Origin of the sequence: Corallococcus sp. Z5C101001, assembly GCF_007352635.1 — a bacterium.
Taxonomy (GTDB): Bacteria; Myxococcota; Myxococcia; order Myxococcales; family Myxococcaceae; genus Corallococcus; species Corallococcus silvisoli.
The window spans coordinates 1-114,227 of record NZ_VKLU01000018.1 but is presented as its reverse complement, the minus strand read 5'-3'; the positions used below and the strand labels follow the sequence as shown (position 1 = coordinate 114,227).

The 114,227-nt window shown below is 71.6% G+C and carries 94 protein-coding genes (1 of these 94 running past the window's edge); 47 read left to right on the top strand and 47 right to left on the bottom strand.

The genetic code is table 11. The features are described 5' to 3' along the window. Both FOF48_RS32705 and FOF48_RS32700 read left to right on the top strand, forming a co-directional pair. Positions 1-1,286 carry the 3' portion of a zinc-dependent metalloprotease gene (locus FOF48_RS32705; protein ID WP_143908264.1) on the top strand. Its footprint begins 979 nt before the window's first position, so only the last 1,286 of its 2,265 coding nucleotides appear in the window; its start codon lies beyond the left edge, outside the window; it ends in the stop codon at positions 1,284-1,286. Between the two features lie 119 nt (positions 1,287-1,405). After that, on the top strand, positions 1,406-2,758 hold the full coding sequence (locus FOF48_RS32700; RefSeq protein WP_143908262.1) for a cytochrome P450: 1,353 nt from the start codon (positions 1,406-1,408) through the stop codon (positions 2,756-2,758). A 29-nt stretch (positions 2,759-2,787) separates the two neighbouring features. On the opposite strand, the gene FOF48_RS32695 is transcribed toward FOF48_RS32700, so the two are convergent. From FOF48_RS32695 to FOF48_RS32645, 11 genes are read right to left on the bottom strand one after another with little or no spacing between them, the layout of a single operon-like run. After that, positions 2,788-3,690 carry a MerR family transcriptional regulator gene (locus FOF48_RS32695; protein WP_143908260.1) on the bottom strand — a complete coding sequence of 301 codons (903 nt, stop codon included), beginning with the start codon at positions 3,688-3,690 and terminating at the stop codon, positions 2,788-2,790. Between the two features lie 12 nt (positions 3,691-3,702). Beyond that, a complete protein-coding gene (locus FOF48_RS32690) occupies positions 3,703-4,563 on the bottom strand; it encodes a MerR family transcriptional regulator (RefSeq protein WP_143908258.1) in 861 nt (286 codons plus the stop codon). Continuing rightward, entirely contained in the window at positions 4,560-5,237 is a 678-nt protein-coding gene (locus FOF48_RS32685) for a lysophospholipid acyltransferase family protein (protein ID WP_143908256.1), read from the bottom strand. The genes FOF48_RS32690 and FOF48_RS32685 overlap by 4 nt, the downstream gene beginning before the upstream one ends. Then, a complete protein-coding gene (locus FOF48_RS32680) occupies positions 5,234-5,581 on the bottom strand; it encodes a lycopene cyclase domain-containing protein (RefSeq protein ID WP_143908254.1) in 348 nt (115 codons plus the stop codon). The genes FOF48_RS32685 and FOF48_RS32680 overlap by 4 nt, the downstream gene beginning before the upstream one ends. Then, positions 5,578-5,949, bottom strand: coding sequence for a lycopene cyclase domain-containing protein (locus FOF48_RS32675; protein WP_143908252.1), 372 nt, complete (start codon positions 5,947-5,949; stop codon positions 5,578-5,580). Before FOF48_RS32675 ends, FOF48_RS32680 begins: the two co-directional genes overlap by 4 nt. Beyond that, entirely contained in the window at positions 5,946-7,064 is a 1,119-nt protein-coding gene (locus FOF48_RS32670; RefSeq protein WP_143908250.1) for a glycosyltransferase, read from the bottom strand. The genes FOF48_RS32675 and FOF48_RS32670 overlap by 4 nt, the downstream gene beginning before the upstream one ends. Then, positions 7,061-8,029: a carotenoid 1,2-hydratase gene (locus FOF48_RS32665; protein WP_235686042.1), complete on the bottom strand. Its 969-nt coding sequence runs from the start codon at positions 8,027-8,029 to the stop codon at positions 7,061-7,063. The genes FOF48_RS32670 and FOF48_RS32665 overlap by 4 nt, the downstream gene beginning before the upstream one ends. Beyond that, positions 8,026-9,483 (bottom strand): NAD(P)/FAD-dependent oxidoreductase, encoded by a 1,458-nt coding sequence (locus FOF48_RS32660; protein WP_143908248.1) that lies wholly within the window; start codon positions 9,481-9,483, stop codon positions 8,026-8,028. The genes FOF48_RS32665 and FOF48_RS32660 overlap by 4 nt, the downstream gene beginning before the upstream one ends. After that, a complete protein-coding gene (locus FOF48_RS32655; RefSeq protein WP_143908246.1) occupies positions 9,480-10,514 on the bottom strand; it encodes a phytoene/squalene synthase family protein in 1,035 nt (344 codons plus the stop codon). The genes FOF48_RS32660 and FOF48_RS32655 overlap by 4 nt, the downstream gene beginning before the upstream one ends. Continuing rightward, positions 10,511-12,055: an NAD(P)/FAD-dependent oxidoreductase gene (locus FOF48_RS32650; protein ID WP_143908244.1), complete on the bottom strand. Its 1,545-nt coding sequence runs from the start codon at positions 12,053-12,055 to the stop codon at positions 10,511-10,513. The genes FOF48_RS32655 and FOF48_RS32650 overlap by 4 nt, the downstream gene beginning before the upstream one ends. 10 nt (positions 12,056-12,065) lie before the next feature. Next, positions 12,066-13,154, bottom strand: a complete 1,089-nt coding sequence (locus tag FOF48_RS32645) for a polyprenyl synthetase family protein (protein WP_143908242.1) — start codon at positions 13,152-13,154, stop codon at positions 12,066-12,068. Positions 13,155-13,280: 126 nt separating this feature from the next. Here FOF48_RS32645 and FOF48_RS32640 point away from each other — a divergent pair, with 126 nt between their 5' ends. The 6 genes from FOF48_RS32640 (at position 13,281) to FOF48_RS32615 (ending at position 18,770) form a co-directional block, all read left to right on the top strand. After that, a complete protein-coding gene (locus FOF48_RS32640) occupies positions 13,281-13,850 on the top strand; it encodes a peroxiredoxin (RefSeq protein ID WP_255442926.1) in 570 nt (189 codons plus the stop codon). Beyond that, positions 13,847-14,764: a TIGR01777 family oxidoreductase gene (locus FOF48_RS32635; protein ID WP_143908238.1), complete on the top strand. Its 918-nt coding sequence runs from the start codon at positions 13,847-13,849 to the stop codon at positions 14,762-14,764. The genes FOF48_RS32640 and FOF48_RS32635 overlap by 4 nt, the downstream gene beginning before the upstream one ends. 97 nt (positions 14,765-14,861) lie before the next feature. Then, complete coding sequence (locus FOF48_RS32630) at positions 14,862-15,914, top strand: alpha/beta hydrolase-fold protein (protein WP_143908236.1); 1,053 nt, start codon at positions 14,862-14,864, stop codon at positions 15,912-15,914. 257 nt (positions 15,915-16,171) lie between these two features. Then, positions 16,172-16,774 carry a hypothetical protein gene (locus tag FOF48_RS32625; protein ID WP_186002163.1) on the top strand — a complete coding sequence of 201 codons (603 nt, stop codon included), beginning with the start codon at positions 16,172-16,174 and terminating at the stop codon, positions 16,772-16,774. 90 nt (positions 16,775-16,864) lie between these two features. Next, entirely contained in the window at positions 16,865-18,106 is a 1,242-nt protein-coding gene (locus FOF48_RS32620; RefSeq protein ID WP_143908232.1) for a metallophosphoesterase, read from the top strand. Positions 18,107-18,125: 19 nt separating this feature from the next. After that, positions 18,126-18,770 carry a TetR/AcrR family transcriptional regulator gene (locus tag FOF48_RS32615; RefSeq protein WP_143908230.1) on the top strand — a complete coding sequence of 215 codons (645 nt, stop codon included), beginning with the start codon at positions 18,126-18,128 and terminating at the stop codon, positions 18,768-18,770. 130 nt (positions 18,771-18,900) lie between these two features. Here the strand turns inward: FOF48_RS32615 and FOF48_RS32610 are convergent, their stop codons facing one another. After that, positions 18,901-23,532, bottom strand: coding sequence for a thrombospondin type 3 repeat-containing protein (locus tag FOF48_RS32610; protein WP_143908228.1), 4,632 nt, complete (start codon positions 23,530-23,532; stop codon positions 18,901-18,903). Positions 23,533-23,771: 239 nt separating this feature from the next. On the opposite strand from FOF48_RS32610, the gene FOF48_RS32605 reads away from it, so the two are divergent. From FOF48_RS32605 to FOF48_RS32595, 3 genes are all read left to right on the top strand, one after another. Then, positions 23,772-25,376, top strand: coding sequence for a serine/threonine-protein kinase (locus tag FOF48_RS32605; RefSeq protein WP_143908226.1), 1,605 nt, complete (start codon positions 23,772-23,774; stop codon positions 25,374-25,376). 74 nt (positions 25,377-25,450) lie between these two features. After that, on the top strand, positions 25,451-26,305 hold the full coding sequence (locus tag FOF48_RS32600; protein WP_143908224.1) for a RimK family alpha-L-glutamate ligase: 855 nt from the start codon (positions 25,451-25,453) through the stop codon (positions 26,303-26,305). Between the two features lie 88 nt (positions 26,306-26,393). Further along, complete coding sequence (locus FOF48_RS32595) at positions 26,394-26,930, top strand: FHA domain-containing protein (RefSeq protein ID WP_143908222.1); 537 nt, start codon at positions 26,394-26,396, stop codon at positions 26,928-26,930. Positions 26,931-27,050: 120 nt separating this feature from the next. Here the strand turns inward: FOF48_RS32595 and FOF48_RS32590 are convergent, their stop codons facing one another. Then, complete coding sequence (locus FOF48_RS32590; RefSeq protein ID WP_143908220.1) at positions 27,051-28,607, bottom strand: serine/threonine-protein kinase; 1,557 nt, start codon at positions 28,605-28,607, stop codon at positions 27,051-27,053. 403 nt (positions 28,608-29,010) lie between these two features. Between FOF48_RS32590 and FOF48_RS32585 the strand changes: the two genes are divergently transcribed. The 3 genes from FOF48_RS32585 (at position 29,011) to FOF48_RS32575 (ending at position 32,036) form a co-directional block, all read left to right on the top strand. Continuing rightward, positions 29,011-29,448, top strand: a complete 438-nt coding sequence (locus tag FOF48_RS32585; protein WP_143908218.1) for a host attachment protein — start codon at positions 29,011-29,013, stop codon at positions 29,446-29,448. Positions 29,449-29,521: 73 nt separating this feature from the next. Beyond that, positions 29,522-31,414: a methyl-accepting chemotaxis protein gene (locus tag FOF48_RS32580; protein ID WP_143908216.1), complete on the top strand. Its 1,893-nt coding sequence runs from the start codon at positions 29,522-29,524 to the stop codon at positions 31,412-31,414. Positions 31,415-31,427: 13 nt separating this feature from the next. Beyond that, positions 31,428-32,036, top strand: a complete 609-nt coding sequence (locus tag FOF48_RS32575) for an HAD family phosphatase (RefSeq protein ID WP_143908214.1) — start codon at positions 31,428-31,430, stop codon at positions 32,034-32,036. Positions 32,037-32,040: 4 nt separating this feature from the next. Here FOF48_RS32575 and FOF48_RS32570 read toward each other — a convergent pair whose 3' ends face one another. Then, positions 32,041-32,691, bottom strand: a complete 651-nt coding sequence (locus FOF48_RS32570) for a glutathione S-transferase family protein (protein ID WP_143908212.1) — start codon at positions 32,689-32,691, stop codon at positions 32,041-32,043. Between the two features lie 38 nt (positions 32,692-32,729). Further along, positions 32,730-33,341 (bottom strand): adenylate/guanylate cyclase domain-containing protein, encoded by a 612-nt coding sequence (locus FOF48_RS32565; protein ID WP_143908210.1) that lies wholly within the window; start codon positions 33,339-33,341, stop codon positions 32,730-32,732. Between the two features lie 335 nt (positions 33,342-33,676). On the opposite strand from FOF48_RS32565, the gene FOF48_RS32560 reads away from it, so the two are divergent. Then, positions 33,677-34,498 (top strand): hypothetical protein, encoded by an 822-nt coding sequence (locus FOF48_RS32560; RefSeq protein ID WP_143908208.1) that lies wholly within the window; start codon positions 33,677-33,679, stop codon positions 34,496-34,498. Beyond that, positions 34,495-35,388, top strand: a complete 894-nt coding sequence (locus tag FOF48_RS32555; protein WP_143908206.1) for a hypothetical protein — start codon at positions 34,495-34,497, stop codon at positions 35,386-35,388. Before FOF48_RS32560 ends, FOF48_RS32555 begins: the two co-directional genes overlap by 4 nt. Here FOF48_RS32555 and FOF48_RS32550 read toward each other — a convergent pair. Then, a complete protein-coding gene (locus FOF48_RS32550) occupies positions 35,319-37,397 on the bottom strand; it encodes a S46 family peptidase (RefSeq protein WP_143908205.1) in 2,079 nt (692 codons plus the stop codon). The two genes, FOF48_RS32555 and FOF48_RS32550, sit on opposite strands and share 70 nt — an antisense overlap. 129 nt (positions 37,398-37,526) lie before the next feature. On the opposite strand from FOF48_RS32550, the gene FOF48_RS32545 reads away from it, so the two are divergent. Beyond that, entirely contained in the window at positions 37,527-38,669 is a 1,143-nt protein-coding gene (locus tag FOF48_RS32545; RefSeq protein WP_143908203.1) for a triacylglycerol lipase, read from the top strand. On the opposite strand, the gene FOF48_RS32540 is transcribed toward FOF48_RS32545, so the two are convergent. Then, positions 38,670-39,161 (bottom strand): DUF4442 domain-containing protein, encoded by a 492-nt coding sequence (locus tag FOF48_RS32540; protein WP_143908201.1) that lies wholly within the window; start codon positions 39,159-39,161, stop codon positions 38,670-38,672. It lies immediately after the preceding gene. A 79-nt stretch (positions 39,162-39,240) separates the two neighbouring features. On the opposite strand from FOF48_RS32540, the gene FOF48_RS32535 reads away from it, so the two are divergent. From FOF48_RS32535 to FOF48_RS32490, 10 genes are all read left to right on the top strand, one after another. Continuing rightward, a complete protein-coding gene (locus tag FOF48_RS32535) occupies positions 39,241-40,611 on the top strand; it encodes an FAD-dependent oxidoreductase (RefSeq protein ID WP_143908199.1) in 1,371 nt (456 codons plus the stop codon). Between the two features lie 161 nt (positions 40,612-40,772). After that, positions 40,773-41,330 (top strand): DNA starvation/stationary phase protection protein Dps, encoded by a 558-nt coding sequence (gene dps / locus FOF48_RS32530; RefSeq protein WP_143908196.1) that lies wholly within the window; start codon positions 40,773-40,775, stop codon positions 41,328-41,330. A gap of 94 nt (positions 41,331-41,424) precedes the next feature. Beyond that, positions 41,425-42,300, top strand: coding sequence for an SDR family oxidoreductase (locus FOF48_RS32525; RefSeq protein ID WP_186002162.1), 876 nt, complete (start codon positions 41,425-41,427; stop codon positions 42,298-42,300). Continuing rightward, positions 42,297-42,914, top strand: coding sequence for a glutathione S-transferase N-terminal domain-containing protein (locus FOF48_RS32520; protein WP_143908194.1), 618 nt, complete (start codon positions 42,297-42,299; stop codon positions 42,912-42,914). Before FOF48_RS32525 ends, FOF48_RS32520 begins: the two co-directional genes overlap by 4 nt. Before the next feature lie 17 nt (positions 42,915-42,931). After that, on the top strand, positions 42,932-44,398 hold the full coding sequence (locus tag FOF48_RS32515) for a YdiU family protein (RefSeq protein WP_143908192.1): 1,467 nt from the start codon (positions 42,932-42,934) through the stop codon (positions 44,396-44,398). Between the two features lie 93 nt (positions 44,399-44,491). Next, complete coding sequence (locus FOF48_RS32510; protein WP_186002161.1) at positions 44,492-44,992, top strand: hypothetical protein; 501 nt, start codon at positions 44,492-44,494, stop codon at positions 44,990-44,992. A gap of 64 nt (positions 44,993-45,056) precedes the next feature. Further along, positions 45,057-46,010, top strand: coding sequence for a hypothetical protein (locus tag FOF48_RS32505; RefSeq protein ID WP_143908189.1), 954 nt, complete (start codon positions 45,057-45,059; stop codon positions 46,008-46,010). A 104-nt stretch (positions 46,011-46,114) separates the two neighbouring features. Beyond that, positions 46,115-46,654: an inorganic diphosphatase gene (locus FOF48_RS32500; RefSeq protein ID WP_143908187.1), complete on the top strand. Its 540-nt coding sequence runs from the start codon at positions 46,115-46,117 to the stop codon at positions 46,652-46,654. Positions 46,655-46,660: 6 nt separating this feature from the next. Continuing rightward, entirely contained in the window at positions 46,661-47,551 is an 891-nt protein-coding gene (locus FOF48_RS32495) for a CHAD domain-containing protein (protein ID WP_143908185.1), read from the top strand. A gap of 340 nt (positions 47,552-47,891) precedes the next feature. Then, positions 47,892-48,779 (top strand): RNA polymerase factor sigma-32, encoded by an 888-nt coding sequence (locus FOF48_RS32490; RefSeq protein WP_143908183.1) that lies wholly within the window; start codon positions 47,892-47,894, stop codon positions 48,777-48,779. Positions 48,780-48,864: 85 nt separating this feature from the next. Here the strand turns inward: FOF48_RS32490 and FOF48_RS32485 are convergent, their stop codons facing one another. Continuing rightward, positions 48,865-49,404, bottom strand: a complete 540-nt coding sequence (locus FOF48_RS32485) for a hypothetical protein (protein ID WP_255442921.1) — start codon at positions 49,402-49,404, stop codon at positions 48,865-48,867. A gap of 159 nt (positions 49,405-49,563) precedes the next feature. Here FOF48_RS32485 and FOF48_RS32480 point away from each other — a divergent pair, with 159 nt between their 5' ends. Further along, complete coding sequence (locus FOF48_RS32480) at positions 49,564-50,820, top strand: Hsp70 family protein (RefSeq protein ID WP_143908178.1); 1,257 nt, start codon at positions 49,564-49,566, stop codon at positions 50,818-50,820. A 57-nt stretch (positions 50,821-50,877) separates the two neighbouring features. Here FOF48_RS32480 and FOF48_RS32475 read toward each other — a convergent pair whose 3' ends face one another. From FOF48_RS32475 to FOF48_RS32460, 4 genes are all read right to left on the bottom strand, one after another. Continuing rightward, positions 50,878-51,771 (bottom strand): hypothetical protein, encoded by an 894-nt coding sequence (locus tag FOF48_RS32475; protein ID WP_143908176.1) that lies wholly within the window; start codon positions 51,769-51,771, stop codon positions 50,878-50,880. Between the two features lie 5 nt (positions 51,772-51,776). Then, on the bottom strand, positions 51,777-54,395 hold the full coding sequence (locus tag FOF48_RS32470; protein WP_143908174.1) for a TonB-dependent receptor domain-containing protein: 2,619 nt from the start codon (positions 54,393-54,395) through the stop codon (positions 51,777-51,779). Positions 54,396-54,425: 30 nt separating this feature from the next. Continuing rightward, positions 54,426-55,238 (bottom strand): OmpA family protein, encoded by an 813-nt coding sequence (locus FOF48_RS32465; protein ID WP_143908172.1) that lies wholly within the window; start codon positions 55,236-55,238, stop codon positions 54,426-54,428. A 150-nt stretch (positions 55,239-55,388) separates the two neighbouring features. Beyond that, positions 55,389-55,940, bottom strand: coding sequence for a chalcone isomerase family protein (locus FOF48_RS32460; RefSeq protein WP_143908170.1), 552 nt, complete (start codon positions 55,938-55,940; stop codon positions 55,389-55,391). 268 nt (positions 55,941-56,208) lie between these two features. Between FOF48_RS32460 and FOF48_RS32455 the strand changes: the two genes are divergently transcribed. Further along, positions 56,209-56,586, top strand: coding sequence for a hypothetical protein (locus tag FOF48_RS32455; protein WP_143908168.1), 378 nt, complete (start codon positions 56,209-56,211; stop codon positions 56,584-56,586). A gap of 62 nt (positions 56,587-56,648) precedes the next feature. Here the strand turns inward: FOF48_RS32455 and FOF48_RS32450 are convergent, their stop codons facing one another. Both FOF48_RS32450 and FOF48_RS32445 read right to left on the bottom strand, forming a co-directional pair. After that, on the bottom strand, positions 56,649-56,918 hold the full coding sequence (locus FOF48_RS32450; RefSeq protein WP_143908166.1) for a hypothetical protein: 270 nt from the start codon (positions 56,916-56,918) through the stop codon (positions 56,649-56,651). Between the two features lie 46 nt (positions 56,919-56,964). Further along, positions 56,965-57,945 (bottom strand): hypothetical protein, encoded by a 981-nt coding sequence (locus FOF48_RS32445; RefSeq protein WP_143908164.1) that lies wholly within the window; start codon positions 57,943-57,945, stop codon positions 56,965-56,967. Positions 57,946-58,243: 298 nt separating this feature from the next. On the opposite strand from FOF48_RS32445, the gene FOF48_RS32440 reads away from it, so the two are divergent. Continuing rightward, positions 58,244-59,062, top strand: a complete 819-nt coding sequence (locus FOF48_RS32440) for a hypothetical protein (protein WP_143908162.1) — start codon at positions 58,244-58,246, stop codon at positions 59,060-59,062. A 125-nt stretch (positions 59,063-59,187) separates the two neighbouring features. Next, the gene (locus tag FOF48_RS32435; RefSeq protein WP_143908160.1) at positions 59,188-61,371 is read left to right on the top strand and encodes a molybdopterin oxidoreductase family protein; all 2,184 of its coding nucleotides are present in this window, start codon (positions 59,188-59,190) and stop codon (positions 61,369-61,371) included. A 21-nt stretch (positions 61,372-61,392) separates the two neighbouring features. On the opposite strand, the gene FOF48_RS32430 is transcribed toward FOF48_RS32435, so the two are convergent. Further along, a complete protein-coding gene (locus FOF48_RS32430; protein WP_186002160.1) occupies positions 61,393-62,469 on the bottom strand; it encodes a lysylphosphatidylglycerol synthase domain-containing protein in 1,077 nt (358 codons plus the stop codon). Between the two features lie 282 nt (positions 62,470-62,751). On the opposite strand from FOF48_RS32430, the gene FOF48_RS32425 reads away from it, so the two are divergent. Next, complete coding sequence (locus tag FOF48_RS32425; protein WP_143908158.1) at positions 62,752-63,738, top strand: zinc-dependent alcohol dehydrogenase family protein; 987 nt, start codon at positions 62,752-62,754, stop codon at positions 63,736-63,738. A 33-nt stretch (positions 63,739-63,771) separates the two neighbouring features. Then, positions 63,772-64,536, top strand: coding sequence for a glucose 1-dehydrogenase (locus tag FOF48_RS32420; protein WP_143908156.1), 765 nt, complete (start codon positions 63,772-63,774; stop codon positions 64,534-64,536). A 30-nt stretch (positions 64,537-64,566) separates the two neighbouring features. Here the strand turns inward: FOF48_RS32420 and FOF48_RS32415 are convergent, their stop codons facing one another. From FOF48_RS32415 to FOF48_RS32400, 4 genes are all read right to left on the bottom strand, one after another. After that, complete coding sequence (locus FOF48_RS32415) at positions 64,567-67,107, bottom strand: hypothetical protein (protein WP_143908154.1); 2,541 nt, start codon at positions 67,105-67,107, stop codon at positions 64,567-64,569. A gap of 110 nt (positions 67,108-67,217) precedes the next feature. Then, positions 67,218-67,508 (bottom strand): UBP-type zinc finger domain-containing protein, encoded by a 291-nt coding sequence (locus FOF48_RS32410; protein WP_143908151.1) that lies wholly within the window; start codon positions 67,506-67,508, stop codon positions 67,218-67,220. A gap of 179 nt (positions 67,509-67,687) precedes the next feature. Next, entirely contained in the window at positions 67,688-68,173 is a 486-nt protein-coding gene (locus FOF48_RS32405; protein ID WP_143908149.1) for a VOC family protein, read from the bottom strand. A gap of 111 nt (positions 68,174-68,284) precedes the next feature. Further along, positions 68,285-69,460, bottom strand: a complete 1,176-nt coding sequence (locus tag FOF48_RS32400) for a BMP family protein (RefSeq protein WP_143908147.1) — start codon at positions 69,458-69,460, stop codon at positions 68,285-68,287. 290 nt (positions 69,461-69,750) lie between these two features. Between FOF48_RS32400 and FOF48_RS32395 the strand changes: the two genes are divergently transcribed. Together FOF48_RS32395 and FOF48_RS32390 are read left to right on the top strand one after the other, a co-directional pair. Beyond that, a complete protein-coding gene (locus FOF48_RS32395; protein WP_143908145.1) occupies positions 69,751-71,433 on the top strand; it encodes an amidase in 1,683 nt (560 codons plus the stop codon). Between the two features lie 75 nt (positions 71,434-71,508). Continuing rightward, the gene (locus FOF48_RS32390; RefSeq protein WP_143908143.1) at positions 71,509-72,612 is read left to right on the top strand and encodes a PE-PPE domain-containing protein; all 1,104 of its coding nucleotides are present in this window, start codon (positions 71,509-71,511) and stop codon (positions 72,610-72,612) included. A gap of 147 nt (positions 72,613-72,759) precedes the next feature. On the opposite strand, the gene FOF48_RS32385 is transcribed toward FOF48_RS32390, so the two are convergent. The 3 genes from FOF48_RS32385 to FOF48_RS32375 form a co-directional block, all read right to left on the bottom strand. After that, positions 72,760-73,182, bottom strand: coding sequence for a hypothetical protein (locus FOF48_RS32385; RefSeq protein WP_143908141.1), 423 nt, complete (start codon positions 73,180-73,182; stop codon positions 72,760-72,762). A 129-nt stretch (positions 73,183-73,311) separates the two neighbouring features. Then, on the bottom strand, positions 73,312-75,453 hold the full coding sequence (locus FOF48_RS32380) for a hypothetical protein (RefSeq protein WP_143908139.1): 2,142 nt from the start codon (positions 75,451-75,453) through the stop codon (positions 73,312-73,314). A 16-nt stretch (positions 75,454-75,469) separates the two neighbouring features. Beyond that, positions 75,470-75,997, bottom strand: a complete 528-nt coding sequence (locus FOF48_RS32375; protein ID WP_143908137.1) for a nuclear transport factor 2 family protein — start codon at positions 75,995-75,997, stop codon at positions 75,470-75,472. A gap of 88 nt (positions 75,998-76,085) precedes the next feature. On the opposite strand from FOF48_RS32375, the gene FOF48_RS32370 reads away from it, so the two are divergent. The 3 genes from FOF48_RS32370 to FOF48_RS32360 are packed head-to-tail and all read left to right on the top strand — an operon-like array spanning position 76,086 to position 78,465. After that, a complete protein-coding gene (locus FOF48_RS32370) occupies positions 76,086-76,865 on the top strand; it encodes an alpha/beta fold hydrolase (RefSeq protein ID WP_143908135.1) in 780 nt (259 codons plus the stop codon). Then, the gene (locus FOF48_RS32365) at positions 76,847-77,635 is read left to right on the top strand and encodes a ZIP family metal transporter (RefSeq protein ID WP_143908133.1); all 789 of its coding nucleotides are present in this window, start codon (positions 76,847-76,849) and stop codon (positions 77,633-77,635) included. The genes FOF48_RS32370 and FOF48_RS32365 overlap by 19 nt, the downstream gene beginning before the upstream one ends. Before the next feature lie 20 nt (positions 77,636-77,655). Next, positions 77,656-78,465, top strand: a complete 810-nt coding sequence (locus FOF48_RS32360; protein ID WP_143908131.1) for an SDR family oxidoreductase — start codon at positions 77,656-77,658, stop codon at positions 78,463-78,465. Positions 78,466-78,473: 8 nt separating this feature from the next. Here the strand turns inward: FOF48_RS32360 and FOF48_RS32355 are convergent, their stop codons facing one another. The 4 genes from FOF48_RS32355 to FOF48_RS32340 all read right to left on the bottom strand — a co-directional run bounded on the left by FOF48_RS32355 (position 78,474) and on the right by FOF48_RS32340 (position 87,656). Then, positions 78,474-80,870 (bottom strand): hypothetical protein, encoded by a 2,397-nt coding sequence (locus FOF48_RS32355; protein ID WP_186002159.1) that lies wholly within the window; start codon positions 80,868-80,870, stop codon positions 78,474-78,476. A gap of 60 nt (positions 80,871-80,930) precedes the next feature. Continuing rightward, on the bottom strand, positions 80,931-81,971 hold the full coding sequence (locus tag FOF48_RS32350; RefSeq protein ID WP_143908128.1) for a trypsin-like peptidase domain-containing protein: 1,041 nt from the start codon (positions 81,969-81,971) through the stop codon (positions 80,931-80,933). Between the two features lie 211 nt (positions 81,972-82,182). Next, the gene (locus FOF48_RS32345; protein ID WP_143908126.1) at positions 82,183-84,552 is read right to left on the bottom strand and encodes an alpha-2-macroglobulin family protein; all 2,370 of its coding nucleotides are present in this window, start codon (positions 84,550-84,552) and stop codon (positions 82,183-82,185) included. Continuing rightward, positions 84,549-87,656 carry an MG2 domain-containing protein gene (locus FOF48_RS32340; RefSeq protein WP_143908124.1) on the bottom strand — a complete coding sequence of 1,036 codons (3,108 nt, stop codon included), beginning with the start codon at positions 87,654-87,656 and terminating at the stop codon, positions 84,549-84,551. Before FOF48_RS32340 ends, FOF48_RS32345 begins: the two co-directional genes overlap by 4 nt. 106 nt (positions 87,657-87,762) lie before the next feature. On the opposite strand from FOF48_RS32340, the gene FOF48_RS32335 reads away from it, so the two are divergent. Then, complete coding sequence (locus FOF48_RS32335; protein ID WP_143908122.1) at positions 87,763-88,950, top strand: hypothetical protein; 1,188 nt, start codon at positions 87,763-87,765, stop codon at positions 88,948-88,950. Positions 88,951-88,999: 49 nt separating this feature from the next. Here FOF48_RS32335 and FOF48_RS32330 read toward each other — a convergent pair whose 3' ends face one another. Beyond that, positions 89,000-89,281, bottom strand: a complete 282-nt coding sequence (locus FOF48_RS32330) for a hypothetical protein (RefSeq protein ID WP_143908120.1) — start codon at positions 89,279-89,281, stop codon at positions 89,000-89,002. After that, on the bottom strand, positions 89,274-89,516 hold the full coding sequence (locus FOF48_RS32325) for a hypothetical protein (RefSeq protein ID WP_143908117.1): 243 nt from the start codon (positions 89,514-89,516) through the stop codon (positions 89,274-89,276). The genes FOF48_RS32330 and FOF48_RS32325 overlap by 8 nt, the downstream gene beginning before the upstream one ends. Positions 89,517-89,765: 249 nt before the next feature. Here FOF48_RS32325 and FOF48_RS32320 point away from each other — a divergent pair, with 249 nt between their 5' ends. Beyond that, positions 89,766-89,975 carry a hypothetical protein gene (locus FOF48_RS32320; RefSeq protein ID WP_143908115.1) on the top strand — a complete coding sequence of 70 codons (210 nt, stop codon included), beginning with the start codon at positions 89,766-89,768 and terminating at the stop codon, positions 89,973-89,975. Positions 89,976-90,060: 85 nt separating this feature from the next. Here FOF48_RS32320 and FOF48_RS32315 read toward each other — a convergent pair whose 3' ends face one another. After that, entirely contained in the window at positions 90,061-90,966 is a 906-nt protein-coding gene (locus FOF48_RS32315) for an AEC family transporter (RefSeq protein WP_143908113.1), read from the bottom strand. 222 nt (positions 90,967-91,188) lie between these two features. Here FOF48_RS32315 and FOF48_RS32310 point away from each other — a divergent pair, with 222 nt between their 5' ends. Next, positions 91,189-92,442 carry an MFS transporter gene (locus FOF48_RS32310; protein ID WP_143908111.1) on the top strand — a complete coding sequence of 418 codons (1,254 nt, stop codon included), beginning with the start codon at positions 91,189-91,191 and terminating at the stop codon, positions 92,440-92,442. A gap of 270 nt (positions 92,443-92,712) precedes the next feature. Here FOF48_RS32310 and traC read toward each other — a convergent pair whose 3' ends face one another. Then, positions 92,713-94,527 (bottom strand): outer membrane exchange accessory lipoprotein TraC, encoded by a 1,815-nt coding sequence (gene traC / locus FOF48_RS32305; protein ID WP_143908109.1) that lies wholly within the window; start codon positions 94,525-94,527, stop codon positions 92,713-92,715. A gap of 276 nt (positions 94,528-94,803) precedes the next feature. Between traC and FOF48_RS32300 the strand changes: the two genes are divergently transcribed. Both FOF48_RS32300 and FOF48_RS32295 read left to right on the top strand, forming a co-directional pair. After that, entirely contained in the window at positions 94,804-95,040 is a 237-nt protein-coding gene (locus FOF48_RS32300; protein ID WP_143908107.1) for a hypothetical protein, read from the top strand. A 179-nt stretch (positions 95,041-95,219) separates the two neighbouring features. Then, complete coding sequence (locus tag FOF48_RS32295) at positions 95,220-96,011, top strand: FRG domain-containing protein (RefSeq protein ID WP_143908105.1); 792 nt, start codon at positions 95,220-95,222, stop codon at positions 96,009-96,011. 503 nt (positions 96,012-96,514) lie between these two features. On the opposite strand, the gene FOF48_RS32285 is transcribed toward FOF48_RS32295, so the two are convergent. Then, a complete protein-coding gene (locus FOF48_RS32285; RefSeq protein WP_186002158.1) occupies positions 96,515-97,264 on the bottom strand; it encodes a hypothetical protein in 750 nt (249 codons plus the stop codon). Positions 97,265-97,308: 44 nt separating this feature from the next. Beyond that, positions 97,309-97,512, bottom strand: a complete 204-nt coding sequence (locus tag FOF48_RS32280; protein WP_143908101.1) for a hypothetical protein — start codon at positions 97,510-97,512, stop codon at positions 97,309-97,311. 410 nt (positions 97,513-97,922) lie between these two features. On the opposite strand from FOF48_RS32280, the gene FOF48_RS32275 reads away from it, so the two are divergent. The 3 genes from FOF48_RS32275 (at position 97,923) to FOF48_RS32265 (ending at position 101,451) form a co-directional block, all read left to right on the top strand. After that, entirely contained in the window at positions 97,923-99,734 is a 1,812-nt protein-coding gene (locus tag FOF48_RS32275) for an acyl-CoA dehydrogenase (protein ID WP_143908100.1), read from the top strand. Positions 99,735-99,778: 44 nt separating this feature from the next. Continuing rightward, the gene (locus FOF48_RS32270) at positions 99,779-100,588 is read left to right on the top strand and encodes a hypothetical protein (protein ID WP_143908098.1); all 810 of its coding nucleotides are present in this window, start codon (positions 99,779-99,781) and stop codon (positions 100,586-100,588) included. A 104-nt stretch (positions 100,589-100,692) separates the two neighbouring features. Then, positions 100,693-101,451, top strand: coding sequence for a hypothetical protein (locus FOF48_RS32265; RefSeq protein ID WP_255442914.1), 759 nt, complete (start codon positions 100,693-100,695; stop codon positions 101,449-101,451). Between the two features lie 121 nt (positions 101,452-101,572). On the opposite strand, the gene FOF48_RS32260 is transcribed toward FOF48_RS32265, so the two are convergent. Next, the gene (locus FOF48_RS32260) at positions 101,573-103,789 is read right to left on the bottom strand and encodes a M4 family metallopeptidase (protein WP_143908096.1); all 2,217 of its coding nucleotides are present in this window, start codon (positions 103,787-103,789) and stop codon (positions 101,573-101,575) included. Between the two features lie 240 nt (positions 103,790-104,029). On the opposite strand from FOF48_RS32260, the gene FOF48_RS32255 reads away from it, so the two are divergent. Next, positions 104,030-105,241 carry a DUF1615 domain-containing protein gene (locus tag FOF48_RS32255; protein WP_143908094.1) on the top strand — a complete coding sequence of 404 codons (1,212 nt, stop codon included), beginning with the start codon at positions 104,030-104,032 and terminating at the stop codon, positions 105,239-105,241. A 20-nt stretch (positions 105,242-105,261) separates the two neighbouring features. Here FOF48_RS32255 and FOF48_RS32250 read toward each other — a convergent pair whose 3' ends face one another. The 4 genes from FOF48_RS32250 to FOF48_RS32235 all read right to left on the bottom strand — a co-directional run bounded on the left by FOF48_RS32250 (position 105,262) and on the right by FOF48_RS32235 (position 114,017). Then, positions 105,262-106,896, bottom strand: a complete 1,635-nt coding sequence (locus tag FOF48_RS32250) for a fibronectin type III domain-containing protein (protein ID WP_143908092.1) — start codon at positions 106,894-106,896, stop codon at positions 105,262-105,264. A gap of 156 nt (positions 106,897-107,052) precedes the next feature. Continuing rightward, positions 107,053-108,555, bottom strand: coding sequence for a pitrilysin family protein (locus tag FOF48_RS32245; protein WP_143908280.1), 1,503 nt, complete (start codon positions 108,553-108,555; stop codon positions 107,053-107,055). A 38-nt stretch (positions 108,556-108,593) separates the two neighbouring features. Next, positions 108,594-109,994 (bottom strand): pitrilysin family protein, encoded by a 1,401-nt coding sequence (locus FOF48_RS32240; RefSeq protein WP_143908090.1) that lies wholly within the window; start codon positions 109,992-109,994, stop codon positions 108,594-108,596. Positions 109,995-110,105: 111 nt separating this feature from the next. Further along, positions 110,106-114,017: a DEAD/DEAH box helicase gene (locus FOF48_RS32235; RefSeq protein WP_143908088.1), complete on the bottom strand. Its 3,912-nt coding sequence runs from the start codon at positions 114,015-114,017 to the stop codon at positions 110,106-110,108. Positions 114,018-114,227: the final 210 nt, after the last annotated feature.

Below are 114,227 nucleotides of genomic sequence, written 5' to 3'. Positions count from 1 at the left end.
AGCGCGGCGTGGAGAACTGGAACCAGGCGTTCGGCTTCAAGGTCCTGGAGGCCCGGGTGGGCGACGCCGGGCTGGACTTCGCGGATGACACGAAGAACGTCATCCTCTTCGACACCGACGAGGGGATGCCCTTCGCCTTCGCGAACTTCCGGCTCAACCCCAACACCAGTGAGATTCGCGGCGCCAGCGTCTACCTGCCGGCCATGTGGCTGGTGTTGGGGGACGAAGTCTTCGACAGCGACCCCGGTGCGTTCGCCGCCCAGCCGAAGTCAGCGCCCCCGCTGCGCCTGTCGTGGTCCGGGATGGCAGGCCAGACGCTCTGTGACCTGGACCTCCAGCAGGCCCTGGGGGACCGGGCCACGGGCACTCCCTCCACGCTGGCCGTGGGGGCTGCGCTCACGAAGAAGCAGAAGGTGGAGGCCTACCTCACCCACGTGGTGTTGCATGAGATTGGCCACACGCTGGGGCTGCGCCACAACTTCGCCGGCTCGCTGGTGGATGACGGCTCCCCCACGTCCGTGCGGAGCAGCTCCGTGATGGACTACAGCCTGGACGACGACGCCATCCAGGTCACCACCCCGGGTGCGTACGACGTGCAGGCGGTGCGCTACCTCTACGGGATGGACTCCGGACTGCCCACCCTGCCGTTCTGCACGGACCAGGACCGCGCCACGGACCCGAGATGCGCGACCTACGACCGGGGCTCCAATCCCATCCCGTTCCGTCTGTATTACTTCAATGACCTCGCGCAGCGGTACCTCACGACGGAGCAGGTCCCCTCCTACTTCGACGCGGCCCTCAGCGTCCGCATCAACAAGGTCCTGGACTTCGTGCGGGTGGGACCCGCCGCGTCGCAGCTGGAGGCATACCAGGGCATCCTTGCGTCGGTGAGGCCACCGCTCGCCCTCCCCCCGGGCGCTCCCGCGTTCTACGGCGCACGGGCGGATGACATCGCCCTCCGCGTCCTCTCGCGGCTCTACCTGGACCCTGTTCGGCAGCGGGGCGTCTTCTCCGGGGATGCGCCCGCCACGCCAGCCCTCACGGCGGCGATCATCGCGGACGTGCGCGGCATCCTGCTGAACGTGGACGGCGTGCGCGGCTACCGGTCCCGCAGGGCCATGGTGGACCTCCTGAAGCAACACCAGACGCTGGCGGCGTACTCGGCGCTGCGCGAGGCCCGGGAGGTCATCACCGCCCAGCTCCCGGCGCTCGCCGGGGAGGAGCGGTTGCAGTCCGAGGACCTGCTGGCGCGCATCACCAGCGCGCTCTCGCCCTACTTCCGTTGAGTTGAGAGGTGGAAGGGGAGGACAAGAAGCCTTGTCAGTTCCGCCGGAGTGTCACCTTGGAGCGCTCCGGATAGATTGTGGCCTTCAGGGAGGGCTCCGGCCCTCCCAGGAGCCGCCGCATGAACGTCTCCCCTTCCGCCTCCGCGGTCCTTCCTCCCGCCCTCCCCGCGGGGCTGCCATGGGTGGGCCTGGGCCTGGAGTACCGGAAGGATCCGCTGGGCTTCTTCCTGCGCTGCGCGAACCAGGGCCCGGTGCTCCGGACCCGGTTGGTGGGGACGCCCATCTACGTGTTCAACACGTCGGACGCCATCGAGCACGTGCTAGTGAAGAACTTCCGCAACTACCCGAAGGACCTCTTCCAGGAGCGCGCGCTGACGGCGGTGGTGGGCAACAGCCTCATCACCAGCCAGGGTGACTTCTGGATGCGGCAGCGGCGGATGATGCAGCCCGCCTTCCACAAGACGCTGGTGGCCACGCACGGCGACGTGGCGGTGAAGGCCGCGCGGGCGTGGCTGGCGCCGCGACGCGAGGGGGACCGCTGCGACGCGTACACGGAGATGATGGCGCTGACGCTGGACGTGGTGGCGGCGACGCTCTTCGGCGCGAACCTCTCCGCGCAGGCGCGGGAGGTGGGACAGGCGATGGAGACGGTGATGCTGCACGCCAAGTTCCTCTTCGAGAACCCCATCACCCTGCCCTCCTGGGTGCCCACACCGGGGCAGCGGCGCTTCCAGGCCGCCATGCGCACGCTGCACGCGGTCGTGGACGCCGTGGTGGCGCGGCGCCGGGCACAGGGCGGCCCCGGGGACGATTTGCTGGGCCTGATGCTGGAGGCGCAGGCGGAGGACGGCGCGCACATGACGGACGCGCAGCTGCGCGACGAGTGCATGACCTTGATGATCGCCGGCCATGAGACGACGGCCGCCACGCTGGCCCTCTGCCTGCTGTCCTTGGCGCGCCATCCGGAGGCGGAGGGCGCGCTCCGGCGGGAGCTGGCCACGGTGCTGGGAGGCCGCGAGCCCACGGTGGCGGACCTGCCAGCGCTGCCCTACTGCGAGCAGGTGGTGAAGGAGACGCTGCGCCTGTACCCGCCCGCGTGGGGCATGAGCCGCATCGCGGCGGAGGAGGACCGCGTGGAGGGCTTCCGGGTCCCGGCCGGCACGGTGGTCGCGTGGTCGCAGTGGGCGCTGCACCGCAACCCCCTTCACTTCCCGGAGCCGGAGGCCTTCCGCCCCGAGCGATGGGCAGACGGGCTGGAGCGCCGCATCCCGCGCTTCGCCTATTGCCCGTTTGGAGGAGGCCCCAGGCTCTGCATTGGCGCGGCCTCCGCGATGGTCGTGACCCGCCTGGCGCTGGCCACGCTCCTCCAGCGCTTCCGCTTCGAGTCCCCGCCGGGGCCGCTGCCAGAGTTCATCGCCGCCATCACCCTGCGCCCCAAGGGCGGCATCCCGATGACCCTGCGGGCCGTGTAGCCCCGGCGCGCCTGGCTCTTTCGGAGGGCTCAGCCCGCCATCCGCGCCCAGTCCTCGTCGTGCGTGAACAGCGTCACGCCCAGGCGCTCACAGATGCCCTCATGCGCCAGGGCGGCGGGGCCGCCCACCCAGATGGGCAGCCCCTTCGGCAGGGCGTCCACGAGCCGCTGGAGCGCGTCCTGGAACACCGTCGCGCCCCGGTCCATCACCGCGGACAGGCCCACCACGTCGGGCCTCGCCCTGGCCACCGTCTCTCCCAGGCTCTCCACCGGCACGCGCTGCCCCAGCAGCGTCACCCGCACGCCCGCGTACCGCAGCCGCAGCGCCGCGCCCAGCAGGCCCACCTCGTGCTCCTCCTCCGGGAAGCACGCGAGCACCGCGTGCCTGCGCCCTCCGTCGGGTGCGCTTCGCAGCAGGCTCACCAGCCGCTCGCGCACCACCTGCGTCACCAGATGCTCCTGCGCCACCGTCAGCGTCCCCGCGTGCCAGCGCGCGCCCACCTCGCGCTGCACCGGGACGAGCACCTCCTCGAGGGCCTTCAGCGGCGACAGCGCCGCCATCACCTCGTCGAGGATGCGGGAGACGCGCGGCTGCTCATACGCCTCCGCCGCCGCCAGCACCTCCGAGCGCCAGACGTCCGCCTGCGCTCCGGAGGCGGAGGCCCCGCTCTCGCGGACCGGTGGGGGCGGGACACCCAGCTCCGCCGTCAGCTGCGGCAGCAGCTTCGCCGCCTCGCTGATGGCCACGCCTTCGTCCGTCAGCGCCTTCAGCCGCTTGAGGAGGGCCACGTCCCGGTCGGTGTAGACGCGATAGCCGGAGGGCGTGCGGTCGGGCACCAGCACGCCATAGCGGCGCTCCCAGGCGCGGATGAGCTCCACGCGGACACCTGACAGCTCCGCGGCGATGTGGATGCGATAGGTGCGCTCAGCCATGGTGCCTGGGGTTCACGGTCGGTTCTGAGCGTTCCTCGCCTGTTGCCAGATGGCAATCAGCTCCTCCGCGGACTCCGCGTACTGTGCGCCCAGGGTGAACACCGTTTTCAAGTGCTCGCGCGCCCCGGGGCCACCTACCACCACCGGAGCGGGCGCGCACGCACGCAGCGCCTCCGACAACACGGGGACGAAGTCCTCCGCGTCCCGGCGCCGGATGAAGGACAGCGCCACCACGTCCGGCCGCACCTGCGCGCAGGCCCCGTGCAACGCCTCCGCGGGCGTGTCCGCCCCCAGCAGCGTCACCCGCCAGCCCCGGGCCTTCAGGTGCACGCCCAGCGCCAACAGTCCGCCTTCATGGTGGTCGCGGGCCGGGCAGGCCAACAGCGCGCGGGGGCCCTCCCCCACGCGCTCCATGCCCGTGAACACCCGCCACAGCCGCTGCCGCACCAGCGCGGACGCCAGGTGCTCGCGCGCCACGTCCAGCCGCGAGGCCATCTCCCGCAGGAGCGGAACCAGCACGGTGTCGCAGTAGACCGTGGCGCCCAGTCCCGCCTGGGCCTCGTCCAGCACCGCGTCCGCCGCCTCCGCGTCCAGCACCCGCACCGCCTCCCAGAAGCGGTCCATCCACCGCGACTCCGTGGGGACGGACACCTCGGGCTCCGCGCGCACCTGGGCGAGGGCCTCGCTCACCGACAGGCCCTCCTCCATCAGCTTCGCCACCCGGCGCACGGCCTCCACCTCGTCGCGCGAATAGACGCGGTAGTTGTTCTCGCTGCGCTCCGGACGCGGGAAGCCATAGCGGCGCTCCCAGGCGCGCAGCGTGGCCTCGCGGATGCCGGTGAGCCGGGCGATGGTGCGGATGCGCAGGCTCATGGGCCCAGGCCCCTGGCCCGGTCCCAGCGCTCCGCCACGCCGCGCGCGCCGGCCACCTTGCGCGTGAAGCCCTCCAATCCCGTCACGGACGACACCCGGTGCACCGCCGCCTCCAGCTCGCTCTGGAAGCGCGCGAGCGGCCCGGCTTCGTGCGCGGGCCCCACCTCCAGTAGCACGTCCGGCCGCTCGTGCTCGAAGAAGACGTAGCGGATGGCGACGGGCACGCACCGCGCCTTCGCCGCCTTCGCCAGCAGCTCCACGCCCCGCTCCAGCCGCAGCGGGAAGTCACCGAAGGGCCGGTGCTCCCCTTCCGGAAAGACACACACCGCCGCGTTCGGCTTGCGCAGGAGCTCCTTCGCGTACCGCAGCGAGGACAGCGACGACCTCGCGTCCTGCTTGCGGATGCTGAACGCACCCATCTTCGTATGGAAGGGGTAGCGGCGCAGGTTGTCCTCGTCCATGAGGCAGTACCCGTCCCAACCCGCCACCTGGCAGAGCTGGTGCAGCACGAAGCCGTCCCACCAGTTGGAGTGGTTCAGGTAGACGAGCCGCCCCACGCCGTCGGAGGGCAGCTCGCCGCGCACCCACAGGCCCCGGAACGTCGAGCGGACCTTCCACCCGATGTACCGGTCCACCGCCCACCCGAAGGGGCCCCCCTTCGCCGCGCGAATCAAGGCGCTCGCGCCTCCCGGGGCCGCCACAGCGCCGTGAACAGCGCCAGCCCCAGTGACACCAGCACGCTGGTGATGAGGAAGAACAGGACCTCCTCCAGCGGCACCACGCCCACGTACACGCCCAGGTGTCGCCCGGCGCCGAAGTTCCAGATGCCGGTGGAGATGGCCAGGTGGTCCGCGACGGACAGGTACACGCCCACGACGAGCGCCGGCGGCAACACCGCGCGCAGCACCGCTCCCGAGCGCGCCTTGTAGTGGCCCACCAGCAGCGCCAGCTGGATGCCAATCACCGGCAGCGTCCAGGCCAGCAGGTGGAGGAGGTACGCCCAGCGCGTCTCCATCATGGCGACACCTCGCGCGGGTCCAGGGTCCGGCCGGTGGGGACGGGCTCCTGCTCGCGCGGCGCGGGGGCCAGCGCGCGCTCCAGGCGGTCGCGCGCCCACAGGCCCACGAGCAGCGTCTGGAGGCCGAAGAAGAGGTACTCCTCCAGCGGCAGGTAGCCCAGCTTCACGCCCCAGATGCGCTCCGGGTCGAAGCCCCACAGGCCCCACTTCACCGCCAGGTTGTCCCACGGCGACGTGGCCGCGTAGACGACGACGAGCAGCACGCCCATGGGCGCCAGCCCCCGCCACGACAGCGTGCGGCGGTAGCGCACGACGAGGAACAGGAGGGGCAGCACCACGAACAGCCCCAGGAAGCGCGCGTAGGTCATCCCGGGCCTCCGCTCCACCGCGCCGCCACCCGCACCATGCGTCCTCCCGTCTCCAGCGCGTAGGTGTGACCGCGCCACGTCACCCGTCCCCGCCGCGTGAGCGAGGCCGCGAAGGCCCCGAGCAGCAGCAGCTCCCCCCGGACCCAGTCCGTCAGCGCGTGGCCCCGGTCCACCTCTCCTGGCACCCGGCTCAGCGCGGAGAGGCGCAGCGCCAGCAGCGTGCGCACGGCGACCAGGGCCGCCACCGCCACCCACACCCGAGGCTCCCGGAGGAAGCCGGCCAGCAGCACCAACGGCACGGTGGGCGTGAAGAGCAGGGGCACCGTGGGGTACAGGGCCGGCCGGTGGCTCGCGAGCACCTGCATCCACCGCGTGAAGCGCTCCAGCGGCACGCGCCAGGACGTCCCAGGCGCCACGGGCACCCATGCGGGCGCGGGGCTCAGGGCCACCTCCAGGCCGTGCGCGTGCAGGCGTCTGGCCAGCTCCAGGTCCTCGCCGATGTGGTCCGACACCCCGCGCAGCTCCTCCACGGCCCGCGCGGACACGCCCAACGCCTTGCCGCACACCGCCTGCGCCCCCGCGCTCATCACATGGAGCGCACGGAAGCTGTGATGGGTGTAGCGCAGCAGGCCCGCCATCGCGCGGCCCGCCGCATCCACCGCGCCGACGGGCGTAGGGGCGGCGGTGCTCAGCGCGGCGCCCGCCACCAGCGGCGCGGCCAGTCCCTCCACCAGCGCTCCCGTCACCGCCACGTCCGCGTCCACCGCGAGCACCACGCGTCCGTGCACCCGCAGCGTGTCCACGGCGTAGAGCAGGTGGCCCACCTTGCGATTGGGGCACACCGGATCGCTCGGCAGCCAGCGCACGCCCGCTGCCAGACGGGGGCGGTAGGGCGACAGCACCACCTGCTCCAGCGGACCCGCGTAATCGATGGGTCGCGCCAGGTTCTCCAGCTCCTGTGGCGTGGGCGCGTCCACGGGGCGCAGCAGCAGCACGGAAGGAAGCACGGGCGTTGCGGCGGCGGGCGTGCGGCGCGACAGCCGCGCCAGCGCCACCGCGCTGAAGCCTCCGGCCAGCGTCGCCCACCCGAAGGTCAGGAGCCCGAGCGCGTTCATGCCATCCGCCCCATGCGCGTCCGGAAGTGCGCCATCCAGCGAATGAATGGGGAGTGGAAGCGGCGGAAGTCCGCCACCTCGCCCATCGTGTCCAGCGCGTCGCGGCGTGACTCCAGCCGCGCATAGAAGGGAGACGACTCCAGCAGACGCGGCGGGCCCACCGCCTCCATGCCCGTGTGCAGCTTCGCGGGCACCCGCAGGCCCCAACCGGTGATGCGGGTGGGCCGAGCCTCCGGCTTCTCGCCCCGCTCGCACACCACGCCATCCACGTCCGCCCTCATCCTCAGCGGCGCCACGCCGTCCGGCAGGTGGTAGTCCACCTCCGTGTGGGCCGCGTGGTGCGTGCGCGCCCAATGCCAACCGGACAGCCTCGCGCCCAGCGGCTCCTCGCCGTGGTTGGTGTCGTGATAGCCCAGCCCCTCCGCCATCACCTCCAGCGAGGACACCTCCAGCCGCGCCTCCGCGCGGGGCGCCAACGCCTGCCAGTAGTGAGGCAGGTCCGGCACGAGCCGCACCTCCGCGCCCCGCCCGGTCAGTGGCCGCAGCGTCAGGCTGGCGCGCACCGGACGGCCCCACGGCGCCGTCGCGTCCTCCACGTCCATGCGCACCGTGCCGTCCAGCGCGTGCGTCAACGTGGAGCGCCCGATGCGCAGCCGCCCCGGTCCCTGCGACTCCACGCACGGATACTCACTGAGCACCCACAGCCGGCGCACACCCTGGTGATAGAGCGCGAAGTTCACCGCGCTGTACGCGAGCGGATGCCCGCCGCGCCGCGCCGCCACCGAGTAGCGCGGCGAGAAGAGCGACCCCAGCATGAAGATGCACACCGCGCTGTACGGCCCCGCGGTCACGTCCGCGTAGAACCAACGGTAGGACCCCGCCACGTCCGGCAGCGCGGGCAGCCCGGACACCCTCGGCGCCAGGGCCACCTCCCGCGAGATGCTCCGCGCGAGCATGGACTTCATGTGCCCTCCCGCAGGTGCGCGGAGGCCATCCGCGCCGCGAACTGGCCCGACAACATCACCAGCGGCACCCCGCCGCCCGGGTGCGTGCCGCCGCCCGCGTAGAACAGCCCCGGCGTGCCGCCCCGGATGCGCGGCCTGCGGAACGGACCGAAGCGCCCGTGCGGCAGGAAGCCGTAGATGGAACCCCCTGGAGCCCCACGCGCCGCCAGGTCCACCGGCGTGCGCTGTCCCACCACGCGCACGTGGCCCTTCAGCGCCGGGTAGTGCCGGAAGAGCTTGTCGAACATCTGCACCCGCACGTGCTCCGCCAGCGCCTCCCAGTCGCGCCGGGCCTGCTCCGCCGGGCCTTCGCCCATGGGCATGGCCGGCGCGTTCACCATCACGAACAGCCCCGTGCGCCCCAGGGGCGCCATGCTCGGGTCCGTGGCGGACGGGTTGCAGAAGTACACCGTGGGGTCCGTCGCCAGCTGGCCCGCGAACAGCTCGTCGAATTCGCGCCGGGAGTCGCCACCGAAGAGCACCGTGTGGTGCGGCAGGGCCGGCCGTCCCTCCACCTCCAGCAGCAACACGAAGCCGGACAGGGACAGCGGCTCCGACTCCCGGCGCAGCGACGCCAGCGGATCCGCGTTCACCACCACGCTGTCGAAGTGCGCTCCCTCCGCGCCCGGCCCCACGCGGTAGCCCCCGGAGACGCGCTCGAAGCGGGCGCGCGTGTCCAGGTGCACCGTCACGCCCAGCCGTCGCACCGCCTGCCCCAGCGCCTCCACCAGCGCGCCAATGCCTCCCCGGACGTGGTGCACGCCGTACGCATGTTCGATGTGCGGGATGAGCGCGAAGGCCGCGCTGGACGCATAGGGCGACCCGCCCGCGTAGGTGGCGAAGCGGCCCACGTACTGTTGCAGGTGATGCGTCTGGAAGTGCTTCGCCGCCAGCGCGTGCAGCGTGTCCAGCTTCATCCCCGCCAGCATCGCGCCAATGCCCCGGCGGGCCACGCGCGCCATGAAGCCGGCCATGCCCTCGAAGGGGGCCTCCAGGTAGGGCTCGCCCGCGGCGCGCCAGATGGCCGCGGCCTCCGCGTAGAAGGAGTGCACGCCCTTGCGCTCGGCGGGCCTCAGCTCCGCGGCGCTGTCCGCCATGCGCGCCAGGTCCTGGTACGCCGTGAAGCCGCACCCGTCCGCGAAGCGGTAGGTGCACTGCGGATCCAACGCCGTGAACGGCGGCAGCAGGTCCCGCGCGTCCAGTTGCTCGAAGGTGCTCCGCACCAGCGCCGGCAACGTGAGCAGCGTGGGCCCGGTGTCCAGCGTCAGTCCCTCCACGGTGACGGCCTGCGCCTTGCCTCCCAGCGCCGGCCCCGCTTCGAACAGCGTCACCGCATGGCCGTCCTTGGCCAGCAGGCCCGCGGCGGTCAGCCCCCCGATGCCGCCTCCAATCACCGCCACGCGCGAGCCCTTCATCGCGGACCTCCCGTGCCCGTGGATGGCAGCGCGACCGGGGTGGAGGGCAGCGGCACGGGGGTGTCTGGCAGCGCGGCCCGGGGGCGCAGGAACACGGTCGCCGCCAGCTCCAGCTTGCGGCCCGGCGTCGTGTGGGCCCGGCCGCTGAACACGTCGAAGTCCCGCGCCTCGATGTCGCGCAGGATGTCGCCGTAGATGGAGCCCATCAGCCGCACCATGCGCTGGCTGCCGAAGCCGGTGAGGTAGCGCACCCCTCCCGCCGCCCGCGCGTAGTACGCCCGCGCGCGTTGAATCTGGAAGCGCATGAAGTCGCGCCACTTCGCGTCCACCCGGCCCTGGCGCAGGTCGTCCTCCGTGATTCCGAAGGCGCGCAGCTCCTCCGCGGGCAGGTACACCCGGCCGCGCTCCAGGTCCTCGCGCACGTCGCGCAGGATGTTGGTGAGCTGCATCGCGCGGCCCAGGTCCGCCGCGGGCTCCACCGCCCGGACGTCCTCGCAGCCCAGCACCGGCGTGAGCATCCACCCGACCACGCCCGCGACCCGGTGGCAGTACAGCGCCAGCTCCTCCCACGTGTCGTACCGGACGCGCGTCAGGTCCATCTCCATGCCGGAGATGAGGTCCTGGAAGGGCTGCTCCGGAATCCGGTAGTGGTGGATGGTGTGGCGCAGCGCCGCGAACTCGCTCGGGTCCCACGGCGACGGAGCCTCCGCCGAGGGCTGGCGCGCGGACAGAGGGCCCAGCTCTCGCGAGGCCAGCTCCGGCAGCGGCAGGTACACCTCCGCCACGCGCTCGCGCGCGCGGGCCAGGCGCGTCGGCAGGTCGAGCGAGGCCGCCTGGGGCAGCGCGCTCTCGCCCGCGTCCACCAGGTCGTCCAGCCGCCGGCAGAAGGCATACAGCGCGAAGGCCGCCTTCCGCCGCTGACCGAAGAGCAGGTACGACGCGAAGAAGAAGCTCTTCGCATGGTGGCGCGTGACGGTGCGCGCCCGCCGGTAGCCCCGCGCGACGAGGCCGGGGGATTCCGTGACGCTCATGCCGCCACCTCCACCGCCGCGGGCGTCCCCGCTCGCGGCGACAGCGCCACGCCCTCCTTGCGGGCCCACGCCACCAGCCGCTCGGTGACGAGCCGCGCGGAGATGAGCACCGTGGGCAGGCCCGTGCCCGGCTGCGTGGAGGCGCCCACGAAGAAGAGGTTCTTCACGCGAGGGTCCACGTTGGCCGGACGGAAGGGGCCAATCTGGAAGAAGTTCTGCGCCAGCCCGAACGCGCTGCCGCGCGCCAGGTTGTAGGTGCCCGCCCAGTCATCCGGGGTGAACACGCGCTCCACCTCGATGTCCGCCTCCAGGTCCGGGTAGCCCAGCTCCGCCATGCGCTGGAACACCTTCGCGCGCACCTTCGGGCCCTCCACCTTCCAGTCCAGACTCGCGTGCTGGTGCGGCACGGGCACGAGCACGTAGAGCGCGTCCTTGCCCTCCGGCGCCAGCGACGGGTCCGTGCGCGTGGGGACGTTGACGTAGAAACTGGGGTCCTCCGGCACGCGGAAGCGCTGGAAGATGTCATCGAAGGAGCCCGCGTAGTCGCGGCCGAACATCACGTTGTGGTGGAAGAGCCCCGGCACCTGCTTCTTCATGCCCAGGTAGAGCATGTAGCCGCTGGAGGTGAAGCGCAGCTTCTCCCCGCGCTTGAAGGGCGCGTCCTTCGGGTCGAGCAGCTGCTCGTACGCGTACGGCAGGTCCGCGTTGCACAGCACGGCATCCGCTTGCACCTCCTCGCCGCCCGCGAGCCGCACGCCCGTGGCGCGGCCCCCTTTCGTGAGGATGCGCTCCACCGGACGGCCATAGTGCAGCGTCACGCCCTCCTCGCGCGCCAGCCGCTCCAGCGCGAGGGGAATGGCATACAGGCCGCCCTTCGGGAACCAGATGCCCACGCCCAGCTCGGTGAAGGGCAGCAGGCCATACACCGCGGGCGACTCGAAGGGAGACACGCCCAGGTACATGGTCTGGAACGTCATCGCCGCGCGCAGCCGGTCGTCCCGGAAGTAGCGGCTGACGTCCGCGTACATGCGGCGGTGCGCGCGGGCCTGGAAGATCCTCGCCAGCACGCGGGGAGAGAAATAGTCGCGGATGCCCTCGAAGTTGCGTCCCACGAAGTGGTCCAGGCTCACGCGGTACTGGGTGCGGCCCCGCGCCATGAAGGACAGGTAGCGCTGGAAGCTGCCCGGCTCCACGCGCTCCAGCTCGCGGCCCATCGCGCACAGCTCGGACGTGAAGGTCACGTCGGAGCCGTCCCGGAAGTGCACCCGGTAGTTCGGGTCGCAGCGCACCAGCGTGAGGGAGTCCTCGATGCGGCGGCCCAGCGCGCGGAAGGTCTCCTCGAACACCTCCGGCATCAACACGATGGTGGGCCCCACGTCCCACGTGAACCCGTCCACCTGGAGCCGGTTGCACCGCCCACCGGGGCCGTGCGTCTTCTCGAAGACCTGGACGTCGAAGCCCTGACGCGCGAGCCGCGCCGCCGCGGCCAGCCCGCCCACCCCCGCGCCCACCACCACCACCCGCTTGCGCTGTGTGCTCATCACGGTGTCCTCAGGAAGCACGACGCGCGAGCCGGGCGATGAGGGCGTCCAGCAGGTCCCGCATGCCGTGGGGGTTGGGCAACGCCTGCAGGCTCCGCCGCGCCGAACGCGACGCCCGCTCCACCGCGCGCTCACACGCGGCGCGGCCTCCGAAGTCCTCCACCAGCTCCCGGGCCCGCGCGAGGGCCGCGCCGTCCCTGCACGCCTCGGGCAGCGCCCACAGCCGCTCCAGCTCCTCGCGGCCCGCGGGCGTCGCGCGCACGTACGCGGCCACCACCGGGAAGGTGCGCTTGGCCTGCATGAAGTCGCCGTCGGAGGCCTTGCCCGAAAGCGACGCGTCGCCGAACAGGCCGATGAGGTCGTCGCGGAGCTGGTAGGCCAGCCCCAGCGCGCGCCCCACCCGCTCCAGGCCCTGCTGGAGCCGCGCGTCCGCGCCGCCCAGCATCGCGCCGCACACCAGCGGAGCGCAGAAGCCATAGCGCGCCGTCTTGAGGTGGGCCACGCGCAGCGTCTGGAAGAGCGTCACCTCCGCGAGCGGCGCGCGCGCCAGCTCCAGGTCCAAGTACTGCCCCGCCGCCGTGTGACGGCACACCCCCAGGTAGTACCGCGCCACGCGCGACGCGCCCGGCAGCCCCGACTCCAGCATCGCCTCCAGCGAGCGCGCGAAGAGGTGGTCCCCCATGACGACGGCCAGGTCCTCGCCCGTCCGGCCCGGGGCCAGCATCCGGTGCAGCACCGGCCCGCCCCGGCGAAGCTCCGCCTGGTCCGCCACGTCGTCATGGATGAGCAGGAACGTGTGCAACAGCTCCAGCCCCGCGGCGAAGCGCCACAGCCCCGGCGGCACCGCGGTGCTCCCGCGCGCCAGCCCATGCCCCGCCAGTACCAGCGCCGGCCGCAGCCGCTTGGCCGGCCTCAGCGCATAGGCGCGCGCATGCTCCGCCGCCCGCGTCCAGCGCGCGTCCAACGCCCGCTCGTCCTCCAACTCCAACAACTGGGCGAGCGAGCGCTCCACCCGCGCCTGCACGAGGTGCAGCCAGGCCTGCTCTGGGGGCGCCACGTCCGCGAGAGGCTGCTGCACGTTGGAAAGCAGGGTCGCCATTCAGCGGATCTCCGGAGTCGGGAGCACGGCAGCAGCCTTTCCTCGTAGAGGTAGCGTTTGCGTCCAGAGATTGTCAAGGCTATGTCTAATGTTTGTCAGAACCTTGGACAACATAGGAGGCTCCCGGTGAAGGCATGGCTCACAGGCGCGCTGACGGTGACCCTGGCGGCGGGGAGCGCGGTCGGCGCGTCCTCCCCCGGTCCAGAGGCGTTGGACGCGACGTTAAGCACCTCCAAGGGAGAGCGCGTCCAGCTGTCACGCTGGCGTGGGAAACCGGTCATCCTCTTCTACGAGGACAAGGACTCCACGACACTCAACGCGCCTCTGAAGGCGGAGCTCTTCACACGGGGACGCGAGCGGGGTCTGCTCCAGAGCGCGTTCGTGGTCGCGGTCGCCAACCTGGAGAAGTACGACTTCTTCCCCGCGAGGGAGATTGCCCTGTCATACGTGCGCGACGAGGAGAAGAAGGCAGGGGTGCCCATCCTGGTGGACCTGCGTGGCACCCTGGGGCAGGCGCCGTGGAAGCTGCCCACCAAGACGTCCACGGTGATGCTGCTGGACTCCGAAGGGACGCCTGTCTTCCGCTCCTCTGGCCGCATGAAGCCGGAGGACCAGGAGCGCTTCTTCGTCGTCCTGGGGGAGCTGGTGGGGCAGGACCTGTCCGCGGAGCGTGAGGAGGAGGAGGTTCGACGGTGAGGGTGACCTGCACGGGTGCCACGGGCTTCCTCGGTCCGGGATTTGTCCAGGGTTTGTTGGACGCCGGCCACACCGTGCACGTGCTCAGCCGAAACGTTGAACACGCCCTGGGGCGGCTGCCCGCCGGGGTGACGGGCTCCTACTTCGATGGGAGCACCCCGCTGTCGCCGGACGCGCTCGCGGGGGCGCAGGGGGTCATGCACCTGGCCGGCGAGCCGGTGGACCAGCGCTGGACGCACGAGGCCAAGCAGCGCATCCACCAGAGCCGGGTGGAGGGCACGCGGGTGTTGGTGGAGGCGATGCGGCAGGCGGGGAGCGTGCGGCACTTCGTCTGCGCGTCGGCGGTGGGCTACTACGGCGGCGCCCGGGCGGCGCTGACGCTGACGGAGGAGGACACGCCCGGCGACGACTTCCTCGCCCAGGTGTGCCAGGGCTGGGAGGCCGAAGCCCAGCGCGCGGAGGCGGCGGGCATGCGCACGGTGCGCCTGCGCATCGGCGTGGTGCTGCACCCGGCGGGGGGCGTGCTGCACCGGATGCTGCCGGTGTTCCGCATGGGCGCGGGCGCGAAGGTGGGCAACGGCCACCAGTACGTCAGCTGGGTGCACCGCGACGACCTGTTCCAGCTGATGCGCTTCACGCTGGAGCACGCCACGCTGTCGGGCGCGGTGAACGCCACGTCGCCGGAGCCGGTGACGAACGCGACCTTCGCGCACACGCTGGGCGCGGTGCTCGAGCGGCCCGCGGTGCTGCAGGTGCCGGGGCTCGTCCTCAAGGCGCGCTTCGGAGAGATGGCGCGCGTGGCGCTGGAGGGCCAGCGGGTGATGCCGCGTCGCGCGCTGGAGGCGGGCTTCCAGTTCCGCCACCCCGAGCTGACCGAAGCGCTGCGCGACCTGCTGCGCCACGCCTCCCCCTGAGCGCCCCGCCCGCGATGTCGTCGGCTGGACGCGCCTCCACGACGAGCACCGTCCGGGTGCCCGGCACCGAGCGCGGTGCATAGAGTGACCGCCACGCATGGATGACATCCGGACGCTGGAAGCCCGCGCGCGCCGCGAGGGCACACCGCTCATCGACGGAGACACCGCCACCTTCGTGTGGAAGGGCTCCCGGCCCGTCTTCCTCCAAGGGGACTTCCAGGACTGGCGCGGCACGCCCCTGCCGCTGGAGCGCGTGGGCCGGGGCCTGTGGGTGCGCTCCCTGGCGCTGCCCGAGGACGCCTATGTCGAGTATGCGCTCCTGGATGCGAAGGGCCGCCGCCTGCGCGACCCCTTCAACGAGCGCCACTCCGACAACGGCTTCGGCGACGTCAACGCCTGCTTCTGGATGCCGAAGGGAGAGGCCACCGCGCTGGGCCAGCGCGTGCGCGGCGTGCCCCGGGGCCGAGTGACGCGGCACCAGGTGGAGACGCATCAGTGGGCCGTGGGCCGCAAGCGCGCGGTGGCCCTCTACGCGCCACCCGTGCCCGGGCCCGTGCCCCTGCTGGTGGTGCTGGACGGCGACGACTACCTGCGGCGCGTCCAGTTGCCCACGCTGGTGGACAACCTGATCGCCCAGGGACGCATGCGCCCGGTGGCCATGGCCTTCGTGTCCAACGGCGGCCCGGCACGCGCCGTCGAGTACACGTGCAGCGAGGCCACCGTGGGCTTCCTGGAGCAGCACGTGCTGTCGCTGGCGCGCGAGCGGCTGTCCCTGCTGGACACCCGGCGCACCCCCGGCGTGCACGCGGTGCTGGGCGCCTCCCTGGGCGGGCTGATGGCCCTCTACACCGCTCAGCGCCTGCCCCACGTCTTCGGCCACGTGCTGTCCCAGTCCGGCGCCTTCTCCATCGACGGCAATGACATGGTCGTCTTCGACCTGGCCCGGCGCACCGGTCAGCCGCCCCTCCATGTCTGGATGGACTGCGGCCGCTTCGAGGCCCTGGTGGACGGCAACCAGCGCCTGCCGCCCCTCCTCCAGGCCACCGGCCACCGCGTCACGTACGAGGCCTACAGCGGGGGCCATAATTACCCGGCCTGGCAGTCCCACCTCTCCCGCGGCCTGGAAGAAATCTTCCCACCCGCCGGGTGACGCGGCGCGGCGAAACCCGTCGCTTCCGTCCGCGACGGAAGTCCCATGAAAACAAGGGGTTGGCCGTTGAGGAAAGCAACCAAAGCGAAATGATCCGGGATTGGGAGGGGCCTCCGAGGCGGCAAGCGGGCAGCCGGGCGGGGGTTGTGGACGGGCAGGCCACGCAACCCGAGGGAAGGCCGGCGCGATAACGGATGTAGGTGCGCACACCTGGCGCGAGCACCGCGCCGGGCCTTCCCCCGCCCTGGAGTCCCGTCATGTCCCGCGTCGATGGTGGCAACCGCCCGTCCGTTCCCGCGAAGCGCTCGGAGTTCGAGCGCTCCGAGCGGAGCGACGCCACGCGCGACGGCAAGCCGGCTGCCTCCCAGGGCCGCCAGCCCGCCAACGCCACGGTGCGCTCGTTCCAGGGTCGCAGCGACTTCGAGCCCGCGCGGCCCGCCTCCTCGCGCCCCACGCCGACACAGACGCCGGCGGTGAAGGCGCAGCCCTCCGCGGCGGACGCGGAGTCCATCGCCCAGGCCGACATGGAGCTGGGCCTGCTGGAGGAGTTCCCGGACGCGGACGCGCAGAGCGGCATCGCGTCCGCCATGCTGCACGCGCACTCGGACGCGCCCGCGTCGCAGAACCGCATCGTGGAGCGGCTGAAGCAGGACGGCCGCCTGGAGACGCTCTTCGGCGAGGTGTTCCGCGAGGACAACCCCTACGTGGAGCAGCCGCACAAGGCCGCCATCGTGCGAGCGCTCGACACGGCGCTCACGCGCGGCACGGTGACGGGCGACGACCTGCGCGCCTTCTCCCGTGGCACCTACGCCCAGGAGTGGCAGCAGATTGGCGCCGCGCTGGGTGACGCCCGGAAATAACCGGGTCCCCCTCGCCCGCCCGCCACAGCTTCACGCTTCTTCACGCGCGCGCGGGTTGCGCCGGGACGCGTGCGCGCCAGGATGGGCCCCATGGTGGAAAGCCCGTTGCGCATCATCCTGTTCATCCTCCTGGTCAGCGTCGCGGCGGTCGCCGTCCACATCTACCTCTACCGGCGGCTCTTCCGTGACACGTCCACGCACCCCGCGTGGCGGCGGGGGGGCCGGGTGCTGCTGGCGGCGCTGTGCCTGCCGCTGCTGCTGTCCTGGGTGGTGACGCGCGTGGCGCCCTCCGCGTTCATCGTCGCGGTGTTCGCGTGGACGTGGATGGGCGTGGCCGTGTACCTGCTGCTCGCGCTGGCGGCGGTGGGCGGCGCGCGCTGGCTCGTCGCGCGCACCCGGGGCCAGCGCGGCGTCCCCGCCTCCCTCGCGACCGCCCCTTCGGCGACGCCGTCCCTGGCCGACCTGTCCGTCACCGTGCCGCCCCCCGCCGCGCCTCCCGTGGATGAGGAGCGACGGCGGTTCCTCGCGCGGGCCACCGCGGGCGGCGCGGTGCTCGCGGCTGGCGGGCTGACGGGCTACGGCATGTGGAGCGCCTTCCATCCGCCGGTGGTCAACGAGATCGCGGTGCGGCTGCCCGGCCTGCCCAAGGCGCTGGATGGCTTCACCCTCGTCCACCTGAGCGACATCCACGTGGGCCCCATCATCCAGCGCCGCTTCATGGACGAGCTGGTGTCGCGCTGCAACGCGCTCAAGCCAGACCTCGTCGCCATCACCGGCGACCTGGTGGACGGCACGGTGAGCGACCTGCGCCACTCCGTCGCGGCGCTCCAGAACCTCCAGGCGCGCGCGGGCACGCACTTCATCACCGGCAATCACGAGTACTACTGGAACGCGAGCGCCTGGTCGGACGCGCTCACCGGCCTGGGCATCAGCGTGCTGCGCAACCGCCGCGTGTCCATTGGTGACGCGGGCGGCGCGTTCGACCTGGTGGGCGTGGACGACTGGTCCATGCGCCACGGCCCCCAGGGCTACAACCTGGACGCCGCGCTCGCCGGACGCGCGCCGGACCGCGCCGCGGTGCTGCTCGCGCACCAGCCCTCCAACTGGGATGTCGCGGCCAAGGCGGGCATGGGGTTGCAGCTGTCCGGACACACCCACGGCGGGCAGTTCTTCCCCTTCACGCTCGCCGTCTCCGCCATCTGGAAGCACGCCGCCGGCCTCTTCCAGGAGGGCGACCGCCACCTCTACGTCAGCCGCGGCACGGGCTTCTGGGGCCCGCCTCTGCGCGTCGCCGCACCGTCCGAAATCGTTAAGGTGACGCTTCTGGCGTGAGGTGTAGATTTACCCGGAAATGGGCAAGGAACCAGCGAAGCGCGAAATCAAGCAGGAGCGGGCCGCTCGGACCCGAGTCGAGATCCTGGAGGCGGCCATCACGCTGTTCGCCCGGCGGGGCTACCTGTCGACGACGATGTCGGACCTGGCGAAGGCCATCCGGATGACGCCTGGCGCGCTGTACTGGCACTTTCCCACCAAGGAGGACCTGCTGCTGGCGGCCATCGACGAGTTGCACCAGCGCTACCTGGCGGAGTTCGCGCCGCTGCTCGCCGAGCGCCGCCACCTGTCCGGCCGGGAGCAGCTGGTGTTCGTCGTCTCGCGCACGTCGCAGTTCCTGCGCTACCACCGCGAGTACGGCATCTTCTTCGGGATGCTGTCCGCGGAGTCCGCGGACTCCAACGACCGGGTGGCGGAGACGCTGCGAGAGAAGATCGCCGTCTACGTGCAGGTGCTGGCGGGGATGATCCGCTACGGCCAGAAGCGGCAGGAGTTCCGCGCGGAGGTGGATCCGCTGCACATGGCCCACACGATGATGGGCGGCTACCTGGGCATCCTGCTGCACCACAACCTGTTCCGCGCCATCGTGAACTACGACCCGCTGATGGCGTCGTTGGATCAAATCCTCTCCGGCGGCTTGCACGTGCGAGGACCGCTGGGCTAGCGACCGGCGCGGCACCCGCCCAAAGAAGACGCCCGGCCCCCCTGAAGCGGTGGGACCGGGCGTTTTTCATTTCAGCGGTGGAACACCCCCGCTCCCCCGGGAGGGGAAGCGGGGTGCGCCGCGCTTCGCGCTACGGCATCTCCAGGGGGCTCTGCGAGTTCTGCGGCTGGCGCTCGGTGCGCGGCAGGAAGTCCGCCGCGTTGTTGTCCGAGTCCTGGCCGTTGCCCGCGAACTCATCCGCGCCGCCCGGGAGCATGCTCGCGACGGTGGAGGAGGCCCGCGCCTTGCGCTCCACGCTGCCGCCCTTGCCAGGGGGCGCCGGAGCCGCGGCCCCTTCCACCACGGTGCGGCCCGTGCCGTACCCCACCGTGTCGACCACGCCGGTCATGACCACGGGGTCCAGCGTCACGTCCGCCGTGCCCAGGCGGACGTTGCCCGTGGAGCCGGAGATGTCCGTGCCGCCCCAGGTGTAGTCCGCGGGCACCGTCGTCGTGGAGTAGCTGCTGCCCGCGACCAGGTAGTAGCCGTGCGCCTTGATGGTCGCGTTCGGCAGCGTGGCCAGCACCGAGAAGTTCACCGTGGAGCTGGTGGTGCTCGCGGTGCGGTAGAGCAGCTTCCAGCCCGTGATGTCGACGTCGCCCTCGGTCGGGTTGTACAGCTCGATGAAGTCGTCCGCGTTCACCGTCAGACCCTGGCCGGCGATCTCACTGATGACCACGTGACCCTGCGGCAAGGCGACCGTGACGGTCGCCTGCTTCGTCACGCCCGCGTAGGTCGCGGTGAGCTGCCCGCTGCCCGTCGCCTGCGAGGCGGTGAAGGTCACCGTGGCGGTCGTCTGACCCTCCGGCACCGTCACCGTCGAGGCCGACAGCGAACCCTGCGCCGCGGGAGCGAACGCCACCGACACGGCCGCGCCGCCCACCGAGGCCTTGCGGTCCAGCGTCACGGTGAACACCTGCTCCTTGCCCGTCGTCACCGTCACCGTGCCCGGCGTGACGCTGGCGAGCTTCGCGGGCGGCGGCAGCACGGTCAGCGACGCCGTGCGGGTGATGCCGTTGAGCGAGGCGGACACCGTGCCCGTCCCCTCTCCATCCGCCGCGGCGGTGAACGTCACCGTCGCGGTCGTGGCACCCGCGGCCACCGTCACCGTCGTGGCCGACAGCGCGCCGAAGGGCGTGCTCGCCGCGTCCGGGGCCAGCGCCAGCAGCACCTGCACCGGGGCCGACGGAGCGGCGTCCAGCGTCACGGTGTACGCCTGCTGCGCGCCCGCGTTCACCGTCGCGGTGGACGGGGTGAGCCCCACCAGCCGGGGCACGTCCGTGGCGACGTTCACGGTGGCGCTCAGGCCGGCCACCGTCACCGTGCCAGAGCCGGTGCTGGCCTCATCCACGGTGAGGTCGAAGGTGGCCGTGAGCGCGTCCGTGACCACCGGCTGGAGCGTGAAGGCGCCAAAGCCCGACGGCGTCGCCACCGGGGCCAGCGTCGTGCCCGCCGGCACGGGCCGGTCGAACGTCACGGTGAAGCGCGCCGTGCCGCCCGGGGCCACGGCCACCGTCTGGGGCGTGAGGCCCGTGGGGGACGCCGCCTCGTTCGTGCCCAGCACGCGCAGCGTGGTCCTCTGGGAGGACGTGCCCAGCGTCGCGGTGAGCTCCACCGCGGACGCCTGCGCCAGCGCGCTCAGCGTCACGGCCGCGCTCGTCTGGCCAGCGGGAATCACCACCTGCCCGTTCGCCGCGACCAGCGCCGTCGGGGCGCTGGACGTGATGTTCACGGTGACATCCACCGGGTAGGCGGAAGCCATCGTCACCGTGGCGGGCTGCGGGAGGGCCTGGGTGCCGCCCACGCGCACGAAGCCGCCGGACGTGAACGCCGTCAGCGCCGGCACGGGCGGCAGCGGAACGACCATGTCCGCCGCGCTCCGGGGCACCAGCTTGTGGGCGCTGAAGTTGAACGTCAGCACGCCGCGCAGCGCGGTGTACTCGGTGCCCAGCACCTGCGTGGGGTAGCTGTAGGCCTGGTCATCCACCATCAGGCCCGAGGACGCCGGGTTGCCGGACTTGTTCTCGTCGACGATGAACTCGCGGTTGCTGTTCTCCAGCCGCGTGTTGAAGACGTCGCGCACCTCCACCAGCGCGCCCTCCAGGGCCTTCGCCTTGGGGCCGCCGGTGCGGATGGCCTCCGTGCGCACCACCACCGGGGCGGGCGGCGCGTTGCCACCGCTGTGCTTCGTCACCGTGCCGTCCGTGACCTCCAGCAGGCCGAAGTAGTCCTTCAGCGTGCCTTCGACGCGGATGTTGTCACCCACCGACACCGCGGACTTGAGCGAGTAGATGAAGAGGCCGGAGTTCTCCGCCCCCTTGCCCGCCGGGTAGTTGGCCACCTGCACCCAGTAGCCACGGTCCGCCTTCGCGTCCACGGCGGTCACCACCACGTCGTCCACGGCCACCTTGGTGCCGATGAGCGACGTGTTGCCGAAGGACGGCGTCGCCTTCACGTCGTAGACGGTGGTGTTGCACACGCCACCGGCGGGGCTGGCCGCGGGGCACGCGTCGCACGCGTCACCCACGCCGTCGCCGTCCGTGTCCTTCTGGTCCGGGTTGGCCACCAGCGGGCAGTTGTCCAGGGGGGTGAGCACGCCGTCGTAGTCGAAGTCGGTCGGGTCCGCGACCGAGCACGCGTTCGCGTCCGTCGGGCAGCCGTCGCACACGTCGCCCTTGCCGTCGCCGTCGGTGTCCTTCTGGTCCGCGTTGGCCACGAACGGGCAGTTGTCGCGCCACGTGGGCACGCCGTCGTGGTCGTCGTCATCGCCGCGGAAGGCCACGCACGAGGTGGTCCCCGCCTCCAGGGGGCACGGGTCGCACGCGTCGCCCACGCCGTCGCCGTCCGTGTCCAGCTGCCGCCCGTTGTCCATGGGACGCACGGGGTTGAAGATGGTGGGGCAGTTGTCGACGGAGTCCGGGATGCCGTCCGCGTCCGCGTCCTGCGCGCTCGCCACGCCCGAATAGACGGTGGAGCCGTTGACGGCGGCGGCCGGGAAGCTCGTGTTCACCGCGTTGCGCGCGGGCTCGCACGTGGGCTCGTTCGTGGGCGTACCGCACGCGAACAGCGGGTAGAGGCCCTGGGTGTCCGTGGAGCCCTGGAACTCCGCCAGCGTCTTGCCGATCTCCGACTTCACGCACGCGGCCTTCTGGGTGCCGCACACCGCCAGCGCGTCACAGACGTCCGTGCCCTTGAGGCCGTCCACCAGCGCCTGGTCACCGTAGAGCGGCTTGCCGCCGCGCATCGTCAGCACCACGTCCTGCGGCTCCGCGGCGATGACCGCGCGGAACGGCGAGGCGGCGTGGGTCCCCAGCCGGTAGATGGCCAGGTCCGCCACCTTGTTCGGCGCGATGCGGCCCACGCGCGCGTAGAAGTCCACCGCGTCCGCCGCGTTGGACGTCACCATGCGCCACAGGTCCTCGTCGGTGAAGGTGTTGGCGTAGCGCGTGGCGTTGAGGTGGTCCGCGCAGCGCAGCTCGCGCAGGAGGTTCATGGAGCCGGAGCGGATCCAGTCCGTGCCCAGGGCGATGTTCACGCCCACCCGCTTGAACGCCGTCACCATGGCCGTGTCGCCGTACAGCGAGATGTTGGAGCGCGGCGACCAGATGAGCCCGGTGCCGTGGGCCGCCATCTCCGAGATCTCCCGGGCGGTGAGGCCCACGCCGTGGATGATGGCCGAGCGCGGGAACAGCACGTTGCCGGAGCCCGTGGACAGGCAGCGGAACTCGTTGAGCGCCGTGGTCGCGATGCCCTCCGCGATGTGCGGCAGGTACGCGGACACGCGCGACGTGAGCGTCACCGACGACGGGAAGCCGCTGTAGGAGCACCCCTCCGTCAACAGGGTGCCGCTGCTGTCACCCAGCGGGAAGGTGTCCGAGTCCGCGTACCCCCCAGCCAGCCCCTCCTGCTGCGCGACGGTGGACACGTCCAGGTTGCGCAGGAAGCCCAGCTGACCGCCCGCGCCCGCGATGGACGTGGTGCCCGACATCACCTGGCGCAGCTCCGACCAGCGGATCGCATCCGCCTTGGTATTGGAGCCGTTGCTCAGGCGCGTGTGGCTGTTGGCGCCCGTGCGCCACTCGTGGCGGTGCTCGTAGCGCTCCGTGCTGGTGCTCGCCAGCGGAGAGCCCGGGTAGGTGATGTGGTCGTGCGGGTTGATGAGGCCCGGGGAGATGACGCCCGTGGGGCACAGCACCGCGGTCGCCTCCGCGGCGCCGGCCGCCTGCGAACAGTCGCACGCGGCGCAGGTGATGACGCCCTGGGCGTTCACCAGCACCTGGCCGCCCGTCAGCGTCTCACCGTCCTTGAGCACCACGCCGGTGAAGAGCTTGCCCGCCGTACCCACCTTGGTGACGGCGCAGGTGGCGCCGTCCGCGAGCGGCGCGGGAGGCGTGGACCAACACTGGGTATTCTGCGTGGGCGTGACGGTACAGTCCGCCTCGCACCCGTCGCCGCTCACCGTGTTGCCGTCGTCACAGGCCTCGTTGGCGTCCTTGACGCCGTCGCCGCACTTCCCACCCGGCGTCGTGGGCGTGATGGTGCAGTTCGACTCGCAGCCGTCGCCGTTGATGGTGTTGCCATCGTCACATTGCTCGCTGCCCTCCTTCTTCCCGTCCCCGCAGACCACCTTGTTGGGAACTTCGGGTTCGCTGGAACCACAGGCATTGGCCAAGAGAAGGACCGCGCCTAGGGCGGCCAGCAATAAACGGGGTGAGCTGCGCATGAAGCCTCCTGCCCGAAGGCAGAGCCGTGAAGGAAGAGTCGGAGCGACGTGAAAGCCCACCGTGCCTCGCATGCGGGATGGCACAGGGGTGCAACATTTCAGCGATACCTGACCCGTGAAGTCCACTCCGTGGAGCCCCAAAGGCCTCCCGTGTGCCGGAAGGTGTGGTAGGAGCACACCCAACGTGTGGGGGAGCCAGCGGATGACGCGGCCGCCCACGTTCTAGAGTAGGGGGGAACATGATTACCCGGAATCCATCCAGCGCCGTGTCGCGCTTCCTGGACACGCACCTGCGCCGCGACGCCCAGGCGCGAGAGCTGTCGGTGGCGCGCTTCATGAGCCTGCTGTCCGGCCTCTGCGTGGTGGTGGCGGCGGCGCTGGGCCCGTCGATGGGCTGGGATCTGACGTTGGCGCTGATGGGCCTCGCGGCGGTGCTGGCGGGCTACTACGCGTGCATGTGGTGGGTGCTGCGCTCGGGCGCGTTCCACCCAGCCATCCCGTGGCTCAACGTCTTCATCGAGGTGAGCATCCCCGCGGTGGTGCTCACGTTCGACCTGCGCTACCAGGGCCCCGTCTACGCCCTCACGGCGCCCACGCTGGTCATCTGGGGCACGCTGGTGACGCTGGCGGGCCTGCGCAGCAACCCGCGGCTGGGGCTGGCGGCGGGCGCGCTGGTGGCGGCGGAGTACCTGGCGCTCTACTTCGGCTTCGTGCGGCCGCTGCTGCCGGAGCAGCCGCTCATCACGCTGGCGCCGCTGTTCATCTGCGTGCGCGCGTTCTTCTTCGTGGCCACCGGGGCGCTGACGGCGACGCTGGCGCGGCACTTCCTGGAGCGCACGCGGAGCGCGCTCGCGGCGCTGCGCGAGCAGGAGGTGATGGGCAAGTACGTGCTGCACGAGCGGCTGGGCGCGGGCGGCATGGCGGAGGTGTACCGGGCCACGTACTCGCCGGAGGGCGGCTTCGAGAAGCAGGTCGCCTTGAAGCGCATCCTGCCGTCGTTCGCGGATGACGCGGCCTTCGTGACCCTGTTCCGCCGCGAGGCGGAGCTGTGCTCGTCGCTGTACCACCCCAACATCGTCCAGGTGTTCGACCTGGGCCGTCACGGTGGCACCTACTTCCTGGCGATGGAGTACGTGGATGGCCTGCCGCTCAGCGGCGTGCTCAAGCCGCAGGGACGCAAGCCGCTGCCCCTGTCCGCCGCGACGTTCCTGGCCGCGGAGCTGGCGTCCGCGCTGGACTACCTTCACCGTCGCACGAGCGCGGACGGAGAGCCGCTGCGGCTGGTCCACCGGGACCTCAACCCGCCCAACATCCTGGTGTCGCGCATTGGCGAGGTGAAGCTGTCGGACTTCGGCATCGCGCGCGACGCGGCCCGCGCCCACCTCACCGTGGCCGGCAGCGTGCGCGGGAAGCTGGGCTACATGGCGCCCGAGCAGGCCATGGGCCAGGACATCGACGGTCGCGCGGACCTCTTCGCGTTGGGGCTCACGCTGCACGAGGCCCTCACGGGGCGGCGCACGCTGAGCGGCGACTCGGAGGAGATGCTGCTGCGCGCGGCGGTGGACCAGGAGGTCGTCCCGCCCTCGCGGCTCAACCCCGCGGTGCCGCTGGCCCTGGACATGATCGTCATGTCGCTCCTTCAGAAGGACCCGCAGCGGCGCACGCCCAACGGCGCGGCGCTGCGCCAGCAGTTGCTGGCGCTGGAGGGTCCCGCGGCCCCCTTCCCGCATGGACAGGCGGAGCTGGGGCGCGTGGCGCGCGAGGCGAAGGAGCTGGCGCGGCAGCTCTTGCAGGAGACCGACGAGACGGTCGTCCGCAACGTGCCAGCGGTGCGCTCGGCCTGACGAGCGTGGGCGCTGCGCGGAGCGGCGGGGCGCGCTAGAACGCGAGGCGTTCTTCCTCCGCCTGGAGCCTTCGCTTGGACATCGCCATCGTCACCTACGCAGGGATGCCGCAGCTGTATCCACTGGACGCGCCGCTGGTGCCCGCGCTGCGGGCGCTGGGCATGAACGCGCAGCCGGTCATCTGGGACGACCCGTCCGTGGACTGGAGCCGCTTTGGCGCGGCGGTGGTGCGCAACGCCTGGGACAGCCACCTGCGCCGGGAGGAGTTCATCGCGTGGGCGGACCGCGTGGGCGCGGTCACGCGGCTCTTCAACCCGGCGGAGGTGCTGACCTGGAACACGCACAAGGGCTACCTGAAGACGCTGGAGGCGCGAGGGCTGCCCCTGACGCCCACCGTCTGGGTGGCGCCTGGGGGCACGCTGGACGTGGCGGCGGTGGCGCGGGAGCGCGGCTGGGACGCGGTGGTGCTCAAGCCCGCGGTGGCCGCCGGTGGCCTCAAGGTCTTCATCTTCCGGCGCGAGCAGTGGCACGACGCCAGCGCGAAGGTGGCGGAGCTGGCGAAGGAAGGGGATGTGATGGTGCAGCCCTACCTCACCGCCTTCGAAACCGAGGGCGAGCGCTCCTACATCTTCTTCAACGGTGACTTCAGCCACGCGGTGCGCCGCCCGCCCACGCTCGCATCCGCGCCGCGAGGGTTCGCGGAGCCGACGGGCTTCACTCCGGACAACGCGGAGGAGCGGGAGATCGCGCACGCCGTGATGGAGGCGTCGGGGGGAAGGCGGCTGTTGTACGCGCGCGTGGACATGGCCACGGACAACGCGGGGAAGCCCCGGCTGCAGGAGGTGGAGGTGACGGAGCCCTGCCTCTTCCTGACGCTCGACGCGGGCGCACCGGAGCGGATGGCGAGGGCAGTCATCGCCCGCTTGTAGGCACGGCGCCTGGCCTTTCGACCACTCGTGGACACCCGGGTGGCCTTCAGGGCGACACGGGGACGGCGGATGGGGTTATGACAAGGCCATGCGAGCTCTGTTGCTCTCGCTGCTCATCCGGCAGCACATGGCACTCCAGGAGAAGTTCAACGCCAAGTATCCGCACCCGTGGTTGGTGTGGGAAGCGGGCGCGTGGAACGTCCCCGAGGAGCAGAACGTGGCGGCCACCCGGCTGCCGATGATGGACCTGCGCGACTGCCTGCCCGCGGGCGACGCGCTGTGCTTCGAGCTGATGGGGGTGGCGGATCGCGGCCCCCTCAAGCTGGGGCGCGCGTCGCAGAACACCTTCGTCGTCAACGACGCGACGGTCTCCCGCGAGCAGTTCGCCCTGCACCCCACCCCGGACGGCGGCTGGAAGGTGGAGCGGCTGGCGCAGTCGCGGCCGGTGACGGTGAACGGGGAGGTGCTGGAGGCCGAACAGCCCCGCGTCCTGAGGACAGGCGACGAGCTGAAGGTGGGCGACGTGCGCCTCACCTTCCACGATGCCGCGTCGTTCAACGCCCGCATCGCTCGCATCGCCGCGCAGGTGCTGGCCCAGGCTGGAACGCCACCGCCACAGCGCTGACGGTCGCTCGCCGCCAGACGCCTCACGCTGGCGGCGGCCCAGCCGGCGCGCCCCTACCGCACCACGGTGCCGAGCGTCGTGTCCCCAGGGCCGTGGCCATTCACACGGCGCCCCTCGCGCTCACTGCGACGCGAACGGATCATTGACCGCACCCCGACTTCCGCCCTTGCGGCCCGTGCCACGGGTCGGCGCACGGCGCGGTCCCGGGCTCGCCTTCACGAGCGGCACGGTCAGCTCCGCAACGAAGGCATCCTGCTTCAGCTCCACCGGACGCTCCAACGGCGCGTAGCCGGCCAACTCCACGCGCAATCGCGGCGGCACCTCCTGCCGGCTCAGCGCCTTCATCAGCGGCGTGACGCCCAGCTCCTCGCCCGTATCCACGCGGACCACCTTCGCGCCCGGTGGAGACGAGTGCACCGTCAGCGTCACCGCGTCGGCCGCGCCCATCCGCGGCGCGTCGACCGCGCCCATCCGTGGCGCGACGGCCGGGGCCGGAGCCACCGCGACGGACGCCGGCAGCGCCTTGGGCTCGGGCGCGGGCTCGGGCGCGCGCATCGAATGCAGGCCCGTCCACGTGGTGATGCCGGACACCAGCGCGAGCGCCGTCAGCCCCACCACCACCTGGAGCCGCCGGTCGCGCAAGACGCCGGGCACCCGCATGCGCAGGGTGGGCCGCTCCGCCTCCTCCAGGACCTCCGTGCGCGGCGCCTCCCGGGGCTGGGTGGGCATCAGCAGGAGCGACGTGGTGACCTCCGCCAGCTGCTGCGGCCGAGCCTCCGGCTCCTTCGCCAGGCAGCGCATCACCAGCGCCGCCAGCTCCTCCGGGAGCGGCTCGCCCGACGGCAGGTGCGAGGGCAGGGGCGGCGGAGGCTGGGTGATGATCTGCACCACCAGCTGCCCGAACGCCGCGGCCTGGAAGGGCGGGTGGCCGGAGAGCATCTCGTAGAGGATGTTGCCCACCGCGTAGATGTCCGCGCGGGCGTCCACCGGCAGCCCCGCGGCCTGCTCCGGCGCCATGTACGCGGGCGTGCCGACGATGGTGCCATCCAGCGTGCCGGTGAGGTTCACGCCCGTCTGCGTGGTGATGAGCTTGGCGACGCCGAAGTCCAGCACCTTCACGAAGTCCTGCTGTCCGGAGCGCTGGCTGATGAAGAGGTTGTCCGGCTTGATGTCCCGGTGCACCACGCCCACCTGATGGGCCGCGCCCAGCGCCGCGCACACCTGCACGCCCATGCGCTGCACCCGCGCGAGCGTCAGCCCCTCCTCCTTCAAGAGCGCGGCCAGGCTCTGCCCGCGCAAGAGCTCCATCACGCAGTAGACGTATCCGTCAGGGGACGCGTCCACGAAGTCGAAGATCTCCACGATGTGCTCGTGGTTGATCTGATTGACGGTGCGCGCCTCCTGGAAGAAGCGCTGCACGAACGAGCTGTCCCGCGCGTGCTCCGGCCGCAGCACCTTGAGCGCCACCTGCCGGCCCAGCCGCACGTGCCGCGCCTGGAACACCCGCCCCATGGAGCCTTCGCCCAGCAGCCGCTCGAGCTGGTAGTTCCCCAGCACCGCGCCCTCCTGGACCTCCAGCCCGGGCGGCGTCATCACGGCCGGGGTCCCGCCCCCGTCGGTCACGGCGCCTCCGGATTCGGACAGGACTGTGTGCGCGAGGAGATCGTCGGTGACCATGGAGAAATCAGGTCTCCATGGCGAGGCGCCCCTGCAACCCAAGGGAGGGCATCTATCGTGCGCGAGTGGGTAGAACTTTCGGCACGTGACGATTCACCCGCCCCGCGCCGCGTGGACAGGTGGCGTATGCGACAACCGCGCACCCCGGCTCCACGGACATTGAAATACGTCTCCATACAGCGCACTCCCGTCCTCTCCCCGGCCCAGGATGGTCGCTGCTCGGATGCGGTTGGTCAACGTGGGCGGAGGTCGTCACGCCCTCGGGGACGAGCGGAGTGTTCCCGGCGCACATCGAGCGGCGGCCGGGCTGCCTGGCCTCCGCGCGGCGGGGAGATGACTCGGTGGGGGAAGCTTGCCGAGGACCGGGGGGCTCCGCATCCCTCAAGAACAAGGAGGCGTGAAGATGGCGGACAAGAGGCTCTGGATCCTGGTGGCCAACGCGAGTCGCGCCCGGCTCTTCGCCACGGATGCGAAGGCGGAGAAGTGGGACCTCATCGAGCAGTTCCAGCATGACGAGAGCCGGACCAAGCCCGTCGATCTCTTCAATCAGGCGGACAACCCCAACGCGGGCACGCTGCACGGCCCGGTGCCGGAGAACGACCCCAACGGCCGGAGGGAGCTGGAGCACGAGCGCTTCGCCCGGGAGCTGTCCGGGCACCTGGACCGGGGCGTGGACTCGCACGCGTTCGACCAGCTGGTCATCGCGGCGCCACCGGCGTTCCTGGGCATGCTGCGGGGGCGGCTCAGCACGCGCGTGAGGCAGCGGGTGCGGCTGGACCTGGACGCGGACTACTCGAACCTGCCAGCGAGGGACCTGCCCGACCGCGTCCCGCTGCTCTAGGCAGGCGGCCGGGCGAGGGGTTCGGGGCCCGGGTCTGGTATAGACCTGGGTACCTTCTTCGCGCTGGCGTGCCATGTCTCCATCCTCCTTGAGCTCCCTGACACTGCGTGGGCGGCTGCTGCTGTACATGACCCTGGTGTCGTGCGTGCCGCTCCTGACGCTCACCGGGTTGCAGGACGCGTTGATGCGCCAGCAGACGGAGGCGCAGATCGAGTCCTCGCTGCGCATGGAGGCGGAGGGCTTCAAGGACCTGCTGGAGTCCACCCTGGCGGAGCGCGAGTCGAGCGCGCACAGCTGGGCGGAGGACCCGGTGCTCCGGGGCGCGCTGCGCACGAAGGACGCGGCCGCGAGCGACGCGATGCTGGCGCTGCTCCAGCGGCGCTACCTCACCCTCAACGGCATCGTGCTCTTCAACGACTCGGGCGGGGTGGTCTCCGCGAGCGCGCCCGCGCTGCGCGACGCGTACGCGAAGGGCGCGGAGGCGGTGCGCCAGGCCGCGTGGTTCCGCGAGGCCCAGACCGGCCGCACCACGGCGGAAGGCGTGGAGGCGGAGGACCCCATCTTCAGCGTGCACGTGCTGCCCCTGGCGGTGCCGGTGATGGACGAGCAGGGCCAGCGCCTGGGCGTGCTGCTCGCCGCGTTCGACTGGGGCCAGGTGAAGGAGCTGGTGAAGCCCGCGCTCGCCCGGGCCCAGCAGCGCGGACACCGCAGCTTCTCCCTGGAGGTGCGGGGCGCGGACGGCCGGACGCTGTTCAACTCCGGCAAGGGCGCGCGCGACGACGCGGGCCGCGTGTCCGTGGTGGCGGTGGATGGCCTGGACGTGCGCGACGTGGGGGACGGCTGGAAGTTCATCGCCCAGGTGGACCCGGAGGAGGCCTACGCGCCCCTCAACCAGACGCGCCGGCTGGTGCTGGGACTCGCGGCCCTCTTCGTGGCGGCGGTGGGCCTGGGCTCGTGGGTGATGGCGCGCGGCATCACCCGGCCCCTGCGCGCGCTGAGCGAGGTGGTCCGCCGCGTCGTGAAGGAAGGCGACCTCACGCAGGTGATGGAGGTGAAGGCGGGGCGGGACGAGGTGGGGGAGCTGACGCAGGCCTTCGGGCAGATGATGAAGAACCTGCACGAGACGGCCACCAGCCTCCAGCAGGGCACGCGCGTGCTCAGCGAAACCGTGGCGGAGCTCAACCTGGCCTCCGAGGTCCAGGAGCGCAACGTGGCCCGGCAGGCCGCGGCGCTCCAGGAGACGCAGGTGACGGCGCAGGAGATCAAGCAGACGTCGCTCCTGGCCGCGGAGAAGGCGGAGACGGTGCTGGGCGTGGCGGCGCGCGCGGAGGAGGTGGGCCGCGCGGGCGAGGTCGCCATCCGCGACAGCCTGGGGGGCTTCCAGGGCCTGCATGAACAGTCCGGAGAGATGGCCATGCGCATCGTGCAGCTCAACGAGCGCACGCAGCAGATTGGCGGCATCACCCAGACGGTGAAGGACCTGGCGGACCAGTCCAACATGCTCGCGCTCAACGCGGCCATCGAAGCGGTGCGCTCCGGCGAGCACGGCAAGGGCTTCAGCGTGGTGGCGCGGGAGATCCGCAACCTGGCGGACCAGTCCATCCAGGCCACGGAGAAGGTGCGCGACATCCTGGGAGACCTGGGCCACGCCATCATCTCCACGGCGAAGATGACCGAGCAGAGCCACTCCAGCGTCGCGGAGGGCCTGGAGCAGGTGCGCACCAGCGGCGATCACCTGAAGGAGCTGGCCACCATCGTCCAGGACAACGCCGCGGCGGCGCGGCAGATCGCCGGCGCGGTGAACCAGCAGAACGCGGGCATCGCGCAGATCTTCAGCGCGGTGACGGACCTGTCCTCGATGATGGCGGAGACGCAGGCGAGCCTGAGGTCCACCACCGGCGCGGCGAAGCGGCTGCAGGAAGTCGCGGGCCAGATGGAAGGCGTCGCGCGGTCCTACCGCATCTGACCTGGAGCGCACCGTGGCCGCCGTCCCCGCCGTGAAGGCCGTGCTGCTGGACCTGGGCAACGTGCTGGTGTTCCACGACAACGCCCTGCTCTTCGCGCGGCTCGCGGCGCGGGCCGGGCTGGAGCCCCCGGAGGCGGCGCGGCGGCTCACCGGCGCCGGGTGGACCGCGGCGAACCGGGGCCTGCTGGACGCGGAGGGCATCCGCCGGGACGTGTGCGGCGCGCTGGGCGTGGACCTGCCGATGGAGGAGTTCGCGCCCTTGTGGAGCAGCCACTTCACGGTGCACGACGCCGTGCTGCCGCGCGTGGAGGGGCTCCAGGGCCGGGTAAAGCGGGTGCTGGTGTCCAACACCAACGCGCTGCACGTGGCGTACGTGAAGCCGCTCCTCCCGCTGCTCCAGCGCTTCGACGCGCTCGTGCTCAGCTGCGAGGTGGGGCACGTGAAGCCGGAGCCCGCCATCTACCGGCTCGCGCTGGAGAAGGCGGGCTGCGCTCCGGAGGAGGCCGCCTTCTTCGACGACCTGCCGGAGTTCGTGGACGCGGCCCGGGCGCTGGGGCTGCGCGGGTTCGTCTTCACGGACGCGCCCGCGTTCGACGCGCAGCTGAAGTCGCTGGGGCTGTGAGCGGCTAGCGGTAGCGGGCCAGGGGCGGCTCGCCCTGGGCGGCCTCCGTCCACTTGAGCATCGCGGGCAGGCCGAGCACCGCGTCGCGGTACGCGGCGATCTCCGGGCGGAACGGCACGCCGTAGGTGACGAAGCGCGTGACGACGGGCGCGTAGAACGCATCCGCGATGGAGAAGGTGCCGAAGAGGAAGGGCCCGCCCTTGCCGTGGCGTTCGCGGCAGCCCATCCACAGCGCCTGGATGCGCGCGATGTCCCCGTGCACGCCCGGCGCGTCCAGCCCCGGCACCGACTTGCGCGCGGTGATGTCCATGGGGAGGTTCGTGCGCAGCGCCTGGAAGCCCGCGTGCATCTCCGCCGTCATGGAGCGCGCCACCGCCCGCGCCGCGCGGTCCTCCGGCCACAGCTTCGCGGCGGGGAAGGCTTCCGCCAGGTACTCACAGATGGCCAGCGAATCCCAGACCACCGTGTCGCCGTGCTTGAGCACCGGCACGCGCCCGCTGGGCGAGTGCAACGCGATGAGCGCCGCCGTCTCCGGCGTGTCCAGCGGCACCAGCACCTCGGTGAACGGCTGGCCGGTGTGCGCCAGGGCCAGGTAGGGGCGCAGCGACCAGGAGGAGAAGTTCTTGGAACCAACGACCAGGGTGAGTTCGGACATGGCGCGGCACCATACCGCCGCGCGCCCGTCCGTCAGCCTCAACCGTCCACGGGCACGCGCTTACGGCCCAGCAGTGAACGCACGCGCGACAGGAGCGCCCCCTCGCCGCGCTCCTCCGCCGGCGCGTCGATGCGGAACACCGCCACCGGCAGCCGGATGTTCTTCAATTCGTTGCGCCCCAGGCGAACGGGCGGCGCCTTCAGCCGGCCCTCCACCTGCGCCGCCACCGTCTCGCTGACGTAGACGGTGCCCGGCCGGGCCAGGGACTCGATGCGGGCCGCCAGGTTGACGCCCTCGCCGAACACGTCGCCGTCGCGGTGCACCACCATGCCCAGGTGCGCGCCGGCGCGAACGGAGATCCGGCGCTCGGTGGGCACGCCGCGGTTGCGCGCGTCCACGGCCGAGCGCCACTCCAGCGCGAACGACACCGCGGGCAGGCTTGACTCGAACTCCAGGAGGAAGCCGCCCTCCTCCATCCGCTTCACCTCGCGGCCTCCGTGGCGCGACAGCAGGCCGCGCACGAGCAGCCCGTGCTCCTCATGCAACGCGCGTTGTAGGGACTCATCGCGCCAGCGTTGACCTGCGGGGGCCTCCATGTCCGTGAACATGATGGCCGACATCTTCCGGGGCTCCGGGGCCTCCACCACCATCGTGCATCCTCCCTCCCCCCGGCGTGAAACGACCGAGATGCTACCGCACGACGGGCACCGGCTCCCAACCACCCCGGGAAGGCGCCCGGGCGGACGCGTCCCGGGGGACGCAACCGCGCGAAGACAGAGGCGGACCCACGCCCGCGCTCCCAACGTAGCGCGCCCCTGACGCAACGCACCAACCACCCGGGAGGTTCTGGGCCGTGGGTGTCCAGCACCCGACGCGTCGGGGAGGGAGGCGTCAGGTGCCCGTCAGGTGATGGGGGCGCTCCACGTCCAGCGCGGGCACGGGGGGCCCAGGGGCCATGATCCACTCAGACGAAAAGGTCCGGCAGATGGCGCGCTCGCTGCTGCCATCCAAGAACCGGGAGGCCGCGCGCTCGGCGCGAGCGCGCCTCCACCGCGCGGCCCGCCGGGAGATCCATCAAGAGCTGGCGGAGTGGTCCAAGTCCGGGGACCTGGAGGCGGACCCGCCGGCCTTCGCGCCGTGGGAGGCCCGGGAGATCCGCGACGCGGTGAACTGGCGACGTGGCGGCGACAAGGTGAACCCGTTCATCCGCTGGGCCACCGTGCGCACGCGCGGGCTGCGCCGGGAGGATCGCCTGAGCCACGTGCGCAGCCTGGTGTCCAAGGGCGTCATCGGCGAGCACGCGCTGGGCCACCTGGAGGACACGGCCGCGTTCCGGGACCCGGTCGAAGCCGCGTGGCGCAACCGCTCTTGGCTGCGCCATGGGCGGCGCCGCCGGGCGGGCCTGATGGACCGAGGAGAGCAGGCCCAGCTGCTGCGCGCGCTGCTGGAAGAGGCCGACGGTCAGCGGACCCTGAATCGCTTCCTGCGCGAGCGTCACCCGTGGCCCCGGACGCTGACCGCCCCTGCCGCCGCCCCGTGCCACCACCGCCCCCGAGCGATGCCGCCGTACCGCCCGCTGCTCGGCGCGCACGACGTGCTCCCCTTCCTGGACTCGCTGGAGCCCAACGCGCACGGCCGCTACTCCTCCGCCTGGGGCACGTTGACGCCGCCCGTGCACTGGATGCGCCTGTTCCTCCAGCGCTTCAAGGAACACCGAGGCCACATCCCCTCCGTGCGCGCCGCGCTGGAGGCGGAAGGGCTGCTGAAGCCACTGCCCCCTGAAGGCGTGAGGGCCCCCGGACGATGATCCACTCCGACGAGAAGGTCCTGCAGATGGCGCGCTCGCTGCTGCCTTCCAAGAACCGGGAGGCGGCGCGCAAGGAGCGGGCCGTCGCGAACCGCACGGCACGGCGCGAAGCCCGGCGCGAGCTGGAGACGTGGTTGCGCTACGGCGACATGGAAGCGGACGCCCCCCCGAACGCGCCCTGGAGGAAGGGAGAGATTGAGTTGATGGTGTACGGCCGGCGCGCCGCGGACAAGGTAGCGCCATTCATCCGCTGGGCCACGGCCCGCACGCGCGACATGCCCCATCAAGCCCGCGAGGGCTACGTGCGCGGAATCCTCCCCCCGGGAGTGATTGGGAGGCACGCCTGGTCCCACCTGCGGCAGGAGAACGCCTTCACGGATCCCAATGAAATCGAAGCAAGCAGGGAGCACTGGCGCTACCAGCGACTCAGGGTCCTCAAGCGGGAGCGGCGGGAGATGGCCGATGCGCTGCGGGAGCTGCTCCTCCAGCCCGAAGGGCTCGACACCCTCAACCTCTTCCTGCGCGACTGCACCGCCCTGTGGGCGTCACGGCCGTCGCGATTGGCCTGGATCCGCGGCATGCCTCCTCCGCCGCCCCGCCCGCTGTACGGACCGCATGACCTCTACCCGTTCCTGGACTCGATCAAGCTCGAGGCCCGGGGCGCGTCCTTTCTCTCCTGGGGACGGTTGGAGTCGCCCGCGTCCTGGGTGCGCCTGTTCCTCCAGCGCCTCAAGGAGCACCGGGGCCGGCTCCCCGCCCTGCGGGCCACGCTGGAGGCGGAGGGCGTGCTGACGCCCCTCCGCCCCCCATGGCCCCCGCCTCAGCGGGCCGGAGCAGCCGGCGCGACCTGGGCGCCCTTCAGCTCGTTGACCACGCGCGTGGCCCCGTAGACGTGCTCCAGCGCGGCGAGGATGCCGTCGCCGTGCACCGCCACCGCGCGGTTCGTCTCCGGCACGTAGGCATAGCGGCCCCCCAGCGACGGCAGGTTGCCGTCGAAGATGAGCCCCACCACCTGGCCGTCGCGGTTCACCACCGGCGAGCCGGAGTTGCCGCCGATGATGTCGTTGGTCGTCGCCATGTCCAGCGGCGTCCCCTCCGCCACCTTCCCCTTCGCCTTCACCCACGGCGCCGGCAGCTTGAAGGGCTCCTTGCCGGTGTCGCGCCCGTACGCGCCGCCGAACGTGGTCAGCGCCGGCACGGCCTTGCCGTTGTCATCCCAGCCCTTCACCTGCCCGTAGTTGAGCCGGAGCGTGAAGGTCGCGTCCGGTGCGCCCGCCGTCCCGTTCACCGCGAGGTACGCCTTCGCCAGCCGCTCACCGTTGCGCTTGAGCACCGCCTCCACCGTGTCCTCGTAGCGCTTGCGCGACGCGCGCGTCTCCGCGTCCACCTTGCGCGCCAGGACGATCATCGGATCCTGCGACGCGTCCACCGCGGCCTTGCCGCCCTCCAGCAGCGCCTTGCGCACCTTCACGTCGCCCAGCTTCGTGCCGCGCACCAGCGCGCGCGCCAGGTCCGCGGGCGCCTCCTTGCCCAGCACCAACCGCACGAAGGGATCATCCGCGCCCAGCGTCTCGCGCAGCTTGTTGAAGCCGAACGTCATCTCCAGCGCCTCCAGCTCCGCGGGGATGGGCACCTCGCGCAGCAGCCGCTGCTTCAGGCCCGGGAGCTGGCCGTCGGTGTACTCGCGCAGGCGCTCCGCGTTGGGCTTGGGCAGCTCCTCCGCCGCGCGCACCAGCGCCTGCGCGTGGGCGAAGAGGTCGGAGCGGAACGCGTCCCCCGCGCCCTTCATGCGGTGGTCGTTCATCATCCGGCGCCACGCGTCCAGCGCCTGCGACGTCTCCTCCCACATGCCCTGCGTGAGGGCCTTCGCCTGGGGGTTCGCCTCGATGCGCTTGCGCAGGTCCGCCTCCTCCTGCCGCTTGAGCGCGAGCACCGCGGGGTCCGCCAGCATCTCCTGCCGGCCCTTGAGGGCCTTCAGGCCGTTCTCCACGCCGCGCAGGCCGGAGCGCGCCACCCGGAAGCGCTCCGGCGAGGAGCTGGCGAACTCACGCAGCATCCCGCGCATCTCCGCCAGCTGGAGCAGCGTCTGGGGCAGCGCCACGTCGCGCTGGAACTCCAGCTCCGCCACCGTGCTCTTGCGCTCCGTGCCGCCGGGGTGGCCGGAGACGAACACCAGGTCGCCCTCCTTCGCGCCCTCCTTCGCCCACGGCAGGTAGTCCGGGCTCTTCGCGGGCGCGTCGTCCTGCCACACGCGCACGAAGGACACGTCGTAGCCGTAGCGCGGGAAGTTGAAGTTGTCCGCATCGCCACCGAAGGCGGCCATGGAGAACTCCGGCGCGAAGACGAGCCGCACGTCCTGGAAGCGGCGGTACTTGTACAGCTGGTACTTGCCGCCGTTGTAGAGCGTCACCACGTCGCAGCGCACGTCACTGCCGGTGGCGCACGCGGCCTCCACCGTGGCCGTCTCCTTCTTGAGCGCGGTGTTGAAGGCCGCGCCCGTGAGGCCCTTCGTCGCCGCGTTCATCCGCTCGGTGACGTCCGTCATCTCCACCAGCTGGTTGGCTTCAATCTTGGGACAGCGCCGCTCCTCCTTCGCGCTCTTCGCCTGGAAGCCCTTCGCGAGCAGGTCGTCCTTCGCGGTCGTCAGCTCCTCGATGCAGCTGCGCACGCAGTGGTGGTTGGTCATCACCAGGCCGTCCGGCGACACGAAGCTCGCGGAGCACCCGTTGGCCAGCCGGACGGAGCCCAGGCGCACCTTGTCCAGCCAGGCTTGGGTCGGCTCGAAGCCGTAGGCCTTCTTCACCTGGGCGGCGGGGAAGCCGTCATAGGTCCACATGCCCTCTTCCGCGGCGGCGGGGAGGGACCACAGCAGGCCAAGCGCGAGCAGTCGGCGGTACACGGAGGGTCTTCCTTCTGGGTAGGGGGAACGGGCAACCGGTTTTGTCAATGCGCCCGGGCGCGCGTCAACCGCGCGGGGCGCCGGGTATTCCAAGCCGGTCCGCGAGGCGTGGGGTATGCTGGTCGACCCATGTCCGCGAAGCACCATGTGTACCTCGTTCCCGGTTTCTTCGGCTTCACCAACCTGGGCGAGCTCCTCTACTTCGGCCACGCGTATGAGTTCCTGAAGAAGGACCTCGCCCGCCGGGGGGTGGACGCGGAGGTGGTGACGGTCGTCTCGCACCCCACCGCCTCCATCCGTCAGCGCACCGCGGACCTGCTCAAGGCCGTGCACGACACGGCCTCCGGGGACGACGGCCCCATCCACCTGGTGGGCCACTCCACCGGCGGGCTGGACGCCCGGCTGTTCGTCAGCCCCGGCGCGCAGGTGTCGGACGCGCTGGAGCTGGAGCCCTTCGCGCGCCGGGTGCGCAGCGTGGTGACGGTGTCCGCGCCGCACGCGGGCACGCCGCTGGCCACGTTCTTCCTGGGCCTGTTCGGCCAGCAGCTGCTGAAGCTCCTGTCGCTGTTCACCATGTACGTGCTGCGCTTCGGCCGGCTGCCCTTGAGCGTGGTGTTCCGCTTCGGGCACCTGATGGCGCGGGCGGATGATCAGCTGGGGTGGAAGGCGACGCTGTTGGATCAGCTCTTCGACCAGCTCCTGGGCGACTTCTCCAGCGAGCGGCGCGACGCGGTGGCGAAGTTCCTGGGGGACGTGGGCCACGACACGTCCCTCATCCCCCAGCTCACGCCGGAGGGCATCGACCTGTTCAACGGCGGCACCCACGACCGGCCCGGCGTGAGGTACGGCTCCGTGGTGACGCAGGCCCGGCCGCCCTCCTTCCGCACGCGGCTGGCGGCGGGCATGGACCCGTACGCGCAGCTCACCCACACCATCTACGCGTTCGTATACGCGCAGACCCAGCGGATGCCGCTCACGCAGCTGCCCCTGCACACGCCCGCGCAGACGGCGGCGCTGGTGCAGGCCTACGGCGCGATGCCCGGCCCCACCGCGTGCGACGGCATCGTGCCCACGCGCTCGCAGGTGTACGGCCGCGTGCTGACGGCCGTACGCGCGGACCACCTGGATGCCATTGGCCACTTCGACCAGCCGGCGCACCAGCCTCCGCACGTGGACTGGCTCATCTCCGGCTCCGGCTTCCGCCGCCCCCAGTTCGAGGCGATGTGGAAGACCATCGGCGACTTCCTCCTGGAAGAGGAGGCGCCGCGCTAGCTACCCGCGCTTGAACACCGCCAGGAAGCGCGCCTCCGCGACGCACTGGCCGTCGGTGCCCGACAGGCGCACCGGGATCCAGGCCTCCGCCTTGTCGCCCTTCGACGCGAGCCCGGACGCGAGCCCCGCGAGCAGCTCCTCCGGCGGTTCGCACACCGCGCTCACCGCCGACTTCGCCTTCGCGTGGAAGGCCACCTCCATGCGGTTGACCAGCATCTTGTACTGACTGGGGGGAAACCGGCGGAAGAGCATCACGCCCATCGTCAGCTCCATCACCGTCACCTGGGCGCCCAGGTACACGCTGCCCACGTGGTTCTTCGTCTTGCGGTCCAGCGGCACCGTCGCCTTCACGCGCGCGTCCGTCACCTCCTCCACGCGGTAGCCCATGGCCGCCGCCAGCGGGACGATGTTCTTCACCGCGAGCGTCGTCAGCGCGTTCGCCGCGCCCGGTGACACCCGCCGCACCTTCTCCACCAGCTCCAACGCGAACATCCGGTCCTCCACCCTTCCCGTCTGACGTCCCGCCCGCATCCTAGCCACGCGCCGCGTCCGGCATAGAGTCGGAGGCCCTATGGACCTGCGCGTGGACGTGGTCGTCATCGGCGCGGGCGTCGCGGGACTCACCGCCGCCCGGCACATCGTCCGCACCGGCGCCACCGTGGCCGTGCTGGAGGCGCGCGACCGCGTGGGCGGACGCACCCTCACCCGCGACGTGGGGGGCGGCCCCGTGGACCTGGGCGGCCAGTGGGTGGGGCCCCGGCAGCGCCACGTGCTCAAGCTCGCGGACACCCTGGGACTCCAGCGCTTCCCCCAGCACCACCAGGGCACCAAGGTGCTGGAGCTGCGCGGCGAGCGCCGCACGTACCGGGGCAAGGTGCCCGCCCTGCCCCTGCTGTCGCTGCTCGACCTGCAGCGCGTCGTCTGGAAGCTGGACGGACTGGCCAGGCGCGTCCCCCGCGAACAGCCCGCCGCCGCGCCGAAGGCCGCCGCGTGGGACGCCCTCACCCTGGAGGACTGGAAGCAGCGCCACGTGCACACGTGGGGCGCCCGCGCCGCGCTGGACATCGCCACCCGCGCGGTGTTCGCGGCGGAGCCCTCTGAACTGTCGTTCCTGGACTTCCTCTCCTACGTGCACTCCAGCGGCGGCCTCATGCCCCTGACCGAGGTCGAGGGCGGCGCCCAGGCGGAGCGCTTCGTGGACGGCGCGCAATCCCTCTCACGCCGGCTGGCGGAGGCCCTGCCCCCGGACCGCGTCTTCCTCCGTGCGCCCGTGAAGGCCGTGCTCCAGGACGCGGAGGGGGTCACCGCCATCACGGAGGACGGCCGGACCTTGCGCGCGCGCCACGCCGTGGTGGCCACTCCGCCCGCGCTCGCGGAGCGCATCGACTTCGGCGGGGACCTGCCCCCGGGCCGCCGCCTCGCGCACGCGAACATGCCCATGGGCAGCGTCATCAAGGTCGTGGCCACCTACGCCACGCCGTTCTGGCGCGAGGCGGGCCTGTCCGGCGAGGCCGTCAGCGACGTGGGCCCCGTGCGGCTGTGCTTCGACGACTGCGGCCCCGGGGGACACCACCCCGCGCTCGTGGGCTTCTTCCTGGGTGACACCGCGCGGGCGTGGACCGGCCGCCCCACGGTCGACCTCCACCGCGCCGCGCTGGCGGACTTCACGCGCTTCTTCGGCCCCCAGGCCCTGGCGCCCGTCGCCATCGCGGCGCTGGACTGGAAGCAGGAGGCGTTCAGCAGCGGCTGCTACGTGGGCCTGCCCCGCCCCGGCACCGTCACCGCCATCGGCGACGCGCTGCGGGCGCCGTTCGGCCGCGTGCACTGGGCCGGCACCGAGACGGCCATCGAGGGCCGTGGCTACCTGGACGGCGCCGTGGAGTCCGGCGAGCGCGCCGCCACGGAGGTCGTCGCCCGGCTGGCCGCTCCCGGCGCGGCATAGGCGGGCGGGACGCCCGGTCGCCTGCCCTGCGAGCCAGCCGTGCGGCCAGGCGGAGCACGCCGCGCCATGGCCAGGGACGCCGACCATCCCCACCCTGTGGGGGGCGCCGCGACGTCATGCCGACGGCCTGCCGTGCGCCACCACTGATGAGGACTCGGACCATGTACTCCACCAGCCACGTGAACCTTCCCCAGGCCGCGCGCGAAGAGCTCATCGACATGCTCAACACCTTGCTCGCGAACGCCATCGACCTGCACTGGCAGGTGAAGCAGGCGCACTGGAACATCCGGGGCACGCACTTCTACAGCCGCCACCTGCTCTTCGACGAAGTGGCCAAGCACGCGCGCAAGCAGGCGGACTCCTACGCCGAGCGCGCTGGCGCGCTGGGCGGCTATGCCCAGGGCACCATCCGCCTGGCCAGCCACAACAGCCAGCTGCCCGAGTACGACCTGCAGGCCGTGGACGGCGAATCGCACATCCGCGCGCTCGTCGAGCGCGTCGGCCGCTACGCCGCCAGCCTCCGCGACGGCATCACCCGGTCCGACAAGCTCAATGACCCCGTCACCGCGGACATCCTCACCCAGACCCTGGGCGAGACCGAGGAGGACCTCTGGTTCCTGGAGAGCCACCTCAACGGCGACGCGCGCACGGGCGCCACCCCCACCAAGGGCGGAGGCCGCCGGGGCCGCGCCGAGGACATCGGACACGCCGCGACCTGAAGCGGGCCGCGCCACCTCCCCGGGCAGGTTCTCCTGCACGGGGAGGGGCCGAAGCGTATAGAACGCGTCCCCGGATTCCAGGAGGGCGCGGCGCATGTCGACGAAGCTTCGGGAAGACCGTCTGGATGGCAAGGTGTGCCTCATCACCGGGGCCACCGGTGGCATTGGCCAGGAGACGGCGAAGGCGCTGGCGCGCGGGGGCGCCACGCTGGTCCTCTCCGGCAGGGATGAGGCCCGCACGGCGGCCACCGTCGCCGCCGTGCGCGAGGCCGCCCCTGACGCACGGGTGGAGTCGCTGCTCGCGGACCTGTCGTCGCTGGCGTCGGTGCGCGAGCTGGCCCAGGCGTTCCGCGCCCGCCACTCGCGGCTGGACGTGCTCATCAACAACGCGGGCCTCATCATCGACCGGCGGCGGGTGACGGTGGACGGCTACGAGGCCACGTTCGCCACGAACCACCTGTCGCACTTCCTGCTCACGCACCTGCTCCGCGACCTGCTGGTGGCCAGCGGCCCCGCGCGGATCCTCAACGTGTCGTCGCAGGGCCACCGGCTCGCGCGCGCGGACTTCCTGGACGACCCGCAGACGGAGCACCGCCGGTACGACGGCATCCGCGTCTACGGCAACGCCAAGCTCTCCAACATCCTGTTCACGAAGGGGCTCGCGAAGCGGCTCCAGGGCACGCAGGTGACCGCGAACGCGCTGCACCCGGGGGTGGTCCGCACCGGCTTCGGGCACAACAGCGAGGGCCTCTTCCGGCACCTCGTGAAGCTGGCCGCGCCGTTCATGCTGTCCTCGGAGCAGGGCGCGCGGACCTCCGTCTATCTGGCGTCCTCGCCGGAGGTGGCGGGCGTCAGCGGGGAGTACTTCATCAAATGCCGCAAGGTGAAGCCGTCGTCCGCCGCCCGGGACGAGGCGCTCGCCGAGCGGCTCTGGCAGGTGAGCGAACAGCTCACCGGAGTGAAGGCATGATCGACCTGTACACGTTCAAGACCCCCAACGGCCGCAAGATCTCCATCGCCCTGGAGGAGCTGGGCATCCCGTACAAGACGCACACCGTGGACATCAGCAAGGGCGAGCAGTTCAAGCCGGACTTCCTGGCCATCAACCCCAACAACAAGATTCCGGCCATCGTGGACCACGACGCGCCGGGGGGCCGGCCGCTGGCGCTCTTCGAGTCCGGCGCCATCCTGCTGTATCTGGCGGAGAAGACGGGCGCGCTGATGCCCTCGGATCCGCGCGGCCGGGCGGAAGTGACGCAGTGGCTGATGTTCCAGATGGCCGGCGTGGGCCCCATGATGGGCCAGCTCAACCACTTCGCCGTCTACGCCAACACGAAGATTCCCTACGCCATCGACCGCTACCGCAACGAGAGCAAGCGCATCCTGGGCGTGCTGGACCGGCAGCTCGCGTCGCGCGACTACCTGGCCACCACCTACTCCATCGCGGACATCGCCACCTATCCCTGGCTGAAGGTCGCGCGCGACATGCTCCCCGACCTGCTGGACGGGACGCACAACCTGCTCCAGTACCTGCACCGCGTGGGCAGCCGTCCCGCCGTGCAGCGGGGCATGCAGGTCCCCTGACGCTGGTTGTGCGGACCATGGCCCTGCTCGAACAACTCGTCTTCGACAACACCTACGCCCGCCTGCCCCCAGGGTTCGCCGCCCGGGTGGCGCCCGCGCCCTTCCCGGACGCGCACCTGGTGAGCGCGAACCCGGCGGCGCTGCGCCTGCTGGGGTTGGACGCGGGGGAGGCCGCGCGCCCGGAGTTCGTGCGCGTGTTCGGCGGGGCCACGCCCCTGCCCGGCATGGAGCCGTTGGCCATGGTCTACGCGGGGCACCAGTTCGGCGTGTACGTGCCACGCCTGGGGGACGGCCGCGCGCTGCTCCTGGGCGAGGTGCGCACCCCGGATGGCGCGAAGTGGGACCTGCACCTGAAGGGCGGCGGGCCCACGCCCTTCTCGCGCGGCGGTGACGGGCGGGCGGTGCTGCGCTCCACCGTGCGCGAGTACCTGGCGTCGGAGGCCCTGCACGCGCTGGGCGTCCCCACCACCCGGGCGCTGTGCGTGCTGGGCGGCCGCGCGCCGGTGTACCGCGAGGACGTGGAGACCGGCGCGATGCTGGTGCGGCTGGCGCCGTCGCACGTGCGCTTCGGCACCTTCGAGTTCTTCCACCACACCGACCAGCCCGAACACGTGGCCGCGCTCGCGGAGCACGTCATCGCCGGGCACTTCCCGCACCTGGTGGGACAGGAGGGCAGCTACGCGCGCTTCTTCGCGGAGGTGGTGGAGCGCACCGCGCGGCTCGTGGCGCGCTGGCAGGCGGTGGGCTTCGCGCATGGCGTGATGAACACCGACAACCTGTCCATCCTGGGGCTCACGCTGGACTACGGGCCCTATGGGTTCATGGACGACTTCGACCCCGGCTTCATCTGCAACCACTCCGACCCCCACGGCCGCTACGCGTTCGACCAGCAGCCGCGCGTCGCGCTGTGGAACCTGGCCTGCCTGGGCGAGGCGCTGCTCACGCTCATCACCGAGGACGAGGCCCGCGCCCTGCTGGGCCTCTTCCAGCCCACGTTCGCCGCGCACTTCCTCGCGCGCATGCGCGAGAAGCTGGGCCTGACGGAGGCCCGCCAGGAGGACCGTCCGCTCGTGGAGGACCTGTTCGCGCTGCTGGCCGGCTCCCACGTGGACTACCCGCGGTTCTTCCGCGCGCTGAACCGGTTCGACTCGGGGCCCGGCGCCCCCAACGACGCGCTCCGCGACCACTTCCTGCCTCCGGAGGGCTTCGATGCCTGGGCCGCGCGCTACCAGGACCGCCTCTTGTCCGAAGGCAGCGTGGACGCGGACCGCCACGCGCGCATGGACCGCGTCAACCCGAAGTACGTCCTGCGCAACTGGGTGGCGCAGCAGGCCATCGCCCGAGCCCAGGAGGGTGACTTCGCGGAGGTGGACCGCGTGCTCGCGCTGGTGTCCGCCCCGTTCGATGAACACCCCGGCATGGAGGCCTACGCCGCCTCGCCGCCGACATGGGGCCGGCACCTCGTGGTCAGTTGCAGTTCCTGAGGCGCGTGCACTGCCGGGCCCGGGGGGATGCCGGGCGGGCAGGCGGGCGCGCTCGGGCGGGAATCCCGGGAGCGGGTGCCTAGCTTGGAGGGCATGATCGAACCGCCCACTCCGCCCCGCATCGTGTTCCGTGCCCTGGGTCCCGGCCTCGTCGGCGCCACCGCGCTCACGCTGGTGCACGAGGGCGCGCGGCGCGTGTTGCAGCACCCGCCGCGCCTGGATGTGCTCGGCACGCGCTCCCTGAAGAAGGGCATCCGCTTCTTCGGCGGCGAGCCCGCGAAGGGCCGCAGGCTGCACCGTCAGACGCTGGCGGGGGACCTGGTGTCCAACGGGCTCTTCTTCTCGCTGGTGGCCCTGGGGCGCCCGAAGCGGCCCTATCTGCGCGGGGTGGTGCTGGGGCTGCTCGCCGGAGTGGGCTCGGTGGTGCTGCCGCCGCGGCTGGGGCTGGGCAAGGCCCCGTCCAGGGCCCGGCCCTCCACGTCCCTGCTCACCGTGGTCTGGTACACGCTGGGGGGACTGGCCGCGGCGCGGGCCACCCGGAAGCTGCTCGCCCGCCGCGACCCGGCGCTGTCCCTGGTGCGGCCCATCGGTTAGCGCGCACCCCGGCGAGGGCGGGTGACTGGAACAGGCCCCGCGCGGTGGACTACAAGTCGCCGCGATGCCCGACGTCACCATCCCCGCCGGAGAGCTGAACGAGTTCGACCTGCCACCGGTCTGCATCATCACCGGTGAACGGGAGGGCGTCGTCTTCAAGCCCGTGAAGTTCGCCTGGTATCCGCGCTGGATTGGATTCCTGGTGCTCCTCAACGTGCTCATCGCGCTCATCGTCGCTTCGGTGATGACGAAGCGCGTGAAGGGGACCCTGCCCTTCACGGAAGCAGCGTGGAGCCGGTGGAAGCGGGGGCAGCTCATCATGGTCGCCGCCTGCGTGCTCGCGCTGGCGCTGTTCTTCGGCGGCTTCGCCCTGCTGCTGGGCGAGGACCCGACGCCGCTGGGGTTCGTCTCGCTGGCGCTGAGCGTGGCGCTCCCCGTGGCGGCGTGGATGTATTTCCTGCGCGACCGGGCGCCGCGGGTGGTGCGCATCGACAAGGAGGCCATCGTGCTCTCCATCCCCAACGCGGAGGCCGCGTTCGGCATCACGCACCGCGCCCTGTCCGACCGCTACACGGGGGACCTGCCAGAGGTCGAAGTGGATGAGACCGGCGCCCCGGCTCGCGCCGTCTGCTCCCGGCACCCGGACATCGTCGCGAACTGGGTGTGCACCCGCTGCGGTGCCTTCATCTGTCCCCGGTGCGAGAACCGCGTCCGCCGTCACGCACCTCCGCTGTGCCCGGGCTGCTGGGAGCTGAGGGGCCGCACCGTCCCGAAGCCCGTGGGGAACGAGGGCCCCGACCTCTCGGCGGCGGGCATCGGCTTGTGGGTGGGACTCATCTCGGTGATTCCCATGTGCATCCCCGCCCAGGTCGTGTCGGTGGTGCTCAACACCGTGAACCTGGTGCGCAACCGGCATCCGGACTCGCCCCAGCTCAACCGGAGGAAGGCCATCGCCGGACTCGTGCTCACGGGGATCGGCGTGTTGCTGACGGTCGCGCTCCGCAACCTCCACGTCTGATGCCCGGCGAGACGCCCCCTGGCCCCGCGCCAAGGTTGGCGAGTGAAACGCGCCGGGGCCGGGCACTTGCCGGGAGCGCGAGGCAGTCACCAGCCTGAAGCTTCATGGCCACCGACTTCACCCGCCTGCCCCTGCGCGGCTTCCAGGATGCGCTGCACGTCGTCGTCGAGTCGCCCCGCGGTTCGACGGTGAAGCTCAAATACGACGCGAAGCTCCAGGCCTTCACGCTGTCCCGGCCCCTGACGCGCGGGTTCCGTTACCCGTTCGACTGGGGCTTCGTCCCCAGCACGCGGGGCCCGGATGGAGACCCGCTGGATGCGCTGGTGTACTGGGACGTACACACCTGGCCCGGCGTCGTGCTGCCCTGCCGGCCCCTGGGCGTACTCCAGGTGGACCAGAAGAAGCGGGACGCGAAGAACGGCGAGCGCGAGCGCAATGACCGCCTGCTGCTCGTCCCCGTGAACGCCAACCGCTCGGAGGACCTCCAGTCCTACGAGAACCTGTCCCAGCGAGAGCGCGAGGAGTTGGAGCACTTCTTCCTCGCGGTGGTGCACTTCGCGGACAAGGACGCGCGCATCCTCGGCTGGGACGGCCCCGACGCCGCCGAGCGCATGGTCCGCCAATACGCCGTCAAGGAGGACTGACCCGCCATGCCCCCTCCCACTCCCATCCGGGGCCTGGGCCCCGACTCCGCGCTGGGCGACGCCGCCCGCCGCATCCTCGCCGGCCGGCTCGCGGACGCGCGCCACCCCGAAGCCCAGTTGGACGCGACGACGCTGGACGTGGACGCCGTGCACGACATGCGCGTGGCCACCCGCCGCCTGCGCGCCGCGCTCCAGGTGTTCCGTGCCACCGGCAAGCTCACCCGGCTGGAGGTGGACGTGAAGCGCCTCCAGGACGCGCTGGGCGACGTGCGGGACCTGCACGTCCAGGATGCCTGGTTGGGCGCCGCGGCGAAGGGCCAGAAGGACGCGGGCAAGGCGCTCCTGGATTTGCGCAGGACCCAGCGCTCCGGGCTGAAGGAGAGGGAGAAGACGCTGCGCGCGGAGCTGGGGCGCTGGACGGAGCGCACCGTGCCGCGGCTGCTCAAGAAGCTGGACACCCTGGAGGACTCGCACCGCTTCGCCAGCAAGCGCGCGCGGGGCCACCTGCGCCTGCGCCTGCGCCGCGTGGAGAAGCGCCTGGAGCGCTACGCGGAGGCCCCCGACGCCGCGTCCGCGCACGCCCTGCGCCGGGACTTGAAGAAGCTGCGCTACGAGCTGGAGATCTTCCAGCCCGCCTTCCGCCGCACCGTGGGCGCGCTGCTGGGGGTGCTCGTGCCCCTGCAGGACGGGCTGGGCGAGCTGCACGACGCGGACGTGCGCCTGGAGCTGTTCGAGCGCGCCGCCGCCGAGGCCCCGACAGGCCAGCGCAAGGCCGCCCGCAAGCTGCTGCCCCAGGCACGCGAGGAGCGCGCGGAGCGGTCCGCCGAAATCGCCCGCGAGGTGCAGCGCTGGCACGCGGAGGCCATCCCCAAGCGGCTGCGCAAGGCGTTGACCTGATGACCCCCTCCCGCCTCCCCGCGCCGCCAGCGGACACTCGCCCCCCAGGGCCCCTGGTGTGGGGGGCGGGGAGTGCCCACATCCCTGCTGGATGTGATCCGCCCTAGGCCCGGGTCGGAGGGCAGGCAACCCTCCCCCCAGGGCAATCGGAAGAAGTGTCGAAACCACGCGCTGTAAAAACTGCTGGCTTCCGCTCTAAGCATTGCTGCGGCTTCGCGCAACGCCCTGGAATCATTGAAGGCGCCGGTCGCCTGGCATTGGCCCGTGCGTTGCTAATGGTCTCTCCGTCGCAGCAAACGGCGGACATGCACAACCGCCCTCTTCCCCGAGAGAGACCCCCATGCAGGCTTCCAACTCCTTCTCTTCCGCTGACTCGCTCTCCACGTACCTCTCGGAGATCAACCAGTACCCGCTGCTCAACCCGCAGGACGAGCAGTCGCTCTCCCGCGCGTTCCGCGCCGGTGACCTGTCCGCGGGCCACCGGCTGGTGACGAGCAACCTGCGCTTCGTGGTGAAGGTTGCGTACGAGTACCGCTCCTACGGCCTGAAGATGTCCGACCTCATCCAGGAGGCGAACATCGGCCTGATGAAGGCGGTGCAGAAGTTCGACCCGGAGAAGGGCATCCGCCTCATCTCCTACGCGGTGTGGTGGATCCGCGCGTACATCCAGAACTACGTGCTGCGCAACTGGAGCCTGGTGAAGCTGGGCACGACGCAGGCGCAGCGCCGGCTGTTCTTCAGCCTGGCGCGCACGCGGCGCGAGCTGGAGAAGCTGGGCGCGGGCGAGGGCCACATCGTCAACGCGGAGGAGATCGCCCGCAAGCTGAACGTGAAGCCCACCGAGGTGCGCGAGATGGAGCAGCGCATGGGCGGCCGCGACCTGTCGCTGGACGCACCGGTGGGTGAGGACGGGGACGCCACGCACCTGGACTTCGTGGAGTCCGAGGCCGCTTCGCACGCGGACGAGGTCGCCGACCGGCAGCAGGCGGGCCTCACCCGCACGCTGGTGCAGCGCGCGCTGATGCGCCTGGATCCGCGCGAGCGCTTCATCATCGAGCAGCGCGTGATGAGCGACTCGGAGATGACCCTGAGCGAGCTGGGCGAGCACTTCGGCTTCTCCCGCGAGCGCGCCCGTCAGCTGGAGATCCGCGCCAAGGACAAGCTGAAGGCGGAGCTGGCGAACCTGATGGCCGAGGCGGGCCTGGACCAGGCCGAGCTGGCCGCGTAACGCCTCTCTTCCGCTGCCTGCGACAGTCACGGCCCCGGTCCTCGCGTTGGGAAGCGCGAAGGCACGGGGCCGTGGCATGTCTGGATTAGGGCGGATGGGGCACGCCCGGCGAGGACTCGCCGCTCTCCACGGGGGCGGGGGTCGCGGGCCGCGTCGGGGTCGTGGCGTCGATGCTGAGCGCTCGTGGCTCGCCGCTGCTCTCGTCCGTGCGGTACGAGGCGCGCACCTCCGAGCCCTCGCGGATGTCCGCCGCGCTCGCGGCCCGGCCATCCACGCGCACCTGGGTGTTGGGGCCCACCTGGAGGCGCAGCCGTGGCTCGCCGCGCTCGCTGAGCAGCACCTCCCGGGCGTTCGCGCTCAGCACCTCGCCGGAGATCCGCTGCACGGGTGCGCTCTGGGTGCTCACGTCCCGCGGCGCCGCGGTGGAGGCCAGGGTCAGGGCTGGGCTGGAGCCCCGGGCGAGGGGGCGCTGGACCTCCAAGGCGCTGGCCTGGGCGCTTTCCACCTGCTGTTCGGGTGGGGTCCTCGCCGCGTCCTGCTGGGTAGGGTCGCGGGCCTGGCAGGCGGTGGTGCCCATCACCACCGTGGCGACGCCAGCGCCCAGCCATGCTGCGTGCGATTTCATGGGGTTCTCCTGTCGAGCGGATGACAGGGCAAAGATGACGAGCATCCGTGCGGCGCCAAGCCACCAGGCCGCGAGCCCCCGCCCGACGGCCCGGCGGGCGGTGGGGCGTCACTTTCGGGCTACCGCGTCCCGAGGATTGGCGATAAGGGGCGCCCCCCCATGCGCGCCTGCGGACTCGACTTCGGAACCAGCAACACCGCCCTGGCCCTGCCGGACGGCACCGTGTTGCCGCTGCAACCCCACAGCCCGGAGCCCCGGCTGTTCCGCTCCGTGCTCTTCTTCGCGGAGGAGGAGCGGGACATCTTCGCGGGCGCGGACGCCATCCAGCGCTACCTGGAGGACAACAACGGCCGGTTCATCCAGTCGGTGAAGTCCTTCCTGCACAGCTCGTCCTTCCGGGCGACGCAGGTGAAGGGGCGCACGTACACCATCGAGGACCTGGTGGCCATCCTGCTGCGCCGCGTGCGCGAGGCGGCGGGGGCGCACCTGGGCGAGGCGCCGGACGCGGTGGTGCTGGGCCGGCCGGCGGTCTTCACGCCGGACGCGGAGGCGGACGCCCTGGCGGAGAAGCGGCTGCGCAAGGCGGCGGAGCTGGCGGGCTTCACGCACGTGCAGTTCCTCATCGAGCCCATCGCGGCGGCGCTCGCGTACGAGGCGCGGCTGACGAAGGACGAGCTGGTGCTGGTGGCGGACTTCGGCGCCGGCACGACCGACCTGACGCTGATGCGGCTGGGGCCGTCGCGGCGGGGGAACCTGGACCGGCGGCCGGACGTGGTGGGCTCCACGGGCGTGCGCATCGGTGGTGACCGCTTCGACGCGGAGATCATGCGGCACAAGCTGCTGCCGCGCTTCGGCGCGGGCTCCACGTACAAGGTGAAGGGCTTCAGCCACAAGCGGCTGCCCATTCCGCAGCACGTGCTGGCGAAGCTGCTCAACTGGCACGAGATGTCCTTCATCCGGGAGAAGTCCACGCAGGAGCTGCTGGAGGTCATGCTCGACACGAGCGACCATCCGGCGGAGATCGAAGCGCTCTACGACCTGGTGATGGACAACCTGGGCTACCGGCTGTTCCGGGCCATCGAAGCGGCGAAGGTGCGCCTGTCCAGCGAGGACGTGGCGACCATCGACTTCGACGAGGCGCGCATCCACCTGCACGAGCCCATGACGCGCGCGGAGTTCGAGGCGGCGAGCCGCACGCTGCTGGACGAGCTATCACAGTGCACGGAGGGGCTGCTGGCGAAGCACCCGGAGGCGAAGGACATCGACGCGGTGTTCCTCACGGGCGGCTCGTCGCAGATTCCGGCGGTGCGGGAGCTGTACGTGAAGCGCTTCGGAGAGGACCGCGTGCGCACCGCGGACGCCTTCACCTCCGTGGCGGAGGGCCTGGGCCGCGCGTCCGCGTGGCTCGGGCGGTAGGGCCTTCCGCGCGGGGGGCGTCCATCCCCCCGCGCATGGCCGTGAAGACCCCGGGCCTCAGGGCCCCACGTCCACCGTGCGGATGGCCCAGTCGGTGCCACCCCGGCCGTCGCGGGCCACCACCCAGAAGGTGATGCGCTCGGGCGCCACGGGCGTCTGGTAGGTCGTCGTCGGGTCGCCGGGCTTGCCGTCCACCGGCTCCAGCGAACGGAACGACTTCACCTCGCCCTCCCCCGTCGCGAACCAGCTGTAGAAGACCTGCTCCGTCCGGCTCCCGTCCGCCGTCGTGTAGACCTCTTCGCTGCCCGGGCCCAGCACCGGCGTGAACGTCACCTCCGTGTCCAGCGGCAGCGGCCCCGCCAGCGGCGCGTCGTTCCACAGCACGTCCTGCATCACCGGGTTGTGGTTGGGCGCGTCCGTCGAGCGCAGCGTGATGCGGCGCACCCCGCGCTCCACGCCCTCCGGCGTCCCGCTGCCGTCCGTCGCCTCGTAGCCCACGAACAGCGGCAGCCCCGCCTGGAGCACCGCGCGCACCGTCGGGTCGTTGAAGTCGAACGTGCCCCCGCCGCCGCCGCCCGTGCTGCCCGTGGCCTTCTGGAACGACTCGATGAGCAGCGCCTGGACCGCGGGGTCGCTCAACGACAGCACGCCGTTGGACAGCGCCACGCCGCTGTCCCCCGGGCACGCCGTATCTCCGTAGGGGTTCACGTCCGGCCGGCACAGCGCGTACGTCACCGTCACCGGCCGGGCGTCCGGCGTCACCGCCAGCGCGCTGAACGTCACCGGCGGCGGCAGCGTGGTGGCGTTGGGGGCCAGCGCCAGCTCCGCGGGCTCCGCCTTGATGGCCAGCACGCGGACGCTCCGGATTTCACTCTGCGCCTCGAAGTCAGTGCCGGAGCAGGCGCTCAACCCCAGCAACGCGGTGGCACACAGCAGGAAGGGCGTGCGCATGGTGTTCAGAAGCTCCCCTTGGCGCCAAGCACGGGCAGGATGGGCAGTCCCTTGAAGAACTCCCGCCGAGAGTAATTGTAGTTGTAGGCCACGCCTTCGACAGACTGGTTGTTGTAGGCGTTCGTCAGGTCCAGATAGAGGTCCAGGCTCCACGTGTTGAAGACCAGGGTCTTGTCCACGCGGATGTCCAGCTGGTTGAACGATGGCAGCCGCTGCGAGTTGATCAACCCGTAGTACGGGATGAACACATCCGTCGTGTCGTCGCGCTTCGACCCCAGCACCGGCGTCGTCGGGTTGCCCGACGCGAAGCGGAAGCGCGCCCCCAGCTCCCAGCCCTTGGGCAGCTTGTAGCTGGCGATGGCCGTCAGCACGTGCGTCTGGTCGTTGTCGAACAGGCGCCAGCGCGCCCCCGGCGCGTCGCGGCGCTCGCTGCGGCTGAGCGTGTAGGAGATCCAGCCGAACAGCCGGTCCGTCAGCGCCCGGCGCACCAGCAGCTCGAAGCCATAGATGCGCCCCACGCCGCCGTTCTTCAGCAGCTCCGGCACCGACTCGCCGTTGCGCTCGATGCGCGCGTCCGAGCGCACGATGAGGTCGTCCAGGTCGTTGTAGAAGACCTCGCTGCCCACGAACCACTCCGGCCGCGCCTGCCACTCCGCGCCCACGCTGTACTGGAGCGAGCGCTTCGCGCCCAGGTCCGGGTTGCCGAACCCCGGCGACGGCTCATCCTGCACCGGAGGGCTGTGATAGACGCCCGCGCCGCCCTTCAGGGTCAGCGTCTCCGTGAGCGCATAGCGCACCGCGAGCCGCGGGTTCACCGTGCGCTTCACGTGCTGCTGCTCCGTGAAGATGTAGCTCTCCGTGCGCACGCCCGGCACCACCAGCAGGTCCTTCACCGGCCGCCACCGCACCTCCGCCCAGGCGGACGGGTAGTACTGGGTGAACTTCCCGTCGATGTTGACCAGGTCCTCCGTCACCAGCGGCGTGGGCGGCTCACCCTCGCGCGGCGGCTGCTGGATGCTGGCCCGCACCTTCGCCAGGTTCGCCACCACGTCCAGGCCGCCCGCCACCGTCACCGCGTCGTCGAAGGCGTACTCGACCGTGGGCCGCAGGAACAGGTCCGTGGACGCGATGCGCAGGCCGCGCTCGCCAATCTGGAAGTCCAGCAGCGTGTTGCCCACGAGCGCGTGCGTGTCGAGCGTCAGCTTCCCCTCGCGGAACTGGTGCCGCAGGCGCAGCTGGTTGAAGCCCGTCGTCACATCCAGGCCGCCGTTGACGGACGGGTCGCCGTCCGCGGGCTGGTCCAACAGCAGCGCCAGCCGGTCGCGCGACGTGAGCCCCTGGAGCGTGAAGGTGTTCTTCTTGTTCGGCTTCCACACCAGCTTCGCCTGCGCGTCGTAGTAGCGCGGCGCCACCTGGAGGCTGTTGTCGTCGAAGGGCACCAGCTTCAACAGCAGGTCGATGTACGAACGCCGGCCGCCCACCGCGAAGCTGAGCGTGTCCGTGATGGGGCCCTCCACCACCGCGTTGGACTCAATCACGCTCACGCCCACCGTGGCGTGGATGCGGTCCGTGCGCGGCTCGCGGCTGCGCACGTTGATGACGCCGCCGGTGATGTCTCCGTAGTACGAGGAGAAGTTGCCGGGCAGGTAGTCCACCGCCTCCAGCAGCTCCGAGTTGTACACGGAGGTGAGCCCGCCGAAGTGATACAGCAGGGGGATGCGCAGGCCGTCCAGGAAGACGCCGGACTCCTGCGGGCTGGTGCCTCGGATGACCAGCGCGCCGCCGTTGAACGCGGGCCGCGCCACGCCCGGCAGGTTCTGCACCACCTTCAGCGTGTCGCCCTGCGTGCCCGGGATGCGCTGCACCTCCGCCACCTCGATGGTGGTGCGCGTCACCTCCTTGCGCTCGCGGTTGCTGCGCACGACCGTCTCGAAGGAGCTGAAGATGCGCTTCTGCACGTAGTACGTCGCCTGCGTCTGCTTGCCTTCCTCGATGGTCTCCTGCGTCTTGAAGCGGTCGTAGTTGCCCAGGACGACAATCACGGGGTGCGTGCCCGCCGGGACGCCGCGGAAGGAGAAGCGCCCCTCCCCGTCCGTGACGGTGGAGCGGTCCATCTCCGTGAGCACCACCTCCGCGCCCACCAGCGGCTTGCGCGTGCCGCGCTCCAGCGCCCTGCCGCTGAAGTTCACCGGGCCCTGCGGCTCCGCGACGCCGCCGTCCGCGGCGGTCTCCGGCGGCGGCTCCGGCGCGCGGAAGAGGAACTGGTAGGCGTACTGGATGCGCACCGGCGCGGGGACGTTGTCCACCTCCGCGGGCTCGAACTGGAATTGCTTCACCGCCTCCACCGCGGCCTCGTCGAAGCCGTGGCCCGCGGGCTGGGTGACTTCGACATTCGTGACGGCGCCCGTCTCCGAGATGTCGATGAGCATCACCACCGTGCCCTCCAACTGCTGGGCGGCGGCTTCTGGCGGGAAGGCCGCCTCGACCTGACGGAGCAGGGCGGGCGGCTTCGTCAGCACTCCGGTGGGAACGCCAGCATCGCCAGCGAGGGTCCCTGCGTCCGGGGTCTGGGCCACGGCCCCGGTCGCAAGCAATAGACAGACGACGCAGAAGAGCGTTCTCATGAAGGGTGCGCGGGTCTCCCGCGCACCGTCCTAGCGCCCTCCGAGGCCGGGGGCGAGCACGATTTCAATGCGCCGGTTCTGGCTCTTGTGCTCCGGCGTGTCATTGGGCACGAGCGGCTGGTACTGCCCGTATCCCGCTGCGGACAGCATCGTCGGATCCACGCCGGAATCCTGCAGCGAGCGCACCACCGCCATCGCGCGCGCCAGGCTCAGCTCCCAGTTGGTGGGGAACTGCCCGCCGCCGGTGGGCACGTCATCCGTGTGCCCTTCCACGCGCACGATGCGGCCGCGCACCGTCTTGAGCGCGTCGGCGATCTTCACCAGCGCCTCCTGCCCTTCCTTGCCCACGCGCGCGGAGCCGGACGCGAAGAGGATCTTGTCCTTGAGCTGCACGGTCATCCGGCCCTTCATCTCCGACAGTTCAATCTTGCCGTCGGAGATCTCCTGCTTGAGGGACTGGGCCAGGCTCTCGTATTCGGAGCTCTTCTTCTCCAGCTCCTCCTTCGCCTGCGCGAGCTTCTTGGAGTTGCGCGCCAGCTCGTCGTTGAGCGCGGCCAGCTGCGCGTTCTTCTCTTCCAGCGCGCGGCGCTCGGCCGCGGCGGTGGTGAGGCGGTTCTCGGATGCGTTGAGGCGCGTCTCCAGCGCCGCCTTCTCCTGCGTCAGCGCCGCCTGCTGCGCCTCCAGCTCTTGAATCTTCGCCTCGGCCGCCGCGCGGGCCGCCTTCTCATCCGTGAGGTTCTTCGTCAGCCCCTCCGCCTCCAGGGCCTTCTCGTTGAACTTCCCCTGCGAGACGCAGCCCGTGGAGAGGGCGATGAGCGCAGCCAGAACCAGACGTGTCCGCATAGGTGCGATTCCTCCTGACAAGAATGTTGGTGGGTCCGAGCCTACCGCTCTCAGGCCCACTGCCTAGGAGAAACGCGAATCAAGTTTGAGCACAAAATTACAGACCATGGGGGGCGGACAGGGAGCCCGCGCCGCCCGGGGCCACGGTCGCTACTTGGGGAAGATGGGGTGGGTGTTCAGCCAGGAGCTGAAGAGGGCATCCGCGAAGGACTTGCCCGGGATGTGGACGCCGCCGGAGGCGCCCCCGGAGACGTGGAGGCCGGAGCCCGGCAGGTAGGTGAGGACCAGGTCATCCCCCTTGCGGACGTCGTGGAGGGACGAGAGGAGCTTCTCCAGGGACTGGCTGAGGGCGTCCTCGCGCATGGCCGGGTTCTGGCGCAGGCCGTCGCGGAAGCTGCCCACCAGTTGGTCCTTGGTGATGGTGCGCAGGAAGCGAAAGTGCAGGCGTTTCAGGCTGTTGGAGGCCACGGCCTCCTTGAAGCAGGTGGGCTCCTGCTCCATGTAGAGGCTCCACACGTAGATGTTGAAGAAGAGCTTCTTCTTCAGCTCCATGTGGGTGAGCGCCAGCGTGCGGCCCTCCACCTGGAGGGAATCCGGCATGTTGACCCCGCCCGCCTGTCCCGCGTGGGCGACGCCGCCCGCCAGCAGGAGCATCCCCAACGCGAACCCTCGCGCCCCCTTCTTCCACGCCGTCCCCGTCATCGCCTTCCCCTTCCCCCTCTTCCGAGCCGGTGATCGCAACAGTGCGCATGCCCTGGAGAATCGCCACCCGCCGCGATCATTGGTTTGTGCACCATTGGACGGCAACGTGAAGCCCAAGGCAAGGCCGTTGGGGGTACAAGTGACTCCCCGGTTGGCCAGCGAACGAGGTCGGATGGCGCGGGACGGCATGGAACCCGAGAGACGGGCTTAGCCCGTATGTGTCGGGGGGGGGGTCATGGGAACGAGCGGCCCCCGTCTGGAGCCGCCCATGCCACCTCGACGAACCTACGAAGAAGACGCGGAGCTCACCCGGTACGTGCTGCGCTACTACCAGCACCTCGCCACCGACGTGGAGCGCAAGGCGTACCGGGTCAGCAGCATCCCTCACTGGGATGTCGTCCCGGCTGAAGGGCCCCTCGCGCATCCCCTGGTCCGGAAGTGGTACGGCTTGGACGACCTCGCGGTGCTCGCGGCGCTGGAGCAGGGCACGGAGGCCCTCCTGCGGCGCATGCGGGACCGGGTGTTGAAGGAACACGCGGACGCGGTGTTCATCCACCGCTGTCCCCGGTGTGAGCGCATCGTCGAGACGCCCAAGGCGCGGCAGTGCCTCTGGTGCGGCCATGACTGGCATGCCCGGCAGGGCTAGGGACACGGGCAGACTTCAGAGCGAGACATCCATCCAGCGGCCGTTGAGCGGCGGGGGCGCGCTCAGCTCCGCCGCCGGAAGGTCACGCGAAACTCCAGCCCTCGGTTCGACCGGGATTGAATCACGTACTCCTCACCCTCATCCCGCCGCTCGATGCTCACGAAATCCGAGTAGGCGATGTAGCGAGCGATACGCCAGATCTCCCCAACAAAATCCGTTCCGTCCGCTGGCGCCTCGACCATCAACTCGCCGTTCTCGATGAAGACACGCCAACCGTCCTCAACAATGAAGGTGAGTTCATAATAGACACCTTCCCTGGAACCCTCATTCATCACACTTCACCTCGGGTGAGGCCATGACTGGCAATGCCCGGTCGGGCTAGGGATTCTGCTCCGGCTCATTCGGGGGGACGGCCTTCGCGGCGGACGGGCCCTGCACCATCGCGCGCACGCGTCCATCGAGTTCCTGGACCAGGACTCCCAGCAGCTCATACGCCTTGCTCGTGAAGAGTCCGACGAGCAGGCCCGCGAAGGCCATGCTGTAGGGATTGAAGTGTGGCACTTCGCCGGTCAGCTCCAGCATGAACACGCTGCGGCCTCCACGCAGCGAGAGGAACGCGACGAAGCCGGAGGCCAGCCCCAGGACGATCTGCTTCGTGGCGAACCGGGCGCCGCCCTCCCGCATCATCGCGATGATGGCGCCCACCAGGGCGCAGCACGACACCACGAGCGCCAGGAGATAGTCGGTGCGCGACTGCTCCAGGGGGAGCTGCGCCCAGAGGCCCCGCAGGTGGAGGGACAGCCGCTCCACCCAGGGCGTTTCAAGCGGGGCTTCGGGGGTCACCTTGCCCACGGCGGTTCGGCCGTCGCCCTTCAGCGGCTCTTTCCAGAAGGAGTCCATGAGTTCATTGCGTACCTCGGAGACCTTCACTTGGTAGTCAGAGAGGATGCGGGTGACGCCCTGCCGTGACTCCCCTGCTCCGCGCACCGACAGGGAGTCGATCTGGTTTCGCGCCTCCATGGAGTAGGCGTGGATCCGGGACACGCCCCGGAGGTGCTGACGCAGGAGCTGCTGGCCCGTGGCGTCCTCCGCTCCCGCCTGTGCCACGGGGACGGAGGAGACCTGGCCCATGATGAGGGCGGTCTCCTCCCGCTCGACACGGTCGACCTCCGTGCGGGCCTGCTGGCGCGAGGAGATCTCCGCGATGGATGAGATGGCCAGGACCGCGCTCAGCAACAACACGCAGAGCGTCAGTCCTTCGGAGATCCGCTGGACGAGGAAGAGGGCCGCGTTCCGCAACGAGACGAGCGCCACGGGGCCCGCTGGCGCGGGCGTGGGGGCAGGAGGCACCACCGCCACGATGCTTCCGGAATTCGCTCCGCTCGGTTTCGCCAACGGCGCCCCCCATCCTGGAGCTGCAAAGGCTAGCACTCCGGCCAGCACGATGTGCGCGTCCCCCAGGCATGCATGACTCGACGACAACACGCTCGACGTGTGGCCGAGCTCCACCGGAGCGCTCTCCCCTTCGACCAATGACGCATCGAGTCATCCGCCAGACGAAGTTCGCTCGCGCCCACCTGGATATCGCGGCGTTTCCGCAACCTTCTCCCGGGAACCCCGACAATCGGGTGATCAGCATCCCATCAAGGCACTCATCATGACGACGCGCGTTTCCATCAACAGCGGCACCCGCCTTCGGTCGACTCCTTCAACCCTCCGCGAGCAGCCGCTTCCCCAGGCCCGCACCGCGGCCCTCCCCCAGGGGGCCTCCCGCCAGCGTCCGGCGGCGACCCAGACCCGACCGGCAGCCTCCCCGCAGGTCGCCCCCCGCCAGCGTCCGGCGACCCCGCAGACCCGTGCGGCCCCCCAGCGCCTGCCGCGTCACACGCGCGATACCTTCGAAGCGGGCACCGTCCGGGCCCCGGGGTCTGTTCGCACCCCTCGTGCACCGGCGACCTCGGAAACGGCGGCGGCGTCACGCAGGACCCGCGACACCTACTCGTCGGGCAACCCCAGGCTGGACGCCATCAACGCGACGCCGCTGCGCGCCGGAGCCGACAAGTCTTGCGTCAAGACCACGCGCGCGAACCTCCAGCGCGCGGGCATGCAGGGCCTGCCGGTCAATAGCGGCGGCGACGGCAACCACTCGCGGGGGACGATGGTGCAGATGCTCCGCAGCAACCATTGGCAGTCCGCGGCGATCCCCGGCTCCTCCGTGCGGACCATCGACAGCCCCGCCGGACGGGTGCAGGCACACGTGCTCTCGGGCGAGGCGTTTGAGCAAGCCGCCCGAAACGGCCAGATTCCCGAGGGGGCCGTGGTGTTCCAGACCAAGCACGGCTGGCAGTACGGCAAGTCGCCGTATGGGAGCGACATGGGCATCGCGCGCAACGGCGGCGTCTTCAACTACAAGCAGAACAGCAACATGGCCATCTACCGCAACGTGCGCGAGGCCGTGGTGCTCCTCCCTCGCTGAACGCGCTGGAACATTCCGGTCCACCTCGACGCCTTGGGCCCCCATGCCCAAGGCGTTGTCATGTGAGGGGTCCGATGTTGGCCTGAAGCTCCACGGACAAACCCCAGGGGATAGGCTCCACGTCCATGAGCGCTTCCGCCCCGCCCCAGGTCCACTTCCGCACCTGCAACCTCTGTGAAGCGATGTGCGGAGTCCGCATCGAGGTCGCCGACGGCCGCATCACTTCCATCAAGGGCGACGACGCGGATCCGTTCAGCCGGGGCCACCTCTGCCCCAAGGCCGTGGCGCTTCGCGACCTGCACGAAGACCCGGACCGGCTCCGCCATCCCATGAAGCGCACCGCCTCCGGCTGGGAGCGCGTGTCCTGGGAAGACGCCCTCCAGGACATCAGCCAGCGCCTCCACGCGCTCCAGCAGGAGCACGGCCCGAACAGCGTGGCCGCCTACCTGGGCAATCCCAACGTCCACAACCTGGGCTCGATGATGTTCGGCTCCGGGCTGCTGCGCGCCCTGCGCTCGCGCAACCTGTTCTCCGCCACCTCCGTCGACCAGCTCCCCCACCAGCTCGTGGCCCACCTCATGTTCGGCCACCAGTTGCTCGTCCCCATCCCAGACATCGACCGCACGCGATACATGCTCATCCTGGGCGCCAACCCGCTCGCGTCCAATGGCAGCCTGATGACCACCCCCGACGTGCGCGCCCGCCTGCGCGCCATCCAGGAGCGCGGCGGCAAGGTCGTCGTCATCGACCCGCGCCGCACCGAGACCGCCGCCATCGCCGACCAGCATGTCTTCGTCCGCCCTGGCACCGACGCGCTCGCCCTCTTCTCCCTGCTCCACCTCGTCCTGGAAGCGAACCCCCACCGCATGGGCCGGCTCGCCGCCTTCGTCGAGGGCCTGGACGCCGTCGCTCCCCTCACCCGTGACTTCCCTCCCGAACGCACGGCCCCGCACACCGGCATCGCGCCAGACGTGCTTCGCGGCATCGCCCGGGACCTGCTCGCCGCCGACGGCGCCGTCTGCTACGGCCGCATCGGCCTGTCCACGCAGCCCTTTGGCTCCCTCTGCCAATGGCTCATCAACGTCCTCAACATCGTCACCGGCAACCTGGACCGCGAAGGCGGCGCCCTCTTCACCCTCCCCGCCTTCGACCTCATCGGTGGCCCCCGTGCGCTCGGCGTCAGCCGCGGCGGCCATGGACGCTGGAAGAGCCGCGTGCGCGGCCTGCCGGAGACCGCGGGCGAGCTCCCCGTCGCCGTGCTCGCGGAGGAGATCCTCACCCCCGGCGAGGGCCGCATCCGCGCCCTCATCACCCTGGCCGGCAACCCCGTGCTGTCCACGCCCAATGGCACACAGCTGGACACCGCGCTGGGGCAGCTCGACTTCATGGTGAGCATCGACCCGTACCTCAACGAGACCACCCGGCACGCCCACTACATCCTGCCGCCCGTGTCCGTGCTGGAGCGCGGGCACTACGACCTCGCGTTCCACGTGCTCGCCGTGCGCAACACCGCGAAGTATTCGCCCCCTGTCTTCCAGGCCGCGCCGGATGCGCGCCAGGACTGGGAGATCCTCCTGGAGCTCCAGCACCGGCTGGAGACGCTGCGCCAGGGACGCGGCCCCCGCGCGCTCCTCAAATACCAGGCCCTCAAGCGCCTGGGGCCCGAGCGCATCCTCGACCTGGGCCTCCGCATGGGCCCCTATGGCTCCCGCTTCCATCCGCTCAAGAAGGACGGCCTGTCGCTCGCGAGGCTGCGCGCCGCGCCCCATGGCATCGACCTGGGCCCGTTGAAGCCCAGCCTCCCCGGCCGCCTCCGCCACCGCTCCAAGCGCATCCAACTGGCTCCAGAGCTGCTCGTCGCGGACGTGGCGCGGCTGCGCGCCGCCTTCCCTGATGACGCCGCGCCTCGCGACGGGGAGTTGCTGCTCATTGGCCGCCGGCACCTGCGCGACAACAACTCGTGGATGCACAACGTGCCCGGGCTCGTGAAGGGCCGCCCCCGCTGCACGCTGATGATCCACCCCGACGACGCATCCCGGCTGGGCCTCGCCGAAGGCGTGGAGGCCACCGTCCGCTCGCGCGTGGGTGAAGTCACCGTGCCCGTCGCCGTCACCGAGGATGTCATGCCGGGCGTCGTCAGCCTGCCGCATGGCTATGGCCACCAGCGCGCGGGCATCCGCCTGAAGGTGGCGGGCGCGCACGCGGGCGCCAGCATCAACGACCTCACCGATGATCAGGCGCTGGATGCCGTCAGCGGCAACGCGGCCTTCAGCGGCACTCCCGTCCACGTCCGGCTGGCGACGACCTGAGCCGCCGAAGCCCTCACGGCCTCAGTGATACACCGGCGCGGGCAAGCCCGGCGGCCCCACGGGCACCCCCGTCGCCTTCGTCTTCCGGGTGCGCCACACCAGCGGCGTGAGCGTCCCCGCCAGCACGAACACCGCCTGCACCGAGTGCGCGAGCAACGCGATGGACATCGCCTTCGCCGCCGTCGTCCCCATCGCACCCGCGGCCAGAGAGAACATCCCGTCCGTCACGCCGACCTGCCCGGGCACCAGCGAGCCCATGGCCAACGCCACCAGGTAGAGCCCCTGCGTGAACAGCGCCTGCACCGCCGTCGCGTGGATGCCCACCGCGTGCGCCAGCACCGCGTACTGCATCACCTGCAACGCACGGCTGCCCAGGAACGCCAGCATCGGCCGCCATGGACACAGCCCTCCTGCGCACACCGATGCCTGGAAGGCCTCCGCGTGCTCACCCCACCTGCCGCACCGCCGGCGCATCCACGCCCCCAGCCGCTTCGCGCGCAGCCCCGCGCGGACGCCCAGCGACGCCATCAACAACACGAAGCCATGCACCAGCATCGCCACCGTGAAGGCGCTCCAGCCCGTCAGCATGAAGGACGCCACCGCGCACGGAAAGGAGATGAGCCCTCCCGCCCCCAGCGACGCCGACTGCGACGTGGCCGCCGCCGCCGTCGCGGACGCGCCCCCCGTGTAGGGCGTGAGCAGGGTCGCCTTGGTCGCCTCCGCCGCCGCCCGGCCCGCGGGAGCCATGCTCGACACCGCGGTGCCAATCAACTGTGCACGCACCAACACCGAGAGCGGCACCTGCCGAGCTCGAGCGCCATAGGACAGCCGCGTCGCCGTGGCGTCGCAGGTCTGCCGGCCCAGTTCGATGAGCACCACCCAGGGAAGCAATGGCATCGCACCCACGAGCGTGGTCTTCAGCTCGCTGGCGCCCGCCTTGTGCACCATCGTGGCCAGCATGCTCACGCCACCCATCGCGAAGACGGGCTTGAGCACCGTCACCAGCCTGCGCTTCCAGACGCATGGTGCGGCCGACAGCCCCTCCCCCTCGGCGCTTCCCGACCCGGACCGGGCCCCTTCGTGGTGCACGTTGCTCACACTCGCCCTCCTCGCCCATCCCCACGCGCCCCACCGAGGGGTCCACTTCAGAACCTGTGCAGCCCTCCGCGCCGTGGCGAGGGCCGACTGTCGACGTCTGGCAGCCTCCCCTGCCCCGCGTCCACGGATGGACAGAGCGACCTGCCTCCAGGGGCAGGGGGAAGGGATGAGGGATCGCTCCACCTGGGAGCCGCGCACCCCGGGTGGGTCCAGAGTGCACGCTCGGCAGCAGGACCGAAGGCGGTTAGGGTGGCGCCACCTCTTTCGCGCGGGAGCAACGCCATGAAAGCAGTGCGCTTCTCGGCCTTCGGGCCGCCCTCCGACGTCGCCCAGGTGGTGGAGGAAGCCCCCCCGCCGCTCAAGCCCGGCGAGGCGCGGCTGGCGGTGCTCGCCACGCCCATCAACCCCTCCGACCTGCTCACCCTCTCCGGCGAATACGGCGTGCTGCCCAAGCTGCCCGCGACGCCCGGCAACGAGGGCGTGGGCCGCGTGGTGGAGGTGTCCGGCTCCGATGCCGTCTCCGTGGGCGACCTCGTCTTCCTCCCCCTGGGCGCGGGCACCTGGCGCACCCACCTCACCGCCCCCGCCGCGCAGCTGCTGCCCGTGCCACCCGGCCTGGACCTGCTCCAGGCCAGCATGCTGCTCATCAACCCGCCCACCGCGTACCTGATGCTGCGCCAGTTCGTGACGCTCCAGCCCGGCGAGTGGGTGGTGCAGAACGCCGCCAACTCCGCCGTGGGCCGCTACCTCATCACGCTGGCGCAGGTGATGGGCCTGAAGACCGTCAACGTGGTGCGCCGCCAGGAGTTGGCGGACGACCTCAAGGCCCAGGGCGCGGACGTGGTGCTCCTGGACACGGATGCGCTGCCCCAGCAGGTGCGCGCGGCGACGGGCGGCGCGAAGGTGCGGCTGGGCATCGACGCGGTGGGGGGCGAGTCGTCCCGCCGGGTGGGTGACTGTCTTTCCACCGGCGGCACGCTGGTGAACTACGGCGCGATGGGCGGCCAGGGCCCCCAGCTGTCCGCCGCGGCCTCCATCTTCAAGGACGTCACCCTGCGCGGCTTCTGGCTGACGCGCTGGCTGCGCGACGCCCCTCGCGAGGAGCAGAACGCCACGCTCGCCCGGTTGGCGGAGCTGATGGCCGGGGGCGTGCTGCAAGCGCCCGTGGACGGCACCTATCCCCTGGAGCGCATCCAGGACGCGGTGAAGCGCGCGCAGGAGCCGGGCCGCAACGGGAAGATCCTCCTCACCCCCAACCCCGCGGCGTGAAGCCTCCGCCGCTCACTTGAAGGAACGACGACCATGAAGCGAGTCGAAGGCAAGGTGGCCCTGGTGACTGGCGGCGCGGGGGGGCTGGGTGCCGCGTCCGCGCGGATGCTCGCGCGCGAGGGCGCCAGGGTGGTGGTCACCGACCGGCGCGAAGCCGAAGCGCGCGCGGTGGCGGAGTCGCTGGGCGAGGCCGGCCTGTTCGTCCAGCTGGACGTCACCCAGGAGGACCAGTGGGTCCACGCGCTGGCGCGCACGGTGGAGAAGTTCGGGCGCCTGGACGTGCTCGTGAACAACGCCGGCATGGGCATCGTGAAGGACGTGGAGGAGATGACGCTGGACGAGTGGAAGCTCGTGCACTCGGTCAACCTGGACGGCGTCTTCCTGGGCTGCAAGCACGGCATCCGCGCGATGAAGCAGTGCGGGGCCCAGGGCTCCATCATCAACATCTCCTCCATCGCGGGCATCGTGGGCGTGGGCCAGTTCCCCGCGTACAGCTCCAGCAAGGGCGGCGTGCGCCTCCTGTCCAAGTCCGTGGCGCTGCACTGCGCGGCCAAGGGCTATGGCATCCGCTGCAACTCCATCCACCCCGGCTACGTGGAGACCGCCATGGTGGAGGCGCTGTCCCAGGCCAGCGGCCAGGCGGAGAAGACCCGCGCGCGCATGCTCAAGGGCATCCCCATGGGCCGGTTCGGTGAGCCGGACGACGTGGCGAACGCGGTGGTCTACCTCGCGTCGGATGAGTCCAAGCTGATGACCGGCGCGGAGATGATCCTCGACGGCGGCGCCACCGCGCAGTAGCGCGGGGCCCCACGACCGCGCCCCGGGAGGTCACTCCCAGGGCGCCCCGAGCAGCTCCGCGAAGCGCATCCCCAGCTCCATCCGGCCCACCATCGCCTGCCCCCACGCGGTCGCCTGCGCGGCCCAGGTGACGGGCGTCAGCCCCGCGGTCTCGAAGAGCTTCAGCACGTCCCCTCCCCGCTGGAGCGCCTTGATCATCCGCGCGTAGTCCACGAGCGTCGGGAGCGCCGCCCCCGGGAACAGCACCTCGCTGTCCAGGGGACGCGGGTCCAACCGCGGCTGGAGCGTGGACAGCGCGAGCTGGGCATTCACGAGCGCGTGGAGCTCCTGCTGCTCGCGAGCGGCGGCCTGTCTGGCCGCGAGCGCCTCGGCGTCGCGGCGGGCGACCTCGGCCTGGCGCTCCCGGTCGCGGCGGCGGGACTCGGCCACCTGGCGTTCAATCTCCCGCTCCCGCTCGCGGGCTTCATTCGCCCGGCGGCGCTCGCGGCGCTCCCGCATCATCCGCACCGCGTCGTGCGTGTCGTCCAGGAAGTCGCGGTGGATGTTCGACTCCTCCGGCGGAGACGGCGTGGCGAGCACGCGCTGCTCGAAGGCCGGGAAGCGCGCCTCGAAGTGCTCCCACTCCGCGTCCATCACGCCGAGGATGGCGGGGTCCTGGGACTCCAGCGCGTTGCGCAGCGCCATGGCGCCCTTCGACACGGAGAGGGACGCGGTGCGCGGACGCGTGCCCACCACCTCCTCCGCCGCGTCCCACAGGGCGCGCAGCCTCCGGGGCAGGGCCTCCTCTGGCGCGCCCTCCAGGAGCCTCACCGCCTGGGGATAGAGCCCTTCGGGATCCACGCGCCACCACGTCTGGAAGCGCGCGAGGGCGTCCGGCTCCGCTTCGCGCTGCCTCTCCCAGAGCACGTCGCGCCACCCCGCGAAGGCGGCGAGCAACGCGCCGCGCTCGGAGGGATGTGATTGGAAGCGCCGCCAGACGGCTTCGACGAGGGACTCCCGGCCGGAGAGGGCGCTCCATGAGCGCACCAGCTTGCCCAACGGCGCCACCAGCAGGTGCTGGCCCGGACCGTCCCAGATGGCCATCAACAGGCGGCCCGCATGACCGGGTTCGGCATCCTTCCGCTCGGGAGAAAGCCGCGCGTGCTGTTCCCGCGAGGGGAACATCAACAGCGCCTCCAGCAAGGCCCCGCCGCTGTCCGGGTCGCGGGCCCAGTCGTTCAGCCGCCGCTGTTCGTCCACGCCGGAGTGGTGGAGGAAGAGCACGAACGCGGAGTCCTTGAAGCAGGCATCGCGGTCCTTCGCCGTGCCCTGGTCGATGGCGTGCACCGTCTCCTCGAGGAAGGCCCACATCGCCTCGGTCTCTTCCTCGTCGGGGCCCTCGGGGTCGTTGAAGGGAGGCGTGGCGGCCCACTCGAAGAAGTCCAGCGCGGTCTCCGCGGGCAGGTCGCGCAGCACCGAGCGCGCCCACCGGGCCCAGCGCCGCTGGTCCTCGACGCCCCAGGCCCGGAAGGGGCGGCGCTTCGCGAAGGACCGCAGCTCGTCCGCGAGCGACCCGACCGTGCGCAGGGACACGGTGAGCAGCGCCTCCAGCGCGCCCTCGGGCGGAGGCGAGGCGAGCTCCTGAAGGACCTCCTTCGCGAAGGCCGCGTCGCCGTCCCGCTCCAACCGCGTGAGGAGCCGGCGCGAGCCCCACTGGCTCAGGATGCGCCGGGCGAAGCCGGCGAGGTCGGCATCGGAGGAGTCCAACGCCTGGGCGACCTCTACCTCTTCCCGCAGGCAGAGGGCGCATTCGAAGCGGACCTCGGGGTCCGTGCCGTACAGGCCCCGGCGCAGCGCCGCGGTGACGGCCTCCGGCGGCGACTCGTCCTCGTCCGACACCCGGGCCCAGGCGACCGCGGCGCGCGAGGACAGCTCGGGGACGTCGAGCACGCCCTGGGCGAGGATGCGGATCTGCTCGGACTCCTCGGGGCGGCTTCGCGGGGGAACGCCGTTGCGCCAGTGCGTCAGGGCGAGCATGGCCTCCACCGACATGCGGCCCTCCCCGTTCATCAGCAGGCGGCGCACGGTGAAGCGGGCGCCCTGCTCCCAGGTGCCTTCGTGCACCCACGCGAGCGCGGCCATCTCACGCAGGTCCGGGTCCGGGGCCTTGCTCGACAGCCACTCCAGGGAGTCCGGCAGGGGGCCGACACCGAACTGCTCCTCCAGGGACGCTTCGTCCATGGGCAGCATCCGCGCCCAGCGGTCCTCCATGTCGCGCACGAAGCCGCGTTGGATGAGCCGCGCCTCCATGCGCCGCGCGTCCGCGAGGAGGCTCCGCACCACGCCCCACTGCCGCGCGTAGCGTGCTTCCAGCACCTCCACCTGGGCGGGCTCCAGCGCGGCGGTCCGAGCCGCCAGCGAGAAGCGGTCCACGCCAGACTTCAGGAGCTCTCGCGCGGAGCCGTAGCGCTCCGGCGCGATGGCGCCACAGAGGCACTGCGGACACGCGGCATCGGAGAGGATGAAGCGGGTGCACCCGGGGCAGCGCACCTCGGCGCCCCGGCGCACGCCGCTGTCGAGCAGAGCGGACATGCCCCGTGTCTACTCCGGCTCGGGGGCGTCATGCACCCCGGGCCGGCAAAGCATCGGAGGTCCGGCATCTGTCCATGCCCCGTCACCGGGGGCCGCGAGGCTCCAGCCTGCTACGGGTGCGCCTCGCCGCGAGAAGACCGCGGCTCCATGAAGAGCTGATCGACGTAGCACCACAGCCAGTCATCATCGGACTGGAAGGCCTGGATGATGGGATGCTGTGTCTGACGGAAGTGCTTGGTGGCGTGCTTGTTCTTCGACGAGTCACAGCACCCCACGTGCCCACAGGACAGACAGCGGCGCAGGTGCACCCAGTCGTCCCCCATCTTCATGCACTCCTCACATCCCTCGGTCCTGGGCGACGGGTCATCCACCTGATCCACATGGCTGCAATTCGAGGCCATCGCTGCGCTCCTTGAAGGCAAAGTGCTTTGCCCGCAGGCTGCGCATGCCCTCCCCGCGAGGAAATCGCCCTCCAGGCCTGCTCACACGCTCCTCCGCCCGCCTGGCCATCCCGGAGAGACGAAGGCCCCCGTCTCGACGAGAGACGAGGGCCTCGGGGCGACGATGACCGCTGCTCGCGCTACCGACCTTCGGCGGCCCGCTCCAGCGTGGCGATGTCCAGCTTCACCATCTTCATCATCGCGAGCATGACGCGGCTGCGCTTCGCCTCGTCCGGGTCCTTCAGCAGCTCCTGCATCCGCGTGGGCACGATCTGCCAGGACAGCCCGAAGCGGTCCTTGAGCCAGCCACACTGCACCGGCCGGCCCCCGTTCGCCGTGAGCTTGCTCCACAGGTCATCCACCTCCGCCTGCGACTCACAGCTCACGCTCAGCGAGACGGCATCCGTGAAGGGAATGTCCTGCCCGCCGTTGAGCGCGAGGAGCTGCTGTCCCGCGAGCTGGAACTCGATGAGCAAGACGGACCCCTTCTTGCTTGGCGCTTCGCCTCCATACCGGGCGACCGACAAGATCTTCGAGTCCTTGAAGACAGAGGTGTAGAAGTTGACGGCCTCCTCGGCGTTGGCGTTGAACCACAGACAGGTGGCGATCTTCTGCGCGACGGACATGGGGGCTCCTCCTCGGCTTACAGTGGGCTTCGCGCGCGGCGGGGACAGCGGCCCGACGCGGGTCCTCCACTTAGCATCCTGCCGCGCGACCCCACGCTCGGACGTCCCCTCTCAGGGGAGGGGACCCGCGGCTTCGGAGGGAGCGACGTGCGTGGGGACCTTCAGCTCCCCGGAGATGATGCGGGCCCGCAGCGCGTCCACCGTGCGCAGCGCCTCCGCCTTGCCTGGGAAGTCCAGCCGCACGGGGGCCAGCCCCATGCCTCCCTCCTTCAACCCCAGCGACAGGCTCCCGCCCTTCAAGCGGCCCTGGAGCTGGTCCCGAACCGCCTCGTACACCACCAGGTCCACGTGCTTGAGGACCGCGGACAGCACCGCCTGTGGCGCCAGGTGGGACGGATCCGAGTCCACGCCAATGACATACACGGCGCCGCCTGCGTCGCGCGCCTCCTTCACCGCCTGGATGGCGCCCAGCCCGTCCACGCCGGCCGCCGCGAAGAGGACGTCCGTCTTCTTCAGCAGCAGGTCCTGCCCCACCTGCTTGCCCAGGGCGAAGTCGGTGAAGCTGCCGGTGTAGTTGACGAGCACCGTGGCCTTCGGGTTCGTCGCGGCGACGCCGGCGCGGAAGCCCGCCTCGTAGCGCTGGACCAGGGGGACCTTCATTCCGCCGACCATCCCCACCCGGCCCGTCTTCGTCACGAGGCCCGCGAGCGCGCCCGCCAGGAAGCAGCCCTCCTCCTCGCGGAAGGTGACCGTGCGCACGTTGGGCAGCGTGAAGACCCGACCCTGCGCGTCCAGGAGCGGGCTGTCGACCAGGAGGAAGGGCAGCGACGGGTTGCGCCGGGCCACCTGCTCCACCGCGTTCTCCAGCATGAAGCCCACGCCCATCGCCAGCGACACCTGCTGCTCCGCGAGCAGCTGCAGGTTGGGCTCGTAGTCCTCCGCCACCCGGCTCTGGAGGACCACGGGCGTGATGCCCAGAGGCCCCAGCTCCCGCGCGGCCAGGTCTGGCCCCAGCGAGTCCTGACGCTCGGCCGCGGAGGCCTGCTGGTAGCCGGCCTTCTCGTACTTCACGCCAGCCGCCCACAGCTCCAGCCCCCGCAGGGCCGAGTCGTTGAACGCGTGATCTCCCCGCCCCCCCAATCCCAGCACGAGGCCGATGCTGGGTTTAGAGCCAGAAGGTCGCGTGTCAGACGACTCAGGCCCCGCGGGGGGTGCCTCCTTCTTGCAGCCCGTGAAGGCCGCCAGGAGGCACAGGACGAGAGAGACACTGCGACGGTGTGGGCCCATGGCTCCACCGGTGTATCACGCCGCCACGGCCGCTTCCGGACGCGGGCGCTGCCCGGGTTTGGAGTGTGTGCCTGCGTCGCGGGTGCATGGCTCCGGGCTGTGCACGCCATGTGCCGTCGTCTGGCTGGGACGGCTCCCTCCCAGACACGCGGGCTCCCCGCCCAAAGCGCGTTTCAGCGGGACGCGGCGTGCGTGCGCGGGTGACGCAGCAGCCCCGTGGACGGCGGGACCCGGCCTCCCCCTGGCCGCGCGCGATGGAACGGCCGCGGGGGCGCGGTAGGCTGCACTCCATGCCCTATCAACGCTCCCCGGTGAAGGCGCCGCGTCTCTCAGGCGTGGCCCTCAAGGCCATGGTCCACACGCTGGAGCGGGGCGGCGTCGGGCCGGTGCTGGTGGAGAAGTTGATGCGGGACAGCGGCATCGTGTCGTGGCGCGAGCTGTCCGCCGGAGACGCGCCGCCCGTCCAGTACCCCCTGCCCCCCGGGGCGCCCGCCACCGAAACCCAGACACCGCTGGAGCAGGCCGCGCGCGCCGTCGCCGCTTCGCCGGGCGAGCCGACGCGGGAGACGGTCGCGGCCTTCGCTCGCGCCTACCGCGAAGGCGGGATGGATCCGGTGGCCGTGGTGCGGAAGGTCCATGCGTCCATCGAGCGGCTGGACGGCGGCGCGGACCGCCTGGGCCTCTTCATCGCGCGCAAGCCGGACGAGGTGCTGCGGGCCGCGGAGGCGTCAGCGGAGCGCCTGCGCGCGGGCAGGCCCTTGAGCGTGCTGGAGGGCGTGCCCGTGGTCCTGAAGGACGAGGTGGACCTGGCGGGCTTTCCCACGACGCTGGGCACCACGTTCCGCCCCCAGGTCGTCTCCACCGACTCGACGGTCGCCGCGCGCTTGAAGGCCGCGGGCGCGCTCATCCTGGGCAAGGCCAACATGAATGAGATTGGCATCAACCCCATCGGGTTGAACCCGCACCACGGCGCCGCGCGCAACCCGTGGAACCGGGGCCACATCACCGGCGGCAGCTCCAGCGCCTCCGGGGCCGTGGTGGCCGCGGGCCTGTGTCCGCTGAGCATCGGCGCGGACGGAGGCGGCTCCATCCGCATTCCCGCCGCGCTCTGCGGCATCGTCGGACTGAAGGCCACGTGGGGCCGCATCCCGGAGACCGGCGTTCCGCCGCTGTGCTGGAACGTGGCGCACGTCGGCCCCATGGGCCTCACGGTCGACGACGTCGCGGCGATGTATGCGATTCTCGCCGGTCCGGACGGGCATGACGTCGTCGCGCGGCAGCAGCCCCCGCATCACCTGTCAGGCTACGAGGATGGGGCGCTGAAGGGCGTCCGCCTGGGGCTCTGCACGCCCTACTTCGAGGACGCCGACCCGGACGTGGTGGCCCGGTGCAAGGAGGCCGTGCGCGCCCTCACCGACGCGGGGGCCACGGTGGTGGAGATTCCGCCGCCGGACCTGAACACGATCCTCTGGACGCACAGCTGCATCATCTTGAGTGAGATGACGGAGGCGATGCTGCCGCAGCTGAAGGAGAGCGCGTCGGTGTTCGGGCTCGACTCGCGAACCAACCTGGCGCTCGGGCGGCACTTCCGGGCCACGGACTTCGTCCACGCGCTGCGGCACCGGCACCGGCTGACGCGGGAGCTGCTGTCCCTCATGGCGGACGTGGACGTCATCGTCACCCCGACCACCGCCAGCACCGCCCCGGCGATCCCCGAAGCGACGCTCCCCGACGGCGAGTCGAACCTGCCCGTGGTGGATGCGTTGATGCGCTTCATCCGTCTGGCGAACCTCACGGGCTGCCCCGCCCTCTCCGTGCCCGCGGGCTTCGACCGCGCGGGCCTGCCCGTGGGCTTTCACCTGATGGGGCGGCCGTACGAGGAGCACCTGCTGCTGCGACTGGGACGGGTGGTGGAGCACGCGGCGGAGCACCGCACGCCGGCCCTCCACGTGAACGCCTTGCGGCCGGGTTGAGCGCGGGAGGGCGGGGGCAACTCCTGCTCTCATCCTCCGATAACTCCCTGAACCGGGAGCGCGGAGGACCCAGCCATGGCCATCGAGGGTGTTGGACGAGGAGCAATCCGGCCGGCGACGCCGCGGTCCACTGACGAAGCGTCCACGCCCGTCGCGGCGAGGAACACGGTCGCCCGTGCCCAGGTGAAGGCGGACGTCTTCGAGGCGAAGAGCGCCTCGGCCGCCGGCGCTGTCGCGGGCAACGCGAACCTCCCCCCGGTCCAGTCCAACACGGGAACGGTCCAGGCCGGTACGGTGACGCTGGACGAAGCGACGAAGGTGGCTCGCGGCGCGCTGAAGGTCGACGCGAGCGCCGACCCCAAGACGTACGACGGCATGTACCTGGGTTCGGATGGCTACGCGTATCCGCCGGACGCGTTCTCCATCTCCGAAGTCCCGCCGTTCAAGCCGGAGAAGCCCATCGCCTCCCCGACGCCGACGACGTACCACGTCAACGGCATCCTCACGAAGCCGCAGGACGACATGGGCGAGGCCCAGAAGCTGGCGAACGAGACGGGCACGAACGTGGTTCCCATCTACAACGCCACGGAGGGCCTGCCCGCGGACGTCGCGCAGACGGGCCTGGACCGGCTGGGCCTGGGGAACAACAAGGCGGCCCAGACGCTCGCCGACGCCGTCTACAACGACCTCCAGGCCGGCAAGAAGGTCAACGTCACGGGCTACAGCCAGGGCGGCGCCGTCGTGTCGAGCGCGTTGCGCGCGGTGGACAACCGCGTCAAGGGGGACATGGGCGGCTTCTGGGGCAACCTCCCCATCCTCGGCGAAGGCAACCGGCAGAAGCGCGAGGCGCTGCTCGGGAACATCAACGTCTCGACCTTCGCGGGCGCGGGCAAGACCTTCCCGGACGGGCCCAAGTACACGTTCTACGTCAACAAGCAGGACCCCGTGCCCACGTGGCTGGGCACGCACGAGTTCAACCCGGTGACGGACATCGTCACGGGCATCGTGTCGGGCCTCTTCCCGAGCATCGGCATCATCAACGGCGGCCCGTCGACCCAGGCTCCCAAGGGAGCGACCGTCCACACCTTCGACTCCGCCGGGACGAACGAAGACGTCTTCAACGTGGACGGCAAGCACGGCATCAACACGTACCTGAACAACATCCGGGACGCCTCGTGACGTGAGTCACGCGGGGAGTCGAGCGGATCCACCCTGCGCTGCAAGAGGTTCGTCTTCGCGGAGCCCGTCAGCTCCAACCCCACCCATGCGGCGGGGTCCACGAAGAGCAGGTCCCGGGCGATGAAGGGGGCTGCCCCTTCACACGACTCACCCCGCCAGCAGGCGGACTTCCTCACACGGCGCGTCAACGGCCGCGGCCCTCACCGAACTGGGGCGTCGCGCCGGGACGGGAGCGACGCCGCCCAGCCAGTCCCACGTCTCGCCGTTCCAGAGCTGCTCGCGCCATCCCAGCTGCGACGCGGCCTCGCGCGCCCTCGCACCGTGGGTGATGAGCGCCCAGCCCAGCCGGGACTGCTTGCACTCGCCGCTCTTGAACTTCAGCAGCCGGTGCTTTCCTCCCGCTTCCCCGCGATCCGCGTCCCAGAGGGCCTGGTTCTTGAGGCCCTCTCCCTGGAAGTCCACGCCGTTCCAGTCACACCAGGCGAGCACATCCTTCAGCCGGATCAACTTCGCGCCCCGTGAAAGTTCAGTCACTGCCGCCACGAGAAGGTCGGGGGTGATGACACGCATGGAAGAAGCCTCCGGTGCAGGTCGGCGAACGGAGCCAACCTACAGCGTGCGCTCCGCATGAAGGGCCTCCGAAACTTCATGCCTCTGTCATGGTTCTGTCATGAAGCGCGGCGGTTTGGCGCGGCGCGTCTACCATTCCGCCACATACGCCGCCCAGCGCCATGAGCCGATGGCGTCCGACAGCAGGTACACCTTCTTCATGAGAGAAAGGTATTCACCGCGAAGCCCCCACTCCTTCGCGTCACGCACGCCGATGGGGTCCATCCCGGAGCGGAACACGTCCCGCATCGCGGCGACCAGCCGGGTGATCAGATCCTGCGGTCCCTGGTTGAAGACCAGGAGCTCCCCTGACTGATACCGGTCCAGGGAGCCGGTGTTGTATTTGAGGTTCGAGCGAAGGAACACGACGCCCTGGACGCTCGATTGGGAGGACATCACCACCCGGGCCAGCTGCGCGAGGATGGGATAGAGGAAGGCGTTCGGCATCTCCCCGGCGAACTTCGTGAAGTCGATGACCAGGAGCACGTCCTGTGAGCCCTTGAGCTGTTGTCGGCTCAGGTACTCCAGCAACAGCGTGGCGATCTCCTCTCCCGCCTTCAGGCCCTGCGTGCCACGCTTCACCAGCTTCGAATGCAGGCTGTCGGAGAGGTTCACCCAGACCTGCGTGCCCTGGGCGCTGTCGAGCCCGACCTCCTCGCTGAGGAAGCCTCCCAGGTAGAACTCGAAGTAGGGCACGAACGGATCCAGGTTGTCCTTGCTGGGGACCGGGACATGCACCTCGAAGTCCATCTCCGCGAGGACGTCACACAGCCGCTTCCCCGCCGCCATGCCCGTGGGCGCGTAGATGCGGTGGAAGGTGCACGGGAACTGCCCTGTCGGGACGCTCTGAAGCGTCTCCTGGATGGCGGTCTCGGAGCACCCCACCGACGGTGCCCAGGCCCCCGCCAGCCCTGGAATCTTCTGGAGCGCGTCCTTGAGCTCCGTGGCCGACAGGCACGTCGCGCCAAGGAAGGCCAGCTCCCAGAGCGCGGACTCCAGCACCCAGAGATATTCGAAGAAGGTGAGGTCCTCCGGCTTCTGCTGGAGCACCGCCAGCTTCCGGGCGTGCCGGTGGATCCGCTCCTGCACGAAGCCGAAGAAGTCCGTCAGCCCCTCTTGAGAGTCCTCCATCACCTTCTTGCGCGCGGTGTGGACCAGCACGTTGGCGATCTCCACCAGCTGGCGGATCCACTCCACCGCCAGCTTGTGACCGCTCCTCTTCGCCACCTCCAGCAGCGCCTCGACATGGCCGAGCCGGGCGCCGCCATATCCCTTGTATCCCTTCCGGGGCTCCTCCGAGGTCTTCGCCAACGCCTGCCGCATCAAGCGCAACAGGTGGTTGAGATAGGTCTCGTTCAGCGAATAGGCCCCCAATGACAGACGGGTCCCGGAGTACTCGGCGCCGCCTTTCTCCTCGTGCCACGAGGTGTAGGAGGGTTCGGAGAAGCCAAACGAGCCCATGAAGGAGAATTTGATCCGCGGGTCCTCCTCCAGGAGGGGCCCGTCTGGAAACTGCGGAAAGACGAGCGTCCGCCGCGCGGGCGACAGGTGGCTGTTCGTCAGCGGATGCGGGAAGGTCGCGGTGAAGCGGCTGGGAGGCACGTACCTCCCGGAGACGGTGCCCGCGCGGAAGGTGAGGGTGTCCGGCATGCCGAAGGCCAGCGGCGTGCCTGTCACGTACTTCAACATCTGGCGGATCATGTGCGGCGGCGTGTCCTCGAAGGGCCGCACGTAGCCATCCAGGTCGACCGCTTCGTCCTCGGAGCCTCCCGACGCGCGGGTGCGCAGCCAGTTCGCGTTCTTCCGGGCCCGGCCGCCTCCCGCCGTCCGGTATCCGAACAGGGCCAGGTTGACCATGAACTGCCGGTAGCCCATCCCGAGCTCCACCTCGAGCTGCTTCAGGATGTCCCGGGGCTCATCCACCTTCAGGTCCAGCGCATCCACGTCGGACACCGGCATCGCCCGGGACTTCAGGGCGAACTTCTTCCGCGCCAGCTCGAAGGCCTCCGTGCCCACCGCCAGGGACCGGTTGACGATGCACTCGTTGGCCACCCAGAGGATGCTGAAGTGGTCCTGGTCCCCGTCCTTCTTCTTGTCATCGATGGTCGGCTTGGGCTTCCAGGGCACCGGCTCGACCGGCGATGACGAGCTGACCTGGAGGACCGCATCGCACTCGATGCACCTGCCGGGGAGTGGGCTCGAGAACTCCTTGCACGCGGGACAGGTGTACATGCGGGAGGCTCGTCCCTCAGGGCTTGGGCGGCGCCTTCGCCGGAGTGGCGGGCGCGGGCTTCGTCTTCGCGTCCGTGGCGATGCGGTTCGTCACTTCATCCACCAGGTCGTTGGGGATGGGGATGGAGAGGTTGTACTGGGCGATTCGCCACCCGGCCGCCTCCTTCACCAGCACGCCGCTGCCCCGCGCCGGGCCCAGGTTGGGCGTGTCCAGGGCCTCGTCGAACCACGCCACCTGGCCGTCCTTCGACAGGAACACGTTGCGGGACACCGCCTTGAAGCTCCAGGCCTTGCCCTTGGCGAAGTAGGGCTTCGCCCAGGCGTGGAACTGGTCCACCGTCCAGCGCTCCTCGCCATCCGTGCCCATGAAGACCGCGTCCGGCGTGAAGAGCGCGAAGTAGCGCGCCTCGTTCGCCACCGCCGCCGCGCGGTGCCAGTCGTCCAGCACCGTGGCCACCGCCACCTTCGGGTCGGCCGGGGCCTGGGCCACGGGCGCGACGGGGTTGGCGCCAAGCGCCAGCAACAACCAGGAGACGGATGCCATCGGGTTCACCTCGACGGAAGGGGGGTTCGCGGTATGAAGCGGCAGGGCGTGCCGCCGGTCAAGCCACGCCACGAAAGGTGGTGGTGGCGTGGTGCTCGAGAATTTCCAGGTAGGCACGGGTGACCTGCCCACGGTGATGCTGCACGGCTTCCTGGGCACGGGCCGCAACCTGCGCTCGCTCGCCGTCGCGTGGACGCAGGCCGACCCGCGCCGCCGCATCCTCCTGCCCGACCTCACGGGCCACGGCGCCTCCCCCGCCCTGCCCCCGGACGCCACCCTGACCACGCTCGCGCTCCACGTCGTGGACACGCTGGACGCGCAGGGCATCACCGGCGCCATCGACTGGGTGGGCCACTCGCTGGGCGGGCGCGTGGCGCTCGCCGCCAGCCTGGAGGCCTCCGACCGGGTGGGCAGCGTGTCACTGCTCGACATCGCGCCGGGGCCCGTGCCGCTGGACCTGTCGGAGAGCGGCTACGTGCTGGACATCCTCCTCAAGGCCCCGCCCCGCGCCGACAGCCGCCGCGAGCTGAAGGCGAACCTCACCGGCAACGGCCTGTCCGAGGGCCTCTCGGACTGGCTCCTCATGAACCTGGTGCCCGACGGCGACGGCGTGCGCTGGCGCTTCGACCGCGACGCCCTCTTCGGCCTGCACCGGCGCGTCAACGGCGAGGACCTCTGGCCCGCCGTGGAGCGCCCCGTCCATCCGCCCCTGCGCTGCATCCGGGGGGGCCGCAGCCGGTATGTGCCGGAGGAGAGCGCCCGGCGCCTGGAGGCCGCGGGCTGCCCCGTGGCCCTCCTCCCGGACGCGGGCCACTTCGTCCACGTGGACAGCCCCCAGGCCGTGCTCGCGTGGCTGATGGCCCCGTGATGGACTCCACCACCGTCCTGCTCGTCTTCATCGCCGTGGCGCTGGACGGGCTGGCGGGGCTCGCGGGCGGAGTGCTGTCCGAGCGCTGGTTGCAGAAGCGGCTGCCCGCGCTGGTGGCCTTCGCCGCCGGCACCTTGTTGAGCGCGGTCTTCCTGGAGGTGCTCCCGGAAGCCGTGGCCACCCGCGGTGACGTGGCCTTCACCTGGGCCTTCGCCAGCTTCGTCGCGCTGGCCCTGCTGGAGTGGGCCCTGGGCCATCACCACCACCACGCGGAGGGCGCCGCGGGCCATGCGCATGACCACGCCCATGGCGCTCCCACGCTGCCCAGCACGCTGCTCGCGTCGGATGCGCTGCACAACATGGGGGATGGCGCGGCGGTCGCGGCCGCCTTCCTCGTGTCTCCGAACACGGGCTTCGCCACCGCCTTCGCCGTCATCGTCCACGAGCTCCCCCAGGAGGTGGGCGACTACGCGCTGCTGCGCGCCGCGGGCTGGTCCCGGGTCCGGTCGCTCCTGGCGCTGGCCGGGGTGCAGCTCACCGCCGCCGTGGGCGCGGTGGGCGTGCTGCTGGGCACCGAGCAGCTGCCCTCGCTCCGGGGCACCGTGCTGGCCATCGCCGGCGGTTCGTTCCTCTACATCGGCGCGGTGGACCTGCTGCCCGAGCTGCGCCGGGGCCCGGACTCGCGCCAGCGCGTGGTGGGCTTCCTCTGCGGGCTGCTGCTCATTGGCGGGCTGCACGTCGCGGAGGCCTTCGCGGGAGGCCATGGCTGAAGCCGCCCGCCCCTGCGAGGATGCGGCCCATGCAAGCAAAGTCCGTGATTGTCACCGGTGCCTCGGCGGGCATCGGCGAGGCGCTGGCGGTGGCCCTGGCGGGCCGGGGCGCGAACGTGGCGCTGGCGGCGCGGGATGCCCAGGCGCTGGAGCGCGTGAAGGCGCGCTGCGAGGCCGCGGGAGGCAAGGCGCTGGCGGTGCCCACCGACGTGGGCGACGCGGAGGCCTGCCGTCAGCTCGTGGAGCGCACCGTGGCGGCGTTCGGCGGCGTGGACGTGCTCGTCAACAACGCGGGCATCACCATGCACTCGCGCTTCGAGGACGTGAAGGACCTGGACCTCTTCGAGCGCATCATGCGCATCAACTACCTGGGCGCCGTCTACTGCACCTTCCACGCGCTGCCGCACCTCCGGGAGCGCAAGGGGCTGCTCGTCGCCGTGTCGTCCCTGACGGGCAAGACGGGCGTGCCCACGCGCACCGGCTACGCCGCCAGCAAGCACGCCATGCAGGGCTTCTTCGATTCGCTGCGCATCGAGCTGCTGGGCACCGGCACCGACGTGCTGGTGGTGTCCCCGGGCTTCGTCGCCACGGACATCCGCGCGCGGGCGCTGGGCCCGGAGGGCCAGCCCCTGGGCCAGAGCCAACGCGATGAGAAGGAGCCCACCATGGACGTGGACACCTGCGTGGCCCTCATCCTGCGCGCCATGGAGCGCCGCGACCGCGAGCTGGTGATGACGCTCACCGGCCGCGTGGGCATGGTGCTCAAGCTGGTGGCGCCGGGGCTGCTGGACCGGATCGCCGCGCGCACCATCCGCGGCAAGAAGGCATAGCGCCGGGGCTACTTCTCCAGCTTCGACACCATGCCCCACAGGCCGTCGAAGGTGGCGTTGCCCACCTGGTGCAGGCCGAAGCCCCAGAGGAAGGCGGTCATCCACGCGCCGGAGCCGCCCCACGTGGGGGAGAACACATCCAGCACCTGGAGCCCCAGCAGCACCGCGACGATGGACATCATCCCCAGCACCGCGAGCTCCACCTTCCACAGGTCGCGCGAGCGTGGCAGGGGGATCCAGTCCAGGTTCACCAGCGCGTCGGTGCTCGCCTTCGTCGCCGGGGGCGGCAGGGGAGAGAGGTTCCCGCTGACGGGGCCGCCGGGGAGCGGCGACGGAGCGGACTCGGGCTTCATCGCGAAGGGGTCCAGCGTCACCGCGGAGGTGACGGACTCCATCGCCCACCGCTCCTCCCCCATCCCCATGGCGGCGGGCGGCGGCGGACGCTGCGCGACGTGGCGGGCGAAGTCGTCGCGGGCGGCGCGGTACTCCGGCGCGGCCAGGTTCGCCTCGCCCCGGTCCAGGTGCGCGCGCGCCGCCGTCAGCCGCGCGTCCACCTCCGGCTGCCAGTCCGCCCGGGCGTGCCCGTCCCCCACGGCCTGGGCCTGGACCGGGACCTGGGCCAGGGCCTCGCCCAGGTTGTCCACCAGCTCGCGCAGGTACAGCGCGTGCGCGGACTGGTAGTAGAGGAACGCCTCGTCCACGCTGGAGAACATGTGGGCGCGCGCCCGGGCCAGCTGTTCGCCCACGCGCAGGCGCAGCGCCGCCCACTCCTCCTGCGTGAAGCCCCCCGGCAGCTCGTTCGCGTCGAGGGCGTCCTCCAGGTCCGACAGGAGGATCTCCAGGAACGCCTCGCGCGCGGTCTCCACCAGGCGGCGCGACGCCTCCAGGTCGGGGCCCGGCAGCTGCTGCCGCGCGCGCAGCAGGTACAGGGGCAGCTCGCCCTGGAGCCTGCGGCTCACCGGCTCATCCCCGCGCTGGGAGGCCAGGGTCTGGGATTGCTGCTCCAGCTCCGTCAGCCGCGACTCCAGCACCGCGCGCGCCACCGCCTCCAGGTCCAGCGTGCGCAGGAACTGCGCCTGTTCCGTGAAGTCCGCGGAGGTGGCCTGGTCGTTCTGGAGCAGCGTCTCCACGGCCTTGAGCTTGCGCTCCGCGTCCAGCAGGGCCACGCCCTTGAGCCCCTCCAACTGCCGCAGGAGGCCCGACCAGAGCGAGAACAGCTGGAGGCGTGCCTCGAACAACGCCAGCACGGAGTCCTGCACGACGAGCCCGCTCAGCGGCCGCTGGATGTCCTCGAGGAGCGCGTCCACCTGGCGGCGCAGCGACGCGGCCACCGCGGCCTCGCGCTCCAGCGGACGGGCGGGCACCAGCGATTGCAGCTTCTGGCGCGCGGCCTCCGCCCGGCCGCGCAGCGCCACGCGCGGGCGCACGCGCTGCACGTAGAAGCGCACGGACGCGGACGCCACCACGCCCAGGAAGATGAGGAACGCGCCGAACATCGCGGGCGTCTTCACCCAGACGGTGAAGGCCTGGTCCACCGCCGCGCCCTGCGGCACCAGCAGGCGCACCGTCCCGGTGTATTCGCCGGACTCCGGCAGGCCGTCCACGTCCAGGCTCAGCAGGCCGGTGCCGTGCGCGGGCACCTCGATGACGCCCTGGGTCTCCGAAGCCTGGGGAGCCTGGGGCTGGCCCTCCGGCCCGCGGAAGGACCAGCGCGCATCCTGCGCCTGCACGGGCGCCGCGCCATTGCCCGCCCCGCCCTCCTTGCGGTCCAGCTGCACCACCGCCGCGGGCCCCACCGGGCCGCCCACGCCCGCCGTCTCGCGGAAGGCCAGCCGCACCGTGGCCTTCCCGGAGAACGGCCCCAGCGTCCAGCCTCGCGCGGGCGCCACCGGATAGAACTGCACCGTCGGCGCCGTCAGCACGCGCTGGATGACGAGCGGCGTGACTTCCCGCACGCCGTCCCCCCACAGCACCACGCGGCCCTGGTATTCGCCGGGCGAGGGCAGGTCCGCGGACAGCGTCACCGTCACCGGCTGCCGCACGGAGATGGGCACCTCCCGCGCGCCGTCCCCCGCCGTCCCCACGCGCACCGTCACCGGCACCTGCGTGCCGTCCACCGCCAGCAGCGGATCCACCCAGACCGTCACCCGCGTGTCGTCCGCTCCTGGAGGCGCTCCGCTCGCCCCCGCGTCGAGCCCCGGCAGCAGGTCCACCCGCAACGCCGTCTCCACGTGGCCGGTGGACGTGCGCAGCCGGACCTCGCCGTGAGAGGACACGCCCGCGATGCCGAAGCGCGGCGCCGCGAACACGAGCGCCGGCATCAGGCAGAGCACGGCACAGGTCAGCCCCGCGACGGAGCGGAGCGGAGCCAGGAAGGTGCCGCGGTTTCGAGCTGGAAGGCCCATGCGCGGGGACGATAGCAGTCCCCTCCCCGCGCCCCGCATGTTCGTCCCGCGCGCGGGCGGCTAGTCCCAGCCCAGGCGGCGCAGCACGTGCGATGGCAGGCTGTCGCGGATGGTGTCCAGGGGGATGCCCTCGTCGTCCTCGGCGGCCTCGTGACCGGGGCGCGGATCTCCGCTGTGGTGCAGCGCGACCAGCTCCAGGTCCGGCGTGAAGCACGGCGAACCGGACGAGCCCGGGTGCGTGTTGGTGCAGTACGTGACGCGCGTCTGGGAGCGGTTGATGGCCTGGAAGGTGTCCAGCGCCACCTGCATGGGCCGGCCCTTGGGGTGCTGCACGACGAGCGCCAGCGAGCCGGGCGCGAAGGCCGTGGGCGACGGCGGGGCCAGCGGGACGAAGCCGCGCGAGCGGTCCCCCAGCCGGTCCTCGCCGGGGGCGTCCTGAATCTGGAGGAAGGCGTAGTCCAGCTCGTCGCGCGTGGCCTCGCGCGGGCGCGGGTGCATCAGGTCCGCCGGGCTGTGGGGGCTCTGCGCCAGGCACGCCGTCACCGCGTACACCCGGCCGGGGTGCACCGCGATGCGGTCAGGCAACACCTTCAGGTCGAAGCGCACGCGCAGCGCCTCCACCAGCCGGTTCTCGATGACGTGCGAGTTGGTGAGCACCACGTCCGGCGCCACCAGGAACCCCGTCCCCAGCGCGCGCCCGCCGTCCAGCTCCACGCGGCACACGCGCCGGGACAGCGTGGTCAGCCGATCACGCCAGACCTCCGGCGTCAGCGCCTGCCTCGAAGCCTGGACGATGCGCGCCAGCGCGCTGCCGGACACGCTGCGCTGCACGGAGGACAGGTAGCCCTGGAGGAAGCGGCGGATCCGGGGATGCCCGGGCGCCGCCGCCTGCGCGCCCCGCACCAGCACGTCCGTCCACCCCTCCGCCTCCGCGGTGTGCACGAGCGCCCGAGCCCGCGCCGCCCCCTCCCGTTCGACGGAGGGCACGAGGAGGGTCCGGCCACATTTCGCGGCGACCATCCGGTAGAGCTCCTCCACCGACGTGAACGCGCCCAGGAGGGCGTGGGTCAACTCCTCCTGTTCGGAGCCTTCAAGCTCCATCCGTTTCCTCTCGCGGCCGCGCGATGTTCACACCCGCCATGTGACTTGCAGTGTACGCATGCGTGCAGCGATTGCACTGAGCGTGGAGCGCTCGCCGGGCCGGGCCCCTGCCGCGCATCCGGCGGGCATTCGACCGCCGTTCCCCGCCAGACGGAAGGGCCTTGGACTCGGGCCGTGAGTGGAGAATGACCCCACGGACCCGAGGGCAGGTTCAGCGCACCGCCCAGGTGGTGGGCGGCAGCGAGGCGGTGATGTCCGGGCGGCCGGGCACGCCCAGTCGCGCCGCGCCCGCCTGCAACGTCCCGGCGAGCGTGGGGAGCACGCGGAAGTCCACCCGCGCCAGCGCCCCCTGCTCACGTGGGGCGAGCCGCAGCGACAGCGCCCCGTCCTGCACGTCCCACGACAGCACCTGCCCCGCGGCCACCAGCGCGTCCAGGCTGGCGGGGTCCACCTGCACGCCGGCGGGCAGGTCCTGCTGGAACAGGAGCGGCAGGGACGAGGGCGCCCCCACCTGGACCCGCACGTCCGCCAGCTTCCCCACGCGCGCCTCCTTCGGGCCCGTCACGGCCAGCTGCAGGCCGCCCTTCGCCTCGCCCTTCCACGGCACCGCCGCGGCCAGCGTGAGGGAGAAGCCCAGCCCGGGCACCGCGGGCTCCGCGCGCACCGTCCACGCGTGCGTCCCCGCCGAGCCCGGCGCGGCGGCCTCCAGCGCCAGCACCTGGCGCAGCGCCTTCGCGTCGTAGGTGCCCTCGGTGACGGTCTGCCCGTCGCGCGCGAGCGTCACGCGCACCTGCGCGGGCAGCGGGTCCTTGAAGAGCACCAGCGCCGCGCGCAGGCCCACGCGGTTCGCCTGCCCATCCCCCCAGCCCAGGCCGGGCGTGTAGTGCGCGAGCAGGTAGGCGCCCAGGTCCGCGAGCGGCGCCTTCGCATCGCCCTGGAGGGCGAGCACCGCCATCGCCGTGGCCTCCTCTTCGGAGGGGGCCTGGCCGTCCGCGCGCTCCGTGCCCGGCTCCACCGGCAGCGACGCGGCGCCGTCCTTCCCGGCCTTCAGCGCCTCCCGCACACGGGTGCGCAGCGCCTCCGCCACGTCGCCCGTCGCCGAGCCTTCCGCCAGCAGCACCGCCGCCGTGTAGCCATCCTTCACCTGCGGCAGGTAGCGCTCGAAGACGCCCGACGCGCGCACGGTGAAGGCCGACGCGCGCCGCTTGCCCTCGGGGGTGCCCACCGCCGCGCGCACCGTGCGCGCGCAGTCCGCCGTGGCCACCAGCAGCCGCTGGAGCGTCCAGCCTTCACCGCCCTGGCAGGTGCCGTCCGGCCGCTGCGCCTGGGCCACCACGCCCACGAGCCGCTCGCCCAGCCGCGCGAGCACCGGGTTGTCCGGGTGGGCCAGCGCGCCCTCCGCCAGCCGCGTCGCCACCTCCACGGAGGGCGCCCGCGCGGCCCGGAGCACCCGCTGCCCCGCGACCAGCGCCAGCGCCTTCAGCGCCTCGGGGTCCGGCGTCTCGCCCAGGGCCCGGAGCAGCTCCGGCGCCTGCCCCGCGAGCAGCAGCGCGTACGCATCCCCCGCCACGTCCGCCGGCCGGCGCTCCACCGCCGCCAGCTCCGCGCGCACCACGCCCAGCGCGCCTGGGTACACCTGGAGCCGCACGCGCTCACTGCCGGACTGCGCGTCCGCGGGTCCGTCCAGCGACAGCGTGCGCGGCGCCGCCAGCGAGCCTCCCCGCGTCTGGGTGACGGGCTGGCCCGTCGCCCACACGTCGAAGTCGCGCACCACCGCGTCGGTGTCTCCCAGCGAAGCGCGCACCGTCACCGGCCCCGCGCCCCCGGCCCGCACCGTCATCCACTCCACCACGCTGCCCCGCGCGGGCACCCGCACCGTGCGCGCGCCGGCCTCCACCTGGGCGCCCTTCACCTCCACCTTGAGCGCGGCCTCCACTGGCGCGCCGGTGGTGTTCACCACCTGCACCGGCAGGCGCACCGTGTCGCCCGCGCGCAGGAAGGGCGGCAGCACCGGATCCACGTAGGTGGGCAGCGTGCCCGCGAAGGACGTCACCGCCCCCGCCTGCGCGCCGGAGCGCGAGTGCGCGAGCGCCAGCACCCGCCACTGCGTCAGCCGGTCCGGCACGCGCACCGGCACCGTCGCCGCGCCGGTCGCGTCCGTCACCACCAGGGGCTCGAAGAGGAACGTCTCCGGGAACCACGCACGGGCGGGCGAGGCCCCGGAGGTGTTCCCGTCGGAGGAGCGCTCCTCCTCCATCTCGGCCACCGCCATGGGGGCACCGGCCAGGTCCGCCGCCGGGACGCTGGGCGCGGCGGCCACGGCCCCGCCACCCGGCCCGCCGCCGCCCTCGTCGTCGTAGGTGTGGGACGAACCGAAGTTCCGCATCTTCTTGCGCTGCAGGAGGTCCACCGCCGTCTTCCCTTCGGTGACCTCCCGCATCGGCGCTCCGGCGAGCGCGGCGGCGGAGGACCCAAAGGAATGGCGAACCAGGTCCCCGGCCACCAGCGCGAGGGTCACCGCCCCCAGCACGAACCCCACCCCGAGGCCCCCGGCCCCGGTCAACAGTGAGCGCAGCTTCATGGCGCCTCCCGGGCGACCCACGCGCCCCAGTTCACGACGTCCTCTGGCAACCGCGTTCCGTTCACCACCACCGCGCGGGGATCCGTCAGGGCCAGCAGGTCCTGGGGCAGGCGCGACAGCCGCAGCTTGCGTCCGTATGCATCCGTCACCTTCTCCCCGCGCTTCTCGCAGGCGGCGAGCGACTCCGCCCACAGCCGCGCGAGCCCCGCGGGCTCCAACGTCTCTCCCGCGGGAGCGGTCTCCTCCCACTTGCGCGTGCGCGCGTGCAGCTCCGTCAGCACCGCGTAGAAGGGCTCCGTCAGCTCCGCGTCCGGCGAGAAGGGGCTCGTCGCGGTCGCGGACATCGGCGTCTCCACGTCCTCCAGCTCGGGCACCGCCGTCACGCGCAGGAGCGCCGCCGCCGCCGCGTTCGCGCCCCGGATGCGCCCCATCGCCAGCGCCTGACCATCCAGCACCCCGAAGGCCGGCGTGGCCACCGTTGGCGCGGGCCGCAGGCCATCCAGCGCGTCCGCGCCCGGCAGCGGCGCGAGCTGCGAGAGCGTCTCGTCCACGCCGAAGAGGCCCACCGCCGCCTCACCGTCCTGGCCGTCCACGCGCGTGCGCACCTGGAGGCGCGCCAGCTCCCCGGGTGCGTACGCGGGCTTGTCCGGCGACACCTCCACCGACAGGCTCGCGCGCGGCGCGACGTACACGCGCGCCGTCGCCGCCACGCCCTCCACCTGGGCCCAGCCCTCGAAGTCCTTGGGCAGGGTGAAGCGCGCCGAGCGCGTGGCGGGATCCAACACCTCCTTCAGCCGCGCCTGCCCCGCCACCAGCACCAACGTCCGGGGCAGCTCCCCCGCGAAGTCCGGGCCGCGCAGCAGCTCCACCTTCACGGTGTCGCCCGCCTTCGCCAGCACCGGCGTCGCCCGCAGGCGCAGCGCCGGCAGGCGCGCGGGGCGCAGCACCACCTTCGTCTCGCCCACGTCCTGGCCATCCGACTTCGCGCGGACCTTCAGCTCATAGCCCAGGAACGTGGTCGCCTGCGGCGCGCGCGTCTGGCCTCCGCCGAACACGGGCCGCGCCGTGAAGCGCACCAGGCCCATGGCTTCCGGCACCGTCCGGCCCGACAGGACCTCCGTGGGCGTCCGGGCCGGCTGGCGGAGGTGGGCGATGCGCTCCTTCACGCACGCCAGCGCCGACGCGGGCAGCGCGTCCTCCTTCGCGGGCACTGGAAGCCACGCCAGCGCCAGCTCCGGCTTGTCCGACCACCGCCGCCACGTCAGCACGGCGGGCACGGCCGCGACGCGGTCCAGCATCAGGGGGAGACACGCGCGAGCATCCAGCGCCGCGAGCATCAGGCCCTCGTTCACCCCGCGCGAATCCCCGTGGGCGGCCTCGAAGTTCCAATCCAGCACGGGCAGGCCCGGATCCATGGCCTGGAACCGCAGTTGGAGCATCCGCTCCGTGCCCGCCGGCAATCCACGCGCGCGCAGCGCGGACACCATGCAGCCCTCCAGCCCCTCGTCCACGCCGGCCACGTCCAGCACCTGCCCGGACGCGCTGATCCGCATGGCGAACTCCGCGGTGGCCGCGCCGGTGCCGGGCGCGACGAAGCGCGCGCAGGGATGAAGGGCGGGCAGCAGGCGCTCCAGCGCGAGCTGATCCGCGAGCGACGTCTGGCCCGCCTGCGCGCCCAGCAGGTCCCGCGACGTCAGGAGCGACACGGGCGGCGGTCTCGGCTGTGGGCGCACGGGCATGGGCGGCACCACCACGTTCACCGCGGGGCCGGGGTCCAGTTGGAAGGCGGCCACGCCGTCCTCGTCCGCCACGGCGCTCACACCCTTGTCGGCGGGGTCCCACGCGCGCGTCACCGTCACCTCCGCGCCCGGCAGCACGCGGCCCGCGGCGGTGGTGGCGCGCAGGTAGACGCGGTTGCTGAAGCCCGCCACCAGCCCATCCTCCAGCTCCGTCACCGGGGACACGGCCAGCGCGTCCTCGGACAAGAGGAGCGACACGGCGCCGCGCACCGGCTCGCCCGTGGCGTCCTTCGCCTCCACGCTCGCGCTCAGCGTGGCCTGCCCCCTCAGGTCCTGGGGCACGCGCGGCAGCGTCAACCGGAAGCGACCCGAGGCGTCCGTGCGCGCCTGCTTCGGCAGCTCTCCGCGCAGCCACTCCGTGGGCGGCGGCCATGCGCCGTCGTGGCTCCACTCCAGCGTCACCTCCGTGTCCGCCACCGGCGCCCCGGACGCGTACTCCACCTGCCCCGTCACCTCCGGCGTCTCGTTGGCGCGCCAGAAGGGCCGGGAGCTCTGGGCCTCCAGGCGCATGCGCGGCAGCGTGAAGGGCTCCACCGTGAAGAGCGCGTCACCGGACGCGCCGCCGCTGGTCCACGTCACCGCCCACGTGCCCGTGGGCGCGCCCCGGTCCAGCGGGAAGTCTCCGGCCACCACGCCCCAGGGCCCCGCGGGGGCGCGCTCCTCCAGCACCACCTCCCCGGAGGGGTCCATCACCTTCCACGTGCCCGGCCGCCCATCCAGCGGCGACAGGTCCTTCGCGCGCAGCGCCACCGCGCGGAAGCGCACCCGGTGCCCGGGCTCGTAGAGGGGCCGGTCCGTCAGCACCCGCACGCGCGCGGGCGCGTACAGGGGCAGCGCCGCCTCCACCGTGTCGCTGCCCAGCGGCGTGGTGACGCGCGCGCGCAGCCGGTAGTCCCCGTCCGGCACCGCGGGCAGCGTCACGGGAGCGGACATCGGGCTGTCGCCGTCGCGCTGCCAGCGGGCGTTGGCGTCCACCGGCAGGGGCAGCGCCTTGCCCGCCGCGTCCACCAGGAACAGCTCCGCGGTGCCCCGGCTCACGCCGGCCTGGAGCACGTCGCCCTCCGCGTCCACCCCGTGCGCGACCGCCCAGACCACCACCCGGCCGGAGGCGCCTCGCGCCAGGGCTTGAGCGGACACCCCCACCGTCTGGCGGAACGCGCCATCCGGACACCGGGGCACCTCGACGCCCTGGAAGACCCAGGCGGACAGGCACCGCCCGGAGGCCGCCTCGGCCAGTGCTCCGCCCAGAAGCAACAGCCCGATCCCGCCCGCCACCCATCGTCGGCGCTGGATGCCACCTGTCATGCGTTCCCCTCTCCCGTCTTTTCACTGTACGCCGGAAAGCCAGGAGACGGTCCCCGCCTCCCCCCGTTGACGTATCCCCGCGGTGGGTGGGCTAGGGTGCCGCGCCATGGTCGCGCCGAAGAACCGTCCCCCGCAGGATGCCTTGCCGCCCCGCCTGGATGCGCTGCTCGAGTCCCTGATGGACCGGGACTTCGCGGCGCGGCTGCGCAAGGTCTACCAGGCGGCCGCCATCGCCATCGACAGGCTGGGCCACCTGAACATCGTGAAGTACGAGCCGACCACCGCCGAAGCCGACGACGCCGCGGACCTGTCGCTCTGGGAGACCATGGCGCCCGCCATCGGCGACACGCTGGTGGACGTCAACCGGCTGGTGCTGGCCATCCGCGACGCGTTCCCTCCGCCCGCCCGCCCCGCGCTGTCGAGCGACGGCGGCTGGGCCCCGCCGCCCGCGAGCTCCGACGAGCGCCTGTCCCAGGAAGCGGAGGCCGTGCTGCACGCCAGCGCCGAGCGCCTGTCGAAGCGCGTGCAGGAGCTGGGCGTGCAGATGCGCCGGCCGGAGGTGGTGAGCGACCGCTGGACGTTGATGTCGGAGCTGGCCGCGTCGCGCGCGGACTTCCGCAACCGCATCGGCGACCTCGTGTACCTCACCGCCGCGGCGTTCGCGGACGTGCGGCGCGAAGACGTGGTGCCCGGCTACGCGAACCAGGTGGGCGCGCGCGTGGCGCTCCGAGGCGCGGCGGCGGACCTGCGCCGCTCACTGCTGGGGCGGATGGAGCGCGCCGCGAAGGCGACGGACGCGCAGCGGCCCGCGCTGGCGCGGCAGGCGGAGGAGAGCCTCGCGGCCTTCGTGTCCCTGTCCTCGTCGCTCGCGCTGAAGACCCCCACCAAGCGCGAAATCGTCGCGACGCGGGGCCGGCTGAGGGAGGCGGGCGCGCAGCCCACGCTGGGCCCGGACGCGCTGCCCGGCCTGGTGGAGCCCTTCCTCGCGCTCCTGGACGAGGCGATGGAGGAGCTGACGCGCCACTGGCTCACCGTGCACGACCGCGCGGTGTGGGCGGCGAGCGGCGTCCGGCTGGAGCAGGTGGACATGCACCTGGAGCTGGGCTCTCCGGGCGCGGCGCGCGTCCTGGAGGAGGCGATGGCGGCGGCGGGCGCGCTCACGGGCCGCTCGGCCCCCTTCGACGCCTTCCTGCGCAAGGGCCGGCAGGAGGCCGCGGAGGGCCTCAACGAGGCCAATGCGCGCGACCTGCTCGCCCGCTTCCGCGAGCGGCTGGCCAGCCTGCCCTTCAGCTAGCGCGGCCTGAAGGAGCCCCGGAAGTCCAGGGCCCCCGCCGCACGGACGCTCAGGGCTTCGCGGGCGCGGGCAGCGCGGGGTCTTCCTTCTTCGGAGGCAGCACGCGCAGCTCCTCGAAGCGCTCCGCCAGCGTCTCCGGCGTGAGCTCCTCCTGCCACTGCTTGGGATTGGTGTTCCAGCCGAAGTCGGCCGGCACCTTGCCGCCGCCCTGGCTGGTGTAGCCAATCATTTCCGGGAACTGCGCGGACCAGCGGCCGCCGGGGTCCGGCTCCTTGGTGACGTGCTGCCGGTTGGGGAGGATGAAGGGCTTGGGCTTGGGAGCATCACTCATGCAGCACAGCCTCTCCGAAAGCAGGCCGCATGGGTAGGGGCAAGCGGGGCCCCTGCCGCCTTCGCGCATGGTCCTTGGGGGGCAGCACGCCAGGCCCCAGCGCGAACACCGCCGCGAAGTAGCGCGCCTGCCCCTCGCTGGCGTAGCGGTAGCGCCGCGACCCGCCCTCCCAGGCCACGTCCACCCGCCAGCCCCTCCGGTCGCACACGAGCTTCACTGTGGTCCCTGCACCCATCCCACGCCTCCCCTGTCCCGTTGCTGTCCTGGGGGTCGCACCATGAAATCTCCGTGCCAGCCTTCGTGAGCCCGGCCAACGGGTTGCGGTGTCGCGGGGTGAGCAGTCAGCCTGCCCCCGGTAACGTTTGCAGCCAGGCACCTGGGGCCGCCCGCCGTCCCAGAAAGGAGGGGCGGGGCGCCATACCGTGTCCTCGCGGGAACACACCGGTCTGCTTGTGCCGCGCGGATCCTGCGTTACTTCAATGGCATGACCCAATTCGAGACCCAGAGCGGAGAGCGGTTCGCGGACTTCGATCTTCCCGAGGGCTGCATGATGTGCGGCGGCGCGGTCTCCATCCGGGCCACGCCGGCCGGGGCCCATGGCTACTGCCCCCACTGCCACGTGCTGTCGCGCCCCCAGATGCGCGTGAAGCCCAATGGCGTCGAGCTCTCCTTCGAAACGATGGCGCTCGCCTGAACCCGGGCGCCTCTTCCCCACCTGAGAACCCGCACGGGCGGAGCACGCGCCCGGGGCGGCGAGGATGGAAGCGCCCGTGCGGGCGTCAGCGCACCTGGGCCAGGAGCAGCGGCGCGGTGAAGAACGACAGCGGGATGCCCACCCCCACCATGAGGACCCCCAGCTCCGGATCCAGCTCGTACTCGGCGGCGAGGATGGCCGCCGTCACCATGGGCGCCATGGCGACTTGCAGCACCGTGGCCTGCTTCACTACCAGCGCCAGCCCGGGCGCGAACATCAGCAGCCCCAGCACCGCCAGCGGAGCGAGCACCAGCTTATAGGACAGCCCCAGCGCCAGCGCCGGCACGCGCGGGCGCACGCCCTGGAGCCGCAGCTGGAAGCCCACGACGAAGAGGGCCAGGGGCGTGAGCAGGTCACCCAGCCGGCGCAGCACCGCGTCCAGCCAGTCCGGGAAGGCGAAGGGCCGCAACACCAGCGCCAGCACCAGCGCCTGGAACGGCGCGAAGCGCAGCACCTTGAGGACGAGCGTGCGCGCGGGCAGCGACGTCCCGGCACGGGCCTTCGCCGCCGTCAGGGTGGCGAGCGTCGCCAGCACCAGGAACGAGCCCAGCTGATCCGCCACCACCGCCACCGCCATGCCGTCCGGGCCCAGGAGCGCGGTCGCCATGGGGAGGCCCACGAAGGCCGTGTTGCCCAGCCCCGCGGTGAGGATGAGCGCCGCCACCGATTCGCGCGACAGCCCGAGCCGGGGCCCGAGCAGCCGCAGATACACCCCCGCCCCCAGGTACAGCAGCCACGGCGCCGCCGCGGCCACCAGCAGCCCGGGCGCGAACTCCAGCCGGTGCATGGCGCGCAGCACCAGCGCCGGCAGCGACACGTTGAGGATGAAGGCGCTGAGCACCTGCGCCGTGGACTCGGGGAACCGGCCGCTGCGGCGCGCGAGCACCCCCAGCACCAGGCATGCCCCCAACAGTCCGATGACCTGACCCATGCCCGCGCTCCGTCCCGCCTTTCTCGTGGGGGCGGGCACCCTGGAGGAGCGCGCCGGAGAAGTCCAGCGCCGTGAAGGGGCTCGTTCCCACGTGACTGGAATGCGTGAGGCTCCAACCGACCGGCGAGGACAGAGAGGCCGTGGAAACGCAGGGGACGGGCGCGCATGCTCGCCGGGCGCCCCCGGTCAGTTCCTTCTCCACGCGGCCGTCGGCGCTCCTCCATGAATCCCGTTGCCACGGTGTTGAGAGCGCTGGGCGGGGGCGGTCTGCCTCGCACGTACTGGGTGCTGTGGGTGGGCACCTTCGTGAACCGGCTGGGGTCCTTCGTCGCCCCCTTCCTGGCGCTGTACCTGACGCGCGAACGCGGCTTCAGCGTGGAGCAGACGGGCTTCATCGTGGCGCTCAACGGCGCGGGCACGGTGCTCGCGGCCCCGCTGGGGGGCATGCTCGCGGACCGGGTGGGCCGCCGCCTGACGCTCGCGGGAGGGCTGTGGCTGGGGTCGGGGGCGATGCTGTTCATCGGCTTCTCGGAGACGCCCGGGCGCATCGCGGTGGCGGCCTTCTTCCTGGGCATCCTGGGAGACCTGTACCGCCCGGCGGTGTCCGCGGCCGTCGCGGACCTGGTGCCACCAAAGGACCGGGCGCGCGCCTACGGGATGCTCTACTGGGTCATCAACCTGGGCTTCGCCATCGCGCTGCCGCTGGCGGGGCTGCTGGCGGGGTTGGGCTACCGGCTGCTCTTCGTCGCGGACGCGGCGACCACGTTCGTCTACGGCTGCTGCGTCTGGGCGTTCGTGCCGGAGACGCGGCCCCAGGTGGCGAGGGACAGCCTGGCGGCGCGCTCCACGCTGGGGGACCTGCTGACGCCGTTCCGCGACGGCGTGTACCTGTCCTTCTGCCTGCCCGTCTTCGCGCTGGCCCTGCTCTTCTTCCAGAGCACCATGAGTCTGCCGGTGACGCTGTCCGCGCGGGGCCTGTCCCCCGCGGACTACGGCCTCGTGATGGCGGTCAACGGCGTGCTCATCGTCGCGCTGCAGCCGTTCGTCACGCGCGTGGTGGGTCGGATGCGGCGCTCCACCGCGCTGGCGCTCGCGGGCGTGCTGACGGGGGTGGGCTTCGGGCTGCACGCGCTCCCAGCGGGCGTGCCGTGGGCGATGACCGCCGTGGCGGTGTGGACGCTGGGGGAGATGGCGCAGTCGCCGGTGGCGCCCTCGGTGGTGGCGGACCTGGCGCCGCCAGAGCTGCGCGGCAGCTATCAGGGCGCGTACCACATGATGTGGGGGCTGGCGTCCAGCGTCGCGCCCGCGCTGGGCGGCGCGATGCTGGGCCATGCTGGGGCCAACGCGCTGTGGGCGGTCTGCTTCGGAGTGGGGATGACCGCGGCCGCGTGGCACCTGGCCATCGCGGGAGCGCGACGGCGCCGGGTGGAGGTGCTGCGCACGGAGCGCCCCGAGATGAGCACCAGCATGGACTGAGGGGGCGCGGACCGGGGCGGAGGCCGGACTCCGATCCGCGCACGGTGAGCAACGCGACGCAGGGGCGCTTCGTGCCACGACCCGACGCCCAGGAAGGCATCGTCGGGCCGCGCGGGCGACGTCACGGCCCGACGCCCAGGAGGACATCGCGACCGGCCGCGCGCGAGCGACGGCACGGCCCGACACCCAGGAGGGCTTCGTGACGGGCCGCGCGCGAGCGACACCACGGCCCCCTGGAAAGACATCGCGAGGCCGCGTGCTCGGGCGACGCTACTGCCCGACGCCCAGAAGCGCCTCGGGCTTCGTGAGGCCGCGCGCGCGGGCGACGGGCTGGAGGATGTCCTGCGGAGGCGCGTCGGCGGTGAGCAGCAGCGCGCGCACGGCGGTCTCCACCACGTCCTCGGCGCCGGGGCGCACCATGCCGCGCCGGGCGTCCTCCACGCGCTTGCCGCGATACACGTCGAAGCGCTCCTTCACGCGCTTCGCCAGGTCCGCGACCGCCTTGTCACCCGCGTCCACGCGCAGCTCCAGCTCGTTGCGCAGCTGCACGGGGTCCGCGAGCACGCCGTAGCGGTCATAGCCCTTGTGGGCCAGGTCCTCGTGCAGCACCGCGTAGTCCTGCGTGTTGGGCGCGGCGACCTGCTGGGGCGACAAGAGGTCGCGCATCACCGCCGTCACCGTGGCCGTCACCGTGAGCCGGTGCAGTTGCACGTCGTAGACGAAGTCCGAATACATGGGCTCCTCCACGGTGATGGGCTCGCGGAAGACGGCGTCGCGGTTGCGCTGCACCTCGACGCGCTGGGACTCCGCCTTGTCCAGCGCCACCTGCACGGCGACCTCCAACACGCGCGCCGCCTTGAACTTCAGCGACAACAGGCCCTCGTCCTGGGTGCACTGCCCCGAGCAGCGCTCCGGGTTGCACTCCCCCGGGAAGCTGCCCGGCTTCTTCGCCTCGCGGGCCTCCTCACCACACTCCTGGAGGGCGGTGCGGCACTCGCGCTTCTCCCGCTCGCGGCAGCGCTCGGCGGCGTCGCGCAGGGTGCCCAGCTCCACCTGGGCGCGCAGGTACTCGCGCAGCACCGCGGCCTGCTTGCGCTCCACGCCCTCCAGGGTGCGCTCCGCCTCCAGCAGCTTGGACTCGTACTGGCCGCGCTTCGGGTTGGGCACGGAGCGGTTGCCCGCGAGGTAGCGCTGGCTGCGCTGGGACTCCTCCACTGACTTGAGCGGCAGCACGCGCTCCAGGGCCAGGTCCAGCTTCACGCCCACCCGGCCCGGCGGCGCCTCCGTCACGACCTTCAAGGGCAGCTGCGTGGGCAGGGCCGCGGCCAGCCGTCCCGCGCCCAGGCGCTGGGCGACGTCCGGGGCCTGGGCGTTGTCCTCCACGGGGGTCGCCACCACCAGGAAGGCCACCTCGTCACGCAGCCGCTGCCGCACGGCCTCCGCGCGCTCCCGGGCAGCGGTGGCGCCCACGCGCTCCTGGTCCGCGCGCACGTAGGCGAGCAGGGCATTGCCCAGCTTGCCGGCCTTCTCCAGCGTCTCCGCGCTCGAGAAGAAGCGCTTCGCCCACGCGACCTGCACCGCGTCCACGCCCTTGCGGGCATTCACGTGGTCCGGCGCCACGGCGAGCACCGCGTCCAGCTCGGCGCGGGCGTCCTGGAGCTTCTCCTCCTTCAAGAGCCCCAGGGCCACCCCCACCCGCGCCTCCAGCGTCTGGGCGAGCAGCGCGTGGGCGTTCTCATGGTCTGGATCCAACTCCAGCACGCGCACCAGCAGCTTGGTGGCGGATGGCAGGTCCCCGGAGGCATGGGCGGCGCCGGCCTCCAGGTACACCTCCGCGCCCCACTCCTTGCGCACCGTGCGCAGCTTCACCTTGATCTCGGAGGCCTCCGGGTCGGCGGCCAGGGCGCGCAGGTACGCGGCTTCGGCCTCCGCCCAGTGGCGCTCCTTCACGGCGCCGTCACCTTCACGCACCGCGCGGGAGAAGGCGGAACAGCCGCTGAGCAGCACGAGCGACACCAGGGCCAGGGCGCTCAGCCAGCGGGAGGAGTCGAGGGGGGATCGAACAGGGGGGCTCACGCCCCGCATCTTCGCGGGAAAGTCCTCCAGGGGTGAAGATTCCGACGGCCTGCCCGGCGGGTTGCTCCGCGTGAAGGCAGACACCCTGGCGGGGCGGGCCCGGGACGCCCGGCATCATTAGGCTGTGGTGCCTCCCAATGTCTCACACACCCACACGGTCTTCTGCTGGCAGCGATGAGACAGGGTGCAAGCGTTCAGTGCGCCGGCGTGGGAATGTCGGGAATGACGCGACGCACCGGTCAGTAGAGGAAGTCAGCACCCACGAGGGGGGCTAGAGAGAACCCAATGCCTTGTCCACAGCCGCGTCCCACCGAGTTCCATCTCCCGCTGCGGGCCGATACGTTCTCCATCGAGGAGCACCGCAATGTCCACTGCCGTTTCTACGGCGGATGCATCGACAAGGCGGTCCGCGAGGACTGGGAGAGCTTCACGTGCGCCAAGTGCCCCCTGTTCCAACAGGACAAGGCGCCGGGCGCCAGCTCCTATGCCTTCACCCAGCCGGCGGACTTCGGGCGTCCGTAGTCGTCGTGTGTTGAATGTTTGTGTTTGAGGTGGCCGGGCGTCCGGTCAGGCCCATGCCTCCCCGCTGGGGAAGTGAGCAGGCTTGAGGGACCCCGGCCCCCCGGTGTCCCCTCCCACGCTCCCGATGGTGCGTCCCTGGAGGACAGGGGCCACCTTGGCGGGGGGCGAGGGGACAGCGGATGCAGGAGCGTCGTGTCACATCCTGGTTGGAGTTGCAGGAGCTGTTGTTCGCGGGCTCGTGGAACGAGCCCCTGGGCCGGTTCCGGACGAGCTTCGTCTACCGAGGGGTTCCCGACGCGAAGCTGGACCTGACGGCGACGCTCAACCGCCAGGGGGCGTTCGTGCGGCAGGAGCGGGACCTGCTGCGGGCCTTCCGCAAGTACGCGCGGGGCGTGCCGGGCACGGAGCGGCTCACGTCCATCTGGGACTGGCTGGCGCTCGCGCAGCATCACGGGATGCCGACGCGGTTGTTGGACTGGACGTTCAGTCCATACGTGGCGCTGCACTTCATGACGGAGCGCCAGGACCTGTTGTCCGAGGACGGCGCCGTCTGGTGCGTGGACTACCACCGGACGAACGAGCAATTGCCCCAGCCGCTGCGTGAGCAGTTGCGGTTGGAGGGCGCGGACGTGTTCACCGGGGAGATGCTGGCGACGGTGGCGGTGGACCTGCCGACGTTCGACGGGCTGGCGGGGCATCCCTTCGTGTTGTTCTTCGAGCCGCCGTCCCTGGACGCGCGCATCGTGAACCAGTTCGCGTTGTTCTCGGTGATGAACGGGTCGGGGCTGAGCCTGAACGAGTTCCTGGGGCACCAGCACCTGGGGGTGCGGCGGCTCGTGGTGCCGGCGGCGCTCAAGTGGGAGGTCCGGGACAAGCTGGACCAGGCGAACATCACCGAGCGAGTCCTCTTCCCCGGCCTGGATGGCCTCAGCCGCTGGCTGCGCCGCTACTACGCTCCCCGTCCCCGGTAGGCACCACTGGAGGCACGGGCGCTGGAAGTGGCGGCGGCTCTTGCGAGGGGTTTCGCGGAGCGGGCGCCTGAGGGGGTGGCTCGATGTCAGCGCCTTCGTCGGGAGGACCTGGGGACTCCGCGACCACGTCCCCGTGAGGCGTGACTGCGTAGAAGAACCACCCATCCAGGATGCGCCTTCGTGGCCCCTCGCATCGCTCGAAGTCGGGATCCAACAGCACGTAGTACAGCCCGGGCGTCGGGCCCGTGAAGAGCGAGACGTTGAGGCCATCCTCGGGATGGGAACAGCCAGAGAACAGCCGAGGCGGCTGAGTCCTGACGAACTCGCGGACCGCCCCCACCGCGGCCTGTGCCGCGCCCGCGGGCATGGGGCTCGTCACGGGCCGTGCCGACCGCGCATCCGGCCATTCGACGACCCCCTTCCACACGGCCGAGGGGTGCCTGCACCCGGACATCACCAGCAGGAGCCCCAGCCACCCATGCACCTGTCGCATCCACCCTCCTCTACTCATGCAGCAACCGGAGGGAGCCTGCATCACACCGGGGCGCGACACTGAGGCCTCCGGCGGGTGCCGGTGCGCAGCGGCCCAGCAGGACCCATCCACGCCGGGCCTCGCTCCATTGCTCAATCTCACCCGTCGGAAAGTAGCGCAGGAAGATGCGCGTTCCATCCTGCCGCTCCGCGACCACCGCGGACGCCATCTCCAGGAACGTCGACTGGAACCGGGCGGGTGCGGGATTGCCTGGGATCAATCGCACTTCCGCCATGGCGACAGCGGGCCTGAACGCATCCGTGGGCCAGGCCACCAGGTCCTGAGCTGAAGGGCCCGCGCCACAGGGGTGGTTGTGAATGTAGCCCACGACCCAGACCTGGGTGGGGGGATGATCCGCATCCTGGACCGCGTAGAAGGGCGTGCATCGGTTGTGACGCTCCCGTACGGGCTCGGTCACTCGCCATGACAGTGACTGGTGGGTCCCCGCCACGTAGACCGTCGAGCAGTACTCCGTGGAGAGCCCTGGGATGGGCCTTCGAGTGCCTGGGTCGCACGCCTTCGCGCCCGGAAGCTGGAGCAACGCATCCGCCACGTCACGCAGCAGGGAGATGGGGATGGACGTCTCCCCGGTGGGCATCTCAACGGAGGGGACCTCGGACCAGGGCCCCCGGGCACGCTCCGGCTCGAGCGGAGCCGTGGGCCCAGAGGCGCATCCCGCGAGCAGCGGCACCAACATCCAGAAGGGCAGCGCGAATCGCACGGCGGCGCATCCTAGCGGAAGCGCCGCGGCCTCTCAGGCTCCCTTCACGCGTGCACGGGCTCGCCACCCATCGGGCCGGGACCGGACGTGTCGCGCTCCCGGCGCGCCGCGCGGTCCGCCGCTTCTTTCGCCCACCGCGCGTCATCCTTACGCGCGTTCTTGTGCGCCAACGCTCCGCCCATGACGACCCCGCCCAGCACCACCCCCATCACGACAATCCCCACCAACAACGCACCCATGATGACCATCGGGACCACCTCCACTCCCAACGGTGCGTCTCGCCTGCCCCTCCCGCAGGCCGTACCCGGCGGGGCCCTCGGAGCCTCGCCCCCCTGCCCGCCCCACCCCACCCGCGACTCCGGGGACCCCTCCTGGCAATGGACAGACACGGGACACACCTTCGTCCAAAGACCGCCGGGACTCCCGAAAATGGAGGTGCGTCAATGCAAGACACCGGCCTTGTTGTTGAGTGTGGCAAGCCCCCTGTCGCCCCCAATCCCCGAACCTGGAAGGGACAGCCCTCCCTGCCCATGCCCACCCCCGAGCCGCCCCGCCACGACGCCCCCTGCCCGGACGCACCACCGCCTCCGTCCGACGGTGAATGTCCACCCCACGACGACTTCGACGACGCCATCGCATCCTGGTAGGGAACCGGGGCATGAGCGTGCCCCGCCCCAACCCGCTGCTGTCGGACCGTGACGTGGAGTTCCAGCTCTATGAAGCGCTGGACACCGCGAGCCTCTGCGCGCTGCCTGCCTTCCAGGAGCACTCCCGCGACACCTTCGCGCTCCTCCTGGACAGCACCCGCCGCTTCGCCCGCGAGGTGCTCGCCCCCACCTACCGGCCCATGGACGCCGCCCCGCCCGTCTTCGAACACGGCCGCGTGCGCGTCCACCCGGCCATGCGCTCGCTCTACGCCGGCATGGTGGACCTGGGCCTGCTCACCGCCACCCGGCCCCCCGACGTCGGCGGCCAGCAGCTCCCCCTCACCGTGCACGCCGTGGCCAGCGCCTACCTCATGGCCGCCAACCTGAGCGCCTACGGCTACCTGGGCCTCACCCTGGGCGCCGCGCACCTGCTGGAAGTCTTTGGCACGCCCTTCCTGCGCGACACCTTCATGGCCCGGCTGTACCGCGGTGAGTGGACCGGCACCATGGCCCTCACCGAACCCCAGGCCGGCAGCAGCCTCGCGGACGTGAAGACGCGCGCCACGCCCGCGCCGGATGGCGGCTACCGCCTCCAGGGCTCGAAGATCTTCATCAGCGGCGGCGACCAGGACTTCACCGACAACATCGTCCACCTGACCCTCGCGCGCATCGAGGGCGCGGAGGGCGGCACGCGCGGCGTGTCCCTCTTCGCCGTGCCCGCGCGCAGGCCCCAGGCAGGAGCGCTGGTCCCCAACGACGTCCAGGTGGCCGGCGTCATCCACAAGATTGGCTGGCGCGGCCTGCCCAGCCTCGTCCTCAACTTCGGCGAAGCCAACGACTGCCACGGCTGGCTCGTGGGCCAGCCCGGGCGGGGCCTGGCCTGCATGTTCCAGATGATGAACGAGGCGCGCATCATGGTGGGCCTCAACGGCGTGTCCACCGCCGCCGTCGCCTACCAGGAGTCGCTCTCCTACGCGCGCGAGCGCCCCCAGGGCCGCCCCACCGGCATCCGCGACACCACGCGCGCCCAGTCCCCCATCATCGAACACGCGGACGTGCGGCGCATGCTGCTGCGCCAGAAGGCCATCGTGGAGGGCGGCCTGTCGCTGCTGCTCGCCACCTCCACCCAGGCGGACCTCGCGAACCACGCGCCAGGGGAGTCCACGCGCAAGCGCGCGCAGCTGCTGCTGGACCTGCTCACGCCCATCGCCAAGACGTTCCCGGCGGAGAAGGGTTTTGAATCCAACGCGCTCGCGCTCCAGATTCATGGCGGCTACGGCTACTCCAGCGAGTACCTGCCCGAAGCGTGGCTGCGCGACCAGAAGCTCAACACCATCCACGAGGGCACCACCGGCATCCAGGGCCTGGACCTGCTCGGCCGCAAGGCGGTGGCGGAGGGCGGCGCCGCGCTCCACGCGCTCGACCAGGAGGTGCGCGCCACCACCGGCCGCGCCCGGGCCGCGGGCGTGGACCCCACCTGGAGCGACGCGCTAGAGGACGCGCTCCAGCAGGCCAGCGCCCTCACCCTGGAGCTCGGCGCGCGGGGCATGGCGGGAGAGGTGGACGTGATGCTCCGCCACAGCACGGACTTCCTGGAGCTCTTCAGCGTGGTGGCCGTGGCGTGGCGCTGGCTCGCGCAGGCCGCCGCCGCGAAGGAGGGCCTCGCCCGCGCGCCCTCCAGCGAGGACACCGCCTTCTACGAGGGCAAGCTCGCCGCCGCGCAGTACTGGTTCGCCGTGGAGGTGCCGCGCGTGCCGCTCCTGGCCCACCTGTGCCGGACGGGCGAGGACTCGTACGCCCGCATGCACCCGGACTGGTTCTGACGGGAGGGCGGACGCCACGCCCGGCCTTCCGCCAGAATGCGCGCATGTCGGTCTCCTTCCACCTGTGCCAGCCCGGCGGGGGCGCCTCGTGCGGCGCCTGCTGCGGCCTCTACAACTTCCGCGACCACTCGCGCGAGGCGCTGACCCGGCGACTGGAGACGCAGACGGAGCGGCTCTCCCACGCGCCTCGCACCCTGGAGGCCTACGCGGAGGCCGCGCGAGAGCTGACCGCGAGCCGGGCCGCCCCCGCGCTCTTCCCCATCGTGAGGGTGTGTCCGCTGCTGGGCTTCCTGGACGCGGAGAAGCAGCGGGTGGGCTGCCTGGGCCATCCCTGGGTGACGGGCGGCGCGGACCTGCGCGACTGCGGTGTCTACCGCGCCACCACCTGCGAGACCTTCACCTGCCCGTCCTTTGGTTGGCTCACCGACGCGCAGGCGCGGCTGGTCCAGGCCGCGTGCGCGGACTGGTACCTCTACGGGCTGGTCATCACGGACGTGGAGTTCGTGCGCGGCTGCCTCAAGCTCCTCGAGTGGGAGTTGGGCGGCCCCGCCTCCCCGGAGCTCCTGAGAGAGCGCCCTGACTCGCTCGCCGCCATGCGCCGCCTCTTCGCCCTGAAGGAGACAGCCCCCGGCCGCGACGGGCAGGCCACCGTGTTCGGCCGCTTCACCCACGACACGGAAGGCGAGCCCGTCCCGCGCTCGCTCGACTACGCCGCGCTGGGCACGCGCGCGGCCCCCGAGGACGACGTGGTGCTCTGTCTGGGCTACACGCCCGCCGGCGCCGCGGAGCTGATCGCCGCGCGGGCCCTGGTGCGCGACCACGTGCGCGCCGTGGCCGCCACCTTCTCCGCGTAGTCAGCCACGAGCCCCGCCCTTCCAGAAGGCAACACCCCTTCCAGACGCCGGACGCTTGCACCGGCGAGGGGCCGTCCGCAGGTTCGCCTGCGGGAGGGTGTCGGATGGGTGGACGGTGGAAGTGGATGGGGATGGTGGCGCTGTGCACGCTGGCCTCCGCGTGCCAGGGGGACAACAACGCGGACGCGGCGTCGCCGGCGATGATGCAGGCCCGGGACTCCGCGAACGGAGGACCGACGGTGCCCGTCATGCCCGCGCTCGCGCAGGGGGACAACCTCCGGCCCCAGGGCGGTGCGCCGCCGGACGCGAACGCCCAGGTGCCCCCGAACACGGCCCCCCCTCCCGGAGCGACACGCCCGCCAGCTCCCCGGGCGGCTGAGCCCACGCGCGGCACGACCGCGCAGGCGCCCGCGAACGCCCCCACGCGACAAGACCTCACCGCCCCGGGCAACGCGCCGCGGGCCCCGGACGCTCGACAGCCCGGGACGCAGGCCCCCTCCGAGGGCCGGGTGATGATTGGCGCCCAGGCCGTGCAGGCCCGCGACGACGAGGCCTGGTACGAGGGCGCGGCCAAGGCGGCGCAGGCGGCGGTGACGGACACGTCCGCGAACCGGCCACTGGAGCAGGTCATCATCGCGTCCAGCGCGGTGAGCGGCCGGGTGACCCACGTGGGCCGCGACAGCCTGCACGTGCGTGACGGCGAGGGCACCGTGTACGAGCTCCAGCTCGACCCGCGCAGCCGGGGCCTCCACCAGGGCCAGCGCGTGTCCCTCCAGGAGCTCCAGGAGGGCACCCCGGTGCGCGCGCAGTTCGTCCTCATGGGCGGTCGCACCGTCGCGCGCGACGTGCAGGTGCGGCGCTAGCATCCCGGCGGCTTCGATGCCTGAAACGACGACACCCGGGTAGCCATGGAGGCTCCCCGGGTGCCTGTCTTCGTCCCGCGCTCCCCTCTCACGAGGGGAGCGGGGCGTGAAGCGGGTGTGGCTAGTAGATGGCCTTGAGCGTCACGCCCGAGTACGCCGAGTAGCCATTCAGCTTCACGTAGTACTTGCCCGCGGTCGTCTTGGTGAGCGTGCACGTCTCCGAGTTGCCGGCCGAGTACGGACGGCAGTCGTACGTGGAGGTCGTCGGCGAGGAGCCGAAGCGCACGTACAGGTCCGCGTCACCCGTGCCGCCAGAGATGGAGATGGAGACCGTCTTGTTCGCCGGCACATCCAGCGTGACCCACTCCGTGTTGAAGGAGCCCGAAGCGCCGGAGATGCCCGTCACCGGCACGTTGCTCTGGAGCACGTTGCCGCCGCCGCCGCCCGGAGCCGTGAAGCTGCCCTTCAGCGTCACGCCGGAGTAGGCGGCGTAGGCGTTGAGCATCACGTAGTAGGTGCCCGCCTGGATGTTGGTGATGGTGCACGTCTCCCCGTTGCCACTGACGTACGGACGGCAGTCGTAGGTGGACGCATCCGGCGCGGCGCCGAAGCGCACGTACAGGTCGGCGTCACCCGTGCCACCGGAGATGGTGAACGTCAGCGCCGTGGCGCCCGCGGGAACGGCCAGCGAGTAGTACTTCTTGTTGCCCGCGCTGTCGCTCAGGCCCGTCACCGCCGTGCCGTTGGTCAGCGGGATGGAGGTCGGGGGCGGAACCGTCACGCCCACGCCCACCGCTTCCCACGCCGCCTTCACCGCGTCCTGCGTGGCCTGGTCGTAGCCCAGGTCCGCCGCCGCCTGGATGGTCCAGGCCTTGGCCTGCACGTACGTCGTGCTCGCCGTGTAGAGGTCGGTGTTGGCCTTGTACCAGATGCGGCCGGCCTTCTCGACGCCGATGGCCGGCACCTCGATGGTGGAGCGGCCGCGCGGGTGCTTGCCACCCTTGGAGAGCAGCGCGAACGCCAGGTTCGGGATGCCGGAGGTGTAGTGCACGTCCTGGCCGTTGTAGTTCGGCGCCCAGTCCAGCGACACGCCGTCCTTCGCCGGGTCATCCATGTAGCGCAGGGCGTCGTTCGGGATGTTCGGCGTCCAGACGTCCTCGCCCACCATCCAGACGTCCGCGGCGATGCTCCAGTCCTTGGACCAGCTCTCGCAGATGGCGCCGAACGTGTCGGACATCGCCTCGTTGAGGCCGCCGGACTGGCCGGAGTACGTCAGGTTGGACTCGTTCTCCGTCACCGCGTGGGTCAGCTCGTGGACGGTGACGTCCGCGTCCTTGCCCAGCTCGATGGAGTTCACGCCATCGCCGTCGCCGTACACCATCTGGGTGCCGTCCCAGTAGGCGTTCACGTAGTTCTTGCTGTAGTGAACCGTGCTGATGAGCGTCTGGCCCGCGTTGTTGAGCGAGTCGCGGTTGAAGAGCGTCTTGTAGCAGTTGTAGGTGTAGCCCAGCATGTCGTAGTTCATGTCGACATGCGAGTCACCGATGGCCGCCTGGCCCTCGCTGCGCTTGAGCGTGCCCGGCGTGCTGGTGCCGTTGTTCGCGCTGTAGAGCTTGCGGTTGAGCGCGGAGTGGATCTGCGGAGCGCGCAGCACGATGGAGCCGTCCACCGCGCTCACGTACACGAGGTCACGCACCGGCATCAGGTTGCTCTCACCCGTGACCGTCACCTCGTACGCCAGACGCAGCGCGCCGTCCTCGGTGCGCACGTACACCAGCCGGGGCGCGCCCTCGGCCCCCAGGCCCGTGCCCACCGTCGCGCCCACCGCCGCCGCCTGCGCGGACTGGGCCGCGATGCGCGGCAGCGCGGAGACGGTCAGGCCGTCGCGCGCGGAGCCGTTGGCCCGGAACACCGTGCCGTCCGGCCGCACGTGCACGACCAGCTCGCCGCCAATCACCTGCAGGCCGTTCTTCGTCTGCGTGAAGCGCAGGTGCTGGTTGCCCTGCTCGTCGGTGTGCGCCTTGCGCAGCACCATGTCCTCCGCGTTCAGGCGGAAGGCCGGCGCCACGCCCGCGAGCACATTCCGCCCGCCAGCCAGCGTGTTGACCTTCAGATCCATCCGGCCCAGCTCGCCACGGATGCTGTCGGGGATGCCGTCCGCGTGCACACCCAACACCTGGGCACCGCCGAGCGCGTTCAACGTGCTCTGGATGTCCTCGCCCGACTTCTCCTGCTCAGGCGCCTGCGTCTCGTCTCCCGTGGACCCCTGCGTACCGCACGCCGAAAGAGCCACGCCGAGCCATGCCGCGCCAATCGTCTTCAACAGTCGATGAGCCAACGCGATACCTCCATCAAGAAACAACGGGTGATACGTGACACACTTGAATTCATCAGGGCAACTACTTTTTGGGGAAAGTACGTTTTGCAGCTTTGTACAATCCCCCTGAACAAGCTCGCCTGCCATGGAATTCTCGCTAGGCGAAATTATCAACAATTCTGCTTATTCAGGTGCCTGCGGAGGAAACGGGAGTGGGCGCGGGATGTCTCAAAAAAATGTTTTCACCGGATGGAGCGCCGCATGCACCCGCAGGCTGACCTGAGGCGAAACGTCGGCCACCGGAGGATGTGGTGCCTGGGGCTGTTGCTGGCTGTCACGGCCTGTGCGTCGCGGGCGCCGGTGGCGGTGGCGGAGGTGCCGGCGCCGCCCACGTTGACGGTGGCGCAGGTGGCGCGGCTGCTGCCCCCGAAGGTGAAGGGCGCGGAGCGCGAGGGCTGGGCACGCGACGTGCTGGCGGCGCTGGACGCGGAGGCGATTCCGGCGTCGGGGCCCGTGGTGTGTCAGGTGCTGGCCATCATCGAACAGGAGTCGGGCTTCCAGGCGGACCCGGCGGTGCCGGGGCTCGCGAAGCTGGTGCGTCAGAAGCTGGACGGGACGGCGGGACGGTTGGGCCCCTTGGGGCGGCGGCTGCTGGACGAGGTGCTGTCGTCGAAGGCGAAGGGAGCGAAGCGCACCTTCGGGGCGCGGCTGGACGCGCTGCGCACCGAGCGGGACCTGGACCGGCTCTTCCGGGACATGCTGGCGTACTATGAGGAAGAGTACCCTGCGGCGTACGCGGCCGCGGACCTGGCCAGCTCCCTGTTCGGTCCATCGTCGTTCGCGGGACAGAACCCCGTCACCACCGCCGGCTCCATGCAGGTCAGCGTGCGGTACGCGCAAGAGAAGGCGGGCCCGGACGCGGACCCGGTGCAGGTGCGCGAGTCGCTCTACACGCGCGCGGGAGGCGTCCGGTACGGCACGTCACGGCTGCTGGGCTTCGAGGCCGCGTACGACGAACCGCTCTACCGCTTCGCGGACTACAACGGCGGTGTCTACAGCTCGCGCAACGCCGCCCTGCAAGCCCAGGTCAGCCAGCTCACCGGGGTCACCCTCGCGACGGATGGGGACTTGCAACTGTATGACAGGAATGGGCAGCCACGAAGCGAGGACAGTCAAAGCCTCAAGGCGCTGCTGCTCTTTCGCCAGCGCTACGCGCCGGACCTGAGCGAGCGGCGGGTGCGCCGGGACGTGGAGCAGGAGAAGACGGCGGACTTCGAGAAGACCGACACGTACCTCGCGGTGAAGCGCGCGTACGCGAAGCAGACGGGCGAGGCGCCCGCCTACGCCCAGCTCCCGCAGGTGCTGCTCAAGAGCGTGAAGCTGAGCGGCGAGCGCACCACCGCGTGGTTCGCGAAGTCGGTGGACGCGCGCTATCAGCAGTGCCTCGCCCGCCACCGCCAGGGCGCGCGGTAGCGGGCGGGCTCCCGCCGGGACTACGGCGTGGTGAAGGCAGCGCTGTACGTGTCCGCGCTGACGTTGGGCAGCAGCTCCGCGGTGATGTACGGGGCCCGCCAGGGCTCGTAGTTCGGAGAGCCATCCGCTGTCACCCGCGCGTAGTAGACGGTGCCCGGCAGCAGCAGGTTGGGCGGCAGCCGGACCTGCGTCCTGTCCCCAGGCACGTAGAAGCGCAGCGTCGGGTTCGCGTCGAAGGTGCCGACCAACTGGATGACGGACAGGACGTAGGCCTTGGGCGTCCCCTGGACCGGAGGCCGCCAGCTGAACACCGGCTGCGTGGTGCCCACCACGCGCGACGCGTAGGCATCCACCCCGTCGATGCGCAGCTCGCGGGGCGGCGAGATGGACGGTTGGAGGGGACCCGCGATGAGGTGGTCCAACCGGTCGATGACGTAGATGCCGCCGCTGGGGTAGTGGTTCCGGGTCCCCACGACGACCGGCGTCGCGGAGCGGAACGAATAGCCGACCGTGCCCACCACGCCCGAACTGGAGGGATAGGGATTGCCGTAGGCGAGCCGGCGCGCGATGACGCCGTCCTCACCGCGCGGCAGCGTCAGGGTGAGCAGCTCGCCTTGGTAGCCCACCCAGCCGTCCTGGTAGCCGAACGGCGCGGGCGACAGCGACAGCGAAGGCGTGCTGAGCGTCCCGGTGGGGTTCGCGTCCGTGCGCCAGCGGGTGAACTCCGACAGGCGCCACTCCATGGAGAACGGCTGCTGCGCGACGGGCTGCAAGGCGCCCGACAACGGCAGGGACGTGGTGCCGTCCGGCGTGAAGGAGAAGGCCGGCGGGTGCAGGCTGCTCACCACGGTGGAGTAGACCAGGGGCCCGCCGCTCGGGAGGGTGCCGGCCCCCACCGAATTGAGCTGGTTCACGTAGAGGCGGTCGCCCTTCGTGGCATCCAGCGCGGGCAGCCCGCGGCCGGAGCCGCTGTAGACCCAGGCCACCGGATCCTCGAGCGTCGTGGCCCCGGCCGTCGGGTACTCATTGGGGGAGAGCGGCGCGTACAGGTCCACGTCCGCGCTGGTGGCCTGGAGCGAGCTGCCCGGGTCGTAGGCGGACGTCCAGTCCTGCCAGGGCTCCAGGTGGGTGAAGGACAGGGACGCGGTCGACTCCATGATGGACGTGTAGACGGCGTCCGGACGGCCGATGCGGTTCAGCCCCAGGTCGAAGTGGCGCGCGCGCGTCAGGAAGTAGAGCCGGTTCGCGCGCAGGAAGTACTCACCGTCCGGCACGTTGTCGAAGCGCATGCCCCCTGCCACCGGAGTACCCGTGCGCCGGTCGAAGTCGATGCCGTGGGGGATGAGGATCTCCAGGTCGCGGCCAGCCAGGCTCTCCGGGACCACCGTCACCCCAGCGCTGGAGTGGTAGCGGCTGTCAGCCGTCACCAGCACGGAGGTGTCGGGCGTGCCCGCGTCCCCCGCACCAGTGCCCGCGTCGGGTTCACCACAGCCGGGCAGGACGTCGTCCTGGGAGATGACCGCGGTCCCCTCCCGCGGCGTCAGCACCGGCAGCCCCCGGGGACTCCTCTCTTCGGAGGAGGGCGCTGCTTCCCCGCAGCCCAACCAGGCCGCGCAGGCGGGGACGAGCAACAACGACAAACGACGCATGGACATGATGGGCCCAGAGGACAAACACTGAATGACTGTCCGGTCCCGGCCCCGACCTGACACCCCTTCTATACCCGAAGGGGGTCAATTCATGTCTATATAGACTTAACCGTTAAATCTATATAGGCGGGGTTCAATCGCTATGCCTACCTCCGTCTGGCTTCACCGGGCGGGCGGCGGCGCGAATTGCTTGTCGGAGATTCTCATCTCCGTGACGGGGCCGTACTTACGGGCCACGTCGCGCAGGGCGTCCGCCTTGCCCAGGAGGACGAGGGTCAGGTCCTCGTTGGCGGGCAGGACGCGCTGGTTCACGGCGCGGACGCTGTCGCGGGTGGTGGCGGCCACGGCGCTCGCGAAGCCGTTCACGTCCTGCGCGTCCAGGCCGTAGAAGGCCAGCTCCGACAGCTTCATGGCCAGCTGCTCGCCCGTCTCCAGCGTGGGGGGAAACTGTCCCTGCACGTAGGCCTGGGCGGAGGTGAGCATGGCGTCATCCACGCCGTCCTGGCGGTAGCGCGCGAGCACCTCCAGCGCCAGGTCGATGGCGCGGCCCGTGGTGGCCGTCTGGGTATAGGACGTGAGGGTGACCGGGCCCGCCTGGAGGCCGGGGGCCAGGCTGGAGCGGGCGCCGTAGGTGAGGCCGGTCTTCACGCGCAGCTCGGTGTTGAGCAGCGAGGTGAAGCGCCCCCCCAGCACGGTGTTGGACAGCTCCGCCACGACGCGGTCCGGGTCGGTGCGGCGGATGCCGGTGTTGCCGATGGCGAAGTAGGTCTGGGTGGCGTCGGGCTTGTCCACCAGCAGCACGCGCCGGCCCTTCGTGGGCGCGGTGGCGGGCACGGCGGAGAGCGGCTGGCCCGCGGGAGCCCAGCCTCCCAGGGCGGCCTCCAGCTTCGCGCCGAGCGCCTTCGCGTCGAAGTCACCCACCACGGAGAGGATGAGCCGGTCCGCGCCCAGGTTCGCCTTCGCCCACCCGAGCACGTCGCTCCGGCCGATGGTGGGCAGCGACGCTTCACTGCCCAGCGGCGGCCGGCCGTAGGGGTGCGCGGGGAAGTGGAAGGCGTTGAAGTACACGCCGATGAGCATGCGCGGGTCGCCATCCTTGGCGGTGGCGATCTCCGACACGCGCAGCGCGCGGGCCTTCTCCAGCTCCTGCGCGTCGAAGCGCGGACGCATGAGCAGGTCCGACAGCAGCTCCACCATCAGCGCGGAGTCGCGAGCCAGGAAGCTGCCGTTGAGGAGCAGCGCCTCGCGGTTCGGCACGACCTCCAGCTCGCCGCCCACGCCGTCCACGGCCTCGGCGAACTGCTGGGCGTTGCGGGAGCCCGCGCCCTTCTGGAGCAGCTGGGCGGTGAGCGCGGCCAGGCCCTCCTTGCCGGCGGGGTCGGTGCTCGAACCTCCCCGGAGCCACGCGGAGAAGGCCACGAGCGGCAGGTCGTGCTTCTCCACGAGCAGCAGCCGCGCCCCGTTCTTCAGCGTGACGGTGGTCGTCTCGGGCAGCGTCACGCCCTTCGTCGGGGACGGGGCCTCGGCGGGGGCCGGAGCTGGAGCCGCGGGGATGGAGGCGGCGGGCGCGGGGGGCTCGGCGGGCGCGGATGACCGGGTGGACGCGCAGCCGGAGGCGAGCAGCAGCGCGGCGAGCGCGGTGCGAAGACGGGTGGGCGCGCGCATCGCGTGGAGTCCTTGGGAGCGGAGGCGGAAGAAGGCGCTCATCGCGAGCCCTCCTTGGAGGCCGGCGTGGAGGAGGCGGTGGTGGGGACGAGCCAGCCCACCGTGCGGTGGTCGGAGTTGAAGATGCGGGCGGCCAGCTTGTGCACGCCTTCGAGCGTGACCTTCTCGTAGCGCGAGGGCGCGTCGAGCAGCGCCTTCCAGTCCCCTCGGAAGGTGGCGGCGCTACCCAGCTCGCGGGCGCGGCCGTCGTTCGTCTCCAGCTTGCGCCAGAAGGCGGCCAGGGCGACGTTGCGCGCCTTGCGCAGCTCCGCGTCGGTGACGCCCTCTTTCGCCACGCGGGCCAGCTCCGCGGTGAGCAGCGCTTCGGTCTTCGCCAGGTCGCCGCCGGGCGGCAGGTCCACCAGGAACCACGCGAGCGACGGATCGAAGCCGCCGGAGGTGCTGCTCCGGACGCGGATGGCCACGCGCGCCTCGTCCACCAGCTTGCGGTGCAGGCGGGACGAGTCTCCCTGGGTGAGGATGAGGCCGAGGAGCTCCAGCGCCTCCGCGTCCGGATCATTGCCGGACAGGCCGTGGTAGACGACCTGGAGCAGCGGGGACTGGGCCAGCTTCTTCACGATGACGCGCCGCTCGCCCTGCTGTTCGGGCTCCTTCGTGCGCACGGGCTCCGGCGGGGGCTGGGCGGGGATGGTGCCCAGCGTGGCCTCCACCTGCTCGAAGAGGCGGGCGGGCTCCACGTCTCCGGCGATGACCAGCGTGGCGTTGTTGGGCGCGTAGTAGGTCTTGAAGTAGCGCTGGAGGTCCTCCATGCGCCAGGACTCGATGTCGGACGGCCAGCCGATGACGGGAATCTGGTACGGGTGCGCGACGAAGGCGGTGGCCTGCACCTGCTCCATCAGCGCGCCGGTGTTGTCATTGTCCACGGAGGAGCGGCGCTCGGAGTAGACGACGCCGCGCTCGGACTCGATGACCTTGGGGTCGAACGCGAGCGACTGGAGCCGGTCCTGCTCCAGGTCCAGGATGAGGGGCAGCGCGGAGGCGGGGAACCAGTCCAGGTAGACGGTGACGTCCTCGGAGGTGAAGGCGTTGTTGGCGCCGCCGTGGGCCTCCATCACGCGGTCGAACTCACCGGGGCCGTACTTCTTCGCGCCGTTGAACATCATGTGTTCGAAGAAGTGGGACAGGCCGGTGATGCCGGGCCGCTCGTTGCGGCTGCCCACGCGGAACCAGTTGGCCAGGGCCACGTTGGGGATGTCGTGGTCCGGCCAGACGACGACGGTGAGCCCGTTCTTCAGCGTGCGGGCCTGGATGCTGGCGCCCAGCTTCGCGACGGGGGTGGAGGCCGCGGCCTCCGGGGACGGCTGGGGGGCCTGGGCCCATGACTGGGACGCACCCAGCAGGGCCACGCAGGCGAACCACGACAACGGCGGACGGAACATCCTCGCTCCTGGAGAGAGACCCAAGCGGCGCCCGGGAACGGGCGGGAGCGCACCCTATTCCAGAAACGCCGCGCGGGTGTCCTCTCCGGGGAGCGTCAGGCGCGGGTCGCCTCAAGGCCCGTGGGTCCCGTCCCCGAAGCGCAGCAACCCCAACAACTGTTCGGGCGACAGCGCGGCGGCGCCATCCGCCTCCGACAGCAGGCTGTCGGCCAGGTCCCGCTTCTCCGCGTGGAGGGCGAGGATGGCCTCCTCGATGGTGCCCTCCGCGACGAAACGCGAAACGGTGACGGGGCGCGTCTGCCCGATGCGGTGGGCGCGGTCGGAGGCCTGGTCCTCCACGGCGGGGTTCCACCACGGGTCCAGGTGCAGCACGTGGTCCGCGGCGGTGAGGTTGAGGCCGGTGCCACCCGCCTTGAGTGAGATGAGGAAGAGCGCGCCCTCCCCTCGCTGGAAGGCCTCCACGCGGGCCTGCCGCTCCACGGCGGGCGTCTGTCCATCCAGGTACTGGAACGCGATGCCCCGGGACTCCAGCGCCTCGCGCACCAGCCCCAGGTGGCGCACGAACTGGCTGAAGACGAGCGCGCGGCCGCCCTCCGCCAACAGTTCGACCACCCGCTCCAGCACGCGCTCCAGCTTGGAGGAGGAGAGGCCCGTGTCTGGATCCACCAGCCGGGGATGGCATGCGGCCAGCCGGAGCCGTGTGAGCGCCGCCAGCAGTTCGAAGCGCGGATTCTTGTCCGGCGTCCCCCTGTCCAGCCGCGCCAGCGCCGCCAGCCGGACGTCGTCGTACAAGCGCCGCTCGGCGTCGGACAGGGTGACGGGCACCACCGTCTCCATGCGCGGGGGCAGCTCGCGCGCCACCTGGGCCTTGGTGCGGCGCAGGAGGAAGGGGCGCACCAGCCGAGCCAGGGACGCGCGGGCCTCCGGGTCCCGGTCGCGCTCGATGGGAACGGCGAACCGCGCGTGGAAGGACTCACGCCCGCCCAGCAGTCCCGGGAAGAGCAGGTCGTAGAGGCTCCACAGCTCCGACAGGCGGTTCTCCACCGGCGTACCGGTCAGGGCCACGCGGGCGTCGCTCTTCACGGTGCGCAGCGCGCGGGCCCGGGCGGTGTCCGGGTTCTTCACCGCCTGAGCCTCGTCCACCACCAGCGTGGCGAAGGTCACGGAGGCCAGCTTGCGGACGTCCCTGACCAGCAATCCGTAGCTGATGATCAACACGTCCCGAGGGCCCAGCAGGGATGGCAGGGCGCCCCGGTCCGCGTCCTGCCAGATGTGCACGCGCAGCGACGGGGCGAAGCGCGCGGCCTCGCGGGCCCAGTTGCCGCGCAGGGACGTAGGCGCCACCACCAGGGCGGGCCCGTCCGCCGCGCGGGCCAGCAGCAGGGCCAGCGCCTGGAGCGTCTTGCCCAGCCCCATGTCGTCCGCCAGGCACGCGCCCGCGCCCCATGAGGCCAGCCGGGCGAGCCACACGAAGCCCTCGCGCTGGTAGTCGCGCAGCTCCGCCTTCAGGCTCCGGGGCACGCGCACCGTGCGCGCGTGGGCTTCGTGGATGCGCCGCGCCAGCCCGCGCCAATCCGGAGGCGCCTGGACGCGCACGCCGGCCTTCTCGAGCGTGTCCAGGACGGGCGCCGCCGCGGCGCTCACCTCCAGCCCCTGCCGTCCGGCATGCGCCATGTCCGCGAGCGGCGTCAGTTGCTCGCGCAGTGCCTCCGTGAGGCGCATCCAGCGTCCCTTTCCCAGCGGGATGTAGCGCTGGCGGCGGCGCACGGCGTCCAGCAGGAGCGCCAGCTCCACGCGGGCTCCATCCAGCTCCACGCCGCCCCTGGCGCCGAACCAGTCGCGCTCCCGCCGCACCTGGACCCGGAGGTTCGCGGTCTCCGGGCGCGTCACCGTCCACGCCTGCTCCGCCCACTCCACGCGCAGCTCGGGTCCCGCGAGCGGCTCCAGCGCCTCCAGCAGCGGGAGCGCGGCCTCCGCGGTGTCGCGAGTGAAGCGGTAGGCCCCTGGAGGCAATGACAGACGCTCGAGGAGCGCGTCCGCCCGGGCGCGCTCGGCGTCCAGGTCCCGTCGGACCATGACCCGCTCCCGGCCTCGCAGGCCACGCACCACGGGGGCCCCCTCGCCCACGGGCTGTGGACCGGCCTCCGGCAGCGGCCTCACGAGCAGCGAACCTTCCAGGGACGCGTCCCCCACCTCGCGCAGGCGCACCAGCAGGCCCGGCCAGGCCTCCACGGGGCGGGCCTCCAGGGCCGGTGGCAGCGCTACCGGGAAGGCCGCCTCCAGCGCGGAGAGGTGTCCCAGCAGCGCGTCGCGCTGGGAAGCGGCCACGTAGGTGCCGTGGAGCTTCAGCGACTTGAGCAGTGAGACGGCGTCCGGAGGAACGGACACCAGGGTGACGCTGGGAACACCGGGCTCCACGAGCAGCCAGGGTTGGGAGGCCCGAGGGCCCGCGGGCGGCGGTGTCAGGTCTTCCGCGGCCACGGGGCGTCCATCCACCGCCGGCCGCAGGCGCAGGGCCTGTCCGTCCGGCTCCAGCGCGAAGCCCAGGGGCGACTCCCGCACCCGCGCGGGCACGTCCGGGACGCTGGAGAGACGGAGGCTGGAGCTTCGGGAGAGCGTGCGCAGGGCCTGGAGGAGCAGGGCATAGGACGCGCTCGTCCCCTCGGCATCGCTCCCGAAGTGCAGAGAGCCCTGCCCCACCATGCCCTCCGCCTCGATGAGGGAGAAAGCCTGCCGCTCGTCCAATCCCTGGAGGGCCCGGAGCGCCTTGTCACGGTCGTACCAGGTGACGGCGCGACCTGGAGTCCACCCGCCCTTCTTCGCGGGCAGGTGCAGGTAGGCCTGGAGCCGCCAGCCACGCGGAGGTCCTGGCTCCAGCCTGAAAGTGACGAAGTCCTCCGTGCCAGCGGCCTCGCGAAGCGCGCGCCCCTGGAGGGACGTCTCCAGCGACGTCAGCAACTCGCGGCCCGGTGCTTCGAAGAGCAACTCCGACAGCTTCGTGGCGCGTGGGGTCTGCCGGAGTGACACCAGCAACTCCAGCACCGAGTCCACGGCGCTCAGGGCGTGGACACAGGAAGCCTCATGGGCCTTGGGCGAGCATGGACAGGCCAGGCAGGCCCGCCCCTCCAGCAGGGCGCGAGGGTCGAGCACCACCTGCCCCCGCTCCTCTGAAGGGTCCCCCTGACGAGAAGAAGGGCTCCACGCCGCGAGCTCCGGCTCCCGCGCGAAAAGCCGCAAGGGGCTTTCCCCCAAGGTGGCGACAGGGGCAGGTGCCAGCAGCCGGGGCAGGGCTTGGGTCCGGAGGCGCGCGCGCAGGCGCAGGAGCGCCGCCTGCACGGGGGCGAGGCGTGCATCCGTGGGTGGGGACAGGGGCTTCGCGGCGGCTTCGAGCGCCAGCCCCCGTGAGACCCGCCCCGCCTCGTCGCGCACCCACCGCCATGCCGCTTCCGCGAGGGCCTCCTTTTCGGAGACCTTCAGGCTCCGCAGCTTCGAGCCGCCCTCCAGCGCGTCCACCACCGTGGCCTTGCGCAGGGCGTGGAGTCGATGGCGCGAGAGGAAGTCAGGTAACAGGGGCCCGAGCACTGCCACGGGCACGCTCCTCGCGCGGCCCACGTGGTGCTCCACGAGCCAGTCGTGAAGGGCTTCCGGCGTGGAGGGCCGTACGCGGACATCCGCCATTCGCGGGGAGGCGTGTGACGGCTGGCCCTGAAGCCGTGGGGCAACGGACTGGAGCCATGCGAGCCCGACCGCGACCGAATGCGCGCAGACGCCTTCGTCCCAGTACGCTTCGCATCCACAGTCCAGCAGCAACCCATCGGAATCGGGATCCACGCGGATGCCCGCGTCGAAGGAGCGCCGGCGTCCTTCGGACACGGTGCCCCGGATGGCATCCTCCGAGGGCGGCTGCAGTTTCACCGCATCCTGCGAGAGCCACGCCTGGGCCCGGTCGAACAAGGGCTCGCCCGCGAGGTCCCGGAGCGCCGCCAGCGTCAGCCTTGGGTGAAGTGGGGAGCGAGGACGCATGAACTCTGGAGACTACCCATCAGGTGGTCTTCCAACGAGCGTTGCGTCCAGGCCGCCCCGCCACCGCCCGCACGCTCGCGAGGGCACGGAGGGACCCGGCGTGCCCCCCTCCGTGGCCATCCTGCTGACGGCGCTAGGCCGTGTCTGATGGATGCAGGTGGCGCAGGTAGGAGAAGATGAGCGCCACCTGCACCAGGGCCAGGTAGTTGA

Bases quoted from the DNA above. Each gene is read 5' to 3' on its own strand.
- FOF48_RS32700 (WP_143908262.1), top strand. From the start codon at position 1,406: ATGAACGTCTCCCCTTCCGCCTCCGCGGTCCTTCCTCCCGCCCTCCCC.
- FOF48_RS32695 (WP_143908260.1), bottom strand. From the start codon at position 3,690: ATGGCTGAGCGCACCTATCGCATCCACATCGCCGCGGAGCTGTCAGGT.
- FOF48_RS32690 (WP_143908258.1), bottom strand. From the start codon at position 4,563: ATGAGCCTGCGCATCCGCACCATCGCCCGGCTCACCGGCATCCGCGAG.
- FOF48_RS32680 (WP_143908254.1), bottom strand. From the start codon at position 5,581: ATGATGGAGACGCGCTGGGCGTACCTCCTCCACCTGCTGGCCTGGACG.
- FOF48_RS32675 (WP_143908252.1), bottom strand. From the start codon at position 5,949: ATGACCTACGCGCGCTTCCTGGGGCTGTTCGTGGTGCTGCCCCTCCTG.
- FOF48_RS32670 (WP_143908250.1), bottom strand. From the start codon at position 7,064: ATGAACGCGCTCGGGCTCCTGACCTTCGGGTGGGCGACGCTGGCCGGA.
- FOF48_RS32665 (WP_235686042.1), bottom strand. From the start codon at position 8,029: ATGAAGTCCATGCTCGCGCGGAGCATCTCGCGGGAGGTGGCCCTGGCG.
- FOF48_RS32660 (WP_143908248.1), bottom strand. From the start codon at position 9,483: ATGAAGGGCTCGCGCGTGGCGGTGATTGGAGGCGGCATCGGGGGGCTG.
- FOF48_RS32655 (WP_143908246.1), bottom strand. From the start codon at position 10,514: ATGAGCGTCACGGAATCCCCCGGCCTCGTCGCGCGGGGCTACCGGCGG.
- FOF48_RS32650 (WP_143908244.1), bottom strand. From the start codon at position 12,055: ATGAGCACACAGCGCAAGCGGGTGGTGGTGGTGGGCGCGGGGGTGGGC.
- FOF48_RS32645 (WP_143908242.1), bottom strand. From the start codon at position 13,154: ATGGCGACCCTGCTTTCCAACGTGCAGCAGCCTCTCGCGGACGTGGCG.
- FOF48_RS32630 (WP_143908236.1), top strand. From the start codon at position 14,862: ATGGATGACATCCGGACGCTGGAAGCCCGCGCGCGCCGCGAGGGCACA.
- FOF48_RS32625 (WP_186002163.1), top strand. From the start codon at position 16,172: ATGTCCCGCGTCGATGGTGGCAACCGCCCGTCCGTTCCCGCGAAGCGC.
- FOF48_RS32620 (WP_143908232.1), top strand. From the start codon at position 16,865: ATGGTGGAAAGCCCGTTGCGCATCATCCTGTTCATCCTCCTGGTCAGC.
- FOF48_RS32615 (WP_143908230.1), top strand. From the start codon at position 18,126: ATGGGCAAGGAACCAGCGAAGCGCGAAATCAAGCAGGAGCGGGCCGCT.
- FOF48_RS32610 (WP_143908228.1), bottom strand. From the start codon at position 23,532: ATGCGCAGCTCACCCCGTTTATTGCTGGCCGCCCTAGGCGCGGTCCTT.
- FOF48_RS32605 (WP_143908226.1), top strand. From the start codon at position 23,772: ATGATTACCCGGAATCCATCCAGCGCCGTGTCGCGCTTCCTGGACACG.
- FOF48_RS32595 (WP_143908222.1), top strand. From the start codon at position 26,394: ATGCGAGCTCTGTTGCTCTCGCTGCTCATCCGGCAGCACATGGCACTC.
- FOF48_RS32590 (WP_143908220.1), bottom strand. From the start codon at position 28,607: ATGGTCACCGACGATCTCCTCGCGCACACAGTCCTGTCCGAATCCGGA.
- FOF48_RS32585 (WP_143908218.1), top strand. From the start codon at position 29,011: ATGGCGGACAAGAGGCTCTGGATCCTGGTGGCCAACGCGAGTCGCGCC.
- FOF48_RS32580 (WP_143908216.1), top strand. From the start codon at position 29,522: ATGTCTCCATCCTCCTTGAGCTCCCTGACACTGCGTGGGCGGCTGCTG.
- FOF48_RS32570 (WP_143908212.1), bottom strand. From the start codon at position 32,691: ATGTCCGAACTCACCCTGGTCGTTGGTTCCAAGAACTTCTCCTCCTGG.
- FOF48_RS32565 (WP_143908210.1), bottom strand. From the start codon at position 33,341: ATGGTGGTGGAGGCCCCGGAGCCCCGGAAGATGTCGGCCATCATGTTC.
- FOF48_RS32560 (WP_143908208.1), top strand. From the start codon at position 33,677: ATGGCGCGCTCGCTGCTGCCATCCAAGAACCGGGAGGCCGCGCGCTCG.
- FOF48_RS32555 (WP_143908206.1), top strand. From the start codon at position 34,495: ATGATCCACTCCGACGAGAAGGTCCTGCAGATGGCGCGCTCGCTGCTG.
- FOF48_RS32545 (WP_143908203.1), top strand. From the start codon at position 37,527: ATGTCCGCGAAGCACCATGTGTACCTCGTTCCCGGTTTCTTCGGCTTC.
- FOF48_RS32540 (WP_143908201.1), bottom strand. From the start codon at position 39,161: ATGTTCGCGTTGGAGCTGGTGGAGAAGGTGCGGCGGGTGTCACCGGGC.
- FOF48_RS32535 (WP_143908199.1), top strand. From the start codon at position 39,241: ATGGACCTGCGCGTGGACGTGGTCGTCATCGGCGCGGGCGTCGCGGGA.
- dps (WP_143908196.1), top strand. From the start codon at position 40,773: ATGTACTCCACCAGCCACGTGAACCTTCCCCAGGCCGCGCGCGAAGAG.
- FOF48_RS32525 (WP_186002162.1), top strand. From the start codon at position 41,425: ATGTCGACGAAGCTTCGGGAAGACCGTCTGGATGGCAAGGTGTGCCTC.
- FOF48_RS32520 (WP_143908194.1), top strand. From the start codon at position 42,297: ATGATCGACCTGTACACGTTCAAGACCCCCAACGGCCGCAAGATCTCC.
- FOF48_RS32515 (WP_143908192.1), top strand. From the start codon at position 42,932: ATGGCCCTGCTCGAACAACTCGTCTTCGACAACACCTACGCCCGCCTG.
- FOF48_RS32510 (WP_186002161.1), top strand. From the start codon at position 44,492: ATGATCGAACCGCCCACTCCGCCCCGCATCGTGTTCCGTGCCCTGGGT.
- FOF48_RS32505 (WP_143908189.1), top strand. From the start codon at position 45,057: ATGCCCGACGTCACCATCCCCGCCGGAGAGCTGAACGAGTTCGACCTG.
- FOF48_RS32500 (WP_143908187.1), top strand. From the start codon at position 46,115: ATGGCCACCGACTTCACCCGCCTGCCCCTGCGCGGCTTCCAGGATGCG.
- FOF48_RS32495 (WP_143908185.1), top strand. From the start codon at position 46,661: ATGCCCCCTCCCACTCCCATCCGGGGCCTGGGCCCCGACTCCGCGCTG.
- FOF48_RS32490 (WP_143908183.1), top strand. From the start codon at position 47,892: ATGCAGGCTTCCAACTCCTTCTCTTCCGCTGACTCGCTCTCCACGTAC.
- FOF48_RS32485 (WP_255442921.1), bottom strand. From the start codon at position 49,404: ATGAAATCGCACGCAGCATGGCTGGGCGCTGGCGTCGCCACGGTGGTG.
- FOF48_RS32480 (WP_143908178.1), top strand. From the start codon at position 49,564: ATGCGCGCCTGCGGACTCGACTTCGGAACCAGCAACACCGCCCTGGCC.
- FOF48_RS32475 (WP_143908176.1), bottom strand. From the start codon at position 51,771: ATGCGCACGCCCTTCCTGCTGTGTGCCACCGCGTTGCTGGGGTTGAGC.
- FOF48_RS32470 (WP_143908174.1), bottom strand. From the start codon at position 54,395: ATGAGAACGCTCTTCTGCGTCGTCTGTCTATTGCTTGCGACCGGGGCC.
- FOF48_RS32465 (WP_143908172.1), bottom strand. From the start codon at position 55,238: ATGCGGACACGTCTGGTTCTGGCTGCGCTCATCGCCCTCTCCACGGGC.
- FOF48_RS32460 (WP_143908170.1), bottom strand. From the start codon at position 55,940: ATGACGGGGACGGCGTGGAAGAAGGGGGCGCGAGGGTTCGCGTTGGGG.
- FOF48_RS32455 (WP_143908168.1), top strand. From the start codon at position 56,209: ATGCCACCTCGACGAACCTACGAAGAAGACGCGGAGCTCACCCGGTAC.
- FOF48_RS32450 (WP_143908166.1), bottom strand. From the start codon at position 56,918: ATGAATGAGGGTTCCAGGGAAGGTGTCTATTATGAACTCACCTTCATT.
- FOF48_RS32440 (WP_143908162.1), top strand. From the start codon at position 58,244: ATGACGACGCGCGTTTCCATCAACAGCGGCACCCGCCTTCGGTCGACT.
- FOF48_RS32435 (WP_143908160.1), top strand. From the start codon at position 59,188: ATGAGCGCTTCCGCCCCGCCCCAGGTCCACTTCCGCACCTGCAACCTC.
- FOF48_RS32425 (WP_143908158.1), top strand. From the start codon at position 62,752: ATGAAAGCAGTGCGCTTCTCGGCCTTCGGGCCGCCCTCCGACGTCGCC.
- FOF48_RS32420 (WP_143908156.1), top strand. From the start codon at position 63,772: ATGAAGCGAGTCGAAGGCAAGGTGGCCCTGGTGACTGGCGGCGCGGGG.
- FOF48_RS32415 (WP_143908154.1), bottom strand. From the start codon at position 67,107: ATGTCCGCTCTGCTCGACAGCGGCGTGCGCCGGGGCGCCGAGGTGCGC.
- FOF48_RS32410 (WP_143908151.1), bottom strand. From the start codon at position 67,508: ATGGCCTCGAATTGCAGCCATGTGGATCAGGTGGATGACCCGTCGCCC.
- FOF48_RS32405 (WP_143908149.1), bottom strand. From the start codon at position 68,173: ATGTCCGTCGCGCAGAAGATCGCCACCTGTCTGTGGTTCAACGCCAAC.
- FOF48_RS32400 (WP_143908147.1), bottom strand. From the start codon at position 69,460: ATGGGCCCACACCGTCGCAGTGTCTCTCTCGTCCTGTGCCTCCTGGCG.
- FOF48_RS32395 (WP_143908145.1), top strand. From the start codon at position 69,751: ATGCCCTATCAACGCTCCCCGGTGAAGGCGCCGCGTCTCTCAGGCGTG.
- FOF48_RS32390 (WP_143908143.1), top strand. From the start codon at position 71,509: ATGGCCATCGAGGGTGTTGGACGAGGAGCAATCCGGCCGGCGACGCCG.
- FOF48_RS32385 (WP_143908141.1), bottom strand. From the start codon at position 73,182: ATGCGTGTCATCACCCCCGACCTTCTCGTGGCGGCAGTGACTGAACTT.
- FOF48_RS32380 (WP_143908139.1), bottom strand. From the start codon at position 75,453: ATGTACACCTGTCCCGCGTGCAAGGAGTTCTCGAGCCCACTCCCCGGC.
- FOF48_RS32375 (WP_143908137.1), bottom strand. From the start codon at position 75,997: ATGGCATCCGTCTCCTGGTTGTTGCTGGCGCTTGGCGCCAACCCCGTC.
- FOF48_RS32360 (WP_143908131.1), top strand. From the start codon at position 77,656: ATGCGGCCCATGCAAGCAAAGTCCGTGATTGTCACCGGTGCCTCGGCG.
- FOF48_RS32355 (WP_186002159.1), bottom strand. From the start codon at position 80,870: ATGGGCCTTCCAGCTCGAAACCGCGGCACCTTCCTGGCTCCGCTCCGC.
- FOF48_RS32350 (WP_143908128.1), bottom strand. From the start codon at position 81,971: ATGGAGCTTGAAGGCTCCGAACAGGAGGAGTTGACCCACGCCCTCCTG.
- FOF48_RS32345 (WP_143908126.1), bottom strand. From the start codon at position 84,552: ATGAAGCTGCGCTCACTGTTGACCGGGGCCGGGGGCCTCGGGGTGGGG.
- FOF48_RS32340 (WP_143908124.1), bottom strand. From the start codon at position 87,656: ATGACAGGTGGCATCCAGCGCCGACGATGGGTGGCGGGCGGGATCGGG.
- FOF48_RS32335 (WP_143908122.1), top strand. From the start codon at position 87,763: ATGGTCGCGCCGAAGAACCGTCCCCCGCAGGATGCCTTGCCGCCCCGC.
- FOF48_RS32330 (WP_143908120.1), bottom strand. From the start codon at position 89,281: ATGAGTGATGCTCCCAAGCCCAAGCCCTTCATCCTCCCCAACCGGCAG.
- FOF48_RS32325 (WP_143908117.1), bottom strand. From the start codon at position 89,516: ATGGGTGCAGGGACCACAGTGAAGCTCGTGTGCGACCGGAGGGGCTGG.
- FOF48_RS32320 (WP_143908115.1), top strand. From the start codon at position 89,766: ATGACCCAATTCGAGACCCAGAGCGGAGAGCGGTTCGCGGACTTCGAT.
- FOF48_RS32315 (WP_143908113.1), bottom strand. From the start codon at position 90,966: ATGGGTCAGGTCATCGGACTGTTGGGGGCATGCCTGGTGCTGGGGGTG.
- FOF48_RS32310 (WP_143908111.1), top strand. From the start codon at position 91,189: ATGAATCCCGTTGCCACGGTGTTGAGAGCGCTGGGCGGGGGCGGTCTG.
- traC (WP_143908109.1), bottom strand. From the start codon at position 94,527: ATGCGGGGCGTGAGCCCCCCTGTTCGATCCCCCCTCGACTCCTCCCGC.
- FOF48_RS32300 (WP_143908107.1), top strand. From the start codon at position 94,804: ATGCCTTGTCCACAGCCGCGTCCCACCGAGTTCCATCTCCCGCTGCGG.
- FOF48_RS32295 (WP_143908105.1), top strand. From the start codon at position 95,220: ATGCAGGAGCGTCGTGTCACATCCTGGTTGGAGTTGCAGGAGCTGTTG.
- FOF48_RS32280 (WP_143908101.1), bottom strand. From the start codon at position 97,512: ATGGTCATCATGGGTGCGTTGTTGGTGGGGATTGTCGTGATGGGGGTG.
- FOF48_RS32275 (WP_143908100.1), top strand. From the start codon at position 97,923: ATGAGCGTGCCCCGCCCCAACCCGCTGCTGTCGGACCGTGACGTGGAG.
- FOF48_RS32270 (WP_143908098.1), top strand. From the start codon at position 99,779: ATGTCGGTCTCCTTCCACCTGTGCCAGCCCGGCGGGGGCGCCTCGTGC.
- FOF48_RS32265 (WP_255442914.1), top strand. From the start codon at position 100,693: ATGGGTGGACGGTGGAAGTGGATGGGGATGGTGGCGCTGTGCACGCTG.
- FOF48_RS32255 (WP_143908094.1), top strand. From the start codon at position 104,030: ATGCACCCGCAGGCTGACCTGAGGCGAAACGTCGGCCACCGGAGGATG.
- FOF48_RS32250 (WP_143908092.1), bottom strand. From the start codon at position 106,896: ATGTCCATGCGTCGTTTGTCGTTGTTGCTCGTCCCCGCCTGCGCGGCC.
- FOF48_RS32245 (WP_143908280.1), bottom strand. From the start codon at position 108,555: ATGCGCGCGCCCACCCGTCTTCGCACCGCGCTCGCCGCGCTGCTGCTC.
- FOF48_RS32240 (WP_143908090.1), bottom strand. From the start codon at position 109,994: ATGTTCCGTCCGCCGTTGTCGTGGTTCGCCTGCGTGGCCCTGCTGGGT.
- FOF48_RS32235 (WP_143908088.1), bottom strand. From the start codon at position 114,017: ATGCGTCCTCGCTCCCCACTTCACCCAAGGCTGACGCTGGCGGCGCTC.